This is a genomic window from Paenibacillus sp. S150, assembly GCF_019352175.1.
Lineage (GTDB): Bacteria > Bacillota > Bacilli > Paenibacillales > Paenibacillaceae > Paenibacillus_AQ.
The window spans coordinates 57,672-173,014 of the sequence record NZ_JACBYI010000005.1; the positions used below are offsets into that span (position 1 = coordinate 57,672).

The following is a 115,343-nucleotide window of genomic DNA, read 5'->3' on the forward strand; positions in this document are numbered from 1 at the left end:
TCACGCTATTCCTTAACGGCACCAAGCACAATGCCCTTGACGAAAAAGCGCTGGAGAAAAGGATAGACCAGCAGGATGGGCAGCATGGCAATGAAGATCTGCGCGGATTTGACGCTCCGGTTGGAGAGCATTTGCAGGTCCTCGAAACGGATGCCGGTCTTGCTGAAGTCCTGGACGACGACAATAGTCTGCAGCAGCGTGGCGAGCGGCCAGCGGTCGGGCGAGGTCATATAGAGCATGCCGTCAAACCAGGCATTCCAATGACCGACAAGGGTGAACAGGGACAGGGTGGCGATGGCCGGGAGCGAAATGGGCAGATAAATCCTGGACATAATCTGGAAGGAGGTTGCGCCGTCCATAATAGCGGCTTCATCCAGGTCGCGCGGCAGCGCCCGGAAGAAATTCATCATCAGGATGATATTCCAGACATTGACCAGGCCCGGGAGGATGAAAATCCAGAAGGAATTGATCAGATTGATCTTTTCCATCAGGATATAATGCGGAACGAGCCCGGCGTCGAAGATCATGATAATCAGAAACAACCATACATAGAAGTTGCGGCCCCGGAATTCCCGGGAATTCCGCGAGAGGGGAAAGGCGGCCAGCACGGTTACGCACATGGCCAGTACCGTGCCGACTGCGCTCCGCAGCACCGAGATTCTAAGCGCCGACAGGAAATTGCTGTTCTCGAAGGTGCGCAGGTACCCTTCCAGCGAGAAATTCACGGGGATCAGTCCGACAAGATTGGAATCAGCCGCGGATTTGCCGCTTAGGGACACCGCAAAGATGTGGAGCAGCGGCAGCACGCAGACAATGGAAATCAGCACGAGAAAAGTGATATTGAGCAGATAGAATATGCGGTAGGTTGGATTTTTATGGTACATGAGGCCGTTCCTCCTTCAAATTGACAAGCGTGTCAGAAAATCCGGTAATTTGCCCACTTGTAGGCTGAATAGTAGCCTCCGCCGATCATGATGAAGCCGATAACCGACTTGAACAGGCCGACGGCGGTGGACAGGCTGTATTGGCCTTCCTGGAAGGAGCGGTATACAAACGTATCAATAATGTCGCCCTTGTCGAGCACCAGCGAATTGATCAGATTATAGATCTGGTCGAAATTGGCGTTCAGCATGTTGCCGAGCGACAGAGTGAAGACCACGACGATGATCGGCAGCATCGAGGGAAGCGTGATGTAGAAGGTCTGCTTCATGCGGCCTGCCCCGTCAATCTCCGCCGCTTCGTAGAGCGCGGGATTGATGCCGGACAGCGAGGCCAGGAAGACAATGGCGCTGAAGCCGAATTCTTTCCACAAATCGCTCAGAATTACGGTGAAGCGGAACCAGTTCCCTTCACTGAGGAACATCACGGGCTGTATGTGGAAGAAGCTGAGCATCTGGTTCACAATCCCCTCCAGGGACAAGAGATCAAGCAGAATGCCGCCAAGGATCACCCATGACATGAAATGGGGCAGATATACCAGGGTTTGAATGGAGCGCTTGAGCCCCATCTGGCGGATTTCGTTGAGCAGAAGGGCGAATATCACCGGAACTACGAGTCCGAAGGCGATTTTGAGGCAGGAGATAATCAGTGTGTTGAGAATGACCTGCCGGGAATCATGCATGGAAAAAATCAGCTCGAAATTGCTCCAGCCCACCCACGAAGAGCCGGAAATGCCCTGCCAGGGCTTGAAATCCTGAAAAGCGATGACGATGCCCGGCATAGGGGCGTATTTGAACACCAGCGCGACGAGCACGGCCGGCAGCAGCATAAGATGCAGCCTCCATGTTGCGGCAAATTGTTTGGCTGCCGCGCCGGTTCTGGGGTTGGCCTTGAGTGCGGCATTTGCCGCCATATCTCTGCCTGGCTTCATATGGGTCTCCTCCTAAATGTCCGCCGGTAGCGGATGCTACAATCATATTAGGCTTGACATTCCTGAACTGTATAGATATAGATATTTAAGGTAACTGTCAATTTGTTAAGGAGGTGCTGCCATGCGGGGTTACCGGCCCATTTTTGTCAAAATCACCGCCGTGATTTTTATGCTGATTTTGCCAATGGCCCTGCTCTATACGTATTTCAGTGAGAAGAGCCTCGAAGTCATCGATAGTCAGATTACAGATAACAATGAAAGCCGCTTGTTCTTCCTGAAAAATCAGATTGAATCGAACATTGACCGCTTGTCCTTGTCCTCCAGCGTGCTGACGAGAGATTCCTCGATTACGGATCTGCAGCTCAATCTGCTCACCAGGGATTATTATGAGACGCTCTATTATCAGACACAGGTCAAGGAGAAGCTGCAGCTTCAGAGCCTTTCCAGCAACTGGCGCAATGATTTGTCCGTCTACTTGCCCGAGAGCCGGCGCCGCATATCCACCAATCCGGGCGACACGTTCGACATGACGGAGCTGAAGCTGTCTCCCGCAGGTGTATGGAGGCTGCATCCGGGAAGCAGCGCGGACGGCCCGTATTATCAAATGTTCGTATGGGACCCCTACCTTTCGAAGGAGCAGGTTCAGGAGGCCATTGCCGTATTCGAGGTGCGTTTTGCTATGGACAACATCCGCCGGATGCTGGGTGACTACAAGCAGGATAATCCCGGAAAAGCCTTTCTGCTCACTGCTTACGGTACGGCTTACGGCGCTGTATCCACAGACGATGCCGCAGCAGGGGAAACAGGGCTCCGGCTGCTCACAGCTCCGCTCGGCGAATCCGGCCACCGGAGTCTTGCGATCGACGGAGAAGAGAGCTTTCTCAGCTACGCCTATCTGCCTTCGCTCGACGCTTATCTGGTGGATTATGTTCCTCTTGATGTCATCCATGCACCGGTTGTGCAGAGCCGCCGGCTGTTCTATCTCAGCTTCGTTGTGCTGGCGCTGCTGGCGTTTATCGCCGCATATCTGCTGTACCAGCATGTTCAGAAGCCGGTATCACAGGTGGTCAAAGGCCTGCGGAGCTTTGAGAGAGGCAATTATTCCTTTCGGATTAGAAAACGCTTTCACAATGAGTTTGACTATATGCGGCTTCGCTTCAATGAGATGGCTGAGCAGATCGAGCATCTGATCAACGATGTCTACGAGGAGCAGAACCGCTCAAGGCTCGCGACGCTGAAGCAGCTGCAGTCCCAGATTCATCCCCACTTTCTGTACAATTGCCTCTCATTCATCGCCGGCTGTGCCAAGTCGGGAGAGACGGAGACGATCCGGGAGATGGTCTATCATCTGGGTGACTATTACCGCTACACGACACGGGTGGAAAACCAGCATCCGCTCCTGGAGGAAGAAGTGAACCAGGCCAGGAACTATCTGCATATCTACGCATTCAGGCTGGAGCGTCTGTATTTCAAGCTGAACATCCCGCCGGAAATGCTGGCTGAGCCGGTACCCCGGCTGTTTCTGCAGCCTGTAGTGGAGAATGCCATTATTCATGGTGTGGAGCCGCAGCTGGAAGCGGGAACGATACTGGTCACAGGCGTACAAGACGGTCCGTATAATCTGCTGACGGTCGAGGACAGCGGGGCGGGGATGACGGAGGAGCAGATCGCCGGGTACATGAAGGAGCTGGAGCTGCCCATGAATGAACAGACGGGCTGCGGCCTGTGGAATGTCAATCAGCGTCTGAAGCAGCAGTACGGTCCGGAGTCCGGCATTGTGCTGGACGCCTCGCCGGGTCTCGCCGGCCTGCGGGTCGCCCTGCGCTGGAAAAGGGAACATGAAGGAGGTTCAGCCGATGAAAATGCAGCTGATGCTCGTTGATGACGAGCCTGTGATTCTTAAGAGCATGGTCCAGAATGACTGGGCTTCCGCCGGTGTCGAGCATGTGTATCCGGCAGTATCCGGCCTGGAGGCGGCAGAGCTGCTGAAGCATCATCCGGTCGATATTGTGGTTACGGATATCCGTATGCCCGGGATGGACGGATTGGCCTTATGCAAGCATGTGCATGAGCATTATCCAAGAATCCGCTGCGTGCTGCTGTCGGGATTCGGCGAATTTGAATACGCCCGGCAAGCCATAGAGCACCGGACTGTGGGTTATCTGCTGAAGCCGGTTAAGGATGAAGAACTGCTTGCTGAGGTGAAGCGGGCTGCCGCCGGAATCCGCGAGGAATGGGAGCAGATTGCTTCCCAGGAGCGGGCGCGGCGGACGCTGCACCTGCATATGCCGATGCTGCGTTCGGGATTTCTGAACGATCTGCTGTCAGGCCAGCTGCCGGAGCCTAGAGCGCTGGCCGAGCGGCTGAAGGAGTACCAGCTTCCGTTCCGTCCGGGGGATTCGCTTCTGCTGGTGATGGTGCGGCCCGAGAAGGTATTCGGCAGCGGAGAAGAGCCGGATGCCCTGCTGTTTGAATATGCGGTGCGGAATATTGCCGCAGAGATTCTGGAGCCGGACTGTGACGTCTGGCACTGCCGCGATGCCTACGGCTATCTCGTCTTTGCTCTGCGCAGCCGGGAGCAGCCGCAGGAGATGGGCGAAATGGAAGTGAAAGCTCTGCATACAAAGGCGCATGAACTGCAGCTGAAGGTGTCCGGCCTGCTCAAGGGACAGGTCTCGCTGCTGCTCAGCGAACCGCTGCGATTCCCCGGGGAGCTGGCTCAGGTCTACCGCAAATCGCTGAACGAATTCCGGAAAATCCCGCGCAGCGAGCAGGAATTCCTGGCTCTTGCGGGCGGCAACCGGACGGTTGACCGCACCTTGACCTCCCTCTATGCGCCGCCGGCATTCCTGCGGCTGATGGAGGGAGGCCGGTGGGATGAGGTGCGAAGCAAGCTGGCCGCAATTGTCCGCGAAATGGAGGAGAAGCTGCTGGATTCCGAGGAGCATCTTGCCGAGCTGTATCATACGCTGGTCAGCGCTTTTCTGGCCATTGCCCATCAGCAGGGAAAGACCCTGATGGAGGCGACGGCCGGGAAGGGAGAGCTTGGCGAATCTGCCCGGATTATGCGAAGTGCCGGAACCATTGCGGAATGGGCAGAAGGGATATTGTCGTGTCTTGCGCTGTCGGAGAATGCGGAGTACAACGATCACAAGCGCCAGCTGCTGGCGCGGATCCACCGCTTCATTGAGGAGAATCTTGCCCGGGATGTCTCCCTCCAGAGCATCGCCGACCACGTGAACCTGCATGCGGTTTATCTGTCTTCGATGTACAAGCAGGAGACCGGAGACAATCTGAGCGACTACATTATGCGTTACCGGATGGAGCAGGCGGCAGTGCTGCTGCGCTCCACGGAGATCAGAATTTATGAGCTGGCCTCCCGGCTCGGCTTCCAGAATCCTCCTTATTTCAGCAAGCTCTTCAAGAACTATTACGGGATCACACCGCAGGAATACCGGGAACGCCTGCTGTAACGATGCTTAAGAATTTCGCACATCACCTTAAATCTTTCTCTCTTACTCCCGTGAAAGCGTTGTAATAAGATGGATGCGTCAGAGATCATAGGAACACAGGGAGGTTCTTGCATGAAGAGGACAAAGAAAAGGTTCGCGCTGCTGCTGGCGGCAACGATGCTGCTGTCGCTGCTCACAGCCTGTTCGCCGGACGGCAGCAACGAGGCTGCCGGCACAGCATCGCCGTCATCCGCCCAGCCGTCTGCGCCTGCGGCGGAGGATGGGGATGCTGCCCGGATTGAAGCTATCAGGAACGGAACGTACAGCTTCGGGACCCCGGTCACGATCACTACAGTTACAGCCACGGATTCCAGCTTCAAATACAAGAACGGGGAGACACTGAGCGACAATGTCCACACCCGGTGGGCGAAGGAGCAGCTGGGCATCGACATCAAGCATCTGTGGGAAGTGCCGGGCGAGCAGTTCGCCACCAAGATGCGGCTGATGCTGACAGCCAAGCAGGAGCTGCCGGATGTCGTCACAACGATGGATATCGGACTGATGAACGAGCTGATACAATCCGGAGCCTATAAGGATATTACAGCGGATTTCGACAAGTATGCCTCCGGGCGGATGAAGGAGATCTTCAGCTCCCATCCGCTGATCTGGAGCCAGGTTACCTTCGACGGCAAACATATGGGGCTGCCTTACTTCGCCAATGCCGGGAATGATAATGCAGTGATGTGGGTCCGCCAGGATTGGCTGGACGAACTGGGCATGCAGGCACCGGCGACCTTTGGGGAGCTGGAGGCATTCATGCAGGCGCTGCTTGACAAAAAGCCGGGCAGTACGGACTCCATCATTCCGCTGGGCGTGAGTCTTGGCTCGGGCGGCGGCCATCCGAATCCGCTGGCAGGCTGGCTCGGGGAGAGCACCTGGATCTTCGGGCCGTTCGGCACCGTTCCTTACCAGTGGAACCAGGGCACGGACGGCAAGCTGGTGCATGGTTCGGCCGTGCCTGAGATGAAGAAGGGCCTGGAGGTGATGCGGGACTGGTATGAGAAGGGCTATATCTCCAAGGAGGCCGGGCTGCACGATGAGAACAAGCTCGCCGAGCTGATCGGGCAGGGGCGGGTAGGGGTTGTGGTTGCTCCGTATTGGATGGGCAGCTGGCCGGTTCCGGATCTGCAGAAGAACGTGCCGGGAGCGACGATGAAGCCCTACCCGATTCCAACCGAGAACGGCAAGGCGGGAGCGCGCGATACAACGTTCCTGAAGGGAGCTATGCTGGTAAGGGAAGGCTTTGAGCATACCGATGCTTTGTTCCTGTATCTCAACCGTCTGTTCGCCGGAGTGGACAAAGAACCGGGCAGCGAATTCGAGCACGGCTGGGCCGAAGACTATGACTATACCCTCAAGTCGGACGGAACCGTATCGACGGCGGGCGATGATATTCCCGGAGGCTCGGTGGGCGTCTACAAATATTTCCTGTATGAGCCGAAGGACCCGTTCAGTGTGCTGCAGCAATCCGCAGACAAGGGAAAACTGCTGGAGCAAGGGGGGCTTACAGATGCTGAAAAAGCGGGCCTTGGCAATCCCGATGTGCTGAAGGCGGCGCAAATCGTCGTTGATGGATGGTCTAAGGACAGCTACTGGGCACCCCAGTTCCTTGGCGCAAGCACGCCGGCGATGCAGTCCAAGGGAGGCATCACGACAAAGCTTGAAGGAGAGACAATCATGGCTATCATCTACGGCCGCAAGCCGCTGGAGGATTTCGATAAATTCGTCAAGGAATGGTACAGCATTGGCGGAGAGCAGATGACGAAGGAAGCCAATGAATGGTTTGACAGCACAAAGTGACGGGGGAACGCAGCAGGAATAATCAGGGCTAAAGCTGCCGGGAAGTTAGCGCCTTGGAGACGCCGGGAGGAGGAACGGATGCGAAGCCCGGGTTCAGTTCCTCCTTTCCTGATGTTTGGGATAATATGAAATTCCAAAATTGTTGCTGCCCTCCAGTCCTGAGCTATTTAAGTGTGACTTTGAGCGGGCTGCGCGGTGAAATGAGAGGTAAAAGTGCCTTTGAATTCGCCGGAAAAAGGCTATGTAAGGAAGGAGGGGGGGAGTCAATGAAGCGGGCAAAAGGCAAAACTGCCGCGGCTGCCGGTGTCCTGCTGTGTGTGGCAGCTGTCCTGCTGCTGTGCGGGGGATACGGGCCGGAACGGCTCCTGGGGCTTGGGGGGACGGGGACGGAGGCAGCTTCCGCCAAGGCTCAAGGCACACAGGAGGGGATGCCGGCGGATGCCGAGGCGGCACGCATCAACGGGCGCGCGGTCACGGCGGCGGAAATGAAGTATGCGATGGGACTTCAGCGCACGAGGATGATCGAGTACTTCCGGGATACTTACAATCAGGCGTATGACGAGGGATTCTGGGAGCTGGAGCTTGGCGGGGAGAATCCGCTGGAGCTGGTCAAGCGGGAGGCGCTAACGGCATGGACCCGAAGCAGGATTGTGCTGGAGATGGGACAGGAAGCAGGGCTGACGGAGAGCACGGAGTTCAGCAGTCTGCTGGCCGCGATGGAGCGGGAGAATAAGCGGCGGGCACAGGCGGCTGCGTCCGGGAAACCGGTCTTTGGTCCCGCCGAGCTGGATGCAGGCAGCTTCATTCCATATTATCTGAGCAATCTGGAGATTGCGCTTCAGGAGAAGCGGACAGCCGTGGCAGCACAAGCGCCGGACCAGCCGCCGGAGCCGGTTGAACCGGCAAGCGCGGCTCCCGGGGAGCGGGAGCCGGTGTTTACCCGCATCTCTGTCGCCTACCGGAGCGAAGGAGCCGGCGCCGCAGAGACCAAGGCGGACACAAGACAACTTCTGTCTGAGGTGCGGCAGCTTCTCCTTGATGGCAGAAGCCCGGAAGAGGCGGTTTTGGAGCTGGGAAATGACAGCGCTTCCTTTGGTGGTTTGACCCTAAGCCGTGAAAGGCTGGACAGTGCTAACGCCAGGGTGTATTTCCGTGAGCAGGGCAAGCTGTACGCCTGGCTGACCGGAGAGCGGGAGTCCGGCGAGATCAGCCCGGTCATGGATGAAGGCTTCATAGGGGAATGGGTAGTGGCGGCGCTTGGCGATGCAGAGCCGCTGAAGGCCGGAACAGCAGCGGAGCAGAGGAAAGGGGAAGCACCGGGGAAAACAGGCTTTGAGCAGGAACTGGAGCAGCGGGTCCGTACAGCCCGGATCGAACTAACGGAGCCGGGGTATTCCGGCCTGCAGCTGCAGTAGCATACCAATCATAGCGGGAGGTTTAAGCGAAGATGATAAGAAGACCATGGCATCAGATGAACAAGCTGATTTTGGCGGCACTGTTGATTCTGGCATCCGTACTGTCCGTAATGGTCCCGTCAACGGCGCGCGCAGCCGGTACGTCGTATTATGTCGATTCGGCAGGGGGCAGCGACAGCAACACTGGCAGCTCTGAAACCCAGGCCTGGAAGACGCTGGACAAAGTGAATGCCACCGTCTTTCAGCCCGGCGACCGCATTCTGTTCAAGGCGGGCGGCGTCTGGACGGGGACGCTGTCGCCCCAGGGATCGGGCAGCGAAGGCAGCCCGATCCTGATTGACCGCTACAGCGACGGGGCCAAGCCGCTGATTGCGGGGGGAGGCGCCTCCGCCGCTATATATTTTTATAACCAGGAGCAATGGGAGGTCCGCAATCTTGAAATAACGAATAACGCGGCAAGCCCGGGCGAGCGCCGGGGCATCCATGTGAGCGGCAGCAGCGGAAGCTGGACCAATCCCAAGGTCTATAAGCATTTTGTATTCGAGAACCTGGATATCCATAATGTCAAGGGTTCGACAACCACCGATTATGTGCATAACGGCGGAATCATCGTCTGGGGTCCGAACTGGGACATGCATGTGTCGGATGTGGTCATCAAGAATAACCATATCTATTCGCTCGACAGTGTAGGAATCTATCTGAATGGAGCGCAGCGCACCTACTCCACCGGGCTTAAGGTGCAGAACAATGTGATTAACGATGTGGCCGCCGACGGCGCGGTTGTGCTCAATACGATCGGCGGGGTCATTGAGCATAATGTGGTGTACGACACCCATGTCCGCGCGTCCGGATATCATGTGCCGCTGTGGGTATGGGGCGCGAAGGATGCGCTCATCCAGTACAATGAAGTGTACAACACCGCCCCCGGCGGCGACGCGATGGCCTTTGATGCGGACTACAACAGCGACGGCACTATTATCCAGTACAACTACAGCCACCATAATGCAGGCGGTATGGTGCTGGTCGTCAATGACGGGACAACCGCCTCCAATTACAATACCAATGCGGTCGTCCGTTATAATATCAGCGAGAATGACGGCGGGGCGGTGTTCAACCTGAACGGTCCGGCCAGCGGCGCGAAGCTGTACAACAACACCGTCTATCTGCCGCTTACGTCAAGCACCAATATCGTCAATTACGGCTATTGGGACGGCTATGCTTCCGGTACGGCCTTTTACAACAACCTGATTTATAATCTGGGCACCGGGGGCTATCAATTCGGCTCCAGCACCGGCAATGTTTTCGAGAACAATCTGTTCTACGGCAACCATCCGTCCAGCGAACCGGCCGACCCGTACAAGATCACCGCTGATCCGAGGCTCGCATCGGCCGGCTCAGGCGGCATCGGCCGCGACACGCTGGCCGGCTATCAGCTGCTGAATACCTCGCCGGCCATCGGCAGCGGCAAAATCATCGCCGCAAGCGGCGGCAGCGATTATTTCGGCAACCCCGTTCCGGCAGGCACCGCTCCCAATATCGGGGCTTACGAGGGCGAAGGGCTGGACCCGAACAACCTGCCTCCGCTGCCGCAGCCGCCTTCCCAGACGAATCTGCTGCTCAATCCGGGCTTTGAAACAGGAGATTTCAGCAACTGGCCGCTTCATTACAATGGAGCTGCCATCGTGAGCACCGGAGCGCGCACAGGGACCTATGCAGCGGCGCTAACCGGCAGCTATGCAGGCATGGAGCAGAATATTGGCGGCCTGCATCCGAATACCATGTATAAGCTGTACGCCTATGGCGCGGCCAGCGGCGGGGGATCGGCCGTCTTCGGGGTGAAGAACCACGGCAACGCGGAACAGAGCGTCTATATGACTGCGGCTTCATATACCCGCAAGGAAATTACATTTACGACAGGGGCGTCCAGCACCGGCGCTACGATTTTTCTGTACAAAGCCGGAGGGACGGGACAGGTGACGTTCGACGATCTGGAGCTGATTCAGTTCAGCGCCTCTCCTGCCGGTCCAACCGGGCCGGTGTTCACCGAAGGCGGAAGTGACGAATTCAACGCGTCGGCACTGGACAGCCAATGGACCTGGGTGCGGGAGAACAGCGCAGCCTGGTCGCTGACGGCCAACCCCGGCTCCATGCGGATTACCGCCGAGAGCGGGGAAATCGCGGAGGGGGCTACCACAGCCAAGAACCTTCTGCTCACCGGAGCGCCGGCAGGGGACTGGACCATCGAGACCAAGCTGACGGGCATTCCGGCAACCCAATGGACCCAGGGCGGACTGATTGTCTATGAGAGCGATGCGACCTTCGTCCGGATTACGCGCATGTACGGCACCGGCAGCCAATTTCAGTTCACTGCGCAGAAAAATGCCGTGCGGCAGCATGTGGAAACCCCGGATACTCTTGGCTCAACCGTCTACCTCAGGCTCGTAAAGGCGGGCAATACCTACAGCGGCTTCTATTCGGCCGACGGGGTGAGCTACCAGCAGGCCGGAGCGACTCAGACGGTAGAGATTGCCGAGCCGAAGATTGGCCTGTTCACGGGAGCCGGTACGGGACTTACGGCAGACTACGACTATTTCCGGTTCATTCCGGCGGAGCCGGAGCCGGTCAACCTGCTGCAGAATCCCGGCTTCGAGAGCGGTGATTTCACCGGCTGGGCGGTCCATTACAACGGTTCTTCGGTCTCGGACACCGCCCCGCGTACAGGGGACTACGCGGCCCGGCTAAGCGGGCCGGCTGCGGGCGTTGAGCAGACGGTCACCGGGCTGCTTCCGGGCACGGCCTACAGGCTGTCCGGCTTCGGGCAGAGTGCAGGGGGCGGGGTTGCGGTGTTTGGGGTCAAGGATTACGGCGGGGCCTTCACGGACGCCTGGGGCTTCGAGCAGGGCACGGAATATGTGCACAAGGAAATTGAATTCACGACAGGAAGCGCCAGCACCAGCGCCGTCATTTATCTGTACAAGGGCAGTGCCGGCGGGGAAGTCCATTTCGACGATCTGGTGCTGACGGCAGTGCAGTAGCAGCCTCCGGGAAGAAAAAAACCTTGAAAGCCTCCGGGCGGTCAAGGTTTTTTTATTTAAAGATAAAGAATTTATCCTGAATTTCGAAAATAAGTATCCACAAATCCTCTAAAAAGCTCTACACGAAGGGATGTCTTGCTAAAAACAGCTTGCACCCAATGGGTGAAGGAAAAAGAGGGTTTATCCCTTGTCCGGTCTGGATTGGTTTAATTCACTTTCGAAATTGAGGTTTATAAGCTTTGGGGTCCCCGCAAAATACCTGAGTAAATCATCGAAGCCAAGTCCCCGCTTTGTGGGGTTATTCTGCGCAGGATATACGTAGGCTTCTGGAGTGGACGCTCTGCGAACGGAGCATTGTTCCAATAACTGTGCTCTCCAGATTTATTTCATTCCCCTTAGGAGCTGCGAGGAAATTAGTATCCGCTTTTGTTGACAAAATCTCCACGGTTTTGGGAGTTTTGTCAACAATGTAGCGGTACTTTATTTCGTCGCAGTCTCTTAGCGGTGAAAATCCGGAGACCCGGGCGGCCGCTGCCGCTGTTCCGCGGGTCCGTCCGCCCCGCTGTTTAAGCGGGAGGCGGTTCTGTAATCTTTAAAAAAACACATTAAAGAAACTTAATGTGTATGAATGGAACCGGCTAACCTGAACAAGCTGATGGAACGCAAGGAAGAGATTCATAGGGGACTGAAGCGAAGTTGAAGCGAAGTGGAAAAAGTAACACTAATGGGCTGGAATTTTGGCTTTAACAGGATTTAGTGGGAATTTGTACACTTAATAGAGGCCTGCTCCCTCCATATGGCTGATTTCAGCCGGATTAGTTGTACTTTTTCCCACTAGGGATGATCCAATATCCGAATGCGCTACTTTAGTTATCCTTTTTACCACTAAAATGGCTGCCCTTTGAAAAGAATGTTTCAAGTTCATCTTAATGTAGGCGTATTCCTCTGCAAGGGAGAGAAAAGGATCGATTAGGTCTCCTTTTTCCCGCTAACGCAAGCCAAAAAGGGAATGTGGGGATTACGTTTACTTTTTCCACTTGGGCTTAGGCCGCCGGGTCTCAGCAGGAAGGTCTGGAGGGATCGGGGAGGAAGAGCTTCAGCCGGCCAGGGGAAACGGAGAGCCAGGGAACCGCAGCCAGCCTTACGCCTGAAATGCAAACAGCTGCGCTGCCCGGTCAAGGACGGCGAAGCCGTTTCCGCTTGTATCGAGAGGAACAGCCTATGTATTTCAATGGATTAGCTATTGGACTGAAGCGGTGAACCGGATTACGATAATTACTGCAGCTATAGCTGCGGTTCTTTCAACAAAACAGAGATGGAGGCAGGTTAAGGTGGAGCAAGCAGCAAGACCGCAATTAAAAGTCAGGGAGGCTGTTTTTGGCGGCGGCAAGTATCTGTTATGTGTACCGCTTGCCGGTTCAACTGTCGACCAGCTGATTGCAGGCGTAAATCGTTCACTCGAGTTTAACCCGGATCTTTATGAGTGGAGAGTGGACTATTTCGGGTCCTATCCTCAGCCCGGGCCGGTTCTCGAAGCGCTGGCAGCACTGCGGGCAGCTGTCGGAAATAAGCCCATCCTGTTCACTCCCCGCCACTTTGCAGAAGATGGCGCTAGCGATATTCCCGATGGGCACAAATTTGAATTGATTGATCACGTCAGCAGAACGGGGCTGGTTGATCTCATTGATATTGAACAGCGGTACGGCCGGGCCTGCCTGTCCCTCTGGAGCAAGAAGCTGCATGAGCGCAGTGTAAGGCTGGTCATTTCCCACCATGAATTCCACAAAAAAATGAACCCCGGCGAGGTTCTGAAGGTTCTGCAATGCGGGCAGGAATGGGGCGCCGATATCGGTAAAATCATTGTCAAAGCAAGCAGCTTTAAGGCTCTGGCCGATTTCAGCGATGCCATCCATGAAGCCAGGGATACCTTTTTGAAGATTCCGGTGATTGCAGGAGCAGTGGGCAAGGCCAGCCCGCTTATGCGGGTGCTGGGGGATTATCTGGGGTCGGATATGACATTCGCCATGGCGGGCGGGCGCCGCTCCCATGCCGCACAGCTGCATATTCAGGATATCAGACGGTTTCGCGACCGTATCCGTTAGGGCGGCTGCAAAGCTACAAAGCCGTTTCCTGAAGGATAAACGCCTTGAATTGCTCTGCGGCAGGGGAGAGGGGTCTGGTTTTGGAGTAAGCCAGATAGTGATAGAAGTTGCTGGCTTCATTGGTAAGCCGGATTTTTTTTACATTATACAGATTCAGGTGCTCGGCTTCCGGCGAAAGGGCAATGCCAAAATTATTGGCGACCAGCGAGGCGGTAAAGGTCACACTTTCGGCTTCCATGGCGACCGGAGGCAGCGCTCCCGCTTCCGCAAACATCCGTTCAAAAATGGTCCACATTCCGGTAATGTGAGCAGGATAAATGAACTTGTAGGGCAGTGCGCTTCTGATATCAATCTGATCATAGGCTGCCAAGGGATGGCTTTCGGGCACAATCAGAATCACCCTTTGTTTGAAGATCGGGATATATTCGAAGTCATCCTGAGCGCTTTTGCTGGAACAAACAATGAGATGGCAGAGATTGTTTTTGAGCGCCTCGAAGGATTCCGGGGTATGCCGTTCATAGATGGAGATTCTTATGCTTTGGCGGCCGGGCTGATTGAGAAATTCTGTTACATATTTTGAAAACTCGGATCTGGGATGCGAGTGCACAGAGGAAATAATAATGGTTTCCAGCGGATCTTTGGGCTGAAGCTCCAATGCCGCAGCGTCAATCAGGTCGAACGCCTGCCGGATTTTTTGATGAAAGGCACGTCCGGATTCTGTCAAAAACATATTTCGGCCGCGTTTTTCAAACAACGGAACGCCCAAATCCTTTTCGAGTCTTTTAATGCTTTGGCTCAGGCTGGGTTGTTCAATATGCAGAAGCTGCGCCGCTTTTCCGAAATGCTCCGTTTCGCCAAGTACTTTGAAATAATACAGTGAGTTATAATTCATAAGGCTCTTCCACCCTCGATGTAGGTTGACGACATTCTATGGCTGTAAGGCAAATGTTATATTTTTATAAGATACTACAGTAAAGAAATCGGGTTATCAAGCAATCTTCCGGTTTGGTTAAATTAACCATAGATTAATCCTATTAATGATATGTGAAATAGAATGAGTCAAAACGACAATTATCCACTATACTAGGAGCTAGCAAAAAGAATCAGAACAAGCAGTGCAATATATCCTAGTATTCCTATTACATTAAAAGGAGGGAGTCTATGCTGAGGATTGTGGCCAAAAGAACTCTCATCGAAGGTGTTTTGGAGAAGTACACGGCTTTGGTCCAAGAGCTGGCGGATCAGACAAGACAGGAGCCCGGCTGCATCGAATATACGCTGTATGTGAACCGTGGGCAGAATGTCGCGGCAATCATCGAAACCTGGGAAAGTCAGGAATATTTGGACGCGCACCTGAAAGTGGTTGAAGCGGCAGGCTACCGCGAGAGATTGAACGCATATGCCGACCCCGGGCAGCCGGTGCAGGTGGAGAAATATGAATATGTATACTGAGCCTGAACACAAATCATAGCAAATGGAGCCAAGATTATGGGACTGAAGCTGGGAGCGATACCTTCGGACATTTGCGGGCCGGATGGGGATTTCGAACATGCCTTATCTGTTATGCGGCAAGACGGTCTGGAATATGCGGACATTGAGTGGGTCTGGGGAAAGCGCGTAGGGACGCATACCGATGAAGAGCACCGGAAAATCAAAGAGCTGCTGGAAAAATACAATATTCAAGCCGCTGTGGTAGGCGGGTTTGCCTTCAGGGATCAATCTGCGCAGCATATTGAACTGGGCGATGCGGTCTATCAGGCGAACATAGAAGAAATCAAAGCACAAATTGCCCTTGCCAAATCCCTGAACTGTACCAAAATACGCTGTCTGACCTTTTCCAGGCAAATGGCGATCTGGGGTTACAATGGTGCGGATCACCGGAATGCCTACCATAACCGGACCTGGCCCAAAATGCTGCGCTTATTTGAAGAGCCGGTGCGGCTGGCCGAGGATAACGGCATTGACCTGATGATCGAGACAGGAGTGAATACACTGCTGACCTCCGCCTATCTTACAAGAAAGTTTGTGGAGGACATGGGCAGCAGCCGTTTTAAAGTATTGTGGGACCCGGCCAACACTTTATTTCACAGTGAGACGCCTTTCCCGGATGCCTATGAAGAGCTGAAGGGCTGCATCGGCCATATTCATATCAAGGATGGCACTGTGGATATCCGCAAGAGCACTATTACCTCAACCAAGGTAGGAGAAGGCGCAATGGTGCCTTATATGGAGTCTATCGCCGGGGCGCTGATGAAGGATAACTATTCCGGCGTAGTCTCACTGGAAAACTTCTTTGTGCCTGACGGGGGAACGCTTGAAGAGGGCTACCGTCAATCGGTCACCGGGTTTAAAAAGCTATTCGGGGGAGAACAGCGATGAAAACGGCAGTCATTACTGAAAAACATAAAGTTGAGATCCGGGAGGCCCCCCGGCCCCAATTGAAGGCTCACGAGGTCTTGATCCAAGTTGAATATGCCGGAATCTGCGGCTCGGACATTCATTTATTTCATAATGAGCATCCCTTCCGCAAGCCGCCGATGATTCCGGGCCATGAGGTCTCGGGTGTAGTAGTGGAGGCGGGAGCCTCTGTCACGAAGCACAAATCCGGTGACAGGGTGGTTGTCAATCATGCCATACCCTGCGGCAAATGCCGCTTTTGCCAGGCGGGACAGATCAATATCTGCCCCACCAAAATCGTGGCCGGCAGCGGCAAGATGATGGGCTTTTTTGCCGAATATATCAATGTGCCGGAGAGCACGCTGTTCAAAATTGCTGACGGGATCTCACTTGAGTCCGCTGCGCTTGCGGAGCCGCTCTCCATCGGCTTCCATATCATGAGACGGCTGGAGCATGCGGGCAAAGGCCCGGTAGCCATACTCGGTACCGGCACGATTGGCCTGCTTGCATTGATTGCCGCCCGGAGTCTGGGCTACCGCGAGATCTATTGCATTGACCCGATAGACTACAATTTGGAAGTCGCCCTGAAGCTGGGGGCAGCCCGGGTGTTCAATCCGCTGAAGGTGAATGCGGCTGAAGAGATCATGAAATGCACCGGCTCCAGCGGCGTGAATGCTACTGTTGTTACTGCTGCGGCCAAGGGAATTATTACGGATGCCTGCGGCATGACCAGCTTGAGCGGCACCGTTATAATGCTTCCAATGACATCCAAGATACTGGAGGGCAATTTTTACCGGCTGGTCGCAGGAGAACAGGCGCTTATCGGCTGCAGAGGAATCGTTCAGGGGGATTTTGAAAACGCGGCTGAGCTGATTAACAACGGTTTTGACTTTAGCCCGCTCATTACCCATATCCTGCCCATGTCACAATCCCAGTACGGCTTTGATGTGATGGTATCCAGACCGGAGCCGGTGATCAAAGTGCTGGTGCAGCCTGGGCGGTGAGCGCGCGGCAGCCGTACGGGAGGGCTGCCCGTATAGCGCGGCCCAAAAACCAAGTAAATTCATTTGATTAGTAATTATAAACTGGCAACATGAGGAGAGAAAATGATGGCTGCATGTGAGCAAGTCATGAATGTGCTGAATACGATCGTGCCGTTTGCGTGCGTGGCAGCGAGGGATAACTCCGGGCTTGTTGTCGGAGACCCGGCCGTGAACGTCGATGCCGTGCTCATGGCTGTAGACCTGACCGAAGCTGTCATAGAGGAGGCTATACGGCTGGGCTGCGGCATGATCGTAACGCATCACCACATTATGGGCAAAGGGGTGAAGCGCATCACGCCGGATACCTTTGAAGGCAGGGCGGTCAGCGCTTTGACCAGGAACAATATTGCCTTAGTGGTCTGCCATAACAACCTGGATTTTTTGACCCACGGTACGGCCGATACACTGATGCGTGCAGCAGGTGCGGCATCCTCAAGACCGCTGTATGAAGGCTATGCCTTTCTCGCCACCACTCCGGCGGAAGTAAATGCGGCAAGCATACCCGTGCCGGAGGGGGAGGGCATTGATCCGGATTTGGAAGCCGGTTTTGGCAGAGTGGGCCCGCTGTCCGTCCCATGCACCCTAATAGAGCTGATTAAGCGTTTGGAAGGAACGGTTACCGGACCGGTAAATGTAGTGGGCGCGGATGACCGCTTCATACAAACGATAGCCGTACAGGTAGGCGCAGGGGAACGCTCGGATCTGGACCGTGCCAAGCTATGCGGAGCCGAGCTTCTGATTTCGGGCGATGTAAGGCATGACAACCGCCTGTATGCGGCGGAGATCGGCATGTGCCTGCTTGATTTCTGTCATTACGAAGTGGAGCTGCCGGGTATCCTGAGTCTGATGAGCCGCTTGAAGCAAGCGCTCGATCAGGGAGGCTATAACGTTCAGGTGATATTGTCCCGGGCGGAGGCCCCTGTCAGACATATGGTTATGCCGGGTACACCTGATCTGGATAAATATGGGCTGTAGCCGTTTGAACCTACTATATTAGGGAGTGGTAATCATGAAGCTGAAGAAAATAGTGTCAATTGTTCTCCTGGCTGCGAGTGTGTCTGTGCTGGCAACCGGATGCGCGGAAACTGCTGCCCGGAAGAATGCCTATCCTGCCTCCAATATTAACGGAATCGTTCCGTGGGCCGCAGGGGGAGGCACCGATCTGGTCTCAAGAACTGCCGTTATCGCTGCCGAGGAAGCTCTGGGTAAAAGCATTGTGATCGTCAACAAGCCGGGAGCTTCCGGCACCATAGGCCAGCAATATGTATACGACCAGAAGGCCGACGGCTACAATCTGCTCTTCAACACAGGGGACGGAACGCTGTATCCGGTGCTTGGACTATCCGACCTGACCTACAAGGAGTTTACGCCGATTTATATTTTTTCCAAAATTGCCGGTGTCATTGTCGTCAGCAAGGATTCCCCCTATAATACAATCGACGATCTGCTGAATGCCGCAAAAAGCAAGCCTGAGACGATCTCGCTGGGCGTAAGCGGGATCGGCGGATTGCCGTGGGTGGCCTCGATCATGCTGGACAAGCTGTTTGGGGCAACGTTCAAGTCCGTTCCCTTTGAGGGGGACAGTCCGCTGATTACAGCCTTGCTGGGCAATCAGATTGATGCTACGGTGCTGTCTGCGGGATCGGCGATCCAGTACATCAAGAGCGGGGATTTCAAAGGCCTGGCCGTTGTCTCCAATGATCCTGTGGATTCCATTCCGGAGGTTCCGGCCTTGGGGGCAATCAAGCCTGAAGCGCAGTCTTTGCTCAAAACTACAGGGCCATGGTTTGGCGTTTTTGTCAAAAAGGAAACACCGGAGGAAGTGGTCCAGGCATTAACCGAGGCGTTCAAGAAAGGCTATGAGGACCCGCAATTCCAGGATTTCTCCAAAACCAACGGCTATACCCCTCTGGGCCTTACAGGCGATGCGGCTTGGGATTATATTAATGCGTGGCAGTCCCAGCAGGCCTGGCTGATCTATGATGCCGGCAAAGCCAAGGAATCACCGGAAAAGTTTGATATTCCAAGACCTGAGCAATAATTGGAAGGGGGAGGGAAGGCTGCTTCAGCCTTTCCTTTTGCCTATATAAAAGAAAAAGGGGGGGAACGCATGTTGTCAGATCGCATTGGCGGAGTGGTCACCATGCTCTTTGGCGCAGTAGCGATATCCGAGTCCGTGCGGCTGTATCCGGCCAGAGAGAGCCTGTATGTCGGAGATCACCTCATGCCGGGAGTTATCGGCGCAGCCATGATCCTGTTTGGCTTCATTATGCTGATCAAGAAGGGGGAAAGCTTCAAGGTACAGTTCCCCGACGCAACCGCCTTGCGCAAAATGCTTCTTGTCACAGTGTCGCTGTTTGCGTATTGGGGATTGATCAGCTATTTGGGCTATACGCTCAGCACATTTGTCATTTCTATCGCTTTATTTAAAGTCATCGGTTCTTATCCCTATGCCAAAGCTGCGATTTATTCGGCGGTACAGACTGCGGTCATATATTTCATCTTTGTATATTGGCTCCGGCTGCCATTTCCCGCAGGTTATTTTAATTTTTAGGCAAAGGGGTCGTTTTCAATGGAAGCACTGAACATGCTGTTAACCGGCTTCGGAGAAGCCTTCACACCCATGAATCTTTTAATGGCATTGTGGGGGGCTTTGATTGGCACATTGGTGGGAATGCTGCCTGGACTTGGCCCCACTTCCACAATTGCCATTCTGCTCCCGTTCTCGATGTCGCTGGGACCAACCGCAGGCATTATCATGCTCGCAGGCATATATTATGGGGCGATGTACGGCGGTTCGACGACAGCCATAATCCTGAACATTCCGGGTGAAGTGTCCTCGATTCCCACCAGCCTGGACGGTTATCCGCTGGCTAAGCAAGGAAGGGGTGGGGCAGCGCTCGGCATATCCGCTATCGCTTCATTTATAGCGGGCACCATAGGAGTCTTTGGCCTGGTGTTTTTTGCGCCGCTTCTGGCGGACCAGGCGCTGAAGTTCGGCCCTCCCGAATACTTCGCATTAATGCTGCTCGCGCTGACCGTTATTGTAAACCTGGCGGGGAATTCCCTGATCAAAGGCTTGATCATGGGGCTGTTCGGCTATTTGCTCTCGATGGGGGGCATGGGGTTCACGGGGGGACAAATCCGCTTTGGCTTCGGAATTGAGCCGCTGAAAGCCGGAATTGAATTGATCAGCGTGATTACCGGCCTGTTTGCCGTCACGGAAGTGTTCAAAGGGCTGGAAGAAAAAACAAAGACCATTGCCATTAAAAAAATCGGCAACATCTATCCGAAATGGGCGGAGATCAGACAAACCTTGAATTCCATGTTCAGAGGCGGCCTGGTCGGCTTCTTTATGGGGCTGCTGCCGGGCTGCAACGCCGGGGTCACGACCTTTATGGCCTACGACCTGGAGAAGAAGGTGTCCAAAACGCCGGAGAAGTTCGGCCACGGCATGATGGAAGGGGTCGCTTCTCCGGAAGCGGCCAATAATGCGACCAGCTCCTCCGGTTTCATCCCGCTCTTCGCGCTGGGGATTCCAGGCTCCCCTCCGCTGGCGATCCTGCTGGCCGGTCTGATGATCAACGGTTTGACGCCCGGACCGATGCTGTTTAAGGACCACGGGCCTTTTGTCTGGACGGTGATTGCCAGCATGTTCATCGGGAACGTGATGCTGCTGGTGCTCAACCTGCCCTTGGTCGGACTGTGGGCGAAATTGACATTGATCCCTTACGGCATTATGGCCCCGGTGATTTTGATCCTGAGCTTAATCGGAGCGTATTCCATCAACAACAGCATGTTTGATGTGTTCACCGCGCTTGTCTTCGGGGTGATCGGGTATTTTTTACATAAATACCGCTGGCCGGTGACACCGCTGCTGCTGTGCTTTGTGCTGGGGCCGATGTTCGAGAAGTCGTTCATCCAATCGATGGCGATGTCTTCGGGAAGCTTTGCAATCTTCTTCCAGCGGCCCATCTCATTGGCGATTATTGTTCTTGCCCTGCTGCTGTTCATTTTCTCCCTGTTCATTATCCGGCGCACCAAGCGGCAGGTGAAGGACGCCGTTGGCGAAGCGCTGGAGCTTGCGGAGTGAATTGAGCAATCGGGACTAAATCTTGTGTGAACCAAGAAACCATGAAGGCTGCAGGTCTGTTCAAGTATTTACCCATTGATGATCCGGAGAGCCTTGACCTCGATTACCGCTTGGGAAGCAGGAGATGAAAAAGACCATAGGGAAGCCCTAAGGTCTTTGCATAATCAGGTTTCGAATGCTTTTCAAACTGAATGGATATTGTACAGCGGCAGTATGGCGTTCAAGGTTATCCTTTCAATGCTCCGATCATTACACCCTTTACAAAAAAGCGTTGAATAAACGGGTACACGCATAAAATGGGAAGAGTGGCTACCACGATGGTTGCATATTTGATCGTTGCGCCGATCTGAAACTGTTCACCGACAGCCGCACCCGCCGACATAGTGTCTGTAGAGCTTAGTATCAGGATTTCCCTCAGGAATATTTGCAGCGGATAGAGATTATGATCCTGAATAAAGATAGAGGCGTAGAACCAGCCATTCCACTTTTCCACCGCATAATACAATCCCATCACGGCAATGACAGGCAGTGACAACGGAATAATAATTTTGAAAAGAATGGTGAAGTGATTGGCGCCATCGATCTTTGCCGATTCCTCCAGGCTATCCGGCACGGACATGAACGAGGTTCTCATCACGATCAGATTAAAGGTTGAAACGGCAAAGGGCAGTATGGTTGACCACAGGGTGTTGGTTAGACCTACTCCTTTGACCACGAGGTATAACGGAACGAGTCCGCCGTTGAAGAACATGGTAAAAGTGATCATGATCATAAAGAACCTGTTCCACATGACATTTTTCCGGGAGAGAACGTATGCTCCAAGAGCAGTCAGCACCAGGTTGACAGAGACGCCGACAATAACGATGAATAAGGTGTTACGGTAGCCGGTGTAGATATCCGGATTGGAAAAGACCAGCTTGTAGGCCTCCAGATTAAAACCAAGCGGCTTCCACAGCAGTCCTCTGTTGGCAATGATCTCATTGGGATTGCTGAAGGAAGCGAATATTACATATATCAGCGGATACAGTGTAAGAATGATCAGCACAAACAGCACAAAGTAAATAATGGATAAAGAAATTTTTTCGGATAAGCTGGTTTTCAATGCGGCACCTCCTAAGCACATGTACGGCCGAAGAATCATTCTGAATGGCCTGAACCTACCACAGACTGTTATTGGTGATTCTTTTGCTGATCCGGTTGGCAAGCACGAGCAGCGTTAAGTTGATGATGGAATTGAATACGCCGACTGCAGTACTGTAGCTCCAGCTGAATTCGAGCAGTCCTTTCCGGTATACAAAAGATGAAATAACATCGGCGGTTTCATACACAACCGGGTTATAGAGCAGAATGATTTTCTCAAACCCTACATTCAGCAAATTACCCATACGCAGAATAAACAAGATCACAATTGTCGGCAGGATGCCCGGCAGGGATACATACCACATTTGCTTCAGCCGTCCGGCGCCGTCCATACGGGCTGCTTCATATTGCTCCTGGTCAATCCCCATCAGTGCGGCAAGGTAGATAATGGATTCCCAGCCTGCCCTCTGCCAAATCTCCGATAAAATATAAATCGGGCGGAAAAGATTGGAATGCTGCAGCATGGAAGTGCCGTCCCCGCCAAAATACATATAAATGGTATTGATCACTCCGCCGCTGTCAGTAAAATCCCTGATTAATCCGGCGATGACAATCATCGATATAAAGTAAGGCATATACGTGGCGGACTGAACAATTTTCTTGAACGTTTTGTTGCGGGCTTCGTTGATCAATAACGCCAATATAACGGGCGCCGGGAATTCGAAGATAAGCGAATATACGCTGATGATGAGAGTGTTCTTCAAGACCCGCAGAAAGTAATAGCTGTCGAAAAAGGTTTTGAAATGCTCAAAGCCTGTCCACGGGCTGTCCATAATTCCTTTCATGGGCGAATAATCCTTGAAGGCAATCAAAACGCCGTACATTGGCGCATAATTAAATATGGCGTAGTATGCAACGACCGGCAGCATCATCAAATATAAGTACTTATTGGTGAGAAAATCCCTGGCGAACCTTTTGCTGAATGCGGCTTTATTCATAAGTTTTCTCTCCTTAACTGGGAAGAGGGGCGGGGCAGACATCAAGGCCGGACCTCCACCCCCGTAACTGCTTTTGAACTAGCGCTTATTGTAGCGGTCCAGAGCCGATTGCTGAATTTCAACCGCACGGTCGATCCCCAGACCTTTCAGCTTATCCATGTAACTGTCGAACGCATCAATGGATTCATTGCCTATGATGATTTTCAGGGTCATTTCGTCAACCAGCGTGTTCACATCGTTCATGATTTGCGCAAGCTCCGAGGATTCCTCCGGTGTCGGCGTAATCTGCGGCAGCTTGTAGTTGTCCACATCCGTTTTTGCCCAGATCTCGATTGCGGATTTCTGTTCCGGAAGCGTCAGATATTGGGTAATATAGCGTTTATCCTGAACGAAGGGTCCGCCATAATTGGCACGGATGTACAGTGACATAGCCTGTGAAGGGGAGAGCTTGTCCGGATTATTCATCAGCAAATCCGTGTAGGTGGGAGCGCCGTCCTTCATTTCATAACTGATTCCTTCCTGGCCAAAGTTGAAATACATATGTCCCTCTTCACTGTAGCCCCAGTCGAGCAAACGGGCTGCAAGCTCCACATTCCCGGTCTTGGAAGTAATGGCCACGTTGGTTCCCGTCGTATATACCGGGTCCTTCTGTCCAAGCATTGGCATATCGCCTTTATGAAGAACCGGATACGGGGCGGCCGCCAGCTTCGCTTGCGGGTCTTTCTCCGCCAGCAGCGGTATCCACTTGCCGATGCCGCTGCCGGAATTATGAACGGTAGCGCCTGTGGCGCTTGTCGTCATGTTGGCATCCAGGGCTTTCCCATCCACATTGGCTAGGTTCTTATCCAGCAGGCCCTCGGCATACCATTGACGGAACGTGCCCAGGAAGTCTTTGTATCCCGGCTGCATCGGACCGAATTTCACGGTGCCGTCCTCCTGAAACCAGCTGTGGCTTGTACCGAACGCGCCTACAAATGCTCCATTATTAAGGAATTCAGACTGAAAGACATAGGAAAGGGGGGCTACCGCGCCCTTTTTTTCCTTAAAGGCAGTAAGCATGGTATGCCAGTCCTCCATCGTTTCCGGCACAGCCAATCCAAGCTCGTCGAGCCAATCCTGACGGACAATCGGTCCTTGATATACCTGAAGCAAAGCATCCCCGCGCAGGAAAGGGAAGGTATAGTAGCTTCCGTTATCGGTTTTCAGCATTTTGTCGATATCCGGATTTTCCGTGAGAAACTTTTTCAGATTCGGCGCATATTTATCGATGGCATCATTTAACTGCAGGATGTAGCCGTCAGCGATGGCCTTCTCCGGTCCGCCCGGGAAGTTGAACCAGTCATATTCAATCATGTCCGGCAGGTCGCCGGAGGCGAGCAGAATATTAAGCGCATCCGTTGACTGCCCGGCAGGAGGACTGATGAATTTGAGCGGTACTCCTGTGCGCTTCTGCCATTCCTGAAAAAAGGGAACTTCGTCAATGGTTGATTTGGTCGAGCCATATTCGGCCCAATAGGTCAGCGGCTTATCTGCTTTTAATGTTAAAGGATAGGTCCCATCTGACGCCTGAGCTGAATTGCCCGGGCCGTCTGCGTTCGAAGGATTTGCCGGTTCCGTACTGTTGTTGCCGCATGCCGCTGCAATCCCCAACAGCATAACAGCGGCAAGAGCCGTTGCCCCCATTTTTAATCTCTTCATAGCTTTTGATTTCATATTGCCTGTAACCCTCCCTATCTATATTCACAGCTGAAGTGTGAGGCGCCTCACTACCGATTATGCTATCCGGCCGCAGCTTTGAGAATCGTCAACAAGCCAAATGCGATCTTCAATTTCACGGTTTTCATCAATGATTGTCCAACTTCCATCTGCAAAATATCAAATACCGCAAAAACCTGCCCGGAAAATAAAAAGGAGGCTTCGGGAGCCTCCTTTCCGGAAGGGGTTCTTGGACGGGAATTAGAGTATTTTTTGATACTGCCCGGGCGTCACCCCTTCATATTTCTTAAACGTACGAATGAACGTATTGATATCATGAAAGCCGACCTGCAGCGAGATGGATTTTATACTGTTGCGGGGCTCCCGCAGCAAAGCTTTGGCCTGCATTACTCTGAAATGGTTAATCGTGTCCAGCAGACCCTTGCCCGACTGATTCTTGAACAGCTTCGACAGGTAGGTAGGGGTCAGCCCGAAATGCTCCCCGACCGAAGAAATATTCAAATTGGCCTCCATATAATGATTGGAGATATATTCCATAATATCGGTGTTCAGCTCCTTGAGCGTCTGGCTGCGGGAGGATTGCTGCAACTGCTTCTGTTTCAGCGTTGTATACTCACATACCTCCCGTACAACTGCCAGTAATTGAAGCTCCATTTCCTTCAGGGATTCACAATTCATCAGCCGGGTGATCCATATTGTATTGTTCACTAAGGCATTTTCCTCTGCATCGCCTATTTCTCCAACCGTCTTAATCAAAGTGCTTATCAAGTTAAACATCAGGCACTTGATCAGCGGGACGGACAGCTTGGCCTGACCCATGCTTCTGGAAATAATCTCGCGGATGATGGCGGCTGCTTTCTCGCTGTCACCTGCCTTGACATGATTCATGAGCTGCTGCTCAACCTCAATCGGATAATAATAAATGGCCTGTATTTCATCCGGTTCATCAAATTGAATCTCTTCATAATTTATAATTTCCCCGGCTCCGACTACAATCGTGTACTCCATAGCGTCTAACGCTTCCCTGTAGGCTTGGGAGATGTCCTCCACCGTGCTTTTGATTCCGCTGATGGCGGCAAGGGCATGAATGTTGAATTTTTCACTCAGGAACCGGCAGGCCTGCTCGGTCAGCTCCCGAACATCCTTCGGAAACTGCCCGGGATCTCCGGGATTGAAATTAATCAGACAAGCCATATTGTCATCCATTTCACATACAAAGCCGCGATGCTTCTCCTTGGCGAAATCCTCCACAATATTGGTTACAATAAATTGCATCAGCCTGGGCTTATTGTGGATGCCCGAAATTTCATCCAAATGCTCTATAAACCGCTCATAGTCCATATAGAAGAGAATTACGGCAAAATACTCTGACTGGAAATGGACATCAAACGCGGACAAAGATTCATCCAAGGCAATCTGCTGCTCCAATTTTCCCTTGAACATCCTGGACAGCATGTTCGAGCGGAGTAAGTAAGAATGCTGCTGCATTCTTACTTGTATTTCTCCCTTTTCCTGTAGAGTATCCGATATCGCATTCTGGATATGCAGGAACTCATTGCCTTCAAAGTAAGGGGAAGCCGGTTCTGCCCCTTTTAACAGCCGCAGCAATCGCTGGACGGGACTGTAGTTCCTGAGCAGGAAAATAATCGAAAGCAGGGTACCTCCGACTGCACTGACCAGCATGCCAATGTAGGTAATGTTACGCAGATAGTCAGTCTTTTTCCAGACCTGCGAGCTGGGCACCACCGTGAGATAGATCAACTCCGAGTTCTGGGACTTGATATACATATACTCCGAGGGCTGTCCTTCATAATCAGCAAAGTAAGAGCCGGAGCTGTCTGCGAAATCCAGATTCGACAGGGCCAGCGGATTACCGTTCTGTCTGGTGGAGAGGAGGACCTGCCTGTTCCGGTTCAGAATCATTGCCTGTCCGCTGCTGAAGTCCTGAACATTGCGGATCGTCTCCATCAGCCGGGAAGTATCAAGCAGCACAACCGTTGCTCCCGGCGGCTTCTCCAATCTGTTTCCGGGAAAGGAATGGATATATGCCAGTGTGCTCGCTGCCGGAGAATCCGTATTTTCCAGCTTGATAAAATGTCCCTCGTTCTTGTCCTGCAAAATACGGAGCCAGATTTCATAGCTGATTGTCTCATTCTCATGAATCGTCTCAAAAGCCAGCTTGCTGCTGCGGTATACGCCCGGCTCAAAAACAATATCCTGATTCTTCCAATAAACGTAATACGTCTTGATAGAAGGATATAAGGATTGATAGATCGCAAGCTCTTTGGCGGTCTTGTACAGGTTATACAGATCAGGATCGAGACTGCCCGGCGTTTTATACAGACTTGAATACATAAATCCCCGGATGCTAACGTTCCAGGTCAACTCCGTTGTCAAACGTTCTGCGTTCTGGATTTGATTGTCGACCGTTTCCCTGACTTCCTTTAGGAGAACATTATTCGCCCGGTGGATTTCACTTTTCAGGGTCTCCTGCGACTGATAATAGACGAATATGCTGATCAGAATCGGCACCGTTAAAATTACCAGGTAGGAAAACAACCAGGTAAGGATTACACTTCTACGTCTTACGAGAAACCGCTTCCACAAATTATGTCATCCCCCTTGCCTATGCTCCGTCTTGTTGTGGCAGTTCTTATATTAAACCAAGATCCGAAGTAATTCTTTATTTTTCTGCAAGGGCAAAAGAAAACCGCATTTGCACCGCTTAAAGGTAAAGCAGCCTTTCCCGATTCCAGTTTCACCCGACCCGGGCGGCAAAGCTTATTTTTTTAAAACCTCTTCTGGAGTTGTGGCCCTTTAGCCTTTATAATATGACGAGTATACAGTATAAAGGAAAAGGTGTTTATTACATGAGCATATTAAATGTGGAAAAGCTGAGTCACGGATTCGGCGACCGCGCGATTTTCACCGATGTATCCTTCCGCCTGCTGAAGGGCGAGCATATCGGTCTGATCGGCGCCAACGGTGAAGGGAAATCGACCTTCATGAACATCATTACAGGCAAGCTTCAGCCCGACGAAGGTAAAGTCGAATGGGCCAAACGCATGCGGGCAGGCTACCTGGACCAGCACGCGGTGCTGACGAAGGGGCAATCGATTCGCGATGTGTTGCGCGGGGCCTTTCAATATCTGTTCGATATGGAACAAGAGATGAACGATATGTACGGCCGAATGGGCGAGGTGTCCCCGGAGGAGCTGGAGCAAATGCTGGAGGATGTCGGGACGATTCAGGACACGCTGACGAGCCAGGATTTCTATATGATCGACGCCAAAATCGACGAAACCGCCCGCGGGCTTGGCCTGACGGATATCGGTCTGGATAAGGATGTGCATGATCTCAGCGGCGGCCAGCGGACCAAGGTGCTGCTGGCGAAGCTTCTGCTGGAGAAGCCGGATATTCTGCTGCTTGACGAACCTACGAACTATCTCGACGAGCAGCATATTATATGGCTGAAGCGGTATTTGCAGGAATACGAGAATGCCTTCATTCTGATCTCGCATGACATTCCGTTCCTGAACAGCGTCATCAACCTGATCTACCATATGGAGAACCGGTCGCTGACGCGTTATGTGGGGGATTACGAATATTTCCAGCAGGTGTACGAGGCGAAAAAGTCGCAGCTTGAATCTGCGTTCAAACGCCAGCAGCAGGAAATTGCGGATCTGAAGGACTTCGTTGCCCGGAACAAAGCCAGCGTGGCTACGCGGAATATGGCGATGTCGCGGCAGAAGAAGCTGGACAAGATGGAGGTTATCGAGCTTGCCAGGGAAAAGCCGAAACCGCAGTTCAACTTCAAGGATGCGCGCACTTCCGGCAAGCTGATTTTCGAAACCAGGGATTTAGTGATCGGATACGATTCGCCGTTGTCGAGACCTCTGAACCTGCAAATGGAACGGGGGCAGAAAATTGCGCTCGTCGGCGCGAACGGAATTGGAAAAACGACGCTGCTGCGCAGCATTCTCGGCCAAATCCCGGCAATTTCCGGTTCGGCCAGACTCGGAGACCTGCTGGAAATCGGCTATTTCGAGCAGGAAATCAAGGGAACGAACTACAATACCTGTATTGAAGAGATCTGGACCGAGTTCCCGTCCTACACCCAGTTTGAAATCCGGGCAGCTCTGGCCAAATGCGGTCTGACCACCCAGCATATTGAGAGCAAGATCGCGGTCCTGAGCGGCGGCGAGAAAGCCAAAGTCCGCTTGTGCAAGCTGATCAACCGCGGGACGAATCTGCTTGTACTGGACGAGCCGACCAACCATCTCGACGTGGATGCGAAGGACGAGCTGCAGCGTGCGCTCAAAGCCTATAAGGGCAGCATCCTGCTGATCTCCCATGAACCCGAATTTTACCGCGACATCGTGACGGAAACGTGGAACTGCGAATCGTGGACGACGAAGGTGTTTTAGAACGGCCTGCAATATTGCCGGTCTGTAACGGTGGCCCGTAAGATGGAAGCTTTGAAAAAAGTGACATTCTTACGGGTCATTTGAAAAATAGAGTCGATAAGAGAAGGGAATTAAAGTGTAACAAAATGGAGAAGATCAGCTTTCATTACGGAGAACATATTACAAAGGTTGCCCGGGCAGTCTATTTTAATTCGTGGAAATCAAGGCTCGCTATTGCTCTTCAAGCCGTGTTTGTTGTATTGTCTTTGATTTTATATGCCAATTCCGGTTCAATTATCCTGCTGGGGATATCAATTGCACTCCTGCTAACGATGGCAATGTCCATTGTTACGCGTACCCTGTTAGTCCCAAGAATCCTGTCGGCCGATAAGAGATACAGCAAGGAATTTGAATACTTATTTGATGCAGAAGGCATCGAACTCGGACCGGAAGCGGCTGATTCCAAAGTGAAATGGGGCTTCTTTTCCCGGGTGTGGGAGAACAAAGGCTATTATTTGCTGTTCCTTAGTAAAACGGAATATTGGTTCATCGCCAAACGGTCGTTTGAGGATGCAGCCCAAGAAAACCAGTTCAGAGCTTATGTATCGGCTCACCAGAAGATTGTCTCAGGGGTTATCCGGTGAGCTTGCAATATTGAAGATATTGAACTTAAGGGTAAAGAAAGCAGCATCGAAAAATACAATTTGCAAGTTATGTTCATGATTGTAGCTAAGCGAAAGAGAGAATATCTCCCGCTTGGCTTTTTTTCTTTTAAAAAGTGTTAGTGATTATATCGCTAAAATGCAACATTAACCGCAAGATTTCTTCGTTAATCGATGCCTATCACTAAAAGCTTTCACCGGAGTATGATGAGCTGGAGAAGTTAATCGATTTGTTGGGGCAAACGACATCTATGTATTCTGCTGCTGCTTATACGGAAGGGTTCCGCCTGGGGGCGTTGATGATGATTGAGGTGTTGTATACCATCATGTTGACCGGACTCAAGCCCGCATTGCATGCTATTATATGTAGAAAAAAGTGAAATGATCATAACTCATAATATTTATTTATGGCTATTGTTCTGTTTTTTGGATTTAAATTACAGTTAATGGATGTGATGTGAAGAATGAAAACTCGGATTAAAATTTGGCTTTTAGTAAGTTCGTTGGTCCTAATATCTTCCTCAGTTTACTTTGCTTCTTCAAGAAGAGAACTCAAAGCTGATTTTGATACGGCTTCCTCAGCATCCAAGAAAATAAATAATCCGTCTAAATCAGGAAATATAGACGCGGAGGTTGAAGTCTATCCTTTTGATGAATCAGTAAATAAATCAGATTTAATAGTAGAGGTTCAAATCAAGGAAAAAATAAAAGAGACAGATGACCCTTCTCCGAAGACAATTTTTAAAACGGAAATTATAAATATTTTAACTCAAAAAGAACCACTAGCAACGAAAGAAATAAATATTATGCAAGCAGGTAATAGTAAATGGAGTTTTAATGATAACAAACTCTTTTCTCCAGGAGAAAAGTACATCTTATTTTTAAAGCGGACTGTTGATTTTGATATTGAAAATACATTTTGGATTTTAGGTGAAGAAACTAATATTTATGAAATTACTGACGAAAATAAAATAGTTAAATGGTCCCGGCCGCAAAAAGAATTAGAATCCTTCGAAGATAAAGAACTCAATTTTAAGAAAGCTGCGGAATACAACGAGCCCGACAAAGAAAGTCAAATTTTAGAGAAAGATGGATTTCAAGATTATATCCAATAAATGATAATAAGAATAAGCTTGCACTTTGCGCAGCAGAATTTAGTAAGAACGGAAGTTTTGGCCTCCGCTCCTGAAATCTGTTGCACGAAATACAGCAGAATGCGATTCGTCGCTGAACAGTGACATCCTGTTATCAGTCTTTAGATTAACGCCAGTCATTAATGTGAATGGAAAATCAATGTTGTATGGGGAGTCATGAGCGGATGCAGAAAGAATTTTTATTAAGGGAAGTGAAAAATAAAGGAGAGGGGACCGATCAATTTGTATGAAACATAATTCATAATTGATTAATCTTGAATTTAATAACAACGTTCCAGGGTGATTGGCTTTTTTTACATCATTTCTTTAAAATATGAGATGTCTTTATACAGAGGAGCTGTTGTTCAGATCATGAGGATAGAGGATGAATATACGGCGGCAACGATATCGGGCAGTAATGCGGGATCGCTTGATGCAGAGACGGCCAGACTGGCGCGTCTGATTTCCGCCCTTGCTCCACAGGACGGTACTTATAGCCAGCGCATACCCGGTTTGTATGTCAGCCGCTATTCACGAACTGACCCGGATACCGTAAAAACCTTCTACTCGACCTCTTTGTTGATAGTGGCACAAGGGGCAAAGACCATCACGGCAGGGCAGGAGGTCTATCAATTCAATAAGTCGCGTATGATTTTGTTGCCGGTTGCCTTGCCGGTTGCCATGCAGCTCACGCAAGCCAGCCCTGCTGAGCCTTACCTTAGCGTTAAGCTGGAACTCGATCCTCAGAGGATTGGCGAATTGAGCCTGAAATTGTATCCCCGGGGTCTGCCTCCAGTTCGTAAGCGGAACAAAGGGTACATCGCTAACAGCAACTTGAACATTATTAATGCGGTTACGAGGCTGGTGGAGTGTCTGCAAAGTCCCGGAGACGTTGACCTGCTTGCGCCGCTTGTGCTGGAGGAGATTATGATACGGGTTCTGCGCAGTCCAATCGGCGCTCAGCTTGTTGAAATGGGCTTTGCGGAGTCCGATGTACAGCGGGTCGCGAAGGTAATTGCCTGGCTCCGCGACAACTTCTCCCGGCAAATGAAGGTTGCAGAGCTGGCAGAGCTGGTTCATATGAGTGCCTCTTCTTTTCACGTGCATTTCAAGTCTGTCACCTCAATGAGTCCGTTGCAATACCAGAAGGCATTACGTCTTCATGAAGCCAGGCGTTTGATGTTAGCCGGCCCTATGGATGCGACCACGGCCTGCCGGTTAGTCGGCTACGTGAGCGATTCCCAGTTCAGCCGGGATTATAGACGTTTCTTCGGGAGTCCGCCCAGCAGAGATATCGCCAGATTGCGTCAGCGGACACAATTATCCGACTGATCTAACTTTTACGGAAGCGGAATCAGAGGCCTGCCTTTCTTGAGCGGTCCTTGTTTAACAAGAAATCTGTAACCCTGATTAATTTCACGCACCCGCAGCCCTACTGGCCTGCGGGTTTTGATTATTCCTGCGGAAGCCCATTCCTGGAGGATCGGGCAAAAAATGAAAGGGAACAGGCAAAGACTTAAGCGAAACGCAGACTATAATAAATGTACCTTGTACCAGCGGCAGCAAGCGTCTATACGCACCCGGCGGTTCAAGCATTTTTACTACTGAAGAGTTTAGGAGGAATTTATTATGCGTGTTTTTGTCACTGGTGCGACTGGCTTCGTCGGCTCTGCCATTGTGAGTGAATTGATAGGATCGGGGCATGAGGTACTCGGCCTGGCCCGTTCGGATGAGGCGGCAGCGATGCTCCAAGCTGCCGGGGCTGCCATCCACCGCGGTTCTTTGGAGGATCTGGACAGCCTGCGGCGGGGGGCGGCTGCAGCGGATGGCGTCATCCACGCAGCCTTCATTCATAACTACTCAGACCTTGCGTCAGCAGGTGTGGCAGACAGGCTGGCGGTTGAGGTTATGGGAGCCGAACTCGCGCAATCGGGCCGGCCATTCGTCGTAACTTCCGTGATCGGGCATCTCACGCCTGGCCAACTGGGTACCGAGAAGACTGCGCCCGATCCCGGCTCTGCCGCGAAGCATCGCGTTGCTACGGAAGAAGCGGCGCTTGCGATGGCTTCGCAGGGCGTGCGCGTATCGGTGGTGCGGCTTCCGCTGTCAGTTCACGGCGATGGAGATACCGGCTTTGTTCCGGCCCTGATCAATCTTGCCCGCAGCAAGCGGATATCGGCTTATGTGGGTGATGGCGCTAACCGCTGGCCTGCCGTGCACCGGCTTGATGCTGCGCATCTCTACCGGTTTGCGCTGGAGACAGCTTCTGCGGGTGCCAGGCTGCACGCGATTGGCGACGAGGGAGTGCCGGTTCGTGATATTGCCGGCGTAATTGGCCGTCAGCTCGGCGTGCCGGTGGCCGGCATACAACCCGAAGAGGCAACGGAGCATTTCGGCTGGCTGGCTCACTTTGTTTCGATGGACATCCCGGCTTCAAGTGCCCTGACTCAGGAACAGCTCGGCTGGCGGCCCTTACATCCGGCGCTTCTTCTTGACCTTGACCAAGGGCAGTACTTCACAACAAACACTTACCGGAATGGATGATCCCTTTGTCAGAACACATTCAGAAATGGAGCAGTCCATCAACTGCACGTTATTCTATAATAACTGCTGTCTTAGTCTTCTGTTCACTTGTTGTCGTGTCCGGCATATACGTTACGTTACCGATAGGTTCCGTATTAGCTGATGAATTTCAGGTATCGGCTGACGGGGTGGCATGGACGAGCAGCGCTTTTTCACTCTCCTATGCCCTGGGGTTTCTACTGTTTGGCCCTCTATCTGAACGGTTCGGCTGCTGGCCCATGATGTTCTCGGGCTTGCTGGCGCTTAGTGTCATTACGCCTCTCTTAGGACTGGCGCCGAGCTTATCCGCTCTGGTTGCCCTTCGTGCCGTACAGGCCCTGGCCGCAGCAACTTTTGCGCCAGTCGTTATGACTTACGTCGTCGAAATATTTCCGTTGGAACGCAGAATTACGGCAATGGGATTCGTAAGCACCGGATTTCTCGTTTCAGCCATCGCCGGACAGCTGTTCAGCAGTGCAGTCAGTGAATACTGGAGCTGGAATTATGTATTTTACGTTCACGGAATATTGTTTCTCGTTTCTGCTGTACTTTTGGGTACCCTGGTTCCTAAAGGGGAGGCGCTGCGAACGAAGGTGGGGATAGCCGGCTTGTATAAACAGATGCCCACATTATTTCTCCAAAAGCCGCTTACTCTGTGCTATCTGATCTGCCTGACGATTCTCCTCTCGTTTGTCGGCATGTACACGATATTTCAAGCTTATCTAACAGAAGTGCCCTTTGCACTAACTGCCCATCAGCTTATGCAAGTGAGAGCTGCGGGCTTGGCGGGAATGATCCTGGCGCCGTTTGCGGGGCGTCTGGCGGCCAGATTCGGATTGAAGAGGACGCTGCAAACCGGGCTTATCCTTGCGGCTGGAGGGCTTGGCGCAGTTGGTTTCAGTTCCAGCCTGCCCGTATTGGTCATGATGAGCATCGTTTATATTGCCGGCATCTCGGTCATGATCCCGGCGCTGATTTCACTTGTAGGCCTGCTCGCGGGAGATAAGCGCGGCGTCGCCATCACCGTATATTCGCTGACGCTGTTTACCGGAGCGTCGCTGGGACCGCAAGCCGGATTAAACCTTTTAAGAGCAGGCAGCAGTATAACTTCATTTGGAGCGCTGGCTGCACTTTTACTTCTTGCTTTTGGATTATCGTGTTATATTAATTTGCCTGAAGGCTCGCAGCGCTGATATTTATTTCTACCCTTACGGTTAGCGGTAAGTCCCGATGATCTTAACGATTATCGGGATTTTTAACATTGTTACGCTGGCCAAACCTACTTTTGATGTTCCTCTCCTGATGCTTCTCTACGTACATGTGCAGGAATAAAAACATATAACCCGGGGAGCTGCTGACCGATCTGCTTGAGCCGGGTAATCTCATTACTAGCATAAGTGTACTGTGGCTAAGCTTTTTCCCCCTCTTTATAATGGGACAGGAACGGGGATAAAGGGGAGGAATTATGATGAAGACATGGTTTATTACCGGAGCAACGGGTGGACTTGGCTATCAGCTGACGGAACAGCTGCTTCAGCGTGGAGATAGAGTAGCTGCTACAACGCGGAGAGCCGGGGCGCTTGATGAATTGCAGGCCCAATACGGCTCCCGCTTATGGCAAGCCAATCTGGATCTTACCGAAAATCATTATAGCTGGATTTACCTATTAAATAAGCCGGAAGAATCATAAATCACAGAAAAGGAAAACGCACGCAACTATAATGTAAGCGTTATCTATAAACTGTTTTACATTTTTGGGCAAAGGGAGGAAGAAAAGCTTGAGCTTAAACAAAGTTTCTTTTAACCTGCTTGTGTTTATGGGGTTCGGCATTCAGTACGCTTTAATGCACCTTTTTTCTGCAGGAGAAATCATCGTGATTTCATCCGGTGAGCTTATTATTTATATGTTGTTTACCTTTGCCGGGCTGGGCACATTTTTTCAACGCAGAAAGCGGGCTCTGAGCGAGCGGGGCTGCGGGGAGACGGGGCTTTTTTTCAGCGTGCTATGGACGGTTTCGCTGTGCTCGCAGTTCCGGAAAGAGAGCTACCCAGACGCACTGACTATTATCAATTCGCTTGGAGTGTCCGCTGCCGGGCTGGTACTGCTTACCGAGATTATAGTATTGCTGAAGGCTTGAGGTACATAGAATTCCCCTGACAGAATGTTACGTGAATCTGATTCGGGCTCCTGTCATTTCCGATTCGGAAAATGAAGCAATGTCTGGCGATTGCGCTCTTGCCTTGCCTAATCAAACACAAAGGGTTGGAGCAGGGGACCGCGATACCCCCGTCCCAACCCTTTTTATCTTATCGCCCTACGGCTCAATCCCCCATGCAAGCTGGCCGTTCACATACCCGGTCACCTGTTCATTGTTTACGAACTGGCTGCTTGATGGCTTAAATGAGTAATCGTTAGCCTGGTTGTAATTGGACCAGTTGTTTTTGGAGAACCGTGCTTGAATTTCTGCGCTCTGGCCGGGATGAAGCGTTCCAGCAGAACTCGTAAAGCCAACCTCCAGAACATAATCGGCTCCGGCAACCGGAGCTTCCAGTTTTACGAATCTGGCGGTTACATTCGCACTCCCGATACTGGCCCAGTCGGACCAGAAGCTCTGTGCGTCTTCCCCGTCAATCGTATAGTAATACCGGAGCTTGACATCACTTAACTGTATCGCCGAATTCCCGGTGTTGACTACTTTGAATTTGGGTGAAATTCCGTTGGTGGAGATATCCGTATTGCCGTTAAAGGCTTGGACCGTCAAGTCTCCTCCAGGTACAGGAGTACTGCTGTCCGCTACATTTACTGTAAGAACAGCGTTGTTTCCGCCGTTGAAATGAAAGGTTACCGCATTCTCGCCCAGCGGCAGCGTGGAAAGATAGGATTTGTCCAGCACGACGGCAGCGCTTGTTGCCGTATAATCCTGGCCCGGTACAAGAGTATAATTTCCATTCGTCAGGCTTGCAAGCTGGTGTCCGTTTAAGGTAAGGGACAGGGAGATATCCTGCTGCAGATTCGCCGCTTTATCAAATGCCGCATTTACGGGCGAAACCGCAGCGCTTGGTGTTGAATCGACAACATTAACTTTTAACACGGGATCTTGACCCTGATTAAAATCAAAGACGATCGAATGCTCGCCAACCGGCAGTCCCGCCAGGAAGGCTTTTTTCAGCTGCAGCGTATTTCCGCTCAAAGAATAATCCTGAGTCACTGTCAATGTATTCACGCCAGCCCGGAGAGCGTTTAACGTATTGCCGTTGGCATTCACGGTTATGGCCTTGTCGCTCTGATTGGGGGCATATTTGTCAAATTCGACGTTTGCAGGTGTGATGGACGCGCTTGGAGCCGGGTTGTTAACCTTTAAATTAGGCAGCTCATCGAGCGTGATAACATAATTACTTTGATAAAGCGTGGTCAGGGTGGCCGGATAATTAAAGGCGGAGCTCATGAGATGCTCGCCATACCAGGGGCAGAAGTAGAGCCAGCCAGACTTTTCCTCTGTCAGATTCTGTACGCTCGGGACAGTGTCGTTTTCTGTCATGGCTACCATTTTTGTGCCGCCGGTTAAATCAACAAGCTGATAAAAAATCGAGGTAATGGCATCCTCATTGGGCACGCCGGACAAACCGTCATAGCGGTTGTAGATCGTATTGTATTTATCATAGCCGACAATATCCACCTGATCGTCCCCGGGATACCATGCGGGAGAAGTGCTATACACGTAGCTGTTGTAGGTCCAGATCAAATTGTGCAGGCCGTACGTCTCCGTAAGCTCGGTATAGAGCAGATCCCACAGCTGCTTGTACACCTCCGCGCCTGCCGAAGCCCACCAGAACCACGCGCCTTCCCCATTCAACCCGCCGTTGCCCTCCGCCTCATGATAGGGACGGAAAAGAACCGGCACGCTGTTATTTTGCAGAATCAGCAGCTGTTCCGCCAAATCCTCAATGGTCAGCATCACATATTGATACTCCTTCGTGCCGGGAATAACCGCATTGGCTGTATTGAAATTGGTTTCGGTCGGCTTGTAGGTGGCGTTCAACCAATCCACCGGCTCCCCGAGCTGATAAGCGGTGAAATTCCGGGGCACATTGATATGCCAGGCGGCTGTCGCGATCCCGTTCCGGTTATTGACCCAATCAATCATCCGTTCGGTCGTGCCGTCCTCCCAGCCGTATAGCGGGTTATAGTTCATGAAATCGAAGCCGCGGATTGCCGGATACTTTCCGGTTAAATTGTAGATCCAATCAAACTCCAGCTCATAATTGCCGTCATTTCCGCTTCCGTAAATCTCCTGCTGGCCGGAGATAATATGGTTGCCGTAAACCTCCGTTAAATAATTCATCAAAGCCTGGGTTTCCGGTGTGGCCTCAGGATCGGCAAGAACAGGCTGCACATCCAGGGGATCAAGAGCGGCAGCATCTACAGTGAAGGTGTCAAAATAAGCGAAGCCCCAACCGGCCTTCAGCTCAATGGTATTGCTTCCCTGGTTCAGCTTATGAAAGCCAAAATCAAAATCCGACCACGCGGTCGTGTAGGGCAGCATATACGATCCCTTGGTAACGCCGTTGACTGCTAAATATTGAAGCCTGCCGTCCGGGCTGAGCTCCTGCATATACCGGGTGGAGACCGCATACATGCCGGTTTCCGGGACAGTCACTGTGAAGGTTAATGTGCCGGAATTCTGCATCCAGACAAATCCGCTCCCGGAGAAGCCGGGCTTGGGCTGTCCGTAAATTTCAGTCACCACTTGAAGATCGGAGGTGAGCTGAGCGTCTTCGCTTTCAATCGTGAACAGTGCGGTGTCTGCATGAGCGGGCACAGTCATCAATCCCAGCAGCAGAGTAAAGGCCAGCAGAATTACGCTTGCCTTTTTAAGCAAATTGTTCATTTTCATCGTCCTTTCCATGTAAAATATGATAATAATTGCTCAATCTGTCTATTCATGGTGGCGCTTTCATAGTTAACATAGCATATGCAGCAAAATATGTAAATATATGGGCTTCTCGCTCTATCAATCGAACAGCTATGGTTGACCAAATATATTATCATTATCCATAAATCACTTGAATATGCTAGTTGATGGAATGGGATAATTCCTAAATCACAGAAGGAGACAAAAAAATGAACAAACGTTTATTAATCAAAAACGGTTGTGTACTTACGCTCGATAAGACCCTCGGAGATTTTAAACAAGCGGATATTCTTGTCGAAGGGAAAAAAATCGTCGCGGTTCAGCCGGAATTGAAAGCATCCGATTGTGAAGTTATTGACGCTGCGGACATGATTGTTATGCCGGGATTCGTGGATACCCACCGCCACACTTGGGAATCTGTTGTTCGTAATGCAGGTGCGGACTGGTCTCTCGTTAAGTACCTGGACCGGATGTACTATGGGGGGATTGGCGCTAAATTACGTCCGCAGGATGGATATACAGCGAATCTGCTTGGCGCATTGGAAGCGCTCAATGCGGGGGTTACCACATTACTGGATTGGTCGATGATTAATTCACCCGACCATACGGATGAGCTGATCCGGGGCTTGCAGGAATCAGGAACACGGGCGGTCTTTGCCTATGGAGCTTCCGGGGATAGAGAAGAATGGTCCAGAGAAAGCGAAATCCGGCAATCGGCTGACAGCAGACGTGTGAAGCAGCAGTATTTCACATCCAATGACCAGCTGCTAACCATGGGGCTGGCCATAAGAGGACCGGAATTCAGCGCCTGGGAAACGGCAGCCGATGATATTCGACTCGCGCGGGAGCTGGGAGTGCTGTGTACGATGCATTTAGGCTTCGGGACATGGGGCTCGGTGGACCGGTCCATTGAAAAATTGCATAAAGCGGGGCTGCTCGGACCGGATCTTAACTTTGCCCATGCCAACACACTCAGCTATGAGGAGTATAAGCTGATCGCTGATTCGGGCGCTTCCATTTCCGTTACTCCGGAGATCGAGATGATGATGGGACATGGTTACCCGGCGACGGGGTTGTTCCTGGAGAATGGAGGAAGCCCCGCTTTAGGGGTCGATGTGGTAGTAGCGACCGGTGGAGACATGTTCTCACAGATGAAATTCGCTTTGCAGGCAGAACGGGCCAGAATGAATGAAAAGACATTATCCGCAGGAGAAATGCCGGTGGAATTAACAATTTCGGCCCGGGATGCTTTAGAATTTGCGACGATTAACGGGGCGAGGGCATTGGGACTGAATCATATCGGTACGTTATCTCCAGGAAAAGAAGCCGATTTGATTATGATCCGGACCGGCGATCTGAATATGTTTCCGGTGAATAATCCCGTCGGAGCGGTAGTACAATGTGCAAACACCAGTAACGTCGATTCGGTGTTTGTGGCCGGAAAAGCTGTCAAGCGAAACGGAAAAATGCTGAATGTAGACCTCGGGCATTTGCGCCATTTAGCCGATGAATCCCGAAATTATATTTTTTCACAATACGGCGTACCCCAAGAAGCATTTCCTATCTGATTATTCCAAGCTACTGACGGAAAAGAAGGATGACATGGAGTCTCTTTGGCGGGTCAGCGCTCTTCTCTGCCGGAAGGGGGACTGCCCCTGGAGCTGCTTTAACTGATACTTTTTGAAAAAACAAAAGAACCTTCTTTTGAAATATGGTGTTATCATTGCGTTCCCACAGCTATATAGGGAAATGAAGAGACATACCAAATAAAGGTATTATATCTATTTACATTCCAATAAAAGACATATTAATTCTAAAATAAGGGAAAATATTGAAGGCGTATGAGGTATAATGATGAAAGGAAAACTACTATCTCAAATCAAAAACAGGAGGGTCATAATTTGGCTTGCATAAATGCGAGTTAAATGCAGGTTAAATCACAGTTCTATTAATGCAACCAATATCGTGACGAATGTATCCACGTCGGGATATAGAGGATTTTCTTATAACTCCGGTTACGGTGGAGTAGGCACTTATTATGCTTTGTCAGCTTATCCTTCTAACTTTGATTTCATTGACTACTATGTAGTCGGTAGCTGGTCTCCATAAAATAAACGAAATAAATTGAGAGGCAATTGACGTTCCAGATGATGCAGGTGAACTCGCCACCTGCATTTTTAACATAATCTTGGGATAAGGAGAGTCTTACTTTCGATGAGAAAACCGCTGACACTGCTTCTCAGTGTGATGCTTCTGCTTCCTTTCGCTGCCTGTAAAAATTTTCCTGGCGCCGTGGAATCATTGAAAGATATAGACCTGAGCACATATTTACAAAATACAACTTTACCCAAAAATCTTTCGATTGCATTCGATGCGGCAAAGGTTCACGAACTGTCCACCGCTAAAATATATAAAGCGGATATGCTGGAATTGGACCCCGGTACCGTAAAAAATGAACTTTTACTCAAAGAAGTTGTCGCTTCGGAAGTACAAGCAGTTGGAACGTGGGTACAGACCGGAGACAAGTTTTTTGCCGAGTACCTTGTCGTATATGATGGCGGAAAGGAATTCGGCAAAAAGGTGGAGGTCGATGGGGGGTTGTCATATACAGTGCAGATCAACAATCAAAAAGACAAATATTCCTATGTGATAACTAACACAGTCGGGCCTCCAGACATGAACGAACAGCTATTAAAGAGCAGATCACGGAGTGACTACGCTTCCACCGCTGACTTGTCTTTCATGAGCTACACGGATGCCCTGGCAAGCGTAGAAAAGAAATTAGGGGCCATCGGGTTTCCGCCGCTTATCCTTGCTGCAACGTATTCTCTGGATTTGGATACGATGCGCCAGCATTATGCCCTCTACTTGGAGGAAAACAAGGATCAGGATAATCCGGAGGAAATAAGCCTCTCGGAAGAAGATGAGGCCTACCAGTTTCACTTTTTACAAACAGATCGATACAATTCCTTTCGTTCATGTACCGTGGGAATGGGGGAAAGGGATGGCAAGTGGTCCTAATGGCAACATAATGAAGAACTCTATAATTAGCGTAACCTTCACCAAGAATGGAGCAACAAGTATAATTGCTCAAAATTTGTTTGATATCGAAGCCTCAAATGGAAGCGAAGAGCAGCCGCTCATTGGCGCTGCTGCTGCCTTGCAGGTTTTGTTTAAAGAATATGAGGATCTGCTGCTGGATGAAGGGACGAAGGTAGTGTCTGCTGAACTTTGTTACGTGTCCATTCCGGATGGAGATGCTTATCAGTTAATCCCGGCTTGGGTTTTCCGGATTGCCAAGCCTGTTGTATGGTCAGATCCCAATAACAAAGCAACTTTTCCTTTCGACGATTACAGCCAGTTTGTTGTCAATGCAATAACTGGTGAAAAAATGTCCGGGATGAGGTGACTCATCCTAATGAAATTATTTATTTCTTTACTGCATATCGGATTCCGCCTAGCGATTTTTTCCTGGCATTTTCTGCTCAGTTTCATTAGTGTAACGTTGGTGATGTTGATGACCTCACTTGGCATGATTGGTCCGCAGTCTGATGTGCTGTCTGTTGCGATCATAAGCGGGAGTGGTAATATTCCATTGATTGTCGGAATATTACCGTTAATTCCGTTTGCCATTACCTTTGCTTCGGAATGGGAGGAGCGAGCGGTCAGCTTTTGGATCATTCGCTCGGGTGTACGGGCATACGCCATTAGCAAAGTGATGATGAGTGCCTGTTCGGGTTTTTTAGCAACCTTTACCGGAATTTTGCTGCATACGTTGCTATTATGGACCCAGCTGCCGTTGTATACGAATTTTCAGACCGGTGATGCGTACGCTCCGTTATTGGACGCTGAAATGCCCTGGCTCTACTTGCTCAGTGCGGCGGCGCATTTGTCCTTATCCTCTGCGTTGTTTGCAGTAGCGGCCCTATGGATTTCGGCCTATATCCCGAACAAATAGACGGCCTTGACAGCCCCGGTCGTTCTTTATTTTGTTCTGCTAAGACTGACCAGGAATTGGGATATTCCATTCTTCTTGCAAATAGGCATGCTTGTGGAAGGAACTTATCATGCTGGTTCTCCTTTAACTGCATTGTTGTTTAAGCTCGGGGTGGTCCTGTGTTTAATTTGGCTGCTGGGGTATGGAACAATCGCACAAATCGGAAGGAGAGTGCGTCATGATTGATTGCAAAACCATATGGCTCTGTGCGCAGCTCAACTTCAAAAAATGGAAGATTACCCCTCGGATTTATACACTTGCAGTTGTGGTTGGAGCTTTCTCACTCTGGATGTTCTCTTGGATTGCGGACTATTCTGCTGCTGTGGATACTGACGTATCCCCCTGGGTATTTCCCTATTTAATGAGTGTTCCTGTCATGTTCCACATCTTCGGCTGCCTGACTGCCTTGCTGTTTTGCGATGCTCCGTTTACTGATAACCATACGCCCTTCTTGATGATCCGCATGAGCAAACGCGATTGGGCAATTGGACAACTGCTCTATATCGTGCTTGCTGCATTTGTCTACACTGCTTTTTTTACGCTCATGTCCATGCTTGTTCTCATTCCAAATGTCAAATTTAGCTCTGACTGGGGGACGGTGTTAAAGACGATTGCATTCAATCGCGGAAGCTTGAACAAATATAATATTACTCCATACGCGGAAATCGGTTCTCCTGTGATTACAATGTTCTCGGCTCTTCCCGCTATGCTGATCAGCTTTGGGCTATTTTGGCTCGTGTCGGTATTCATCGGTGTCCTCATCTTCAGTTTTCAGGTAGTTATAGGCAGGCTGAGCGGATTGATCGCGGCAGGCATATTTACCTTCATTTCCTATTTTTCAGTTTATGCAGGGCAGATGGCTTATGGTCGTGTCATCTATTATGTATCGCCGCTTAACTGGAGCAGTATGTTTTATTTGGACTGGGGAGGTGCAGGGCAGATGCCTTCTCCAGCCTATGCTGTGAGCGTTCTTGCGGTGTCTATACTGTTAATGAGCACCCTATCGATTATTGTATTCTGTAGACGTGATATGAATATACAGAGAGGATGATGGGGTTATAGATATTCAATTTTGCTTTCTTCTGAAGGCAGAGGTAGGGATGGCACACGACACAGAGACTGGAGAAGCAACAGAATGCTATACACAGGTTACTTTTGGAAATGCGACGAAGCTTCCTGCTAATTATTCTGCAATGCAGCAGTCTGTCCGTCATGCGGTTGCTGCACAATTTGGCACAGATGTAGAATAGTGGTTCCGATCAGCACGCAGGAATATGATGCAAACATAGAACGAGATTAGCTCTATTTCAAAAAGTTAAGCGAGAGATTATTAGGCTCACTATTGTGGGCATAACATTTCTCTCGCTTTTTTTGTAGTATAGTCGTATTTGTTGGAATACAGAAATAATAATTCTTGGACAAAGGAGAGATAGAGCATTAAGCAACACCAATGCTAAAGCACTCTCGAAATACTTTAAGCAACTTTATCCTCACCACGGAGCTTCATTTATTATGATTTGAAAAATCTGTTCTATATCAGATTGTTTAAAAAAGTACCCTCCGGTTTCTTCAGAAGTCCTGGGATTAAATTCTTCAAAACTTGTTTTGTTATCTTTTAGATATAGGATTGAGTAATCCCAGATGTTTTCTATACTGTATTCTTTTTTTTTAGAAGCTTCCATAACCAAAACTAGATTGTCTGTAAGCAAGTAATATATCTTATTATTTGCAAAACGATATTTATTCATAGTACATGGACCTCCCAATATCAGTTTATGAAACATTTTATCATAAAAAAGTGTTTTTTTGTTACAAAAATTGAATAATGTTGCAATTCTATAAATATATAATCTTTATTAAGATTTCCGGCCGATATCTTAAAAAAAGAATATAGTAGGAGTGGTTAATTTGAGGAAATTTTTTACTTTGTTTACATCAATTATCTTGATGCTTTCAGTTTCAAGTTCAGTATTTGCAGAAAGTAACGTATCTACAAATCCTGCTAATGAATTTGCTCCATCTGTTATTTCTATAAGTCAAAACTATACTCAAACAGTCGGTGAAAATGGTCAGACTGTGATATCTTCAGGTGTAATTCCTGAAGGAGCAGAAACCCAAACATTATATTTTTACAAAGAATCTGATGTTATTCAAAATAAGAATAGTATCTCAAGTGCTGAGGCAGAGAATTTTTCTGTAGTACCTAGTGCAGTTCCTTATGGTGAATTAATCATATCAATAATTCCATCCTATCGAACAATTGTTTCAAATTGGACTGCAACATTTCTCCCAGGAGTACAAATATCATACGTAAACCTGCAAATGTTTTTGCAGCTTAGTTCTTTGTTTGTTTGGACTAATGAGCGAAATGCTTTGTTCACGTATACCGGGCCATTAACTAATTTTATTGCGAATCAAGCCACGTTTTCAAACATTACTGTCGATGGCTATTATAGAACAAGGATGACGGGAAGTGTTACTTCTGTACTACAAGGAGTACTGACCCTCAGTCCAGCTAATTCAGCTACAGTTGAAATTCCAGCAGCAATTTAAATTTAAACTCGAATATCCTGTCAGTACGTAAAATATATTGGTAGCATTATTAGATGGAGTTCCTATTAACTGAGTGTATGGCGATAATTTCAAGTAATGATTTTAATTCTAATCAAAAAATTAAGCGAGGGGAAATAATGCTCATTGAGTGCATGATACCCTCTTGCTTTTTTTTGTTTTTTTGTAAGAAAACAGTTCGAAACTGTCCAATAGAAAGAAATAACTATTTATTTCAATACAGGGAGGAATTGATTTGACCTATAAGGTTGAAATCTTGGAGGCCACCAAGCAGTTTAAGGAAACGGCAGCGCTCAATCAGGTGACAGCCAAATTCGCGGCCGGCCGGATTCATGGAATCATTGGGCGGAATGGCTCGGGGAAGACCGTTCTTTTCAAGTGTATTTGCGGTTTTATGCAACTTGACTCTGGAAGTATACGGATTGACGGACAGACCGTCAATCCTGCTGTGGCGCAGAATATTGGTGCCAATACTTTACCCAAATCTGCATTTTTTGTCGATATACAAAACATACTTGACTAGTGGGAATAATGGGATTATAGTATGAAAAAAGCTTGGAAAGCAGAGAACGGTTTTCAAATAATCAAGTATTTAATCTTTAATTAATAATTGTATACAATTATACAATTATTTTTAAGGGCATTCCGAAAATTATTAATGAGGGGTATATAGATATGGAGACGCGGTCACGAAGGTTGTCAAAGGATAATACCTATTATGCATTAAAACAAAAAATTATTGATAGCGAGTTAGAGCCGGATCAGGCGGTCAATGAAGAAAATCTGGCGGCGTTGCTCGGGGTCAGCCGCACTCCGCTGAGAGAGGCTGTCCAGAGATTGGAGAATGAGGATTTCCTCGTCCGCCAGCCTAATGGGAGGCTGCGCGTGGCCTCAGTAACCATCAAAGAGGTTGAAGAGGTATTTCTTATCCGCAGCATGCTTGAAGGCTATATTGCAAGAAGTGCAGCCAAGCATGCTACCGACAAAGATATTCTGAATTTAACTATGATGATGGAAAAATTAAAGCATTCCTTCCAGCTAGGCGACAAACAGGATTTTGTATCCTATGGCTTTGAGTTCCACGATTATCTGTCTGAAATCAGTCAGCTGAAAACATTTGAGAAAGTTCTGAATCAATTAAGAGATCATTCGCTTCGCTACTGCCGCTATGTCTCGATGCATGGAGACTGGAATACACAGGCGGATGAAGAACATAATTATATCCTGCAAATGATAGCCGACAAAAATGAAGACGGCGCAGAAAAAGCAATGCGGGATCATATTTTAAGCAGCCTGTCTGCTGCCCTTGAGCACATCAAAGGGATTGTAGAAGTATAACGAAAGGGGATTACTTCACCTATGGCTCCACTACATGAGATGGATCAGGCTTTAGCCAGTCAATTGATAGACGTTCGGAGAAACCTGCACCGGGAACCTGAGCTGGCATATGAAGAGTTCAGAACTACAGAGAAGCTGCGGGAATGGCTGACAATTGCCAATATCCGTATCCTGGACCTTCCGTTAGAAACCGGGCTTATCGCCGAGATCGGACAAGGCAACGGGCCCATTGTGGCTATCCGCTGCGACATCGATGCACTGCCGGTAGAAGAACAGACGGAATTAGCTTTTGCCTCGGAGATACCGGGAAGAATGCATGCTTGTGGCCATGACTTCCACACGGCTGTCATCTTAGGTGCTGCCTTGTTGTTGAAGGAGCATGAAAGTGAATTGCCGGGAAGGGTCAGAGTATTGTTCCAGCCGGCAGAAGAAACAGGCCACGGGGCGGAACGGGTTTTGGCTTCAGGAGGACTAAAGGATGTAGCTGCTATATTCGGTTTGCATAATTCACCGGATCTGCCTACAGGAGCTTTCGGAACGAGAACGGGAGCTTTAACGGCAGGTGTTGACCGGTTTGAAATTACCGTAAAAGGTGTTGGCGCTCATGCCGCTACTCCGGAAAAAGGTGTAGATACGATTGTGACCGCAGCGCAGATGATTACAATGCTGCAAACCATCGTAAGCCGTCAAAATAATTCACTGGAGCCGGTTGTGTTAAGTGTTACCCGAATTCATGGAGGCTTCACATGGAATGTATTGCCGGAACGGGTTGAGCTGGAAGGTACGGTCCGGACTTACAATGAAGAGATCCGCCGCCATATTCCCATCCAGATGACCCGGATCATTGAAGGAATTGCCGCAGGAGCCGGGGCTGAAGCGCAGCTGCACTGGTATCCGGGCCCGCCTGCAACTGTGAATCATGGGAAATGGGCTGACTTTGCCAAGGCGGTCGCCTTAGATGCCGGATATGATGTGCATGAACTTCCGCTGCAAATGGGCGGAGAAGATTTCTCATTCTATCTGCAGCAGATACCGGGTGCGTTTGTAAATATCGGAACAGGGCCGGCCTATGCTTTGCATCATCCCCGTTTCGATGTGGATGAGGCTGCTATACTTCCTGCTGCCAAGTATTTTGCTTCATTGGCCGAGCGGGCACTTGCGGAGCTGCAAGAGAAGGCTTAATCCCAAAGCTTAAATCCACAATATGATTGAGGGGAATGAACATGATTGAATTAAGGAATGTATACAAAACATTCACCCGGAAAGAAATTACGATTGATGCCCTGAAAGGGATCGATTTAAAGGTTGAAAAAGGCGATATATTCGGGGTAATCGGCTACAGCGGCGCCGGGAAAAGCACTTTAATCCGTTTAGTCAATTATTTGGAAAGACCGACAAAAGGACAGGTTTTTGTAGCCGGTCATGATTTGGGGGCATACAGCGATAAAGAGCTGCGGGCCGCCAAGAAAAATATCGGCATGATTTTTCAACATTTTAACCTGTTAGAATCGAAGAGAGTATTTGACAATGTTGCGATCCCTCTCGTTCTGCTGAAGAAGAGCAGGGATGAAATCCGCAAGCGGGTTCAGGAGCTGCTTGAGTTTGTTGGATTAAGCGACAAGGCCGGAAGCTACCCGAGTGAGTTGTCGGGAGGACAGAAGCAGCGGGTCGGGATTGCCAGAGCGCTTGCTTCGAATCCGTCGATCCTTCTGTGTGACGAAGCGACTTCTGCCCTGGATCCGCAGACTACAAGGTCCATTTTACAACTGCTGAAAAGAATCAATGCCGAATACAACATTACGGTGATGATCATTACGCATGAAATGTCTGTCATTCAAGAGATTTGCAACAAGGTGGCTGTGATGGAAGAGGGACAAATCATAGAACAAGGAAGCGTTCTGGATGTATTCGGACATCCTAAGCATGAGACCACGCAAAATTTTGTGAAGACCGTTATTCAGAACAGCATGACATCCAGCGTTCAAAAGTCAATAAGAGCAGAACATGGAAGCCAGATCTATAAACTTAATTTTGTTGGAGAAAGCGCATCAGAGCCCATCCTGTATGGGATGATCCGTGCCTGCGGTATAAAGGTCAATATTTTATTTGCGAATACGACCGAGATTCAGGAAATGACACTGGGGACAATGATCATTCAATTGAATGGAGAGAGGGCAGAGATTAACAGTGCTTTATCTTTCCTGAAAAGAAATGAAGTAAGCGTAGAGGAGGTGAAATCTTATGTTCTCGACAACAATAACAGGTGAACAATTTATACAGGCAATCCTAGAAACGATTCAAATGGTAGGGGTCTCCTTGCTGCTTGGTTCCCTGCTCGGGATTCCAATCGGGATATTGCTCGTAATCACTCGTCCGGGTGGCGTCTTGGAGAACAAAGCCCTTTACTCCATACTCAATCCGGTGATCAACATCATTCGCTCACTGCCTTTTATTATTTTGCTGGTTGCAATTGTTCCGGTAACAAGGGCAATTGTTCATACCTCGATTGGAACGAGCGCAGCGATTGTACCCCTGATTATCTATATCGCACCCTACATAGGACGTTTGGTAGAGAACTCCCTGCTTGAAGTGAACCCCGGAATTCTTGAAGCCGCGGAGGCAATGGGGGCTACTCCGTTTCAGGTCATCTGGTACTTTTTGCTGCCGGAAGCGGTCGGATCATTAATCCTGTCATTGACAACAGCAACTATAGGGTTGATAGGTGCAACTGCAATGGCCGGAACGGTAGGCGGCGGCGGAGTTGGAAACCTGGCCATAGTATACGGCTACCAGCGTTTTGACACCGTAGTAGTGGTAGCCACCGTAATTATTCTCATCATTTTTGTGCAAGGAATTCAATCTTTAGGCAACACGCTGGCCAGAAAAATTCGCCGCTACTAGCTATCGCTGATAAAAGGAGGGAACGGCAGGTGAGTGAATGGAGCAAGCAGGATCGGTTCCGGTCCATATTATCCGGAGAACGGGCGGATCGTCCGATTGTGAGCGGATGGCGCCACTTTATTGACAAAGAACAAAATGCGGAAGATTTGGCGGCAACAACGATTTCTTTTACGAAAAAATATGCCTGGGACTGGGTCAAAATTAATCCGAGAGCAACCTACTTAGCTGAAGCCTGGGGAAACCGGTATGACTTTACGGATTATCAGACGGTATTTCCCAGGCAGACAACGACCGTTATACCAACAGCCGATAATCTCTGGGAACTCGAGGTGAAAAAGGCAACCCGGACTGCGCCTCTGCTCGAGCACTTGGAGGCGGTTAGAATAATTCGTCAAGGGTTGCCCGACACACCGCTAATCCAGACGGTATTCTCACCATTAACGGTGCTGTTGTTTATCGTGGGGCGTTCTGCTTACGTAACCAAAACTGTGTTTGGCATTGAGCAGCCTGTTACTCTGGAATCCTTGTTTAAGGAACATAGGGCGGCGGCACATCATGCGTTGCATGTGATTTCATTAACATTAGCCGATTATGTGCAAGAGCTGCAGCAAGCGGGTTCAGACGGCTTGTTCTATGCAGTCACAGGTACAGCACATCCGGGCTTATTTGATGAAGCGATGTTCGATGAGCTGTCCAGACCCTATGATTCTATTGTCCTGGAGGCCGCAAGCTATGGCAAAAACATCCTTCATACCTGTGGAGCTTATGCCCAGCCTGAGAAATTCAATGATTATCGTATTGACGGGATCAGCTGGGATACTATAGCCGAAGGAAATCCGGGGCTGGAAGCAAATCTGAAATCTACCAAAGTAGGCGGTGTTGATCACGGATTGTTTGCAGTAAACAATCTTGAGCAAATTCAAAAGCAGGCCGAGGAAGCTTTGACGTTAATGAAAAACCAGCCTTTTATTCTCTCGCCAAACTGTGCAATTCCGCTAAATGTAACAGATGAGGCGTTGGAACAACTAAAAAACTCAGTATTTGAATAGGAGATGACGGTAATGAAGAAGTTAATGTTAGTGATGTTGATAGGTGTTCTGGCGGTGTTGACGGCTTGCGGCAATAAGGAGGCAGAGAGCTCCGGGGATAAGAAGAACCTTACCGTTGGATTTGGTGTTGGAACCTATGAGGAGCAATTCCGTCAATCCATTCTGCCGATCCTGGAGAAACAAGGCTATACGGTTGACATTAAAACGTTCTCTCAAAACATGCAAGTCAATCCGGCGATGAAGGAAGGCTCTATTGACGCAAGTATCTTCCAAAGCACAGCCTACATGGAGGCTATCAATGAAGAAATTGGTGCAGACATGACAGGGATTGCCTATGTTCCAGGTGCCCCGCAAGGTCTATATTCCGTAAATCATACAACTCTTGACGATGTGAAGGATGGCACAACAGTGGCTGTTCCCAACGATCCGGTTAACCAGGAGCGCGCGCTGCGTATTCTGGAGGAATTGGGCTGGATTAAAATTAAAGAAGGAGCAGGCGTAGCGGATTTCAACATTAACAGTATGGAGCCGGACAAATATAATATTGATATTAAAATATTGGACCCTGCGCAAATTCTGGTATCCCTTCAAGATGTTGATTATGGTGTTGTAAACGGCAATTATATTGCGAATTCACCGGACAGAAAGATTACGGATGCCCTCAAGATTGAAAATACGCCATTGCAGCACAGAATCATAGTATCGGTTAACAAAAAGGATGCAGATACCCAGTGGGCCAAAGACTTGAAGGCAGCGTATGAATCCAAAGAGTTCGAAGAATACATCCTTGGCCTGGAGAAATATGATGGCTTCATTCTGCCTGAGGCATGGGAGAACAATTAAGTAAGGAAGTGAATACAGGTGACCAAGCAAAGAATTCATTTCATTGGTGGAGGACAGATGGCGGAAGCGATGATCCGCGCATGTATTGCCAATGCTACCCTGTCTGCGGATCAAATCAGTGTAACGGATATTAACGAAGCACGTCTTCAGCTGTTGAATACCAAATATAGTGTAAAAACGGACCGTTCGCAGGAGCAGGACCTGTCTGCAGCAGATTTAATTGTTGTTGCCGTCCGCCCGCAGGATGATCTGGCTGCACTCGGACAAATTGTAGGGCAATTCGCTTCACCTGCCGCCGCAGTCGTATCGATTGTGGCGGGGGTAACGATTGTGAAGCTAGGTGAATATTTTGGCGCTGAACGCCCTATTATCCGGGTTATTCCCAATACATTGACCGATACGGGTTACGGATATAGCGGTGTCGCCTTAAATGCCTGCGCCGCCCGTGATCAAGTGGAGAAGTTCCTGCTCGGGTTCGGCAAGGTGCAATATCTGGAGGAGTCATACATAGATATTTTTACCGGCTTCGGTGTGGCCGGACCTAATTATATCTATTATTTCATTGAATCCTTTGCGGATGCCGGCGTACTCGCCGGACTGCCGCGGGAGCAGGCATGGAAGGTAGCGCTGGAGAATGTTATGGGAGCGGTTGTGATGCTGCAGCAGACAGGTCTGCATCCAAGACAGCTGCTTGATATTAACAATTCGCCCGGCGGAGTCGGCATTCACGGCTTGTACGAGCTGAACAACAGTGATTTCGCGGCCGGACTGCAAAGAAGTGTCCTTGCAGCCGTAAAGCGGACTACTGAGCTGGGAGTGAAGGAATAATGGCAACGCTGAAATGGGATCATTTAGTGCACTATGTCAATAATCTGGAACAACCGGTTGAAATCTTTGGAGAGCATGGTCTGGTTGCTTTTAAGGGAGGGTCCCATAGGGATTGGGGAACCCATAATGCCTTAAGTTATTTTGGGCTAACCTATCTTGAGTTTCTCGGCATTGAGAATCTGGAATTGGCAAAGGCAACGGAGCACAATATTGTCGTGAGGGATGCCGTTAAAGTTCTTCCGGAGCATGAAGCCTTAAGCCGAGTTGTAATCCGGACGGATGATATTGATGAGATCGCCGCTTCCTTGAAGGCAGCAGGGTTATCACTATCTCCTATCATCGATGGCCGCCGTCTGGATAACGGGGGCAGACTAATACAGTGGCGGATGATGACCATTGACGGCGACTTTCAGGGACTGGTCTACCCGTTTATCATTCAATGGAACGGGACGGATGAAGAGAGAGCGGAACGCCTAACGGCATCCGGCGTCATTCAGCCCCATCCTGCGGGAAATGCTGAAATCGTGAGCGCGGTATTCCACGTCTCAGATCCTGCCGCTGCCGCCGGGCATTGGGGAGAGCTGTTCGGACTGTCCGTTGCTGAGCCAGCGGCCAACCTCTTCAGCCTTAAGATTGGAGATCAATCTTTTGATTTCGTGCAAGGGGATGAGAACCGCTTCAAACGGGTTCTGTTTACAACAGATTCACCAGCATTAAAAGGACAGACGATCCGGGTTGGTGAAGGAGAATATGTTTTTGCCTGAGGATATATAAGCACAAACATCCCGCAATCATGAATGGATTGCGGGATGTTTGTGTTCAAAGAAGCACCTCCGGTTACAATAGCTGTTTTCCCCTTTAAGTCCGGAATATCCTTAGGCACGCTTCTTCATCAGTTAACATGATGTTCACAAAAAATATACTTTATTTTCCATAAATATGTTATTCTTATAACAATACTAGATTATTTCCTTGGCGGAAGTTAGATGATTCGGAAAGGGGGTATTCCGGCTCTTAGTGTGGTCAATGGAGTTTGCTTTTTTGTGAACGTTTGCAAGATGCACAACCACAAAAAAAACGGAGGTTTTGACATGCTGGCCAAAATGAAAAAATATGGAGTTTATAGTTTAGCTCTTTTGCTGCTGGCTTCGGTTGCCTTGACCGGATGGAGTGCCCGGGCAGCTGCGGCAACCCCCATTACAACGGATTTCAGATCACTCTCGGCTTCCCAAATTGTCAGCGAAATGGGCGCCGGATGGAATTTAGGAAATCAGCTTGAGGCATCTTCGAATGGTACGCCGAGCGAGACTGCTTGGGGGAATCCCGTTGTTACTCAAGAACTGATCAAAAAGGTGAAAGCTGCAGGATTCAAAACAATTCGTATCCCCGTTTCTTACTTGAATTATATTGGAAGCGCTCCCTCTTACACGATTAATTCTGCATGGCTGGATCGTGTGAAAACGGTTGTAGACTATGCCTACAACGAAGGCCTGTATGTGGTCATTAACGTTCACGGGGACGGGTACAATACCGTTCAAGGCGGGTGGCTTCTGGTGAATGGCGGCAACCAGACTGTCATCAAAGAGAAATATAAGCTTGTGTGGCAGCAAATTGCCAACAAGTTTGTGGGCTATGACGAGCGGCTAATCTTTGAGTCCATGAACGAGGTTTTTGACGGTACTTATGGTAATCCGAATTCTGCTTACTACGCCAACCTTAATGCTTACAATCAAATCTTCGTGGATACGGTCAGACAAACCAGCGGCAACAATAGTGCAAGATGGCTGCTGATTCCGGGCTGGAATACGAATATTGACTACACTGCCGGCAATTACGGCTTTGTTCTGCCAACCGATACGTACCGGTCCTCTACGATCCCCAGTTCGGAAAAAAGAATTATGATCTCCGCACACTACTATTCGCCGTGGGATTTTGCAGGTGAAGAATCAGGGACGATTACGCAATGGGGGGCATCGGCCACGAACCCATCCAAAAAATCGTCTTGGGGACAAGAGGATTACCTGAATTCGCAGCTCCAATCGATGTATAATAAGTTTGTTACCCAAGGCTACCCGGTAGTGATCGGTGAGTTCGGTTCCATCGACAAAACTGCCTATGATTCCAGCAATAACGTGTATCGTGCAGCGTATGCCAAAGCGGTAACAGCAGCAGCGAAACAATTCCAGGCAGTGCCGGTTTATTGGGATAATGGCTATAACGGCCAGCATGGCTTTGCGCTGTTCAACCGTACGAACAACACCATAACTCAGCAAGGCATTATTGATGCAATCATGCAAGGCATACAATAATCCTTAGAACGACCCTTTTATCAAAACGGCGTAGCCTGCCAGTGGGCAACTATGCCGTTTTTTTCTATTTTTAACGGATATCAGAGTTTTCATCTTTTCATCAGGAATACAAGAGGGAAATGAAGCAAAATCCAGAAAACTTGAACAAAGTTGCAAAAGCTGCGACTTTTTTGTTTTATTTGCGTATATGTTCCTTTATAGAGACTTAAATACGCAAAGAGGAGCGATGCATCTTGAATTTCATGAACCAAAATGGCGACAATCCGATGCAGGGACGCAAGCTGCCGGAGCTGAAGCCGGGAATGTACAAGAAGATTGGAATGGGGATAGCTGCCGCCGTTGTGCTGATTTTTCTGGGCTCTTCTTCATTCTATACCGTTCAGGAGCAGGAACGTGCGGCTATTCTTACATTTGGCAAGTATACGAACGAATCCTCGGCAGGCCTTCATTTCAAATGGCCGTATCCCATCCAGCAGGTGATTACGGTGCCGGCGGAGCTGACCCAGCGGATACATATCGGGTACCGTCAGGAAGCTGAAGGGACTGTAGCGGTTGATGATGAAGCGATGATGATTACCGGCGATGAGAATATCGTATCTGCCGATGCTGTAGTACAGTGGAAAATCAGCAGCATCCGCGATTATCTGTATAACATTGACGACCCGGACAAATTCCTGCGTAACTCGGCAAGCTCCTCGATCCGTGCAGTAATTGGTTCCGAGAAGCTGGACTATGCGATTACCGACGGAAAGACGGTTATTCAGGATAAGGTCAGAGAACTGCTCGTCGATCTGCAGAAGAAATACAACACCGGCATTCAGATTATTGATATCAAATTCCAGGATATTGAGCCGCCAAGCGGCCAGGTAGAGGAAGCTTTCCGCGAGGTAACCAATGCCCGTGAAGAGAAGAACACGAAGATCAACAACGCCAAGAAATATGAGAATGATATCATTCCAAAAGCACGCGGGGAAGCGCAAGCGCTGCTGGAGAGGGCCGAAGGCGAGAAGAAATCGCGGATCCTGAACGCGCAGGGCGATGTAGCCCGGTTTAATGCGATTTTTGCCGAATACAGCAATAATAAGAGCGTAACCGAAAGCCGGCTGATTCTGGAGACGCTGGAGACAATTATGCCTGGCGCCAAAATCTTCATTACCAACTCGAATAGCGATACCGTGAATTATCTGCCGCTGAATGAGCTGATGCGCAGTACTTCAGGCAGCTCGCCTGCCCCGGCAGCTGTGAATCCGCCTGCTTCGGCCACACCGCAAGGAGGAGATGCTAAGTGAAAAGAAACACTATTATTGCACTGATATCATCCGTAGTTCTGGTTATCCTGCTTTCCGGCTCTATGTATATAGTGAAGGAAGGCGAATACAAGGTAGTCCTCCGTTTCGGTGAAGCGATGCGTGCCGTGGAGGAGCCCGGGCTGAAGCTGAAGATTCCTTTTATCGAGAATGTCTCGGAGCTTCCTAAATATCAGATGACGTACGAAAGCTCGCCGACCAGCATTCTGACCAAGGACCAGAAGCCGATTGTGGTTGATAATTATACCGTCTGGAGAATTACCAACCCCTCGCAGTTTCTGAGAACCGTACAATCAGTAGGCGGCGGGATTCAGCGTATTGATGAAGCCGTATATAACTCGGTGCGCCGCAAGCTGTCGGAGGTCAATTATGAGAATATTATCAGTGAGGACACCGGACGGGGCAATATCAACGATGAGATAACCAAAGACGTAATTGACGCCTTGACCCGTGATAATTACGGGATTGAAGTGATTGACGTACGGATCAAACGTACCGACCTGCCGGAAGAGAACAAACAAAGTGTCTACAACCGGATGATCTCGGACCGCCAATCCATTGCCGCGCGGTATCTGTCCGAGGGCGACGAGGAATCCAAGAAAATCACCTCCAGGGCAGACCGAACCTCCAGAGAGCTAATGGCCCAGGCCGAAGCCGACTCCAAGAAAATAATCGCTGAAGGCGAAGGTGAAGCCGCCAAAATCTATAATCAGGCCTATGGCAAGTCTCCTGAGTTCTACAGCTTCTACCGTACGCTGGAAAGTTATGTGACTACGCTGAAGAATGAGCCGGTCATCATGATGCCCATTGATTCGCCCTATGCCAAAATATTGCTGGGGCAATAGGCTTATCGGGTACGGGTGTATTTTTGGAAAACACCAGCAGACTAAATTTCCACCGCGGACAGCATTATTGAATCAAGAAATCTGCAGACGGGCAGCGGCCGGAAGTCCAAACATTCTCTGGAGTCACGACCGAACCTAAACTATAACAATCACAAGTTCAATCTATATAGTTTATAAGTTTCTGGTCTATTTTAAATTAAAATAGAAAGTTGATGGGATGATGAAGTATCGTATTGCGTTAAATGGTGAAACGCCTCCTGATTTGCCCGAAGAACGATTTGATGGTGTTGGGATGATACGTGGAGAATATATCTTGAGGAAAATCGGGAAGTATATTACGACCCACGATGCGAAGCATACCTTGTACGCCTATGTAGAGAGCGTTTGCCAAAAATATAATAAGCAAGAAGTTTGGTATCGGACCACAGAATTTGTCACCCCGGAAATTAATGTACTGGAAGGTGTGGATGCAATATTTGAGGAAAAGCACTATATTCTGGGTATGAGAGGTGTCCGCCGTGGTCTGAAATTCAAGGAAACATTTAAGGAGGAATTGAGATTAATTAGCGATTTATCAACAAAATACAGTAATCTGAATATTTTAATTCCCTATATCAAGGACCCAGATGAACTAAAAGAAGTCATTAGTTTGCTTAATGATTTGAATTATAAAGGTAAATACGGAATTATGTTAGAGATCCCTTCCGTGTATTTGTTGCTGAAGGAATTTTCTGAATTAAACGTCAGCAATATCACTATAGGGATCAATGATCTTACCATGCTGACCTTGGGAACATTCAGAGGATCAGAATATCATGACCCAACCCACCCGGCAATATTAAAAATCATCAGAGATACCGCTTGTTTCGGAAAAGAAAGCGGGATCGAGGTTAACGTGGCCGGATATATTAGTGATAAGTTAATGAGAATAATTGAGAACGAGGAATTAGATCATATTATCCTGCATTACAAGGACATACCTGATTTATTGGCATTACCTGAAACGGATTTTCCCGAAACAGAATTATTGAAACAAATAAAAAACAAGACCAAGCAGGCTATTGAGGAAAGGCAATAGTGTAGTTCCCCTTGATATTAGGTATGGGATGCGTGCAGACAATGCTTTCCTGATGGACATTCATTTCCAGCACAGTTTTCAAGGATTACATCCATGATTTTCTGCCTCCAAAGGGTAGTTTGCACGGTGATGGATTGACTCGAACTGTAGCATTTTTCTGTTCGTAGTCTCCTGTCACTGGGCCGGACTTACCTTTCAAGCTGAGAAACTTTTTGGTTAACAAGCCCATGTGGTTCGTCACATGAGCTTGTTTTTGCTGCGCATTATTCTTTTTTGCCGGGATAACGCTTGGAATTGTCAGTCTGACCTAGAATATAGTCGATGCTTACTTTATGGAAGTTGGCTAGAGTAATTAAAACGGCGCTCGGGACATCCAAATTTCCATTCTCATAGCGGGAATAAGTGGCTTGTGTAATATGTAAAAGCTCAGCCATTTGTTGTTGCGTCAGGTCTTTGTCTTCGCGTAAGTCGCGGATTCTTTTGTACAATGTGATCACCCAAGACAAGCTTACTTTATGCGAAAATTGCATATTAATATTTATGCGGTTTTCGCATAAAATTTAGTAATCCGGAATTCCAAAAGATTAATCAGAAAATCACTGAATCCATGCAAATACTCAAAGAGCATCTATCCGAAGAAGATTTTGAGCAAGTCGAAAAGCTGTTCGATTTACAAAGTGATACAAACTCTTTGCAATCAGCATTATCGTTTATCCAAGGCTATAGAACGGTTGCATTAATGATGATTGAGGTATTTACTGGGGAGAAAGAATCTATGCATGAAGGAAAATAATAACCAGTAGGAGAACCGAGGCGGGCAAATGCGTTTCGGTTTTTATTTTTCTGCTCAACATTCTACTTGGAAGGCGGCAGAATCTTAACACATTTGGAGTAGAGAAGCCTGTGGAAAATAAAGAAATTAAGCACGTAGCCATATATCTAAGGAAATCTCGGGATGATGGCGAATTTGAAGACGTTCTCTCGAAGCATAGGGATACCCTTCTGGCCTTGGTCGGAAGTTGGAATTGGACCTATAGGCTATATGAAGAGGTGGCTTCAGGGGAAAAGATCGAGGCCCGGAAGGAAATGAAGAAATTACTTCGGCATGTCGAAGACAAATTGTATGATGGTGTGGTCGTCATGGATATTGACCGTCTAGGCCGTGGAGAAAATAAGGATTGGGCACTCATTAAAGATACATTTTTGAACTCGGAGACGGTAATCATCACCCCAAGCAAGATATACGATCTGGAAGTGGACAATGACGATGTATCGTTTGATTTTATGTCCATCTTCGCCAGAATCGAGTACAAAACGATTAAGCGCAGAATGAAGCAAGGAAAAGAAGCAGGAGCTAAGAAAGGCATGTGGACGAACGGTAAGCCACCATTTCCCTACTATTATGATAAGAATACAAGAGCGGTACTGGTAGATGAAGCTAAGCGTCCAATTTATCGAACCATTGTAGAAAAATATTTAATTGGAAATAATCTGGGGCAAATTGCTATTTGGTTGACAGATAACCGAATACCGACTCCTTATAATATAAAACCAAATGGATAGACAAGGGATGGTCTAACGTGACGGTACAGCGTTTATTGCTAAGTGAAATTCATCTTGGTTATATTACCTATGGGAAGACGCGAACCAAGCGAGGACAAGTAGAATTTGTACCTAAAGAAGAACAAATAAAAGCTATAGGTGCACATGAAAAACTAAAAACACAAGAAGAGCATGATGCCATTAAAGAGCGGTTGGTCAAAAATCGGTTAATGAATCCAAATGGACGCAGAAATCTGTTTCCTTTGTCAGGATTATTATATTGTGAAAAATGCGGTTGTAAAATGCAGTTCAGAGTAGCTTACAGCAAAAGTAAAGGACAGTATTGGAATACGCTTTGCTATCACCATTATAAAGATGGGATAAGTGCAAGCAGAAAGGAAAGGCATTGGATGAGGAATTCTTTAATGCATTGTATGATCGAGTAATTCAATTAGACTCGAACATTATTAGGGATATTGAAATGCATAATAATGGGTTTGTCGACACGAAAGCTATAATTGAAATGAAAGAAGCGGAATTGCATAAAGAGAGTCGGGCTTTTGTTAAGCTACATGAATCTTATGAAGAGGATATTATTACGAAGCAAGTATTTTTAGAACGAAAGGCTGTCAGGACAAGACAGATTCAGCAGTTGGAGGAAGAATTGCAGAATTTACGGAAGGTGGTAGTAGATGAAAGCAATTATCCTACGATGGAGCAGATTGTTAAACGGATTGGGCAGTTTAGGGAGTTGTGGAGTGAAGCGGTGACTAGTGAAGAGAAGGATCGGGCGTTGAAGAAGCTGGTAGAGCGGGTTGTGTATAATCGGGAAGGGAATCGGGTGGAGTTGACGGTTTGTTATAGATGATTTGAATTAGGATAAGTCTTTGGAGGCTTCTGGAAAAAACTCCAGAAGCCTCTTTTAATATGGTACAATATACCTAAATTAGCTATTATCAGACTTACAACTTCATATAAAGAGGCAATAAATAGCGTAAAGAGCTTTATCGATATTAAGGAAAGTGATCTATTATCGCTTGATGTATTAGGACAAATCAGAAATAAAGTAACACATTTTGGTATTTATAGAGAAATTGATTTTCATGAAGTTATTGGAACAATAAATAACACAATACAGTTTCTTATTGAAAGCTTATTTCCTTCTCTCATGAATGACGGAACTGACTATTATAATTTGGATGAGCTAATTATGAAGCTTAATGAAACCCTAGAATTGGCTAGCTATCAGGAGCCATTTACTGGTCGGGTTATTTTGGAGAAGAGTTTGCAAATCTCAATAATCTAATTGATGAAGTCAAAAACGAAAATGAGTTTCAGGAATTCTTAGACCAGCGTAACATGGAGATATATATTGAACGCGATTGGTATATTGATGCGAGCACGTTTAAGATATTTTTCTTTGATGACTACGAGGATAAATCACTAGAGTTCAGCACTGTTAATTATCCTAGTTTTAACATTACTTTTTTAAAGAATAATGATAATTGCTTACATAGAAATTAACATAATTTACCAAACGACAATGATAACGCAATATATGAATGAAGTAAAGTAGGTGGCATATCTAGCAACAACTTTGATTTCTTGGGCTCGAAGAAGCAGTTTTAAAAAAGACAATATAGTTCCAATACTTTAAAATCTATATTGAAAAAGAATATTCTTGAAAGTTATTCAGGAAGTCTGAACTTCAGTTAACTTCGGATTCAAGCATCGGGGCATTCACCCCTCGGTCAGGCAAAGGTAATGGGAGGGAGAGGATTCGGCCGATCTCCAATATCAGTATTTCCAAATTTTTAAAAAGACTACTTTTATCAAATTATGTAAAACAGGACTTCGAAAAGGAGTGTTTCGTTTGGATTTGTCATTGACGCGTGCTATAAAAGAAGCAAGTTATTTGTCAACACAAAAAACGCACCGATATCGTCCAATATTAAGATACATGTATGAGCAACATCGTATATTTAATAATGAAGTTTTACCGATAGAAATTTTCACGCATCTTAAACAATTCCCGGAGTTTGGGGATTATACTCTCGAAGAGCAAGATGCTGATTTATCGGTTTTAGTTCAAAACAATAACTTAGTGTTGAATCAAGTTAATACAGATGCTGTTACATTAGAAGAACTTATTAAGAATCGAAAAACGTATTCTCTAACGGAATATACCATTGAGTTTGAAAAAATGCTAATTTTTATGGAGAAAAAGCTTCATCGTATACGCGGTGGTTCGTTGGACAAAAATCTCACTGAGCGCTTATATAATGCACTTATAAAATTAAATGCATTCTCTGTGCCAACTGATTTGGATCCGACTTCGCTTATTCAATTATATGAAGCATGGGACGAGCTGTTTGAACGGTTTACAAAGCTTGATAATGATGCTTCGGATTATTTGAATCATATCAGCGGTGATAAATTGGACAGCAAGATGGAAACCGATGCCTTCATCGTATTTAAAAATCAGTTTTGTTCTTATTTAACGGATTTTATGGTTGAGCTTAACCGTAATTCGCCTGCGATTATAAATATTATTACACGCATTTCGGAGAAGAAAATTCAGAACATTATAATGCAGCTCGTCCGCTATAAGAAAAATATCCCGACCACGACGGCTGTATCGGATAAAGATTATTTCGATACCTTTTTTGATGTATGGACAGGCATCCGTAACTGGTTTCTAGCAAGTGGTACCAAATCGAGCAAAGCATTTCAACTTGAAGTTCGCACTCGGGATGCTATCAGTAAAATGTCTAAGCTTGCACATTTTCACGCGGAGCGGCAATTTGTGAAAAAGAGCCGAGTAACAGAATTTTTACGACTTGCAGACATGGTGCATGAGTCCTGCAACTTGGAAGAAGCCCATAAAGTTTTTTCTTACTTATTCGGGTTTGAAGGCATCCAGCATTTCAAAGTCGCACGGAAATCTTCGGATAGAAATGATGGAACGGTATGGGATTTTGACCCGGATGAACTAGATGTGACGTACCGTATTCGACCGCCGTCCGACAGAACCATAAAACAGAATTTGAAGGTATCGAAAGTGAGCCAGGAATCACTCGAACTGCAACGGTTGCTCGCGAAGCGGCTGACGTACGAGGAAGGTGTACTAAAAGCGCTCGTGGAGCAGCCCTGCTTGGTCCTAAAGGATTTGGACATCGGAGTTGAGCCGTTTGTTCGAAAAGCATTATTGGATTGGATAAGCGCAGCGCTTTTGAATCCAATTGGTTACGGCATCTATGAAGGTACCACAGAACTTGGCGTGAAATTTAAACTCCATAAGGCTAGTAACGATATCATCGAATTGCATTGTTCGGATGGAATCCTCTTCTTGCCGGATTTCGAACTGACATTCACGGAGGTGAAAACACATGAAAAAGCTGTCACAGGAATTTCTTAATTGCATTCATCAATTGCTTGATAGTTTTTGGGTTGTGCGCAAGGAAAATCCAGAGCTGTTTTATGAAATCAAACAAAATGAAGGGTTCCTGCGCGACTACTTTAAGGACTATTTCCGTTTTAAATTGGTTGTTGGTACAGATTTTGCAAAAGTCGAGAAGTTTCAAGTAACACCTCAACCATCAACAGGCATATCTGATTTCAAAGAAGTCAAAGATTACGTCATTTTTTACTGCGTACTTGCGTTTTTGGATGGGAAGGCGTCAAAACAATTTGCGTTGTCGGACGTTTGCCAAGCGGTCGTTTCGTACTACCCGAGGAGTTCAAAGGAAAAAGTCGGTGAAAATACACCGGCGTTAACATGGAAGGGTAACGAAGGATATAAAAACCGTTTATCCCTTGTCCGTGTATTGAAAGAAGCTGTTCGGCGGTGTCTGATAGAAGTAATGGATAAAAATATTGAAGACTTCCAAGACCGAGAAACGAATGATGCGCTGCTGCGTTCAACCGGACTTGTAAAATATTTCATGCGTAATATCAGTTTTAATATTGAAGAAAAATTGACGCTGAATGATATTGTGTTGCTTCAAGAAACGCAGGAACGGGAATTAGGTGTAGAAAGAAGGCATTTACTGTATCGGAAACTGTTTTTGGAGCCAGCCTTGTATCGGCATGAAGTATTGGCGGTAGATTTTGATTACTTAAGACAGTACGGTCGCCACCTAAATGAACATGCCGAAAAATACTACGATATGAATGTAGATGTCTACGGGAGCAGTGCTTTTTTAGTAAAAGAGAACGTCGGCACGTTTCGGCGTTTTTTTCCAGCTAGTAATGCCGAATCAAATCTAGTTGTTCAGTTTGCAACGTTGTTGCGGCTTAAAATCATCGACGATAATGACAGTCTCCTTGAACAAAAAGACGGGACGGTCATTTTAACAAATATTGATTTGGATATTATGTGCCGACAGCTTATAGATGAGAACAGTCATGGATGGACGACGGGCCTAAAAAGCATGAGTGTCGCTGAAATTAAGAATATAATTAAAAACATGCTATTTGATTGGAAGTTAGCGTTGTCAACGCAAGAAGGCGATTTGAAACTATACGATGTAATTGGAAGATTCTTCGAAAAACCTAAAGAAGAAAAAAATAAAGGAGCATGATGATGACTAACAATGTACGGCGTTGGAAGCCTCACCGAGTCATCCTATTTAATTATTGGTATTTTAATTATGAAGAATATTACTTCAAGAACGGAAGACTGCTATTGCGTGGTCATAATGGTGCGGGAAAGTCTATTGCCATGAACACGCTTTTTACATTTATGCTGGATGGAAACAAAGACCCTAAACGATTGGACCCATTTGAGTCCAGTGACCGCAAGTTTTATGACATCTTGCTTGGTGAAGAATCGTTAAACAAGGACATCATCGAGCGCATTGGTTATGTTGTGATTGAATATAAGTTGACGAACACGGAGCAGTACATCACGACAGGATTTGGACTGCATTCCAAACGAAAAAACAGAAGGTTGGAAGATGCCTGGGGGTTTGTAATTCATGACCGTTCTCGGCGTATTGGGCGCGGACCAAATCCGATTTCGCTCTACAAGGTAGAAGTATTAGATGGTTCACCTGAGCAAATCCCTTTGGATAGAAAAGAAATAACGGCAGTAATCAGTGAGAGTGGTACGGTCGTTGATAGTAAAGAATACGCTGAACTGATCAATAAGCAACTATTCAAGTTTCCGGATGTAACAGGACTTAAACTTTTTACTGATGTTCTCGTGCGTCTTAAGAGCCCTAAGTTAACCAAAGGCGGGGGGCCTGACGATTTAAAGGAAACGCTGAACGAATCATTGCCACCATTGTCCGACCCTGAATTGTCCGCTTTAACCACTACCGTAGAAGCGCAAGAACAAACACAGCGGGAAATCCTAAAAACGCAAAATGACCTTAGTTTTGCAACGAAACTGGATAAAGGCTATGAAGAATATGTTTCATATGTATTTGCGGAGAAGGCTAAGTACTATTTGGAAAGCAAAAACACGTGGAATGCCATTGCTTTGGAACAGCAGACGGTACAAAGAGATATTGAAACTAAGAGTGTTGACTACGATGATACCGAGCAAAAAATCCGAAACATCGAACGTGAAATTGAAGGTTTGAAGCAAGCAAGGCAGGAATTGGGGCATGATGAAATAGCGGATTTGGATGATACTCTTCAATCTGCCAGACAAGAGCTAACCAGAATATCGCATGAAAAATCAGACAAAACAAACCGCTATGAATTGAAGAAAAAATCATTAACTGATGCTAATAATGAACGGCGTAATATTGAAAATGAATTGTGGGCTATTGAGAAAGAACTCAATGTCGCGTTGGAGAGTTTGGAGGAGCTGGGAATGGATTCGGCATTTGAAGACATCTATCTGGCATTCTCTGACCATTTCAAACGGAATGAAAGAATTGGTAATTATATTTTTACAAATTGGGACTCTGAAATAAGAATTAGGTTTCAAAGGCTTGTAGGGCTGCTCAAACAAGTTAAAGAACTGGACCAAAAGAAGCGCGATCTGGATGGTATGAGACAACAAATTGAAGAGAAACAAGATGCTCTTGAAAACGAAAGAGAAAAGCGCACTACTCTGGCGAACACCTATGATATGGAACGAAACAACGCTTATATAGAGCTTGAAAACTGGATAAACGAATTAACAGCTCTTGTGCTCAGCGTTAATAGCAGTACGAGCGTGAAACGGATGATTAATGGATATCTGGAAAATGTGACTGAAGAACAGTTGATGTCACCAATCTCTGGTGAGCGCCAAGAACAAGTGTCCCAGTGTCTTAAGGAGCAAGCATCGCTAGAAGCACAAATGCAATCAAAGGTTAAAGAAAGAGATCTTGCTAAAGAAGAAATCGTTGTTCTTGAGGGAACTGATGAAATTGAACCTGAACTTCCGGTAGCCAAGCAAAACCAGTTACGCGAGTTCAAAGAAAAGGGGATTCCATACGTACCGTTTTACGCTGTGGTAGATTTCAAAAAAAACCTTACTGAGGAACAGAAGTCACGTTTGGAGTCGGTACTGACCGAAACTGGTATACTAACTTCGCTGATTGTACCCGCTAATCGCTATAACGAAGCGTTGTCCGGAACAGTTCTTAGTACACATCAGGCTCAGGCACCAAACAATCTAACAAAGTATCTAGATGTTTCGGTTTCGGTTGCTGGCGATGTGAGCCAAGATGATGTGTTAGCAGTTCTGAAGGGGATTTCGGTTTTCGATGAGGACGCCCATTTTGTAACGGCTGAAGGGTCATTTAAAGGTTCCTTTATAGCCGGAACGGCTTCGCAGTATGGTGTAGCCAAATATATTGGAAAGCATGCGCGGGAACAAGAGCGGCTCCGCATAATTGCAGCGTTGAAAGAAAAAGTTGCTGCTCTTAAGTTTGAAATTGATAGGCTTGAAGTGCTTTCTAATGAAAGTAAAACGCGACAATGGAAAATTGAAGTTGAGTACCAATCGTTCCCGAAATTTCCTACTCTAAAAGATGCCAAGCAACAATTTGAAGTCGTTGCAAAACGCATTGCGGAATTGTTGGAACCTGAGCTTGCGTCGTTAAATGAAAAATTCAAGGAACTAAACACCAGGGTGGAGACACAAAGCAGGAACCTGAATGTAGAGTTCGAAGACATCCCTATTGAGAAAAACGAGCAAGTCGTAAATGATGCGTGTGATGGTTTGCGCAATTTCGAGCGAGCGTTATCAAATCTAAAGAGTTCTTACCGTTCACGAGGGGATAAACAAAGTCTTCTAAGGAATCAAGATGACAAGATTGGTGCTATTATTGATGGTGTGGATGATGCAAGGGCGGCTGTTCTGTCGCTAGATGGGCAAATCAAGAATATAGGCATTCGAATAGAAAACTATGAAAAGCAATTACAAGACATTGGCGCGGATAACATTCGTGAGCTTGCCAAAAATATTAACGATAAACTGGAACAATTGCCAAAGGACCAAAGGGCGCTAGACGGACAACTTAATGACCTGAAAAACGATTTAAAAAATCTTCGTGACCGCCTTCCGATTGGAGCTCAGAAAGAACAGTTTATGAAGGAGCTAGTTTCGGCTTGGGAAACTGCCTTTCTGCAAGATGTAAAAGAATTCAGTGAAAAGTTTGGGCTTGAAAACGAATCAGATACGAAATCCCTTGCCGAGAGTCTCATGTCGAAGTTCGGGCAACTCCTCACGAAGAAGGATAGAACGAAAAATAAAAGCGAGTTGGGTAACGTCTTCTCGGATGCTGATAAGGGATTGCCGGAATACAACTTAATGATGGAGCCGGTGGAATTCGAAGTTGATTTTTCACATATCACTATTGAAGACGAAAGTCGAGTTGAAATGCTTAAAATGATAGCTAGACGTGAAAAAATTACACTAGAGTATCAGGCGCGGCGTGTTTCGCCGTCGTTTGCCAAAGCCAAACTGACCGAGCAAGACAAAACGCTTGCAGAGGTAATGGCTGAAAAGGACCGCGAGATTTACGAAGACATCCTGATTAACCATATCGGAGAAACGATAAAAAACAAAATTCGAAATGCAAAGGAATGGGTAACACGTATCAACACAATAATGGAAAAGACGCAGAACTCCAGCGGACTAAAGTTTGATGTCGAGTGGTCACCGAAAAAGACTGACAGTGAACAAGAACTCGATACGATAGAATTAGTTCGATTTTTGGAGAAGGATCCCATGTGGCTTGCGGATCCCGATAGGAAAAGGATAGCTCAGCATTTTCGTTCCAAGGTGTATGAAGCGAAACGCAAATCTGAGTTGAGCGGTACACCAACCTTCATGGAAGATATTAAGTTGGTCTTGGATTATCGAGATTGGTATGAATTCATTATTTACTACGAAAAAACAGGCGAAAAGCGTAAAGAAATGAAGAAAAGCAATTACAACACCTTCTCCGGCGGTGAGCGAGCAATGGCGATGTATACGCCACTCCTAGCAGCGGTTGATGCACGTTTGCAAAATGCTCACTGCGAAGCACCTCGTATATTTGCATTAGACGAAGCGTTTGCTGGCGTAGATGATAACAATATCAAAGAAGCATTCAAGGTTATTGAAATGTACGACTTTGATTACACATTAAACTCACAATCCTTATGGGGTTGTTACGAGGAAGTACCTGATCTGTCGATTTATGTTCTGAATCGGATGGGGAATTCAAACCTTGTTAATTCAACTTCATACTCATGGAATGGTATTAAGCGGACGCGTGTGGAAGAGCCGTATGAAACAAGTGAGGACGTTCAATCTCCTTTTTCTCCAGTTACATTGTTTTGAGTTAGGTGGCGTCCACCACATGCAGCGTAACGTAGGCAAATGCAATTCCTCATGGAATGGACAAATGCATGAGTAATAGTGCCACAAGATGTCTTGTTTTCTTATCGTGAACGATCACCCTTGCGGCAAGAAAGAATTATCGATTAAAAAGATGAAAGTACTTATCTTATAGTAAAACATACCGGAGGAACTGGAGAGATGGAATCATCATTACATCAATTAGTTGAGATTTTTCGAAATATCAATGGTTTTAACAGAGTGTTCTTACTTTTTCGTCAAAAATACAGAAGTTACGGGAGGATTACCAAAAGTACGAAAGTTATTCTTGAAGCTCCAACACCTGACGAATTACGGGTATTAAACGGATTTTTGGGTTCGACTTATGGGAAAGAGGAGGTAGTCTCAATTGCTGCGGGCAAAATGGAGAAGGAAATTCGGAATAGTAAATATCGAGAATTATTTGATGGATATGATCTAAATGATTTTCTGGAAATGTACTATGGGGGGGAGTTAACTTCAAAAAGTGAAGACAAGCACCGTTATAATGAAGAGAAGATGAAATTTTTTCAAACACTTTTGAGTGAAAATCAGATGGAAAGTTCATTCTATCAATTTATCTCGTTTATCAAGACTTACAAAAATGCACCATCTATTCATATTATGTACAAAAAGAGCCCCGAGCTCCTTAACCAATTGCTTGAATTAATTAATAAATTGTTTGATTACTTACCTTTAAGTAGTAACATCTATTTGCCTTTGCTAGCTTATGAGCTTACTGATAATTTTTATGCTTTGAATCCTAAATCTGATGGCGGTAAAATGTTGCTGCTTGCATTACAAGTATTAAATCATTTGACATCAGAATCTGAGCTCATTTCAAAACCAAATGAGGAGCAGATCAAAGAGATTTTACGAGGTTATAATATTATATATTGTCCAGAGGCTAATAGAAAAACGCATCGTTTATGGATTTCAGTTACTCTTAATGAAGAGGAAAACAGTTATCAATTGATCCCCTTGAAAAAGATTGGCGAGGGATCTTTTGCAGAAGTATATAGAGTGTTTGATCCCGTATTAAAAAGTGAATTAGCTTGTAAAGTTCTTTTTGAAAGATCCAATATGTTTGAAAATAATGAAGCAGATGGAAACGATCCGTATCTTCGATTTAAAAGAGAAATTAAGTTTCTAAAAGATAAAGTTTCTCATCCAAATATAATTGAAATCAGCAAAATACAACTTGTAAATGAGCCAGTCTTTTTCACGATGCCTTTGGCGGATGCTTCTTTAGATGAATGGTTGGGATTAAATTCTTGCATCTCAGAAGAGGTAAGAATAAGTATCTTTAAAGATATCCTAAATGGTGTGGATTATCTTCATGACCGCAAAATTAGTCATCGAGATTTAGCTCCTCATAATATTTTGTTATTTAAAGAAAGCGACGGGTCTATACTAGTAAAAGTTGCTGATTTTGGGCTAGCAAAAGACAAGCATTCACTATCAAAATCAACAGGATTATTTGTTAATGGATATGGAAGAGCAGGTTACACTGCACCAGAACAATTGAATAGTTTGAAGAGTGCTGATCATTTATCTGATATTTATTCATTGGGTGCTATGCTTTATTACTTATTAAGTGGAAAGTCACCTGAAGAACGATACAGACGAATGGTTACACATCAGCTCATTATTATGAAGGCTATGGAGGAGGATCGTACTAAACGGTATCAGACAACTAAAGAACTTATTGATGACATTAATCTTATAGATAGAAAAAGTATGAGAAAAGAAAATTCTCCGTTTTATAGTTTGGAAACATATAAATTTAAAGATTTCTCGGCCGATGTTAATTATGTTTTACAGTGTATTTCTTCAGTTCAAATCGAGGATTCTGATAGGGTTATTGAAAAGTTTATAGTACCATTCAAATCAATTCCGATAAATGTATTTATGGAGTGTGCGAAATATGACGCGCTAATGATTCCTTTTGTACATATGACTGAAGAAAATATATCAAATGTAACAAATACTAATGAAGTTGACTGGGATCAAGTATCTTTACTTATAGATTGTATTTACTATGAGTCACAAAATATAGCATTACAAATAAATGTTACAAGGATATTAATGAATATTGCATTGAAATTTAATAATCTTACGGCGCAATCACTACTTGTTGGTATCCTAGTGTCAATGAATAGTTTTACTTTAATATCTCAACAAGTAGCATTTATAATTGAAACAAATTATTCGGAATATCGTGATTTGCTGAAATGTTTGTTGCAGGAAATTGAACACCCTCATGAGATACAAGAAGTATTGAATGATTACTAGTGAAATATTTTCCAACTTGAGCCCTTCCCCCACCTTTTTGGGTAAACTAACCCTAAGCAATACTTTACCCAAATCCAACACGAAAAGAGGTGATGCCCCATGACAACTCGAAAAGTACCCAATAGATTAGCTAAGGAAAAGTCGCCGTACCTGCTGCAACACGCCTACAACCCGGTGAACTGGTTCCCTTGGTCGGAGGAGGCTTTTGAAGTCGCTAAGCGCGACAACAAGCCTGTCTTCTTATCTATTGGGTATTCTTAGTTAAAATGTAATATATCACCACCTGTCATTGGTGGCGCACCTCTAAAAGTCTCTCCGCGTAGTTGCAGACTTCGTCAGGCCCCGGAAGGGGTACACATGATTTTTATCAGAGATAAGCTTACGTATGAAGAAGTAAAGCAGCGGTTTGATAGGGAAGGCTACAAGCTGCTCTCCACAGAATATACAAATGCGAAGGCAAATATGAAGGTACGATGTCCATTTGGTCATGAGTGGACAACGAATATTAGTAATTTTGATTTTGGGCGTAGGTGCAGCACTTGCTCCCGAAGGAAGAAATATGCCTTCGATGAAGTGAAAACCATATTTGAGCAGGAAGGCTATAAGGTTCAAGAATCCATATACCTGAACGGAAAAACACCGATTAAGGTTACTTGTGATAATGGGCATGAGACAGCGATAAGCTTGAACAATTTCAGGAATGGCAGACGATGCGGCTTATGCAGATGGATAAAGGTCAGGGAGGCCAGAATGGAAAAGCTTGAGCTAAGGGCGAAGAACTTACAAGACCTGCCGCGGCGTGATACAAGTTATACTTCTGCCGTTAGCGATGATAGATCGGATGAATTGATGAAGGAAGATTGGCTTGACAAGATTGATGAGATGAGAAAGAGTTTGAGATCAACAAATGGACGTACTTATCAAGGGCAAATTAATTAAGTGATTCACCTAAAAAAGTGCTCCTTTCTAGTATAGAGGATGGAAATCAGCAGGGGCCACTTCGAGAATATAGCCGCGTGTATGGTCTGCGTCTAAATTCATGTATGGAGAGGCGCAAGACTGAAAATTTGGTGCGTCTGTCCAGAATGGAAAACCTACGCTGTGCAAGGGATTTCCGGACCTGGATTTTGCACGCCCCTGGCGAGACGCGCCGATTTCAGGTTTTGGTGCGGCAACAATTTTATGCGCTTATCGGCTCTCAGGCCGCACGGTGATTGGACTTGCAAAATGGCCGCCGCGCCAAACCTGCAAATGCCCACCAATCACGTTAATTCCCTCAAAAGTTTGGTTCACCACGCTAAAGTGATATTTAGCGCGGCTGACATAGGCGCGATCCTGTGTCGACATTAACTCTGCTGAAGAAGAGAGTCAAGCCACAATTTAATATGCGGTCATGGCGGAATTGGCAGACGCGCTGGCTTCAGGTGCCAGTGATAGCAATATCGTGGAGGTTCGAGTCCTCTTGACGCACTATACTGTCAAACAGAACTCTTCTTAGGAAGAGTTTTTCTTTTTATAACTTGGCATTGGTATCGCATCTGCATACGAATAAAAAACAGCACCAAAGAGAGCGCGGCTACCCTAGGTCTCGGAAAGAAAAATTTCAATAACACGTAGATGAGTAACAGGTCTTAGAACTAAAAATGGTAGAATAAAGAAACATATTCTGGTATATTGTCAGTAGAGGATTTCCATATACTCCATATTTACGTAAGGAAGTTCTTCTTCTTTAAATAAGTTTATTAACTCAATTACTGAAGAACGTGCCAATTCTAACGCCATCTCTCCGTTTTCTGCTGTGAAGGTTCCAAACAATTTCCATGAGTCTTCATGCTCAACGAAAACCTTAAATTGCTTCATTATTTACACCACCTTTTGTAGAGTTTACTTTATTTTACTTCAAGCTGATGAGTTTATTCGCCGCTTTAGTTGTTTAAAAGGAGATAGCTGAGGATGTTAAAAGTTGACCAGTTACAAATTAATTCAGCCATTATACATCGACTAGATAATCAACAGGAAAATAATGCTGGACTAGATCTTTCCGATCTTGCACTGCACATGGATGATGAACTCAGGAAGGTGCTTGAGACACATACCATAAGTGGATTAGAGGATGGCAGAATTCGTTATGCGAATTTTTTAGATAAAGACATCAACCAAGTCTTATCAGAGAGTTATAAGATACTTGATGATAAAGATAATTTGTTTATTTCTGGCTCTAAAGTTTTGGCAAGAATTTTGTTTAATTCCATGACGAATAAAACTATCTCAGCGGCAGATGTTACAGTTTGCCTCGCAAACTGTAATGGAATAGAATATGTTTGTTTGCTAAAGTTAGATTATAAGGAAAATTACATTTCAGAAGCGACTGACACTGATCAAGGACGATACATTGGTATTAAAAAGTTAGGAAGCGGATGGCCACAGCTTGGAACTAAACTTCAAAAAGCAGCTTTTATTAAACGAACAAGTGATAATTATGAATTAATTATCTTAGACAGACAAAAAAGTAAAACCGACCAAACAGACATATCGTTGTTTTTCCAAAAAAAGTTCCTGAATGTCGAACTTATTGATGATGCTAAGACAAATACAAGTGGGTTTATTAAAGGTGTACGAAGTTTCAACGAGATTGCTGCAATAAATCCTGAAAAGAAAAAGGCTATTTTTGATAATGCAATTAATCTTGTCGTTAATACAGAGAACATAAACATTAGGCAATTTGTTGAATCACAATTTAGCGAGGATCTGCCTGAACAGGAAAGAAAACTATATATGGACTCATTAATTGCTGAATTTGAAAAGAACGGGGTCAAGCGTGCTGAATTTACAAAATCTCAGGATGTTGCACAAGTTTATGCAAAAAAAAGGCAAATAATATTAGTGGGAGTAAAGCTTGAAGTTGATCCGGCAATATATGATGATGAAGATAAATTTAAGTTAACTACACGAATAGATGATGTATCTGGGGAAGAAGTGGCTGATATAATTATAACGGGATTGAAAATTCGGAAAATGGACTGATGTCAATGGAATGGCTACAGTTAATCAAGTCCTGGGGGTTTACTCAACAGAGTGAAACCCATAATAATGTAGTTTATTCAAATCAACTTCAAAAAGCATTGCTCAAACAATTTGTTGCTGAGTTCTCTTCTTCTTGGAAATCTGAATTCTCACTTCACCTTGATGAAGAACCGATTCTTTCATTACCATCCGAGGGTGTGCTAGTAACAAATACACTCGACTTGTGTAATGAGATAATCGTTGTGAAGATAGAAATCAAGAAATCAAGAATGATATCTCCAACACTGCTAAGCGATTTTAATATACATATTTTCTCACATGTGGATTTATTAATCCGAAATCTAAGTAGTCTCAGTTTTACAAAATTGGAGCAATGTATTTTCAAAAAAATATCTCAACCTGCTTACATAATTATTTACGACCAGCCAGAATTCTCATCTTCAGTTATCAATGGTTTTATTGCTATCGGAGATATAAAAATTTTAAACACATCGTTTGAAGACTACGAGAAGAAGTTCAAGTTAATTCGAAATAAAATAAAGGAACGGAATGAAAATATACGTTGGAATCGAGAAATTAGTCTGCTCCCTCCGGATGTCTATTATTTTAATGATGGAGCATCAAACGAGTTAAGTGAATTTTTGAATCGAATAGCTGGCCAAATGTGCGTTACCTTTACTGCCTTAAATACTGAATATTCTGATGAAGAGCAAGGATATTCTTCTACCTTTTCTGGTCTTAAACAAACAAGATTTCAACTAGTTATGCCTGATGTATGCGAGAAGGAACACATAGATAAATTGTATTCATTATATGAATGGGCTTATAGCGAAAAGACATCCGATAAAGTTGGGTTGATTCAAAACATAATAAATTTACATATAAAAGAAGAAAACAATCCAACCTTAGAACCACTCTTCAATAACATCTTTGAAATCTTCGAAATGGTTAAAGAAAACTATAGAGTTTATATTCAAAAAAGTGTTAAGTCATACCTTGATGAAAGGAAACAAGTTGAAGATTTTATTAGAACGACTTCTAATGAAATCAGTAAACAAATATCTGGAATAACTGATATTGTGACAAAAAATCTATTTGGATTGCTAGCAACTGCTATAACTGCTGTAATTGGTTTTAATAAGCCCGAGAATCAAGCGTATATTCCTTGGATTTTGTATGTATATAGCTTTTTCTCCATTTCACTTGCTATATACTTCACCACGCTTGCGAATGCTAATAAAAAGGCTATCGTTGAAGTATACAACAAAAGAATTATTGATTACAAAAAGATTTTTTTGGAAGATAGAATTGATCAAATTACAGGTAATAGTGTGCAACAACAAATCATGATTTTTAAAAGATATCTTCATTGGACAATTTGGCCAAGTATTACGATAAGTTTGATTGCATGTTTAATTGGGCTAAAGTTTCATGGGGTTTTCAAATGGCTTTACAATGAGTGCCCATTAATAATTGAAAAAGTAATAAATTTTTTTACATAAGGGAAGCTAATCTCACTTATATAGTAGGAAAAATCACCCAACACTTCAAACGTGTTGGGTTCCTTGTATAAGTAGCTAGCTCAATTTACCAATCAAATGTTGTTTTTGAAGAGTTTTGTGGCGCTTTTATGTCAAAAAAATTTAGGCGCTTGTTCTAACTGTCGAAAACCGGAATTTCTGGAATACTACATCTTTTGTTTCTCCAGATCCAAAGAACAAGACACAGGGAACTTTTGAGATACCTCTAATTTTACTAATTCTAGTGGCGTTACGACGATCCATTGGAACCTTAGAATATCTGCAATAGCAAATATGGGATCTACTACATGAGTCGGAAATTTTGTATTGGGAAGGGAAAAAAGTCCCAGGTGTCGAATGTTGTATTTAACAAATTGAAATTTTTACTAATCAATGTAAATTCATAAGATAATCGGTTTTGAGAAAGGAGAGACCATGAATATAAAGCTTGCAATTCCCGATGCCGCTCCACTTGTACTGTCTTTGAGATCTGTAGGTTATACTCTGGAAACAGCGATTGCAGATATTGTCGATAACAGTATCACTGCCAAAGCAACGGAAGTGTGCATTGATGTCAAATGGAATAACGAAATGTCCTTTATAAGTGTATGTGATAATGGGTATGGAATGAACGAAGAAGATTTGCATCTGGCCATGAAAATCGGTTCGAAGAACCCGTTGAATCAAAGAGGCCAGGATGATTTAGGGCGTTTTGGCATGGGTTTAAAAACGGCAGCATTTTCATTGTGCAAACGATTGACAGTAGGAAGCAAGCTTGCACTTTCGGATTCAATGAGTGTTCGAGTGTGGGATATTGACAATATTATGGCTTCAAACCGATGGGAACTGTTTGACGGAAGTTTGACGTTAGCCTGGCAAGATGCTTTGAGCCGCTTGAACAATTATGAGCAAGGTACAATTGTTGTGATGGAAAAACTGGATAGATTCATTACTGAGAATTACAGTGATCGGTCTGTTGAACGGTTTTGGCAGCGAATTGTTGAGATGGAAAGGCATTTGTCTATGGTATTTCATAGATTCTTGTCGGGTCTACAAGCAGTGCGTATTTTTATAAATGGAAAAAGAGTCGAGCCTTGGGATCCATTTATGCGCCATTCGTTTGCAACACAGGAATTCAGAGAAGAGTATTTGGAAAGCAATGGGAGAAGCATACGCATACATGCTTTTATATTGCCCCACCATTCAAAAATGTCAATATCGGAATATGACGAGATGGGTGGCATTTCCGGATGGATGGAACAGCAAGGATTCTATGTATACAGAAATAAGCGTCTGATTGTTCCGGGCACTTGGTTCAAAATGCTTCGGAAAAATGAACCTGGTCAACTTGCCAGAATTCAATTGGATTTAACGGCGGATATGGATTTTGAATGGAAAATTGATGTGAAAAAATCCGCGGCGGCTCCTCCATCTATGCTGAGAGAAAACGTACGACGTATTGCAAGAACAACTCAGGAGGCGTCGCGCAAGGTTTATTACTATAGAGGAGCAGTTATCAATCAAAAGAGCAAAGCTGAAGATAATGAGGCAATTTGGGAGCAGGCGTCGATTCGAGGAAGAACATTTTTTAGGTTGAATCGCCATCACCCGTTGCTAAAAAATGTATTTTCTGAATTGCCGGCTGACTCTGCAAAAAAGCTAAATACATATATAAATTTGGTTGAAGGATTTGCGCCCATGAACGTATCGCTGACGGGACCAATTTTTAGTGAGGCAGATCAAACAGAGGAACTTATCAATAGTGCAGTGAAATTCTGCTTTGATTTGATTGATGTAGGTTATAGTTCCTCAGAGGCACTGGGAAAAGTACTGCAAATCAGCATATATGAAGGAATGGCCGAAATGATTAAAGACAAATTGAAACTATGAAAGGAGTCAATTGTGGATAGAGATGCAATTGCCAGAATAGCAGTAGAGTACTGTTGGTCGCTGAAAGAAAAAGAAATAGACTTTGAAAAAGCGGCTGCTCAAACTATTGAATTTGTAAAAAACAGTTTGCCGGGCGGTTCAGATGTAGACGATAAGTGGCTTAAGGAGCATCTACGGTTATCTATAACACAAGAAGTTTCGGATTACTTAATGCTTCAAGGAGAAGATCAGCAGAGAGAGAAGCATAAATGGTGGACGGAACAGAAGGACCAAAATTCTATGCTGCACTGGAATCGATGGAGAAGTTATTTAACTAAGGAAAAAAAGTGGAGTCAGCCTGTTATAGAAAGTTTAGATGAAACGACCGATAAAATTTTGGATGCAATTGATGACCCAAAACAGAATTCGCTTCTGAGTGATCGCAGAGGGCTTGTATTGGGATATGTACAGTCAGGCAAAACGGCGCATTATACCGGTTTGATAAACAAAGCTCTTGATGCTGGATTCCAACTGATTATTGTGCTGGCTGGTATGCACGATAGTCTTCGAATGCAAACGCAGGCACGCCTTGATGAAGAGGTGTTTGGCTGTGACTCAAGTACTGAGCTGGCGATAAAGAATGGCATGCTTAGAGAACAAATTGGAGTAGGAAAGTTGGCGTTTTCTGAGCAACTTATGGTAAACATGTATACTGACAGAAGCAAAAAAGGAGATTTCAAGAAAAGTCAAGCAAACAAAATCCATCTGTTAGGGGGACGTCCGTCTGTATTTATTGTCAAAAAAAATGCAACTATTTTAAGAAATCTGCACCAGTTTTTTAGAACAGGAAACCTAACGAAAGATCACCTTCTTAAGCAAGGGAAAGCATTAATTGCTAATATTTCAATGCTTATGATTGATGATGAGGCCGATCAAGCGTCTGTTAATACAAAAGAGATCAGCGATGCGAATGGCAATATTCTGCCAGAATATGAACCTTCACGTGTCAACGCGGAAATTAGAAGAATTTACAACTTATTTTCCAACAAAGCATACGTGGGATATACAGCGACACCTTATGCCAATATCTTTATTCATGATGAAGCAGGGACAGAAAAGTATGGGAAGGAACTGTTTCCAAAAGACTTTATTCTTTGCCTCCCAAAACCTGACAACTACATTGGTCCTGCAGAATTTTTTGGTCTTAATCGCAATGATGGTGAGACGATGTGCTTAATCAGAGAAGTCCAGTATGATGATTTGTTTGTTCCAGCAAAAGTAAAGAACGGCCACGTTCCGGAATGCTTGCCAGAAACATTGGTGGATGCCATTGGCGCTTTTCTCATTTCATCATCGATTCGTTTTGCCCGTAAACAGGATAATGAGCATATGTCGATGCTTATTCATGCAGTACGGTTTACCAGTGTCCATCATGAGATCAAAGATCTTGTTGTTAGAAAAATTAATAATATTAAAAATCGATTGAGATATGAAGATGCAGCAGATCCGTCTTCTTTTGCAGCTAGGCTAAAATCATTGTGGGCAGATGATTTTGTAGAAACATCCACCCATCTGTGCAAATATTTTTTCGATTTAGCAGGTGGATGCAATATGCCGGAATGGCCGGTTATACTGAAAGGAATCTCTGAAGTATTGGAGAAGCTAGAAGTGCTTGAAGTAAATGGGGTGAGTGATGACGAGTTAAAGTATAAAGACTACCCCGATGGACGAATTGTGATAGCCGTGGGCGGAGATAAGCTTTCACGGGGGCTGACTTTGGAGGGACTGTCAATCAGTTATTTTCTCCGAGCTTCTACATTTTATGATACGCTGATGCAAATGGGAAGGTGGTTTGGCTACAGACCTGGCTACCTTGATTTGTGTAGATTATACACTACGCCTACCTTGGCTGAATGGTTTGGACATATAGCGGTTGCAACAGAAGAATTACGCGGCGAATTGTTCAATATGGATCGGCGTCAAGCTGTGCCTAAAGAGTACGGACTTAAGGTTTTGACGCACTCAGATTTGCATATAGCGGCAGCGAACAAGATGCAAGCGTCGTTTGAGATGCAGGAGGATTACAGCAACAAAATCAGTGAAACAACCAAGTTTGAAGATAATGAGGATTTTTTTCGGGAAAATCAAAATGCAGTAGAGCATCTGATCAAGCAGCTTGGGCCACCTAATGAAGATTATCTTCGTCAAAAAAGGCCAAGTAAATATGCCAATAGCGCAGGTATGCCAAAGCATTACTTTTGGGAAAAGGTTGATGGGGTGACCATTTGCAATTTTTTATCTGAATATAAAACAGCTCGCAATGCGCCGCGGGCAAACAGTTTGCATTTAAAGGAGTATATTCTCAAACAGATGAGCAAAAATGGATTGACGGAATGGACGGTCTGCTTGATCAATGTTGATGAAATCGATCAGCAACAGATAAAGATTGACGATGATCAACAACAGGTCAATATGGAGATTGGGGAACTGCTGATAGGAAGAGGGGTTAAACGAGCTCGTGGTAGCCGCAGCGAAAAAAAAGGTGCCAAAGCTTTTGGACGATTGCTAACACAAGAACATGAATACTTGGACTTTGATGATGATCAAATGAAGCGAGTTGCTGAATTGAGAGCTCAGGCATCCAGTATTAGTGGAAAACGCACCAAAATATTAAAAGATAGCACCGGAGCAGATTGGGAGGCTGCTGCATATATTCGGAGTGAATTGAGAAAGAATCAGCCGCATCGCGGTCTGATGCTAATATACCCAATAGACAAATTCACCAACAATGCATTTGAGAATTTGTCATCTGATATTATTCCAATTGGCATTGGGTTGGTGTTTCCTCCAAGCCATCATTCCACACCAGGCAACTATAGAGTAAATAATGTCTTTCGTGATTTAGAGAAGGAGGATGAGCAGGAGTGAACAAAAATATAATCTTGGTTCATGAAATTTTTGCTGGACTGGATCAAGAGTATCTTTCAAAAAAATGGTTTGGAAATGATCCTCTTTTATCTAGGCAAATGAGATTAAGCCAAGACATCTTGGCTGTCTTTGCTGTCAAAAAATCAGATGGTAAACATATCTTATATTTGCAATGTAATTCAGAAGACGCGGTTAAGGGAAGTAAATATCCGGCTTGGAAGGGTATTGCTATCGACTTTTCTGGCTTTGAAAATGCGGGAATGGAAGGAAGTTATGTCCGCATTGAACAAAATGAGGAGAGCGCGGATGAAGTGTATTTTGCTGTTGCTGATGATTTATGTGCTTGTCTTCAAGGTATTAAAAGGAATCATTTGCGCAAAGAACTTTCCATTGCATTGGAACGTTGGAGCCGCTTTTTTTCGCTTCGCGACAATATTAAATTATCACAGGAAGAACAATTGGGTTTGTTTGGAGAGTTATGGATGGTCCGCAGCATGATCCAAAACGATGTTGGAATACAGGCAATAGATTATTGGAAAGGACCTTATCGCAATGTGTTTGATTTTTCTCTGCAGAAAATGGGAATTGAAATAAAGACTACAGCTTCAAAAAGACCCTACAAAGTTTTTATCAACAATGAGGTGCAACTCAGCGATCGGCTTGCAGGGGGAACTCTTATACTAGGCTTTATAGCGGTTCAACCAAATGATGCAACCGGGGAAGCCTTGAGAGATGTAGCAAAAGAAATTGAAGAATATGTGAAGCATAATGGAACGGTTCACAGTTTATTCCAAGATAAAATATTTGGCTGTGGACTCGGTAAGCCGTATATTGACAGCTACATGACCAGATATATTGTTAAAGAACATGCTTTTTTTAAAGTGGAAGAAGGATTTCCACGTATTTTGAGCGAGAACTTGCAAAATGGCCTGGGTGATGTTTCGTATTCTCTGGAGATAGGAGCTTGCTCCGACTATAAAATGGGTGATCATCAATTTTGGCAGATTGTGCAGCAGTTCGTAAAGGAGGAAATCGCATGATCCTGGATGATTTTCATGCGATGATTTCCGAAGATGCAAGAGAGGCACACGAAATTGGCCGCTATCGTACAACAGAAGAGGCTATTGAGGGCATACTGTGCGATTATTTGGAAGAGGAGCAGGTCATCTTTGATATCCAACTGAGTCCTTATCAAAAAACCAACTCCAGCCGACAAGCAATGAAAGTAAGCGCTCATGCATTTGATGAAAAAAATGCAACCCTTAGTTTGCTTGTCGTTAAATGGGAACGCAACAATAAGCTTGTGAAGATGAGCAGGAATGATGCGAATCGTATGTTTAAGATGGTGCGTCGATTCTATAGAAATGCTAAAATAGGGATATATAAAGAAATGGAGGAGACTGATACTGCCTTTACATTGGCGCAAATGATTTATGAAAGGCAGGCCTTTATTTCAACCGTTCGCATCTATCTTGTCTCAAATGCTCTTGTTGACATTGAGCCTCCGCCAGATGGGGAAGAGGAGGATACTTTATTTTCATATGATGTATGGGATATAGACAGGATCTTCAGGCTTGTCGGTCAAGCAGGCAGTGCAGCGGAAAACATCATTCACTTGCGAGATCATTATGATTCCAGCATTTTTATGATGAAAATGCAGGCAGAGCATCAAAAGTATGATTGTTATGTTGGAATGATGCCTGGACCAGTACTGGCAAGGATTTATGATGAACATGGGCAACAATTGATTGAGCGCAATGTACGCTCCTTCCTTCAAGCTAAAAATGCGATCAACAAAGGCATTCGTGATACAGTGCGAGATGAGCCTGAGATGTTCATGGCCTACAACAATGGGATTTCAACGGTAGCAACATGGATAGAAGCTGATGAATTGAATCAAAACGTTGTTTCAATACATAGTTTGCACGGCTGGCAAATTGTTAATGGCGGGCAAACCACGGCATCTCTTGCTAATGCATACAAGAATAATCTCGATTTAAGTCAAGTATTTGTACCTGTAAAACTGACAATTCTGAAATCCAATCAAAACAAAGATAGGATTATTGCGTATATATCCAAGTATGCTAATAGCCAGAACAAAATTACGATGTCAGATTTTAGTGCCAACAATCCATGGCACGTTGAAATGGAGAAGCTTTCACGAAGAATATGGGTTCCATCCCGTCAACGAGTGCGTTGGTTTTATGAACGTGCTCGTGGACAATACCTTGTTGAACTCAATAGACAAAGAACCGCGGCTCGACAAAAGAATTTTAGAAGCGAGAATCCCAAGAGCCACGTTGTTTCAAAAACACTTGCTGCAAAATGCATGATGTGTACGATGCAAAAACCCTATCTGGTCAGCAAAGGCTCAGAAACCAATTTCGTAAAGTTTATGGAGTTGGTTGAGAGTGGGAAAGTCCCATTTCCTAACGAGAAATACTATAAGCACATGGTGGCAAAAGTTATTCTTTTCGATAAATGCGATAGGATCGTAAAAAGCTTGCAGTTGGGAGATTATAAAGCCAATGTGGTAGCTTACACAATTGCTTTAGCCTATCGTCTTTATGAAGCTGAAATTGATCTGGATAATATATGGACGAAGCAAGACATTAATGAGAAAATTGAGTTGATGCTGCAAGATCTGGCTCTAAGGGTATGGGAACATATTACGCACCCCATAGTGGAAGGCACCAATATTACCCAATGGTGTAAGCGTGAAGAGTGCTGGAACCTCCTGCTCAAACGTCAAGGACTTGAAATTGCTTCGATTGAGGAGGACGAAGATGAAGAAGCTTAAAACGGTCGATTTATTTGCTGGTGCTGGCGGACTGAGCCTTGGTTTTTTGAAGACTGGCTGGTTTGATATTAAAGTTGCAGTCGAATATGACAAGCACGCGGCTAAGACGTATGCTGAAAATCATGAAGGTGTTGAAATACTGCAAAAGGATGCTTCAACCATCTTCTTTAAGCAGGAAATCGAAGATAAACATGGGAAAATAGATGTTGTTATTGGCGGGCCGCCATGTCAAGGGTTTTCAAATGCAAATAGGCAAAAGTCAAACTTGATTAGCGGAAACAATCAATTAGTTCAGCAATATGTCCGCGCCCTTGAAGAACTAAATCCAACAGCATTTGTTCTTGAAAATGTAAAAACATTGGAATCCAGCAAACACTTTTTCTTTGTTGCCACTGACAATGCCGAAGAGGTTCAGATATTGAGGATACCCACCAAAAAAGAAAAAGTAGCTTTGTGTTCTGGTGAAAAAGCGATGGCACTGGTTGCAGAAGTCATTAGACATAAAGATCCAATAGATAAGTTCCGAATGGCGGAGGAAGGATATGCTGTGCTTTGTACTCTGCTGAAGTTTTCACGCACCGAAAAACGGGCAATAAAGTATGTTGAAAAGCAAAAAGAAAAACTTCAAAAGCTCTTGGAGAACTGGGATAATTTCCATCATGATTTTTGGAATCAAGGCTGGGAATTTTTTTATCATGACACCAAGGAAATAGTCAGAGAATTTGCAAATGAAGGGCAGAATTACTTGGATTACTTTGATAGATTAAAAACACTGGTTGAAGTTGAACAAGCGTTTGAACGTGTGTATGAATTGAAAGAGAACCATATAGATTTTGAAGTTCAATTCTCTGAAAGCCGCATATATGCGACTGTAGAAACTTTCACTATTAAAGATTACTTGGAACATAAGTTTGCAGAACTCGGGTATGAAACAAAAAAGGCAATATTGAATGCCGCTGATTTTGGTGTTCCTCAAACGAGGGAAAGGTTCATCATGATCGGTATCAAAAAGGAGTGCATTGAAGAAAATGAAATCAAGTTGCCCACTCCTATATTTGAAGAAAAGGATTATTTCACTGTAAGAGATGCAATTGAAAATCTGGAAAATATGGAAACATCAATTCACATAAGTGCTCCTCCAGTCGTTGCAAGCTTTGCAAGTGGATCCAAGTTAGCAACTTTGCTTAATAACAAAGACTTGATTGCTAATCATGTAGTAACAGATACAGGGGATGACGCCATGGAAAGATTTAAGGCACTTGGACAGGGCGAAAACTTCCACAAACTTGACAAGTCGTTGAAAACTACTTACTCACTTCCTGAAAGGACGCAGAACACGATTTATCTTCGTTTGCGGTATGATAAGCCATCTGGAACTGTGTTGAATGTACGCAAATCCATGTGGATTCATCCAATGCTGGATAGAGCACTAAGCATAAGAGAGGCAGCCAGATTGCAGTCTTTTCCTGACAGTTTTGTATTTCACGGATCTAAGAACTCTCAATATCAGCAAGTTGGCAATGCTGTACCTCCTTTATTGGGACAAGCTATTGCTGAATGTCTGTTAGAACAACTAGGGTTTAGATCGTACAGCTCGCTACTTGAGGATTTTGGGATTAATGAATGCGCTTTTGAGGATGTGCTTTTTGTAAAAACAGGTGATACCATTGCCATATGATATGTTTGATCCACAAAAACGAAGTGAGATTATGTCAAATATTCGTTCGAAAAACACTAAGGGAGAAATGATTGTACGAAAGTATTTACACCAATTGGGTTTTCGTTTTCGACTGCATGGTTCGAAATTGCCTGGGAAGCCGGATATTGTTCTGTCCAAATATAAATGTGTGGTCTTTGTACATGGATGTTTTTGGCATGCTCATCAAGATTGCAAGTACTACCGTGATCCCAAGACTAATCAAGAATATTGGATTCCTAAGATCCAGCGAAATGTGGAAAGAGACAAGAAGGCAATTTATGATCTCACAGCTATGGGCTGGAAAGTGGAGATAGTATGGGAATGTGAGTTGAAAAAGGATGCCGAAGGACGGTTGAATGATTTAGTCAGTTCAATTCGTTCTGTCTAAAATACCTCAAGATTAGTTTTCTAGAGCAATGGATGAGGCTATAGGAAGGGGATATCTCCTCCCAATTGATTAGTTTTTATTCTCATAGAATAAATATAGAAAACCGGTTGTACTTTATTTTCGAAAATCCATTATGAATATTTGAGATGAATAAGGATTAATTTAAGCGATATCAACCGCTATAAATTCCCATATTCGAGAGGAATAACAATGATTGAATACGTCTCATGCTCAGAGCATGAATTAATAGTTAATGCTAGAGAAAAATATGATGATTTTTTGCTCTTTTCGGAAGAAGCAATTATATTATTAACGAAGTCGTTTGTTAGTGTTCATCCAAAATGTGATGTTTTTCTATTATTTTTTTCTCAAATACAAAAGGCTCTAACATTATCATTACTGGCAACAATAAGAAAGCATGATGTACAGTCGTCCCTGATGTTAAGGATTGCATTAGAATCTTCCATATATGCTGGTTATGCTTTAGATAAAACCAATGTATTTGACTTTGTAAATATAGATGAAAATGGCTTCGCTCATGAGAATGAAAATGTTAAAAAGAAGGCACTTAAATGGATTGACGATAACTATAATCATTTTTCGATTACCTTTAAAAATTATAAAGATATGATAAATAGTTCTGCAGCCCATTCTAATATTTTATCGGCCTTTAATAATTTTTCAATTGGTATTAAAGACAGCATAACAATCAATTTATTCGATAATGATAGTACAGAAATGGTGAAAGAGAGATTATGGTGGATAGGCAATATTACATTTTGTATAGTGGATTTTTTAAGGACAGTAATAAAAGATTATCCAATGGTTAAACTGTATGATAACTTCAATCAAGAGCTTTTTGATATATCAAGATTAAATGATTTTTTAGAAGATCAATTATTAAAAAATCCGAATTATAAAAGAACGAGAGATATACAAATACATAGTGGAGAATAACTTTTTATGGAAGAACAGGGGGAGCCGAATAGTAAAAGTACTACACCTAATTGTGGAGGATAATCTGGAATGAACGATGAGGAATTAGCACGAGAATTATATGTTTATGCTGATGCCGCGATGCATATGCTCAGGGAATCATATGATTTATGTATACCTATATATAGAGAAAATGCAGAACTGGAGGACATCCATCAGTTTGTTTTAACTAATTTGATTTCGAGTTGTCATCAATCTAGTGAAAGTTCGCTTCTTCTTGTCGGTCATAGGAGACTATGGGACTCAGAAATACTGAAAAGATCTGTACTTGAAGGAACTACAAAACTCCTTTATATAAGTATAGGTAATGGAAATGAAATTTTGTTAAAGTGCGATGAATTCTATCGTGTTATTCCTGAGATAACGCAAATAAACCTTCATAAAAAAGCAACTGAATTATTAATGAAGATTAATGATTTATCCACATTATGGCCTGATTTAAAAAATCAATTACTTAGTAATGAAAAGCTAATGGAATTAGAAATCAAATATCCCAGAAATTTTCGCAAAATGATAAATCAAAAGTGGTCGTTTAGTGAGATGGTAAAAACTCTCGAAGAATCTAAAAACGAAGGTTTTGAAATAATTAAGGGCACTTACTATAAATACAGTTTTGGAAGTCATTTTGTACATCAAGATGGCGATAGTATCAGTTATATGTGGGACAGGAATAAATCTGATGTTGAAGGTAGAACTTCATCAGAGTTAGCGCATGGTAAAAGTACCATTAAAGATATTTTAACTTTAGCAATGATCAGAATGGAAATTTATTTCGGGTTCCATGATCTAGATACATCTGTTATAGATAAATGGGAGCAGAAGGTAGACGAGTTCTACAATATCATAAAATAAAGACTTAAAGCCTATTCCTATATAAGGGAATATAGGGTAATAGGTGAGCGATGATGCGAATGAGATCGTGAACCTGTCAAGGTTAGGATGCCTTCCCATACTTCTAAGATATCCAGTGGTCCAGCAATTCCTTTCTTGAGTTGCCACGTAATGAGTTGGACAATTTAAAATTCAGCCTATCAGAATGGTAACTTGCAGTAGAATTCCATCTAAATGATGGCAACTTCTAAACTTTTGGAGTGGATAGATTGTTGGTAACATGTACGTTTCCTGAAAAGTTGTTATCATGGTGACATTGGGGGGATATGCCCCAAAAAACGATGGTTAAGTTCTTTCCTCGCTTTTCAATACTCGATGAGCTACCGACTTATAATTCATTCTACTTTTTTTGAAATTCTCGTCACACAAGATCTTGTAGAGGTCGCCGCGGCATATATGGGAGATAAAAATATGACATCGGATGAATTAAAGGCAAGGATAGCGAACTTAACTATATGGAAAAAGAATGGACAGAGAGCACCACATAAACCTCTGTTAATTCTTTATGCGCTTGCGCGGCTTCAACATAATAGTGCTATTCTGCCTTATGTGCAAACTCGTGAGAAATTGAAAAGCTTGTTGATTGAATTCGGACCATGCAGAAAGTCGTATCATCCGGAAGAGCCATTCGTGAGACTTGAAACGGATGGAATTTGGGAACTCAATATTTTAATAGATAAAAGGAATTTTACGGATAGGCAGCTTGTCTCTAAACAAGCAACCGGAGGATTTCGTCCGGAGGTATTGGCACTATTAACAAATAATGAAAAGCTTATTCAAGAGCTTGCAGAACAACTTTTGAATGAGCATTTTTCTGAGACGATGCATCAGGATATTTTGGAGGAGATCGGATTAGATTTTTCAGTTAGTCGTAAAAGGCGTTCAAGAGACCCAGACTTCAGAGCGCGAATACTGAAGGCTTATGAGTATAGTTGTGCGATTTGTGGTTTCAATGTTAGATTGGGGCACAATCTTGTAGCTATTGATGCAGCCCATATCCAGTGGCATCAGGCAGGAGGTCCGGATGTAGAAGAGAATGGAATTGCTTTATGTTCCTTGCATCACAAGCTGTTTGATCGTGGCGTGTTTACGATTAACGAGGAGAGAAAAATGATTGTTGCTGAAACAGCTCATGGTTCACAGGGATTTGAAGAATGGCTGATGAGATATCATGATAAGGTAATTAAAGCCCCTATTCATCCTGGATATCAGCCCAAGAGTCACTACATCGACTGGCATATGAGAGAAGTTTTTAGAGGGCCCGGGAGATATCAAGTAAAATAATTTAAAAATTGAAATAGGGCGACAAACAGTTTGCGTTCTGCTTGCCACCTCTTAAGACTGATATTTTCATTTTAAAAGCTAAATCCATCTTTGCTTAGACGAAAAAAAGAAGACGGATTAGGGGTGTGAATAACCGGATCTTCTTTTTCTTTTATGATAGGGTACTTTCTTCTCTCTCTATCATTTCTGCAACGAAAGTGCGTACTCTTCAACATTATTAAGCAAGTCTATTTTTTGTTGCAGCTTGACTACAAAACTGACGAAGTCGATGCTTCCTTCACTCTCCAGCTTGAAGGATTTGATGATATTTTTAATCGTTTCATTTTGCTCGGATGTCAGTTCATCAATAATGAGCATAATTCTTAGATGGGACCGGAAAGCAGTATCCAGCAGCTTATGAAGCCGGTACGAGATGATTTGCTCTTTGATTTCAGGCTCCAGCTCGCGCATCCATACAGCGACTTTAGACATGATGGCGTCATCTTCATTAACATATTTGATGATTTTTTCAGACCATCTGTGGATAGTATCCTCCCTAATTTTAGTATCTGTGGCAACGCTGAAGGTAGATGCAAACCGCATTAGTTGCGGGATAATGTGTCCGTTGAGATATTCAAACTTATCCAATTGTGTTTTTTTGGAGCGTCCGTAGCATTCGTATTCAATCAAGTTGATTTGAATCGGCTTCGTTTTATGGTCCGGAGTGAAACGTACCAGTATTGCGTCCGGGCAACCGCTGATTCCAGCAATTATTTTGTTGTTGGCATTCTTTTTAGGAGAAGTCCGGAACATTTTGTTTTGTGGAATAAGCACTGATCGCTGCTTGGAAAAGTCGTCAAATAAATGATAAAAGTGACTGTTAACCAGCGGCTCCAAGCCTTTGATTTTGTCTGTTTCATTGTCAAATTTGACATTGACATATGTACTGGTGATATTTATTTTAACATCAGGAACAGCGTTAAGCACCTCCTGGTAGTTTTCCTCGGTTACCTCTTCCTTTGACGATTCTTCAGTCTCAGAGGAAGACTCATTGTTCCCGACAGCAGCAGGCTGTGCAAACTGAAAGAGCTCTTTTGTTTGATTTTGCTCGAAGCTGGATTGGAGCAATTGCAGAGCTGCTTTATCCGTTATGTTTTTTGCGGATTGCACATATTTGAGGCTCCAATACTTTCCTCCTGCCTGTTCCAGAATACTGATGTCAAAGGGTTGGCAATACTCAATGTCGCAAAGAGAGAAGCATTGCGGATATTGATCGCTATCTCTCCAAGGACGAAAATCGGTAGGCTCCTTGAGTCTGCCGCGGGCCCCGCATACAGATTTATTTCCTACCTTAACCACAATATAAATTTGGTCATTCACGTTGGCCACTCTTTTTGTGAATCCGACTACTTGTTGGTCAATGCATATGTAGTAATTTTCCAAAGAAGTTCCGCAATGCAAAATACGCTCCCCCATATCCACCATCCTCGTATCATAATCAGAATATTTTCAACACAATCAAGGTTATTGGTTTAGCCATTATTGGTATGAATTTTCCGAATTTGTAATCCGGTGCGAACAATGTTTTGTAACATGTAAACTCTGTCAAACTCAGTTATACAGCAAACCTGGTCGGCTGTATGTACGTGCTGTAATGGATTTGTTTTCCATGGACTTATTATATCTTATTTTTGCTGCCTATGAAGCATATAAGTCAGTGAACCTTTAAATGTCGAAAAAATGTGAAAAAGCTGTAGTGCTTCTAACGAAGCAGAATTTATTGGCAAGGTTTATAATGAATATGGAAGGAAAAGGGCAAACCCGCTCGAAAGACGGGGACGCAAAGCCACGGGTCTACTTGCTTGATGCAAATGATCGCCGGGTTCCCCTTGATTTATGCAGTAAGACACGTCCTTTATTTGGAGTGTCTTTTTTTATTTTCAGCAACGGGAACCCTTGAGGAACGTATTTCGATTCCGGAAAAGGGGGTTCTTTACATGTCTAAAATTAAGATTGCATTGGTTGAAGGAGACTCATTTTGGAGAGAGATCCTCATCCGTGAGCTGCGGGCCGAGCCGGATTTTACAGTGGTAGAAGCGGCAGCTTCCAGGGAACAGGGACAACAGCTATTGAAGCAGCGGCAGTTTGATGTTTTGCTATTGAACTTAATGCTGACTCCTCCAGATTATGATGGGCTGGATTTAGCGCGGGAGGCGCTGGGGCAGAATGCAGTGAAAATCATTCTATTGGCTTCTGCTGATGATGCGGAATGGATTGGAAGCGCTATTCAAGCCGGTGTAATGAATATTGTGCTTAAATCCTGTTATCGTGAGCTGCCTTCTGCTATTCGAGAGGCTTATCAGGATCACAAATTTATTCACATCCATGCTTTACAGCAACTTCGTCGTGAGATTAGCCGTTTGAAAAGGATTGAAGGAGAATGGGCATTGACGCGCAGTGAGCGGGAGGTGCTCCAGTTAATCGGACTGGGATACACAAGAAGAGAAGTGATGCAGGCCCTGCATGTTTCAGAAAATACGGTAAAAAGTCATGTCTTTCGGTTGACCAAAAAGTTTAATGTCAAAAGTGGCAAAGAAGCTGCTATGGTTGCAAAGCGTAAAGGTTGGTTTTCTTGAATGAACGAATTTGACATGGAAGGGATTTATGTTATAGGTATTGTGAAAGAATTAGCAAAGGGGTGCAAAAAGTTCACCCTCCCTAAAAACTTCCAAATTAGTAAAATGGAATTATAAGCCATCTGCAAATGGAGTGATAAAGTACCTAAAGCCTGGGAGGGGCGCGGAATGGATCGAATTCATGTTTTATTGCTGGATCAGGATCCATTATGGAAGACAGATGTCGAGTTATGCCTGAAAAAGGAGCCTGACCTTGTTTTCATTGGAGCTGTGGCGACAAAGGAGGAGGCGATTCAAGCGGTAAGCTTATTGCCTGTGCACGTAATCTTAATGGATGTGTTTTGCCGGGAGCCGGTTGCTGCCGGGATGGAAGCGGTGCTGGAAATCGGGCGAATGGAGAAGGCCAAAGTGATTATGCTGACTGACGAAGAAAAGGAGGATTGCATTGTTGAGGCAATGGGTCATTTAACCTATAACTACATTGTTAAAACTCATCTCAAGGATATTCCGGAGGCCATACGGGCGGCATATTGCAATTATTCTCAGATTCATCCAAGCTCTGCCGGTGCAATCCGTAATGAAATGGCACGGATGATGCAGATACGCTGGCGGCAACAATTGACCGAGGCTGAAACCGCGATTCTTCATATGGTGGCACAAGGCTTTACCCAACATCAAATGTCGGAACACCTGTTTATTAGTGAAAGCACCGTAAAGAAGCATATCAATAGGATTCTTAGAAAATTCCAGGTCAAAACAAGCAAGGAAGCAGCTCGCAAAGCCAGAATGAGGGGAATTATATAGCAATGTTACAATATGAGAAAAAGTAGCAGCACCCTTTTCAAATGGGTGCTGTTTGTTTTTTAGTCGGAATGATCCATTTCATCCAAAGGTTCTATGCCGATATAGAACTTTCCCGTTAAAGGTTCTACCCAAAGAGTAGCCTTATCGTGTCAATGACTTCTATATACAATAGGTTCAAGAGCGCTCTTGTTCGATGAAAATGGAAAGGAGCACAATTGTGAACATGGACCACAAGCAATATGGAAGTCTGATATCTGAGCAGTCGCAACTGGAGAAACTGGAGAAAATACCTGTAAATCGCCATGCAAATTTGCCTCATTCAATTCCGAAGCAAAACGGGAACACAACGGGATCTTCTTTTTCGTTTTATGCCCAGCTTATGCATCATGACTGGCACAGCCGGGTACATCACCGGATTCGGCAAAGGGGATGGAGCCGGTGACTGAGACGATTCCTTACGAGGAAGTAGAACGGTGGTTACTTACGCTGCCAGAGTGGAAGGTCCGGTTGGAGACTATGAAGGAGCAGTTGGAGCACATCCCGGGATTAACCCAGAAATTCGAGCTCGTTTCCATTCATGGGAAGGGTCAAAAAAACGAGGCGGTTCTGGAGGAGGTCATCCGCAGACTGCAGCTGCGGGAGCTGCAAATTCCGATGCTGGAACTGAAAATACTGGTGCTGGAGGGAGCTATTCGTTCCCTTCGTGCAGAAGAGCGGCAGTTTATTGCGGATCGTTACGAGCACCGGCTTTCCAACAACGACGCGATGGACAAGCTGGGCTTATCGTCCAAGACATATTACGGCAGGCGTAAACGAATTTTAGAGCGGATTTATCATTTTACTGGTGGTAAGGACTCCATTTTATGCTTGCAGGATGAGCCGTTATGGGAATAGCTTTAATAGCTTGTTGCAACGCCGGCTTCTTCCATCCCAGAAATAATAGGAGGAAAATCCATTACCACGAGCGTACCATTTGAAAGAATGTTAGAATGCCGTTAGCTTGATACGACAAGTAAAAAAGATTACCCGACCAGGTAGGACGACAAGGTAACAACATCCTGTTAATCTGATAGTGTCAAAAGATGTGGGCAGGCCATCCGGAAGTCGGACAAGGCCTGCTTTTCATTTTGCGGGAAGCTTGCACTCTTTCAATTGCACGGCTTTCATTTCTAAATGAGAAAGGGGGCCATCTCACAAACTGTATTTCATAGCTTCATAGGCGTACGAAAGGGGGAGCAACCATGCTCTCTTTTTTATTTCCCAGCTGGTGTGAACCAGGCAAAGGACCGCTCAAGCAAATGCTCTGGTTCGAGATCACACCATCCTTGGATGCCATACCGATGGACTTTGCCAAGGCGATGCGCTTTGCCAAGCATATCAGCCATCTGGGCCTGCCCCGTTTCAAGCGGCTGCGGTATGGACAGTTATTCTTTCGTTTCCTGATCCGGTGTCAAGGACCTGCCGGTCAGGTACGATTGTACTTCTCTGTCCCCGACATTCGCTGGATGGGGTTTCGTACCGGATTTCAGACACAGATATCGGGAGTCTATTTGCTGCCGGTGGAAGCGCCTGTATTTACTGCTGGTTCCGGCAAAAATGTCATCGCGGCGGAAGGGCGTCCGGTGTATAAGGGAGCACTGTCTGTTGCCGGGTTTTATCCGGAAGGCAAAGATCCCGTCAATGAGATGATCGCGGCTATGGGCGCGGGTGAACTGAAAGCTGGCGAGGAAGTGTGGCTGGAGCTATGCTTTGCGCCCTCGTCGAAGCAGGAACTCAAACGCAGGGTACGCAAAGCGGAAGCATGGATGACATCTCCGGCCAACGAGCCTTTAACCTTACAGGCCATCTGGCGGGAAATGCAAACCAACCAGAAGGAGCGCCGCCGCCCGCGGGAACTAACTCCTCATCAACAAAATGTGATGAGCTCCTTGCGCGGGAAACAAAACGAAGAAGAAATTGGGTTGTGGGTGAGCTTTCGTGTCCTGATCCGTTCTCCTTTTTCCAAAGCACGGCTGCAAACGATGAACGATATGCTCCAAGCCATGCGCAAGGGCAATGGCATTTTGCTGCGCCCTGTCCGGAAAAGTCAGGCTGTTCTGGCACCAGGAATACCTTCCAAGAAGCTACTGTTCACTTCTGAGGAATTGGGTTACTGGCTGCGAATTCCAGCTTACGGTGATCCGGCCGCCATGCACATGCACAAGCTGCACGCCAAGATTATCCCTGCGCCAGAAGGCTTGAATACGGGACTCTACATCGGGAAGAGCAACGTGCCAGGAGTGGAGAAGGAAATCCGCATGCCACTGAACCAAATCCTGAAGCATGCCTTTCTTGCCGGGACGACTGGATCCGGAAAAACATCGACGCTGCTCTCCATCATGACCCATATGGTGGAGGACCTAGAGCGATCGCCGGATACCGCACCAGGCTTTACCTTTCTTGATCCTCACGGCGGGGCGATTGAAACACTGCTCAGCATCATTCCGAAAAGCCTGTATCCGAAGCTGCACCTGGTCCCGCTTGGTTCCACCGAACGGCCGCGGGGCTTTAACCTGTTTCAGGCAGCTCACGCCGATGTGCGGGAAAGCCTGACGGGGGAGTTTGTCACCACGCTGCAGCAGCTGTTTCCGGGTTCCCGGCCACGGGCAGAGCATTATCTTAGAAATGCGGTGCTGAGCCTGTTATCCGTGCCGCCACAGACGGTGCTGGGCATTGTCGACATTCTCTTTAACGATACCTACCGCCGCAAGCTGCTGCCGCACCTGGACACCCATCTGCGCCATTTCTGGACGGATGAGTTCGCCGAGATTAAAAACGTTGGCGAGCATTTGGGACCGATCTTAAACAAGCTCGGTGCCTTAACCACCTACCCAACCTCGCGGCGGATGCTGGGCCAGCTTCACAGCAGTATCAACACGCGGCAGGTGATGGACAGCGGGCATATTGTACTGATTGACGGCTCCGGCTGCGTACCGGATTTGCTGAAAATCCTGGCTAGCCTGTTCTTCATTGATTTTCACTTTACCTGCCGCAAACGGCCACAGCACCAGTCGCGCCCGCACCTGTTTTTCGCTGATGAATGTCACTTGTTTGCGACGGATATTCTGACCAAAATTCTGGCTGAGGACCGGAAATTCGGCCTGTCGCTGTTTCTGGCCACCCAGTACTTGTCCCAGCTATCCGACCGTATCCTGGAAGCGATTCTCGGCAATGTGGGCACGCTGATGCTGCTGCAACTGGGCGGACCGGATGCGGACAAGCTGTCGCGCTGGCTAAAGCCCCAGGTGACCAATACCGATCTGATGAACCTGGCCGAACTGCACGCGATCGTGCGCACCAAGGGCCATGAGGGACGGCTGGAACTATTCACGGTAAAAAACGAGATCGTGCCCAATCAAAACGAAGCCTGGATTCAGGAAGCATGGGCCTACTCCGACCGGCAGGACGGGCGATCCATAGAAGATGTGGAGAAGGAGATGAAACGAGCCGATCAAGCGGGCACATCCGGGTCCAGCGACCTGCCGCTTTTTCAGTGATGACGTGCTTGGAACAAACCGGCATCCAAAAGAGCATGGTTGTTGCAGCTCTATGGAAGCTTCGAGGGAGGGTTCGAGAGCAACTTCGAGGGAACATTCGAGGGAAGCTTCCGGGGAAGGCTGCACTTGCAGAGATCGGCGAAAAGCCGTAAAGCAGTGCGGAAAGCGGGCGCTGGCCCGCTGCCGACTATCTCTCCCACTGCCGGTAAGGAAAGGAGGTAAGCCAGATTGTACTATGAAGCCAAAAAAGAAACGCTGGTGATGCTGTACCGTCATACGCTCTTGACTGCCGGCCAGCTAGCCATCCTGCTGCACTATAAACCGAAGACCATGTACAACATTGCCGTTGAATTACGGGAGAAGGGATTACTTCGCAGCGTCCTGTTGCCCTTCTTGAAGCGCAACCATGTGGGCTATACCCTGACTGCCTACGGCGCCAGAGCCGCGGCCAGCCTGGCTGGAGACGAAACGGTGTTTCGCTCCAAGGGCTGGGAGGACGGTCCGGTGCAACTGGAACATTATTACGGAACGAACGCTTTTTTTGCCGATGTCATCCGTTATAGCCTTCCCCGCGAGGGAGAGGGGCTAATCGAATGGCTGGACCCGCGGGCGGCTGCCGAGCGTTACGTTCAGCCCAGAAAAGGGAGAAAACCGTCTGCTCTGGTTAGACCGGATGGCTTCGGCATGTATGTGTTGCCAGGCCGGGGACGGCTCGCCTTTCACTTGGAATATGACACAGGGACGGAAACCCTATGGCGCTTAAAGGAAAAGATGCTGCAGTACGGCGACCTGCTGCCTGTCATCTGGCCGAGGGTGGAGGCCGTACATGTGCTGTTTCTGACCCGGGGCCAGAATCGGACAAGGATGCTGATGGATATCTGGGAAGCTCTAGCAAAAGGCTCCTTCACCCGGGAGACCTTGCCCTGCATGTGGGTGATTAACGAGCAGGAATGGAAGGAACAAGGAGTGGGAGAAGCGCTCTGGCAGGGCAGTGGAGGACAGCAGCTGCGACTACTGGACATGCCGCTCTTGCCCCCACTCCCAGACGCTATTCCCATTCTCGGCAGACAACCGCGTGAGCAACCGCCCATGGAAAGGAAGTGACGCTAGTGGACATGCGCTTGCTGCCCAAGCTGTTGTTATGGATCATGCTGACCATCTCCTGCCTGGGAACGATTGCTTCCTTTGTCCAGCCTGAACAGGATTTGTCTGCGACGTGGCTGCAGCAGTCGCTGCAACAGCAGGTAGCGGTGGAAACGGCGGCCGGTTTCACCCGGGAATGGATGAGCTGGAACGGCGATGAGCTGCCGGAGGTCCGGCAGGTCCGATTAAAGCCATATGTCAGCCCGGACAAGCTGGCGCAGGTTGTTCCGGTGCAAACGGAGCAAAAGACAAACCGGCAGCAGGTGCTTTCCACGGAGCTGCTTTCCCTCTCCGGTAACGGCGCACACTTCACTGTTCGCCTCCGGGTCATCGTTGCGAATCCGAGCCGAGTCTTATGGGAGGCAGAAGTACAGGTATGGATGCAGACCGGGCAAGGAGCTGCTGTCACCGCGCCGCCGCTGCTTCGTTTACCGCAGACGCCTCCTGCCGTTCCCGATAGTGGGACCGGCGGAGAAACGGTTTCCAGCGAAGTCAAGCAGCAGATGCGCCCGGCGATCGAAAGCTTTTTGAAAGCGATGTGCGAGAGCAAGGAGAAAAGCAGCCTGCTCAATTATGTATCGGCCAGCGCTAACCTGACACCGCTCTCTGGAAGGCTTCACTTTCTTTCCCTGGAGCAATTGGAAGCAACGGGTACTGGACCATATACCGTAAAGGTAACCTTTTCCGTTCAGGAAGAAACAACCGGCTTCCGGGTGACTCAAATCTGGAGGCTTGCCGTCATCGAAGAGAACGGCAAATATTTTGTCGGCGGCGTATCCTCGTAAAGCGCTGCTTGGCAAGGGAGGAGATCGCCATGGAAGGAGATTTTGTAGACACAGGCTTGCTGGTCATCAAGCGGCTCTTGCAGGCCATTTTCCTGACCATCGCCATTTATCGCGGGGTGAAAATGTACGCCAATGGGGAAACCAACCGGCTCTGGTCCCATATCATGCTGTCCGTCATTTTGGGCATTTTCGTTTTTGCGCCCGGCATTGCCAAGTACCTGGCCCTTTATGTATTGAAGACGCTGGGTATCAATGTGGACGGACTGACGGATACGACAGGCGGGTGAGGGACAGGTGGAGGAAGAGAAAACGGAATCGTACCGGGCCTTATACCGGGTGCGGCCCTTGATCTACCACATCGGGGATATCCGGTTGTGGATGCCGATCCGCCAGGATGCCGTGGTGCTGTGGCTGGTCTATATCGTCGTTTTCTTTGTTTTTTGCTATGTATTCCCCATCCTGTCCTGGGTGCTGCCCTTTGACCGCATCATCACTATGGTTGCCGGCCCCATTGCCGCTGCCTATTATACGGTGAAGCTGGACCCGGCAGGGAAAACCGTCCCGCGTTATTTACGCGACGTGCTGCATTTTCTGGTAAGGCCGAAATGGATGGTCCGCTGGCAATCGATCCGACAGCCTGGAGGGAAGCGAAGGCTTCGTGCGGAAAGCTGGTGCCGTCCATATGACCGGATCCCGTTAAAAAATGACGGTGAGGAGTGGTACGGTCGCAGCGGATTTCTGCAAGGAAGGGTAGAAGGACTGCGCTCCATGGTGTTGCCCGCCAATAGCCGGGTGATGTGGCATGGACGCTCCAAATGCTTGCAAATTGTTTCTTCAAAGAAACCACCACGACATGCGCTTTCACCTCCAGCCGTACTGGAATACAGCACGCGGGGGAGATTGCGGTGGACAACGGCCGAGGCTGTGCAGGTGCAGAGAGAGAATGGGTTTGAAAACAGGGAGATATGGAAGGTAGAAGAACGGAAAGGACCAGGGAAATTAAAAACGAGGTGAAGCGCATGGGGAGATGGAGGTACACCGTGACCCTTGGACTGGAAAGCCTATTAGATGACGAATCCACCACAGTGGAGCAAAAGGGCTGGATGATAGCCGAGCGGCTTGACCGTGAAGCCTGTTTCCACTCTTTTCCGGAGCGGGCGGCGTTTCGTATGGTCCGGGATACAGATAAACTGGATCAGCTGCTTGCCCGCATGTACGACTACGCTGATCGTTATCGCATCTGGATCGCTTAAGCCCGGTTCGACGGAAAGAAGGTGAGTCAAGTTGAAATTTCCGGTGCTGTACTGGGAGGGCAACCTTCTCTTTGACGTTTTACTGAAGCCCTGGGCTGTCTACCGGATTCCGCTGAAGCCCTACGCCTACCAGTCGCCGGAGAAAAAACGGGGGACGGTATCGGTGCTGCAGCAGTTTTTGCATGGCTATCACGGCAGCGGACAAATGCTGTCCGTGACCCGGATGATGGATGCCAGGCTGTGGCAGGTCAAGCGATCTGGTCAAGGAGCGGAGCATGAGCGGTATGTGCAGGCGGTGCTGCAGCGGTTTGCCGAACGCCGCCCCTGGCAGCGGTCGCTTTATCTAATTTTGCAGCTGTCCGCCGTGCAAAAGCAGTTTCCGGAGGTGGATCTGTCCGGCCTGCGCAAAACCGGCGAAACGCTGCGCACATTAGCTGGCGTCGTGGGACGCAGTGTGCAAGAGCAATTCTGGTACCGCCAGCGCGGCGAGCTGGAATTGGAGCGAATCCGCATGGCCCAATCCGCCGAAAGCCTGCAGTTTAATCAGGTGCAGCATCACCTAAGCGGGGAGCGGAGCAGCGCCCGGGAAATCGAATGGCTGCTGCGCCGGGGGTTCTTCCGTGGGCTGGACCAGGAGCCGGAGCTGCTGCTTGCCCCCGAAGCCCTGTGCGAGGTGCGGGTCAAGGGCGACAAGGTGCTGCTGCGCCCGAAAAAATCGCTGCCCATCCTGATTGCCAGCGATATGGCGGCGGAAGAAAAAATGAAAACGTGGATCATCCATCACGATGACCGGGAGGAAGACAGCCGGAAGAGCTACCAGGCGTTTTTCTCCGTGGTAGATGTGCCGGAGGAGATTGCCACCCTCGGAGAGGAGTGGCTGTACGCCTTGGAAGACCTTCCGTTTCCGGCTGAAGTCAGCCTCCATTTCCAGCTGCAGACGCCTCATGAAGCAGCGGGCGGCTTGCAACGCAATCGCAAGGTGTTGAAGGACCAGCGCCGGGAATACAGGGACGCTTCCGAGGAAACACCGATTACGCTGGAATGGGCAGGCAAGCGGGGCAGGGTGCTGGAGAACAAGCTGCAAAAAGGGATGCCGCTACTCTGGAGCTCTGTGTGGATGAACGTTTCCGCCTCATCCCGCAAGGAGCTGGAGGAACGGGCTGCTCAACTGCTGCAGCTGTATGCCACCAAGCAGATCCGGGTGGTGCGATCTCCGGCAGATCAAGGCAAGGCGTTCCAGCTGTTCCTGCCCGGCTCACCCATGGACAAGGAAAACCGCATTCCGATGGATCCGAAATTTTTGTCGGCCGGGATGCTGCACGGGTCCCGGGAAATTGGTGACCCGGACGGGGATTACATCGGGCGCACCCAGCACCGGATTCCGGTGCTGCTGGATTTGAAGCGCCCCATGTCCAAGGAGTTGAACCGCTCCGGCGCCATTGTCATTGTGGGTACACTTGGTTCGGGGAAGTCGGTGCTGAAAAAGACGCTGTTTTACCATGGCTACAACCAGGGCGGTATTGTCTTTAGCATTGATCCCAAAAATGAGGACTCCTGCTTTGCCCTGATCCCGGACATTCGCGAGAATATGGTCGTGCTCAATTTTTCGGCAGAATCGACGACGAAATTCAACCCTTTCCGCATGTCGGGCAGCGAGGAACGGGCTCACGGCATTGTGCTGGATTTCCTCAGCCTGCTGCTGGAGGGAACGCGCAATGATGAGCGGGCTGACGCCATTATGGAGGCGGTGGAACGTACCTTTGAGCAGGAGCAGCGCGACCTGTTTACCTTCACCAAAGAACTGGAGCAGATCGCGGAGAATTCGCCCGTTGAAGCCATCCGCATCGAAGCCCGCCGCTGCATGAACCGCTTGCAGTCCTATTCCCGCAGCCCCTTTGGCAAGTTTATCTTTGCCCGAGATGGGGAGGAAAACGCCAGCTTAAGCGGCGCCCGCTTTATTGTCATTACACTGGCGGGATTGCCCTTGCCGAAAAAACGGGGCGAACGGATGCAGCAGGCCTTGACTCCCAATGAGCGCTTTGGCCTTGGCATCATGTACCTGGTGGCGGCCCTGGGGCGGGAGTACATGTTTTATAGCGCAAATGACCAGCTGAAAATATTTGGCATCGACGAGTCCTGGATGTTAAAGCAATTTCCGGAAGGGGCGCTGCTCATTGATGAAATCATCCGCATGGGTCGTTCGTTTCAAGTTGTGCCGCTGTTAGCCACGCAAAACCCAGGAGATATATCCGACGAGGAGACGAGAAACAATCTCGGCTCTATTTTTTGTTTCCGTACCGAGGACCCGCGGGCGATTGCCGATAACCTGACGCTCTTGGGGCTGGACCCCGATGACGAGGATATGCTCCAGGCATTCCGCGAGCTGAAGGCCGGGGACTGTTATATGAAGGACATCACCGGGCGGATCGGCCGGGTGCATATTGAGCCGACACCGGATGATTTGCTGCAGATTTTCAACACCACACCGGAGCAGGTGCCGGTCGAAAGGAGGAAGTCGTGAAACCCAAAAGCCGTTTGACATGGCTGTGGCTGGCGCTAGTTATATGTTTTCTTACCATGGGCATGGCGACGGCTGTTGTTCACGCCGAGCCGCCCAAAGACATGCTGGATCAATTGCTGCCGGGAGAAAGCGAGATGGGTATTACACCGGGGGAACGGACGCTGGATTACCGGCAATATCCACCGGATCACTATACGTGGGACCTGGGGTATGACCTGGTGGAGTGGCACGGCTGGAAGCCGAAGCTCAACAACCCGTTCCCGTTCCTGCTCAATTGGATCGCCAACCTGCTGTTTATGGGCAATGCCTTTATGACCCGCTTTGCCATTTTTCTGATGCAGCTGGGCTTTCATACCGATTTGGTTAACTCGCAGCTGTCGCTGATCCTGCCGATTATGGATGGGCTGCGCACCAGCCTGTTTGGCAAGTTTTTGCCGTTTGCGCTGGTGTTATTGGCAGCCTGGATGGTAAAGGTCGGTTATTGGAACAACCAGACCACCCGGCTATTGTCCGGCGTAGTCGGCTCCTTGATCGTGCTGGCGGGCAGCTACTGGTTTTTTAGCCATTCCGGCCAAAGCATCCGGGCTGTGTCGCAAACGATGGATAAGCTGACCCAAATTACGATGGGTTCGCTGGCCGCTCCCTACCAGCGCGTATCTGGGGAGACATTGACAGGCGGGTTAGCTGATGCCGCTGACCAGCAGCTGATGGCTACCTCCAACCGGCTGTGGAAGCTGTTTGTGGAGCGCCCTTGGCTGGTTGGACAGTTCAACCGGCAGGAAGCGGGAGATGTGCGGGTGACGAAAGCGGAAGCGGATGAAGCTCGCAGCCGCGCCCAGGACGAGGATGTGGATCTGCCCTTGCAGGAGGGAGATTCCTGGGCCCATGCCATCCGCCAGTATGCGCCTGGCATGACGCAGCGGGATATCCTGCGGGAAGTGCTGGGCGACAGCAAAGTGAATCATGGGGATCACACCGATATTCCCGCCCTATTTGCCGGGGGTTCCGCAGGCATCCGCTGCCTGGTCGCCTTGCTGTCGCTGATTGCCACAGTCGCGATGCTGCTTTTTGTGGCCGTGATTGCCCTGATCCTGGTTATGGCACAGGAAATGGCACTGGCCATTATCATCGTTGCGCCGGTTGTACTGTTGCTGGGGATTTTCCCGGAGCGGGGCTTCGCCTTCACCCGCCGCTGGGTCGGCTGGCTGATCGGGACTCTTGGTACGAAAGTGGTCTACGGCTTCTACCTCGGCTTTACGCTATTGCTGGCGGATATCGTCGCCCGCGGTTCCGGCATGCTGATGCTGCAGCAAATTTTTGTGGCGCTGCTGTTTGCCTGCGCCTTTTTGTTCCGCAAAAAAATCCTCAAGCACATACTCAGCATCTTCCAGGCACCAACGCCTCACGAGATGTACGATACCTCCAAGCGCGAGGTGGCCTATCACGTGGGCGAGGCGAAGCAGTCGTGGCAGAGCACGAAGGATCGGGCGATACAGGCGAAGAACACAGCCAAAAAAGTGATCGATAAATTTAAATAGAGAGGAAGCGGAGCGATGGAGCGGCTGGAGGATTGGTTAAAACGGGAGTTGAAGCTGGATTCCGTGTCCTACGTGGAGCATCATTCCCATGGACATCTGCTGAAGGGGAAGGTGCAAGGACGAGACGTTGACCTGCTGGTGGTGTCCTCCGGGCATGTATGGAGGAAAAAGCCGTCGGAGCAAAGCTGGAGTACGACAGGTGTTTATGCGCCGGAGCGGGTTTTATCTTAAATGAAGGAGGTCTACCCATGTCCAATGAAGAGGAGCCCAAGCTTTATGCGGATTTTGATCCGGTAAAGATGGAACGGTTTGTGAAGCGCGATGCGCTGCTGCGCTTTGTTGTCGAGGATTTTGTCAAAAAGGGTCTCCCCAGAGTGGAGGCTTTAGAAGTTACCTTCAACGGCTATGTACTGGAGGATTCAGGGATGATCCGCGAGTATGAGAAAGGCTAGAACGGATGAAGGAGGAAGGGAAGCGGTGGATGTCGTCAAGGATTGGGAGAAGCTGGTGGCCGATCTGCAAAGGGACGTGGAAAATGGCGATAAGGCCTGCCTTGCTTTGCTGGAAAAAGCACAGCAGGAGTTGAAAAAGGCAAGAGAGGCCGCTAGTCGTGGACGTTAAGGCACTGGCCAAGCGGCGCTTGTTCGGCTGGGTGATGGGCAGCATAGGCGGCTTGGGATTAGCCTTGCTGGCGCTGTTTGGCTTGCTGCTGGTGGTGGTGCTGGGGATGTTCGTCAGCTCCTCGGACTCATCGCTAGGCGGCAACGTTCCCGGACAAGAGGCGTTGGATATCCCGCCAGCGCTCCTTCCCCTTTACATCCGGGCGGAGCATGAGGGGGTGGCCTGGTCCCGCTTGGCAGCTATTCATAGGGTGTCCACCAACTTTGGCTTGGAAAAGCCGGAGGGAAGCCATACGGTTGGCGTGTTTGGCTTCCCTCGCGTACTTTGGCAAGCCTACCGGGTCGACGGAGACGGGGATGGGAAGCTCGACCCGGATAACCCGGCGGATGTTATTTTCTCATTGGCAAACTATTTCAGGCTTGTCTCTGATGAGGCAGACGCAGCGCTTGTCCAACTGTTCCCTGATCTGGTGGAGAGAGAGATGGTCATCGCCAAGGAGAGGGAGTACGCGGCGATGCTGGTCATTCACAGTGGCTGGTTGTGGCCGCTAGCCGGGTATCCCGGGTTATCCAGTGCCTATGGCTACCGGGTGGACCCGGTTACGGGCGCTCCGGGCACCTTTCACGATGGCATCGACATCCCCGCCCCCCGCGGCACTCCCGTGCTGGCGATTCAGGACGGGACCGTGGTTCAGGTGGTAAAAAGCAGCAGCGGCTATGGCAACCTGATCCGCCTGGAGCATGGGGGAGGCATCGAAAGCTTTTACGCTCATTTGACTGACATTGGCGTAAAAAAGCAACAAACCGTGCAGCGTGGAGAGGTGATCGGCTGGGTAGGCAATACCGGAAAGTCAACAGGACCACACCTGCATCTGGGTATGACGCAAAACGGCCAATCGTTTAATCCGATGCTGTTTCTACGTCCTGAAACGGAAGGAGGGTTGTAAGATGATTGTGAACTTTCGCTTTCGCGAGTGTGAGCATAATGGCGACTTGGATAGTTATGCCCGCGATGTAGCAAGGAGTGGAGGAAAGATTGTCTACCGGGAATTGGATGCAGAGCACGAACGGGGATTTTTAAGTGTGGAGCTTGAAAACGAAGCAGCAGCCGAACGATTCTGGGAGAAGTTTAAACTGACCGATTCCTGGCCCTTTTGTTAAGCTTCCATTTTAAATAGGCAGCAGCAGCGATCTCGATAGAGATCGTTTTTTTGTTGCCTTTATCATCCAATAGGAGGTTATCCTTCATGGCAAAGTCGATTCAAAAAGTGATTACCCGCGGGGTGCAGCAGCTGGGAATTTCTCCATCTATCCTAGAGAGCCTATTCCGGAAGGCGGAAGAGCTGTTGTCTTCCTCGACCTTTTTAACTTTTGAGCCCAAAGGCGGATCCGTGCTCATTGGGGATGGAAATGGGAAGAGCCTGGGTGCATTGAACATAGTGTTGCCCCAAAAAGTATGGATTGTTTTTGATGATTACGGCAATCGCTGGGTAGCGACTCTGCTGCTACCGGAGGAGTATTAATGTCCTTTGGACCGTGCATCGACTTATTTTGCGGTGCAGGGGGGTTGTCCTTGGGCTTTGTCCAGGCAGGCTTTGCTATTGGTCTTGGAGTGGATACGGATACCGCCGCGCTACAAACGTTCCGGTACAATCACCCGAGTGTCCACACGCTGCAGGAGGATGTAGTGCGTTTGAGCGGAGACAGGCTGCGGGCAGAATTCGGTGAAAATCCGGTGTTGGCATTATCGGCGGCCCGCCCTGTCAAGGATTTTCAGTGGCGGAAAGACACGATCCAAACGATCCGCGCAACCAGCTGCCCTATGAATACGCCCGGCTGCTCAAGGAAATCCAGCCCAGTTTTTTTCTAATGGAAAATGTCAAAGGGCTGTTGAGTAAAAAACAACGAATTCATTTTGACGCTTTGCTGAAACTGTTTGCTGCTGCCGGGTACTAGCTGGAGTGGAAGTTGCTTAGCGCCTGGGACGCGAAGCCTTCCACGTTTAAGGTGCTGGTTGCTTTAAACGAGGCAGAAAGGGAAATCCAAATGCTGGATATTCATATTTATGTGCAAGAAATTCGGGGGACGAATCAGATCATTGGGATGGTTCCCGGTAAGGAGTTATTCGATTTGGGCAGCCGTAGTGATGCGGAGCAAGCGCTCATTTGCGCACTGGATGTTGCCCGCTTGCTTAATGTACCGGAAAACAACATTCACCTATATGGAAAAACGGTAAAGGAATGGCTGCAAGCCGGGCTTAAAACGAGAATCGGTAACATGGAACAACGGACAAGGGAGGAATCCACATGCTGAAAAGTCCGATCCGTTGGCAGGGTGGCAAGTCCCGCCTGCGTAAAGAGATTATCGCCCGCTTCCCGCCGCATGTTGTCTATGCCGAGGTGTTTGGCGGCGGTGGATGGGTGTTGTTTGGGAAAGAGCGATCCAAGGTTGAGGTGTTTGCAGACATTAACTCGGAACTGGTCAACTTCTTTCGGGTGATTCAGGAGGATTGGGAGGAGCTGGCGAAGCGCTTTGAGTGGGCGCTATATGCCCGCGATGAATTTCAACGCATTATGAAGCGGCGGAATACCGAGCGTGATCCGGTTACCCGGGCTTATGACTTTTATTATCGTGTTTATTCCCATTTTGGCGGTAAGTACAATGATTCAGATGACTGGGGCTACACTCGCAGCAAGCCTGCCCTTGATCTCTCCAAGGTCAAGGACAAGTTCAGGCTGGCTCACGAACGACTTATTGGTGTTTATATCGAAAACCGTTCCTTTGAAGAGGTGCTCTTGCGATACGATTCGCCGGACACCTTTTTTTATTGTGATCCACCCTATCTGGGACTGGCCGGTTACCTCTATAAATTTAATGAAGAGGATCACCGGAAGCTACGAGAGATGCTCGGTCAGATCAAGGGCAAATTCCTGCTCAGCATTAACGATCACCCTCAAATCCGGGAATGGTACGCGAGCTTTACCATGGAGGAATTGGAAACCAGGTATTCTATTGCCAAGCAAACCAAGGGAAGACAAGCAGTCAGGGAGCTACTGATTTACAATTACCCGCCTACATGGAAAAAGGAGGAGTCGCCGTGATTTTTTCAACTGTCCATATATATGGCCGGATGAGGGAGAAGCCAGGCTTGCCACAATATATTACCGATCAAAGCAGGCCGTATCAACGTTACCAGAACATTGTCACCTTCGTGGTCACAGCCCGGGAACTGGACGCCATTTTGCAGATGGAAGAGTCGGATATCATTAAACGCTATTGCTATCAATTGCTTGCGTTGACGGATCGTAACCGGGTGCTAGTTGTGGATCCGCAAGGCTATTCCTATGCCCGCTACACCTGCAGCATCGACAGGGAAACAGCCAATCACATTTTAAGCAGGATATAGTTGCGCCATTGGAAATCTGAAAACCAGCTTTAAAAGGGAGGGATAACATCATGTTTGTGATGGATATTTGGGTGTACAAGGAATACCGGAAGCATGGCAAGCTGCCGCCTTATGCGTATTCCTCCGGCAAATTACTTAAAAGTTTTTTGCAGATTCCTGTTCTCACCGTAAGCGCAGCGGTGATGGATGGGGCCATTGCTCTGGAAGACTTGGACCTGCTCAGGACGCATCGAAACCATCCTGTTATCTTGACAGATCGCCGCCGGGTACTGGTCGTGGATACGTCCGGTTATAGCTACGCCCGGTATGTTTATTCCATTGATGTGGAAACGGCCCAAACCATTTTGAGCCGGGTGTAAGGGAAGGGGGGGGGCGCATGGACCAGATCCGCATTGAAGCAAGCGAAGCAGGTTTTTCGGTCATTCTGGAGCATCGGGGTTCTACACAGGAAATGGACAGGCGCCGGTCGTTTCCTGATGCGGAGCAGTTTGCTTGTTATTTGGCGCGGCAACTGGAGCTGGATGTTTATTATCTCGGGAAGAAAATCCAACGGAAGTGAGGGCAGAAAAATGGTAAAAGTACCGGAAAAGGTGCTGCAGGAACTGGAAATGATCCGAACCTCCGGAGCCATCAATATGCTGGATACTTTTGCTGTTATCCGCTGTGCGGATCAGCTCGGCATGCAAAACGCAGCAGCCTGGGTGCGAAACAACAGGACACTCTATTGGGATGGTATATTTGCCGGTTTTGAAGCGGAGTAAACGGGGAGGGTTGACATGGAAGTAGCGTTGTTTCGCCCCATTCAGCGGCAAGCATGGGTGGACAAGCTGCGGCGTTCCGGATATACGGTAAAATTCGTCCATGACCTGGAACGCCTCTCTCCTTCACTGGATATTGTTGTCGTCGACACAGCCGTAGCCAAATGGAAGGATTATGTGCGAATGGTGAAGGAGAAGGGCATTCCTATTGTGCTGCTGATAGAAGGGAGTGCTCCATTGAGGCTGGAACGTTTCCCGGCTATGGGTATTGCCGGAACCGTCACACCCGCAGAGAATACGGATCAGCTTTTCTCGCGGTTTGTTAAGCAGAGGAATGAGGCAGTTGAAGCAATTGGAGAAGCTCTGGCGGTAATCCAGAAACAAGAGCAAGCTGGGCTACCCGATGACAACAGTCAGAAAAGAGAAACTCTCTTACCTTTGTCACGAAGAAAAATGCAAAGTGAGAACAACCGAGAGTTGAAGAATCCAATTCAAGATTTATCTTCTGGCGAAGAAACCCATCGATTGGGAAGCCCAAGTGATGGGAGTGAACACCCTTTTGCGTTTACCACCGTGGAAGTAGTGAATCAAGGGAACACGTCAGCGGAAAACGAGCACGTGGACTCCGATTCCCATGAGTCTAATCCATTGGCCATCAAGGGATTCATGAAAGAAGTCGACCATACAGAGAACGGCCCAAAGCCTGATGCCGGTACAGAAGACAGGGAACATCCCCCTGTTCCGCTGTCGCAAAAACGAAAACTGTCTCCTGATTTTCCGGAATTGGATAGTGATGCAGGAGTTATAGCAGGTGAGATTCGCGAAAAGAGGAAAATAGAGTCATTCGAGTCTGTGCCGCAACTCGCTTTGCCATTTGAGAAGCAACGTGATCTTCCCTCCGTCGTAACCGTCTACGCGCCCAAAGGCGGCGTGGGCAAAACCGTGTTTTTGCTTCATTTGGCCGCTGTACTCGCTAAGGAAAACTGCCGTGTCTGCTTGCTGGATCTGGATGTCATGCACGGAACCGTAGCCAGCACGCTTCAACTGTCGCCAGCTAAAACGATCGCCGATCTGGTTCGCCGGATCGACGACCCAAAGGCAAGCCGAGCCTGTCTTCTACCCATGAAGATGGGCTTTTGCATTGTTGCTGCACCGGAAAAAACAGGTACGTTTGCTTTGCGACAGGAGCAGCTTCCGGCATTGTTTCATTTTTTAAAAGCAGAGACGGATGTGGTGCTGGTGGATCTATCATCGCGTTTTGATCCCATTGTAAAAATGGCACTGGAGCAGAGCGATGTGCTGCTCCTGATGACCACTCCCGACCCAGCCAGCATCGACAGTCTGAAGCGGGCAAAGCCGCTGTTATCCAGTCTGCTGCCCTCACCGGACACCGCAATCATTGGGAATCGGTTATCCGAACCGCTGCCTAAAGATTATTTCCAAAATATGTTATATTGGCCCGTACTGCTGGAACTTTCAGAAGAAGCAGCGGTTGCGGCGGCGGTCAGGCGCGGGGAACTGGCTTTGCGCAGTTCCTACAGTCAACTGATTTTGGGCCTTGTCAGACAGTGGCTGGGAATGGAGGCGACAGAGCCTGCCAAGGGGAAAAACTCACTGGCAAAGCTATTTTTGCGCATGCGATGATCTTTATTTTAGTCAGAGAGGAGCCAATGAAACATGTTCTTTATGCAACGTTACCGCAAGCAACTGGTGATCGCAGCCGTTGGTTTAGCATTGATCTCGTTACTGCTCGTTCTTGCGGCGATTTTCTACTATCAGGCTAAGCAGGAGACCCTGCGAGAGCAATTGCGAAGTGAATACGAAATGAAGCTGCAGGAGCAGCAGACGACGCAGCAGCAAACTCAAGTCCGGGTAATTGTGGCCAGCCGTACTATTCTGGCGGGGACAACGCTGCAGTCCGAGGATGTGAAAACCATGGAGGTTGATGCGAGTCAGGGGGCTTATGCTGTCAAAGAATTGGGGCAAGTGGTGGGGAAGGTAAGCAAAATCGATCTGGAGCCGGACACGCCGCTTGTCGCCTCCATGCTGTTTGAGGAGCAGCCGCTGGCCCGGGATGTACGCTTCCAGGAATTTAACGTGATCCAACTCCCCACCAACCTGCAGCAAGGCCAGTTTGTCGATGTGCGAATTAACTTTCCCACCGGCGAGGACTTTATTGTACTTAGCAAAAAGAAGGTGCGGGAATTGTCCGGCACCATCGTCTGGTACGAGATGAATGAACCGGAAATCCTGATGGCCTCCAGTGCCATCATCGACGCTTATTTGCAGGGGGCCAGGCTGTATGCTCTCACTTATGTGGACGCAGGGATGCAGGAAGCGGCTATTGCCAATTATCCTTCCAACCCGAAGGTACTGGACCTGATGGAAAAAGACCCGAATATTTTGGAAGAGGCCAAAACGGCTCTCGCCCGCCAGCTGCGCACTACGCTGGACCAAAACCTGAGCGCCATGAGCGATGCCGACAAGCTGAAGGTGATGAGCGGCAGTGTGACCGTGCAGCAGCAGCTGCAAAACGACCGCCTTATGACCCAGCAGAACAATGCAGCCAAACAGGCAGCCCAGCAACAAACACAGCAGCAGAGCGGACAACAAACCGGAACACAGGGAGAGTCAACTGGACAAGCAGCTCCATCTGGCGATCAAACGGCACAGATAACACCAACCCCTATGCCGCAACCGTCACAAGCCGAGCAATCACCCTCGATGCAGCCTCCGAAAACGGAAGCTACTTCTCAACCGGACAAGCCGGAGGCCGATAAAGTGCAGGATGTATTTGAGCAGGAACCTGTTGGCGAGTCCGAATCATGAAAGGGACAGCGATGAAGAACGTTATCTTTCTGGGCGCACCGGAGAAAAGTCACTTGCTGCTGAGTGTAGGTAAGCTGGTGGCATCAGCGGGAAAGAGGGTGCTTCTGGTGGATTCTTCCATTACTCAATCGGTGCAAGCTTACCTGCCTGTGAGTGATGAACGCCCGGGAGCCTTTGTCACTGAGTTTGCCGGAATCGATGTGGCCGCTGGATTTATTACCCGCGGGCAACTGGAGCACTATTTCCGGGAGACGGAAGGCGGGTGGCCTGACTATGATGTGCTGCTGCTGGATACGGATCATACCCAATTTGTCAGCGGGCAGGACTTGGCCGACTTCACACACCGGGTGTGGTGCAGCAATTTCAATAAACTGACCCTGCAAAAAAATGTGGAACTGCTGCAGCGGCTGAGCCTGGGTGAATCCAGAGAGCAGCCGCTGCCGTTTTTCAAGCTACTGCTACCGTTTGTGGAAACGACAATTTCGCCTGCCTACATCGACTCCCTGTATGCCGGTAATCCCATCCAGTGGCAGGAGCCTCCTTTTCAGATTTCACTGAATGAACAGGACCTCTCTGCCATTTTGGATAACCAGCATCACACCAGGATTGCCGTTCGTCATTTGTCCCGCACCTATGTCCAAACGGTGTGGTCGCTGGCCAGCACACTATTCGATCTGGATCAGCGAACGATTCGCGCAGCCTGGAAGCAGATGCGGAGGAGGGATCGCCATGGGCAGTAGCATTGTGTTCTGGAGTCCGGTGCCGGGTCAGACCGGCAATACCACCAACCTGATCGCTGTTACCGCCATGCTCAGCCTGGAATTTAGCTTCAGGCTGCTGCTTGTCAGCCATGTACAAAGCCGTCGTGTTCCGCTGGAGCAGGGCTTCATCAAGCGGCGGACCTGGGAGGAACAGGCGTTTGCTACCGATTCCGGCATTGACGCTGTGGAGCGGCTGGCGCGAAACCGCAAGCTCTCCCCCGAGATGATCCGGGACTACACGTTGCCGCTGCTAAAAGACCGGTTGGATCTCTTGACCGGCTCGATGAAACCGGATAAAGCGTTTGTCCCGGCAATGAAGGAGGCGCTGCCTACGGTGCTGGAAACAGCGAAGCGTTATTATGATTGGACCCTGCTGGATGCAGGCAGCGGTACAGGCTCAGGCTGGACCCAAGCCTTGCTGCAGCAGGCTGATATCATCGTTGTCAGCCTGAACCAGAATCGATCTGTGTTGGAACGGTTCTTCCAGCGCCCGCCGCAGGAAGGGGAGGGGAAACGGCAATTGCTGGCATTGGGGCAGTATGATCCGCATTCTGCCAGCACAGCTAAAAATCTGGTCCGGCGCTATAAGGGGAAAGGACCATTTTATCCGGTTTCCCACAATAGCGGCTTCATGGATGCGGCTCAGGAGGGCCGCGCCATTGATTTCCTGTTCCGCAATCGCTATGTTCCCCGTGATCACGAAAATGCCCCGTTTATGCGAAGCGTGCGGGCGCTGGCCCGGGTGGTTAGCGGGCAAGCAGGGCGGGATAATCCCTTTTTTTACGGGAAGGAGGAGAAGGAGCAATGGTCGTTGTCATAAACGGGCTGTTGATCCTGGTGCTCCTGGCCTTGGCCGGAGCGCTGCTTTTTGTCCGCATGAGCGGGCGCAGGCAGCTGAAGCCGCCGGAGGAAAAGGTGTATACCATTGAAGCCATGACCACTTACGTCAAACAAGCTCTCCACGATTTAACCAGCAGCAACCTGTACGATTTGGGGCTATCAGAGGAGGAATTTCGCCGCCGCAAAAGCAAGCGGGCTGAGCTGAAAAAGGCGCTGCGGGGCTGCAACTCCGGGGATCAGCGGGACAAGGCTTACGTCAAACAGTTTTTAGTTGACCTGCTGCGGCAAGCATACCAATTAGACGATGCCAGCCTGAACCGGATATTGCCCTTCGATGACCCTTATGAATTGTCTGCTCAGGACCAGTTTGAGATCCTGCTGTATCAGTTCAAAAAGCGGCATCGCCATCACGCGCTTCATGAGCTGATCCGGAAATACAAGCTGGACCAACCAAAGCTGGGGATCGAAGATGGCAAAACCGAATCGTACCGGATTACCGCTGAGGAAATCCATGACATCTACAAAAAAGAAGCGCGGCGGCTGCAGGTGGAAGACAAGCTACAAATCATCGTCCAGCGGATTTACCAGCAATATAAGGGCTTCAGCGTCATCGACGAAATCCGCGATATGCGGATCGACGGTGTCTCAGGCGGCGTATCTGGTTTGCCGCCCTCCGTATGGGAAGGAGAGTGGGAGCTTCAAACGGATGCGCTGCTCAGGGAAGTGCCCAACTCCCACGATAGCGTCTGGATTTTCTATAAAGGGAAATTCATTCACTTGTCCTTCCTCAGCTTTGGTTCGGAGCAGGAATTAAAACGGGTCTGCCAAAACATCTATAAGTATAATTATCCCGGCCAGTTGTCTGAAGCCAACGGGTTTAAGGTCAACGAAATGGCGGACGGCTCCCGCGTCGTTGTATTGCGTCCCCGGTTCGCCGAATCGTGGGCGTTTTTTGTGCGCAAATTTGATGTGCGAAGCGCTGAACTGGAGCAGCTGATTCAGGATGACAATGCCCAGCTTCCGGTGAAATTGATTGCCTTCCTTGTTAAAGGTGCCCGGATTACGGCCATCACTGGCTCCCAGGGCAGCGGCAAAACCACGCTCCTTATGGCGATGGTCCGCTATATTTCCGCTGCTTTTCCCATCCGGGTGCAGGAGCAGGCCTTTGAGCTGCACCTGCGCAAGCTGTACAAGGACCGCAATATTTTAAGCCTCCGGGAAACAGAAACCATTTCCGGCCAGGACGGGCTGGATATTCAGAAAAAGACAGACGGCACAGTCAATATTTTGGGTGAGGTAGCAACAGACCCGGTAGCGGCCTGGATGATCCAAATGGCCCAGGTAGCCAGCTTGTTTACCTTGTTTACCCATCATGCTAAAACCTTCCGGGATCTGGTCTATTCTTTGCGCAATTCCTTGTTGAAAACGGGGGTGTTCACCAACGAGAGAGTGGCGGAGCAGCAGGTGGTAAGCGTGCTGAATTTCGACATCCACCTGAAACGGGAAACAAACGGCCACCGCTATGTTGAACGGATTACCGAGTGCGTGCCGCTGGAACAGGCAAAGGAATATCCCCAGCTTTACCAACATACAGGCAAGCTGGAGGATAGGCTGGTTGCTTTCATGGATACGGCCACGGAATACTTTCGCCGCTCCACCGACCGGGTATTATACGAGGCGCGGAACGTGGTGGAATTCCGGGAAGGGCGGTATGTAGCCGTTCAACCCATCTCTGAGCAGAATATCCGGGAAATGAAGGAGCAGATGACGGAGCCGGACCGGAACGATTTTGCCGATTTTCTGGCTGTGAATTGGAGGGATGGGGATGGACAATAAGGCACTGTTGTTGGCTGTATTGGGCGGGGCAATCCTCTTGTTTCTGATGGCTTTGCTGCTTTTCCAGGCACTATCCCGCAAAAACAGTGGAGCCGGATCCATCCGGGAATACGAGGCATTGCGGCTGCCCGGCAAACAAACGCCAAAGCAGTCCGTTCATCGCTGGCTGCAGCAATTGTATATCGCTTGTGAGCGGGTTACCCCTTTGCGTGCTTACTTACAGGCCATTAGCAAGCGACTGACCCTGCTCCACACCTATGATGAATGGAAGCTGCGGCTGGAAACGATGAAGGTGACGTTGGTTGCTTGGGGTGTGCTGCTGGGCATCGCTGTTCCATTGCTGCTGGCCAGCCGTGGCGACCCGATGTCGCTCCTAATGGCTGTAACTGCCATCTGGGTCGGGCACGGGATGATTGCGGACGCCTTTATTCACCGCCTGGAAAACCGGCTGCTGCGCCAGCTTCGTCACTTCATGGCCGATGTACGGCATCACTTTCATCGCCACGGCATGGTGGAGGAGGCGATCTATGATGCCGCCGAAGCAGCGCCCTATGAAATGGCACTGCATGGGAAGGACATTTTTGAGGTGCTGACCGCCAGCGATCCGGCAGAAAGGCTGGAGCTTTATTATGAGGCTGCGCCGAATCGTTTTTTGAAGGGCTTGGCTGGGATTTCCCATCTGGTCCGGGAGTATGGCGACAAAACGCTGCAAACCGGCTCCCTCTACCTGAAGGCGCTGGAGCGGCTGACCACGGAATTGAACCTGGACATCCTGCGGCGGGAAAAGCTCAGTTACTTGCTGCAGGGGCTGACGGCGATTGCGCTGCTGCCCATCCTGTTCACCAAGCCGATAGAAGGCTGGGCCCGGGGGATGTTCCCGGCCATGGATGCCTTTTATGCCGGGAAGCTGGGGTGGATCACCAAGGCGGTGATTATCCTGATTATTCTGGTCAGCTATCTCCTGCTGCGCAACATGCAGGAGTTGGATGGAGAACGCCACGAGCGGCGGCGCAAGCCGTGGGAGCAACGGGTTTATGACTGGCCTTGGGTACGTTGGGTGACAGAGCGGATTGTTGCGCTGCCGGGAACGCGGGAAGCGAACCGCATCACGCTGTTGTTAAAGGAAACCTCCTCATCGCTCAAGCTGGAATGGTTTACGGTGCGGCGGTGGACACTGGCGCTTGTCAGCTTCTTGCTTGCTTTGGGGCTGTTCGTTTCACTGCATGTTATGACAGAGCACCAACTGTTAACTGCAACCGCCAAGCCAGAGGCCATGTTTGGCCGCCTTTCTCCAGAAGAGGAGGCAAAGGCTCAAGCAGCGGCGGAATTGGACCGGCAGATCATCACAGACATTCAAAAGGCAAAGGAAACCAGCTTTGAAGCCATCTTGTCCAACCTGCGGCAAAATCCACAGGTAGCTGGAAATGAAGCAGAACTAAACGCCGCGGCAATACGCATTCGAGCCAAATTAACTGCGCTGGATGGCGAGTATCTCAAGTGGTGGGAGGTGCTGCTTGCTTTGTTGGCAGGTGTCGGAGGCTATTATGGTCCGCTGCTCCTGCTGCACTTTCGCAAACGGCTGCGAAGAATGGATATGAAGCATGAAGTGGATCAGTTTCATACGGTGATCGCCATGCTGGCGGAGCTGGACCGGGTATCTGTAGAACAATTGCTGGAATGGATGGAGCGATTCGCCCTTATTTTTAAAGCACCGATCCAGCATTGCCTGCTGCATTACGAGCATGGGGCGGAGCAAGCACTGGAGCTGTTGAAGGAGGAGGCGCCGTTTTTGCCCTTTGCCCGCCTGGTGGAAAAGCTGCAGCTGGCCGTGGAGAAAATCCCGATTCGTCAGGCCTTCGATGACCTGGAGGCGGAGCAGGCCTTTGCCCGGGAAGAGCGCAGGCAGGATTACGAAAAATTAATAGAAACCAAAGCAGGGTGGGGGAAAATGATCGGCTTTATGCCGGTGATGGCCCTCATTTTTTTGTATCTGGTGTTCCCGCTGGTTTATATCAGCCTTAGTCAAATGTCGGCCTACTATGAACAAATTCAAAAAATCCAGTAGCGAAGGAGCTTGATGAACCGATGAGCAACGCGCAAAAAGCGCTGGTGATGGCAGCGGGTATTTTCCTCGCCATTGCCCTGATTACGATTGCTGTCGTCCTGTTTACCTCGGCCCAGGAAGCGACCAAAACGGCGCAAAACAATTTTTCAGGGATTCAAACCGAACTCTCGCAAACGGCCTTTACC

104 protein-coding genes, 1 tRNA gene, 2 pseudogenes and 1 riboswitch (1 of these 108 only partly in view) are annotated in these 115,343 nt (G+C 47.5%); of the genes and pseudogenes, 95 read left to right on the forward strand and 12 right to left on the reverse strand.

The window, feature by feature from the left end:
- Positions 1-5: 5 nt before the first annotated feature.
- The gene (locus HYD27_RS07390; RefSeq protein WP_219213117.1) at positions 6-884 is read right to left on the reverse strand and encodes a carbohydrate ABC transporter permease; all 879 of its coding nucleotides are present in this window, start codon (positions 882-884) and stop codon (positions 6-8) included.
- A gap of 32 nt (positions 885-916) precedes the next feature.
- A complete protein-coding gene (locus HYD27_RS07395) occupies positions 917-1,768 on the reverse strand; it encodes an ABC transporter permease (RefSeq protein ID WP_228745039.1) in 852 nt (283 codons plus the stop codon).
- Positions 1,769-1,991: 223 nt separating this feature from the next.
- On the opposite strand from HYD27_RS07395, the gene HYD27_RS07400 reads away from it, so the two are divergent.
- The 6 genes from HYD27_RS07400 to HYD27_RS07425 all read left to right on the forward strand — a co-directional run bounded on the left by HYD27_RS07400 (position 1,992) and on the right by HYD27_RS07425 (position 13,734).
- Positions 1,992-3,752 carry a sensor histidine kinase gene (locus HYD27_RS07400; protein WP_219213124.1) on the forward strand — a complete coding sequence of 587 codons (1,761 nt, stop codon included), beginning with the start codon at positions 1,992-1,994 and terminating at the stop codon, positions 3,750-3,752.
- On the forward strand, positions 3,727-5,343 hold the full coding sequence (locus HYD27_RS07405) for a response regulator (protein WP_219213128.1): 1,617 nt from the start codon (positions 3,727-3,729) through the stop codon (positions 5,341-5,343). The genes HYD27_RS07400 and HYD27_RS07405 overlap by 26 nt, the downstream gene beginning before the upstream one ends.
- Positions 5,344-5,454: 111 nt before the next feature.
- Entirely contained in the window at positions 5,455-7,182 is a 1,728-nt protein-coding gene (locus HYD27_RS07410; protein WP_219213131.1) for a type 2 periplasmic-binding domain-containing protein, read from the forward strand.
- A 266-nt stretch (positions 7,183-7,448) separates the two neighbouring features.
- The gene (locus tag HYD27_RS07415) at positions 7,449-8,597 is read left to right on the forward strand and encodes a hypothetical protein (protein ID WP_219213132.1); all 1,149 of its coding nucleotides are present in this window, start codon (positions 7,449-7,451) and stop codon (positions 8,595-8,597) included.
- 32 nt (positions 8,598-8,629) lie between these two features.
- On the forward strand, positions 8,630-11,632 hold the full coding sequence (locus HYD27_RS07420; RefSeq protein ID WP_219213134.1) for a beta-xylosidase family glycoside hydrolase: 3,003 nt from the start codon (positions 8,630-8,632) through the stop codon (positions 11,630-11,632).
- A gap of 1,331 nt (positions 11,633-12,963) precedes the next feature.
- The gene (locus tag HYD27_RS07425; RefSeq protein ID WP_219213136.1) at positions 12,964-13,734 is read left to right on the forward strand and encodes a type I 3-dehydroquinate dehydratase; all 771 of its coding nucleotides are present in this window, start codon (positions 12,964-12,966) and stop codon (positions 13,732-13,734) included.
- A gap of 13 nt (positions 13,735-13,747) precedes the next feature.
- Here the strand turns inward: HYD27_RS07425 and HYD27_RS07430 are convergent, their stop codons facing one another.
- Positions 13,748-14,626 (reverse strand): LysR family transcriptional regulator, encoded by an 879-nt coding sequence (locus HYD27_RS07430; protein WP_219213138.1) that lies wholly within the window; start codon positions 14,624-14,626, stop codon positions 13,748-13,750.
- Between the two features lie 269 nt (positions 14,627-14,895).
- Here HYD27_RS07430 and HYD27_RS07435 point away from each other — a divergent pair, with 269 nt between their 5' ends.
- From HYD27_RS07435 to HYD27_RS07465, 7 genes are all read left to right on the forward strand, one after another.
- Positions 14,896-15,186 carry a putative quinol monooxygenase gene (locus HYD27_RS07435; protein WP_219213140.1) on the forward strand — a complete coding sequence of 97 codons (291 nt, stop codon included), beginning with the start codon at positions 14,896-14,898 and terminating at the stop codon, positions 15,184-15,186.
- Positions 15,187-15,222: 36 nt separating this feature from the next.
- Complete coding sequence (locus HYD27_RS07440; RefSeq protein ID WP_219213142.1) at positions 15,223-16,113, forward strand: sugar phosphate isomerase/epimerase family protein; 891 nt, start codon at positions 15,223-15,225, stop codon at positions 16,111-16,113.
- A complete protein-coding gene (locus tag HYD27_RS07445) occupies positions 16,110-17,135 on the forward strand; it encodes a zinc-dependent alcohol dehydrogenase (RefSeq protein ID WP_219213144.1) in 1,026 nt (341 codons plus the stop codon). Before HYD27_RS07440 ends, HYD27_RS07445 begins: the two co-directional genes overlap by 4 nt.
- Positions 17,136-17,240: 105 nt before the next feature.
- Positions 17,241-18,149, forward strand: coding sequence for a Nif3-like dinuclear metal center hexameric protein (locus tag HYD27_RS07450; RefSeq protein WP_219213147.1), 909 nt, complete (start codon positions 17,241-17,243; stop codon positions 18,147-18,149).
- A gap of 34 nt (positions 18,150-18,183) precedes the next feature.
- Complete coding sequence (locus HYD27_RS07455; protein WP_219213150.1) at positions 18,184-19,215, forward strand: tripartite tricarboxylate transporter substrate binding protein; 1,032 nt, start codon at positions 18,184-18,186, stop codon at positions 19,213-19,215.
- Between the two features lie 69 nt (positions 19,216-19,284).
- Entirely contained in the window at positions 19,285-19,728 is a 444-nt protein-coding gene (locus HYD27_RS07460; RefSeq protein ID WP_219213153.1) for a tripartite tricarboxylate transporter TctB family protein, read from the forward strand.
- A gap of 18 nt (positions 19,729-19,746) precedes the next feature.
- Positions 19,747-21,267 carry a tripartite tricarboxylate transporter permease gene (locus tag HYD27_RS07465; RefSeq protein ID WP_219213156.1) on the forward strand — a complete coding sequence of 507 codons (1,521 nt, stop codon included), beginning with the start codon at positions 19,747-19,749 and terminating at the stop codon, positions 21,265-21,267.
- Positions 21,268-21,493: 226 nt separating this feature from the next.
- On the opposite strand, the gene HYD27_RS07470 is transcribed toward HYD27_RS07465, so the two are convergent.
- From HYD27_RS07470 to HYD27_RS07485, 4 genes are all read right to left on the reverse strand, one after another.
- Complete coding sequence (locus HYD27_RS07470; RefSeq protein ID WP_228745028.1) at positions 21,494-22,369, reverse strand: carbohydrate ABC transporter permease; 876 nt, start codon at positions 22,367-22,369, stop codon at positions 21,494-21,496.
- 55 nt (positions 22,370-22,424) lie between these two features.
- Complete coding sequence (locus HYD27_RS07475; protein WP_219213163.1) at positions 22,425-23,345, reverse strand: ABC transporter permease; 921 nt, start codon at positions 23,343-23,345, stop codon at positions 22,425-22,427.
- Positions 23,346-23,423: 78 nt separating this feature from the next.
- The gene (locus HYD27_RS07480; protein WP_228745029.1) at positions 23,424-25,058 is read right to left on the reverse strand and encodes an extracellular solute-binding protein; all 1,635 of its coding nucleotides are present in this window, start codon (positions 25,056-25,058) and stop codon (positions 23,424-23,426) included.
- Positions 25,059-25,301: 243 nt separating this feature from the next.
- Positions 25,302-27,668 carry a helix-turn-helix domain-containing protein gene (locus tag HYD27_RS07485; RefSeq protein ID WP_219213167.1) on the reverse strand — a complete coding sequence of 789 codons (2,367 nt, stop codon included), beginning with the start codon at positions 27,666-27,668 and terminating at the stop codon, positions 25,302-25,304.
- Positions 27,669-27,931: 263 nt separating this feature from the next.
- On the opposite strand from HYD27_RS07485, the gene HYD27_RS07490 reads away from it, so the two are divergent.
- The 9 genes and pseudogenes from HYD27_RS07490 to HYD27_RS07525 all read left to right on the forward strand — a co-directional run bounded on the left by HYD27_RS07490 (position 27,932) and on the right by HYD27_RS07525 (position 35,962).
- Entirely contained in the window at positions 27,932-29,488 is a 1,557-nt protein-coding gene (locus HYD27_RS07490) for an ABC-F family ATP-binding cassette domain-containing protein (RefSeq protein WP_219213169.1), read from the forward strand.
- A gap of 125 nt (positions 29,489-29,613) precedes the next feature.
- On the forward strand, positions 29,614-30,111 hold the full coding sequence (locus tag HYD27_RS07495; RefSeq protein WP_219213171.1) for a YcxB family protein: 498 nt from the start codon (positions 29,614-29,616) through the stop codon (positions 30,109-30,111).
- Between the two features lie 221 nt (positions 30,112-30,332).
- Positions 30,333-30,509: pseudogene (locus HYD27_RS32900) on the forward strand (DUF6809 family protein); the annotation flags it as partial.
- An 84-nt stretch (positions 30,510-30,593) separates the two neighbouring features.
- Positions 30,594-31,244 (forward strand): hypothetical protein, encoded by a 651-nt coding sequence (locus tag HYD27_RS07500; protein WP_219213173.1) that lies wholly within the window; start codon positions 30,594-30,596, stop codon positions 31,242-31,244.
- 390 nt (positions 31,245-31,634) lie between these two features.
- Entirely contained in the window at positions 31,635-32,594 is a 960-nt protein-coding gene (locus HYD27_RS07505) for an AraC family transcriptional regulator (RefSeq protein ID WP_219213175.1), read from the forward strand.
- 297 nt (positions 32,595-32,891) lie between these two features.
- Positions 32,892-33,806 carry an SDR family oxidoreductase gene (locus HYD27_RS07510; RefSeq protein WP_219213177.1) on the forward strand — a complete coding sequence of 305 codons (915 nt, stop codon included), beginning with the start codon at positions 32,892-32,894 and terminating at the stop codon, positions 33,804-33,806.
- Positions 33,803-35,017, forward strand: coding sequence for an MFS transporter (locus HYD27_RS07515; protein WP_228745030.1), 1,215 nt, complete (start codon positions 33,803-33,805; stop codon positions 35,015-35,017). Before HYD27_RS07510 ends, HYD27_RS07515 begins: the two co-directional genes overlap by 4 nt.
- Before the next feature lie 275 nt (positions 35,018-35,292).
- Positions 35,293-35,514 carry an SDR family NAD(P)-dependent oxidoreductase gene (locus HYD27_RS07520; RefSeq protein WP_219213181.1) on the forward strand — a complete coding sequence of 74 codons (222 nt, stop codon included), beginning with the start codon at positions 35,293-35,295 and terminating at the stop codon, positions 35,512-35,514.
- An 88-nt stretch (positions 35,515-35,602) separates the two neighbouring features.
- On the forward strand, positions 35,603-35,962 hold the full coding sequence (locus tag HYD27_RS07525; protein ID WP_219213183.1) for a hypothetical protein: 360 nt from the start codon (positions 35,603-35,605) through the stop codon (positions 35,960-35,962).
- A 177-nt stretch (positions 35,963-36,139) separates the two neighbouring features.
- Here the strand turns inward: HYD27_RS07525 and HYD27_RS07530 are convergent, their stop codons facing one another.
- Complete coding sequence (locus HYD27_RS07530) at positions 36,140-38,713, reverse strand: glycosyl hydrolase (RefSeq protein WP_219213185.1); 2,574 nt, start codon at positions 38,711-38,713, stop codon at positions 36,140-36,142.
- Between the two features lie 233 nt (positions 38,714-38,946).
- On the opposite strand from HYD27_RS07530, the gene HYD27_RS07535 reads away from it, so the two are divergent.
- The 5 genes from HYD27_RS07535 to HYD27_RS07555 all read left to right on the forward strand — a co-directional run bounded on the left by HYD27_RS07535 (position 38,947) and on the right by HYD27_RS07555 (position 43,785).
- Positions 38,947-40,305 (forward strand): amidohydrolase family protein, encoded by a 1,359-nt coding sequence (locus HYD27_RS07535; RefSeq protein ID WP_219213187.1) that lies wholly within the window; start codon positions 38,947-38,949, stop codon positions 40,303-40,305.
- A gap of 646 nt (positions 40,306-40,951) precedes the next feature.
- A complete protein-coding gene (locus HYD27_RS07540; protein ID WP_219213189.1) occupies positions 40,952-41,758 on the forward strand; it encodes a hypothetical protein in 807 nt (268 codons plus the stop codon).
- Positions 41,742-42,146 (forward strand): two-component system regulatory protein YycI, encoded by a 405-nt coding sequence (locus HYD27_RS07545; RefSeq protein ID WP_219213192.1) that lies wholly within the window; start codon positions 41,742-41,744, stop codon positions 42,144-42,146. Before HYD27_RS07540 ends, HYD27_RS07545 begins: the two co-directional genes overlap by 17 nt.
- 9 nt (positions 42,147-42,155) lie before the next feature.
- A complete protein-coding gene (locus tag HYD27_RS07550) occupies positions 42,156-42,695 on the forward strand; it encodes a hypothetical protein (protein ID WP_219213195.1) in 540 nt (179 codons plus the stop codon).
- A gap of 217 nt (positions 42,696-42,912) precedes the next feature.
- On the forward strand, positions 42,913-43,785 hold the full coding sequence (locus HYD27_RS07555; protein WP_219213198.1) for a hypothetical protein: 873 nt from the start codon (positions 42,913-42,915) through the stop codon (positions 43,783-43,785).
- Positions 43,786-44,224: 439 nt separating this feature from the next.
- On the opposite strand, the gene HYD27_RS07560 is transcribed toward HYD27_RS07555, so the two are convergent.
- Positions 44,225-44,482 (reverse strand): hypothetical protein, encoded by a 258-nt coding sequence (locus tag HYD27_RS07560; RefSeq protein WP_219213200.1) that lies wholly within the window; start codon positions 44,480-44,482, stop codon positions 44,225-44,227.
- A 160-nt stretch (positions 44,483-44,642) separates the two neighbouring features.
- On the opposite strand from HYD27_RS07560, the gene HYD27_RS07565 reads away from it, so the two are divergent.
- The 14 genes from HYD27_RS07565 to HYD27_RS07630 all read left to right on the forward strand — a co-directional run bounded on the left by HYD27_RS07565 (position 44,643) and on the right by HYD27_RS07630 (position 57,803).
- On the forward strand, positions 44,643-45,287 hold the full coding sequence (locus tag HYD27_RS07565) for a hypothetical protein (RefSeq protein WP_219213202.1): 645 nt from the start codon (positions 44,643-44,645) through the stop codon (positions 45,285-45,287).
- Positions 45,288-45,540: 253 nt separating this feature from the next.
- Positions 45,541-45,828, forward strand: a complete 288-nt coding sequence (locus HYD27_RS07570; protein ID WP_219213204.1) for an ATP-binding cassette domain-containing protein — start codon at positions 45,541-45,543, stop codon at positions 45,826-45,828.
- A gap of 152 nt (positions 45,829-45,980) precedes the next feature.
- Positions 45,981-46,643, forward strand: a complete 663-nt coding sequence (locus HYD27_RS07575) for a GntR family transcriptional regulator (protein ID WP_219213205.1) — start codon at positions 45,981-45,983, stop codon at positions 46,641-46,643.
- A 21-nt stretch (positions 46,644-46,664) separates the two neighbouring features.
- Positions 46,665-47,825 (forward strand): amidohydrolase, encoded by a 1,161-nt coding sequence (locus tag HYD27_RS07580; RefSeq protein ID WP_219213207.1) that lies wholly within the window; start codon positions 46,665-46,667, stop codon positions 47,823-47,825.
- 41 nt (positions 47,826-47,866) lie between these two features.
- Positions 47,867-48,910 (forward strand): methionine ABC transporter ATP-binding protein, encoded by a 1,044-nt coding sequence (locus tag HYD27_RS07585; RefSeq protein ID WP_219213208.1) that lies wholly within the window; start codon positions 47,867-47,869, stop codon positions 48,908-48,910.
- Positions 48,885-49,544, forward strand: a complete 660-nt coding sequence (locus HYD27_RS07590) for a methionine ABC transporter permease (RefSeq protein ID WP_219213210.1) — start codon at positions 48,885-48,887, stop codon at positions 49,542-49,544. The genes HYD27_RS07585 and HYD27_RS07590 overlap by 26 nt, the downstream gene beginning before the upstream one ends.
- A 29-nt stretch (positions 49,545-49,573) precedes the next feature.
- The gene (locus HYD27_RS07595) at positions 49,574-50,593 is read left to right on the forward strand and encodes a uroporphyrinogen decarboxylase family protein (RefSeq protein ID WP_219213211.1); all 1,020 of its coding nucleotides are present in this window, start codon (positions 49,574-49,576) and stop codon (positions 50,591-50,593) included.
- Between the two features lie 12 nt (positions 50,594-50,605).
- Positions 50,606-51,436 carry a MetQ/NlpA family ABC transporter substrate-binding protein gene (locus HYD27_RS07600; protein ID WP_219213214.1) on the forward strand — a complete coding sequence of 277 codons (831 nt, stop codon included), beginning with the start codon at positions 50,606-50,608 and terminating at the stop codon, positions 51,434-51,436.
- An 18-nt stretch (positions 51,437-51,454) separates the two neighbouring features.
- Positions 51,455-52,264 (forward strand): pyrroline-5-carboxylate reductase, encoded by an 810-nt coding sequence (gene proC, locus HYD27_RS07605; protein ID WP_219213215.1) that lies wholly within the window; start codon positions 51,455-51,457, stop codon positions 52,262-52,264.
- Positions 52,264-53,028 (forward strand): VOC family protein, encoded by a 765-nt coding sequence (locus tag HYD27_RS07610; RefSeq protein WP_219213220.1) that lies wholly within the window; start codon positions 52,264-52,266, stop codon positions 53,026-53,028. Before proC ends, HYD27_RS07610 begins: the two co-directional genes overlap by 1 nt.
- A gap of 327 nt (positions 53,029-53,355) precedes the next feature.
- Positions 53,356-54,573, forward strand: a complete 1,218-nt coding sequence (locus HYD27_RS07615) for a glycoside hydrolase family 5 protein (protein ID WP_219213224.1) — start codon at positions 53,356-53,358, stop codon at positions 54,571-54,573.
- A gap of 242 nt (positions 54,574-54,815) precedes the next feature.
- Positions 54,816-55,862 (forward strand): FtsH protease activity modulator HflK, encoded by a 1,047-nt coding sequence (hflK, locus tag HYD27_RS07620; protein WP_219213491.1) that lies wholly within the window; start codon positions 54,816-54,818, stop codon positions 55,860-55,862.
- Positions 55,859-56,725, forward strand: coding sequence for a protease modulator HflC (gene hflC / locus HYD27_RS07625; RefSeq protein ID WP_309242032.1), 867 nt, complete (start codon positions 55,859-55,861; stop codon positions 56,723-56,725). Before hflK ends, hflC begins: the two co-directional genes overlap by 4 nt.
- Before the next feature lie 217 nt (positions 56,726-56,942).
- Positions 56,943-57,803: a putative PEP-binding protein gene (locus HYD27_RS07630; RefSeq protein WP_219213227.1), complete on the forward strand. Its 861-nt coding sequence runs from the start codon at positions 56,943-56,945 to the stop codon at positions 57,801-57,803.
- Positions 57,804-58,066: 263 nt separating this feature from the next.
- Here HYD27_RS07630 and HYD27_RS07635 read toward each other — a convergent pair whose 3' ends face one another.
- Positions 58,067-58,291 carry a helix-turn-helix domain-containing protein gene (locus HYD27_RS07635; protein WP_219213230.1) on the reverse strand — a complete coding sequence of 75 codons (225 nt, stop codon included), beginning with the start codon at positions 58,289-58,291 and terminating at the stop codon, positions 58,067-58,069.
- A gap of 65 nt (positions 58,292-58,356) precedes the next feature.
- Here HYD27_RS07635 and HYD27_RS07640 point away from each other — a divergent pair, with 65 nt between their 5' ends.
- From HYD27_RS07640 to HYD27_RS07690, 11 genes are all read left to right on the forward strand, one after another.
- Positions 58,357-58,596, forward strand: a complete 240-nt coding sequence (locus HYD27_RS07640; RefSeq protein ID WP_219213494.1) for a DUF6809 family protein — start codon at positions 58,357-58,359, stop codon at positions 58,594-58,596.
- A 110-nt stretch (positions 58,597-58,706) separates the two neighbouring features.
- Entirely contained in the window at positions 58,707-59,366 is a 660-nt protein-coding gene (locus HYD27_RS07645) for a recombinase family protein (RefSeq protein WP_219213234.1), read from the forward strand.
- On the forward strand, positions 59,363-59,791 hold the full coding sequence (locus HYD27_RS07650; protein WP_309242037.1) for a recombinase family protein: 429 nt from the start codon (positions 59,363-59,365) through the stop codon (positions 59,789-59,791). The genes HYD27_RS07645 and HYD27_RS07650 overlap by 4 nt, the downstream gene beginning before the upstream one ends.
- The gene (locus HYD27_RS07655) at positions 59,752-60,213 is read left to right on the forward strand and encodes a hypothetical protein (RefSeq protein ID WP_219213240.1); all 462 of its coding nucleotides are present in this window, start codon (positions 59,752-59,754) and stop codon (positions 60,211-60,213) included. The genes HYD27_RS07650 and HYD27_RS07655 overlap by 40 nt, the downstream gene beginning before the upstream one ends.
- A gap of 1,005 nt (positions 60,214-61,218) precedes the next feature.
- Positions 61,219-62,763 carry a TIGR02677 family protein gene (locus tag HYD27_RS07660; RefSeq protein ID WP_219213243.1) on the forward strand — a complete coding sequence of 515 codons (1,545 nt, stop codon included), beginning with the start codon at positions 61,219-61,221 and terminating at the stop codon, positions 62,761-62,763.
- Positions 62,735-63,928, forward strand: coding sequence for a TIGR02678 family protein (locus HYD27_RS07665; protein WP_219213245.1), 1,194 nt, complete (start codon positions 62,735-62,737; stop codon positions 63,926-63,928). Before HYD27_RS07660 ends, HYD27_RS07665 begins: the two co-directional genes overlap by 29 nt.
- A 2-nt stretch (positions 63,929-63,930) precedes the next feature.
- Positions 63,931-68,118, forward strand: coding sequence for a TIGR02680 family protein (locus HYD27_RS07670; protein ID WP_219213249.1), 4,188 nt, complete (start codon positions 63,931-63,933; stop codon positions 68,116-68,118).
- A 198-nt stretch (positions 68,119-68,316) separates the two neighbouring features.
- Positions 68,317-70,449: a protein kinase domain-containing protein gene (locus HYD27_RS07675; RefSeq protein ID WP_219213252.1), complete on the forward strand. Its 2,133-nt coding sequence runs from the start codon at positions 68,317-68,319 to the stop codon at positions 70,447-70,449.
- A 99-nt stretch (positions 70,450-70,548) separates the two neighbouring features.
- The gene (locus HYD27_RS07680) at positions 70,549-70,710 is read left to right on the forward strand and encodes a DUF255 domain-containing protein (protein ID WP_219213256.1); all 162 of its coding nucleotides are present in this window, start codon (positions 70,549-70,551) and stop codon (positions 70,708-70,710) included.
- Positions 70,711-70,806: 96 nt separating this feature from the next.
- Positions 70,807-71,388, forward strand: a complete 582-nt coding sequence (locus tag HYD27_RS07685; RefSeq protein ID WP_219213259.1) for a hypothetical protein — start codon at positions 70,807-70,809, stop codon at positions 71,386-71,388.
- A gap of 448 nt (positions 71,389-71,836) precedes the next feature.
- Positions 71,837-71,919: transfer RNA gene (locus tag HYD27_RS07690), tRNA-Leu, on the forward strand.
- 207 nt (positions 71,920-72,126) lie between these two features.
- Here HYD27_RS07690 and HYD27_RS07695 read toward each other — a convergent pair.
- A complete protein-coding gene (locus HYD27_RS07695) occupies positions 72,127-72,309 on the reverse strand; it encodes a hypothetical protein (protein ID WP_219213262.1) in 183 nt (60 codons plus the stop codon).
- A gap of 93 nt (positions 72,310-72,402) precedes the next feature.
- On the opposite strand from HYD27_RS07695, the gene HYD27_RS07700 reads away from it, so the two are divergent.
- The 11 genes from HYD27_RS07700 (at position 72,403) to HYD27_RS07750 (ending at position 87,848) form a co-directional block, all read left to right on the forward strand.
- Positions 72,403-73,473, forward strand: a complete 1,071-nt coding sequence (locus tag HYD27_RS07700; RefSeq protein WP_219213263.1) for a nucleoid-associated protein — start codon at positions 72,403-72,405, stop codon at positions 73,471-73,473.
- On the forward strand, positions 73,473-74,975 hold the full coding sequence (locus HYD27_RS07705) for a hypothetical protein (protein ID WP_219213268.1): 1,503 nt from the start codon (positions 73,473-73,475) through the stop codon (positions 74,973-74,975). Before HYD27_RS07700 ends, HYD27_RS07705 begins: the two co-directional genes overlap by 1 nt.
- Positions 74,976-75,428: 453 nt before the next feature.
- Positions 75,429-76,883 (forward strand): ATP-binding protein, encoded by a 1,455-nt coding sequence (locus tag HYD27_RS07710; RefSeq protein ID WP_219213270.1) that lies wholly within the window; start codon positions 75,429-75,431, stop codon positions 76,881-76,883.
- A 12-nt stretch (positions 76,884-76,895) separates the two neighbouring features.
- A complete protein-coding gene (locus HYD27_RS32640; RefSeq protein WP_219213271.1) occupies positions 76,896-79,790 on the forward strand; it encodes a Z1 domain-containing protein in 2,895 nt (964 codons plus the stop codon).
- Complete coding sequence (locus tag HYD27_RS07720) at positions 79,787-80,830, forward strand: PD-(D/E)XK motif protein (protein ID WP_219213274.1); 1,044 nt, start codon at positions 79,787-79,789, stop codon at positions 80,828-80,830. Before HYD27_RS32640 ends, HYD27_RS07720 begins: the two co-directional genes overlap by 4 nt.
- Entirely contained in the window at positions 80,827-82,590 is a 1,764-nt protein-coding gene (locus tag HYD27_RS07725) for an AIPR family protein (RefSeq protein ID WP_219213280.1), read from the forward strand. The genes HYD27_RS07720 and HYD27_RS07725 overlap by 4 nt, the downstream gene beginning before the upstream one ends.
- On the forward strand, positions 82,577-84,268 hold the full coding sequence (locus HYD27_RS07730; protein ID WP_219213282.1) for a DNA cytosine methyltransferase: 1,692 nt from the start codon (positions 82,577-82,579) through the stop codon (positions 84,266-84,268). Before HYD27_RS07725 ends, HYD27_RS07730 begins: the two co-directional genes overlap by 14 nt.
- The gene (locus HYD27_RS07735; protein WP_228745031.1) at positions 84,258-84,677 is read left to right on the forward strand and encodes a very short patch repair endonuclease; all 420 of its coding nucleotides are present in this window, start codon (positions 84,258-84,260) and stop codon (positions 84,675-84,677) included. The genes HYD27_RS07730 and HYD27_RS07735 overlap by 11 nt, the downstream gene beginning before the upstream one ends.
- 210 nt (positions 84,678-84,887) lie before the next feature.
- Positions 84,888-85,634, forward strand: a complete 747-nt coding sequence (locus tag HYD27_RS07740) for a hypothetical protein (protein WP_219213285.1) — start codon at positions 84,888-84,890, stop codon at positions 85,632-85,634.
- Positions 85,635-85,703: 69 nt separating this feature from the next.
- Positions 85,704-86,525, forward strand: a complete 822-nt coding sequence (locus tag HYD27_RS07745; RefSeq protein ID WP_219213288.1) for a DUF5677 domain-containing protein — start codon at positions 85,704-85,706, stop codon at positions 86,523-86,525.
- A 450-nt stretch (positions 86,526-86,975) separates the two neighbouring features.
- Positions 86,976-87,848, forward strand: a complete 873-nt coding sequence (locus HYD27_RS07750) for a phosphorothioated DNA-binding restriction endonuclease (RefSeq protein ID WP_219213290.1) — start codon at positions 86,976-86,978, stop codon at positions 87,846-87,848.
- A 180-nt stretch (positions 87,849-88,028) separates the two neighbouring features.
- Here the strand turns inward: HYD27_RS07750 and HYD27_RS07755 are convergent, their stop codons facing one another.
- Positions 88,029-89,303 carry a hypothetical protein gene (locus HYD27_RS07755; RefSeq protein ID WP_219213293.1) on the reverse strand — a complete coding sequence of 425 codons (1,275 nt, stop codon included), beginning with the start codon at positions 89,301-89,303 and terminating at the stop codon, positions 88,029-88,031.
- A 328-nt stretch (positions 89,304-89,631) separates the two neighbouring features.
- Positions 89,632-89,718: riboswitch (cyclic di-GMP riboswitch) on the forward strand.
- A 106-nt stretch (positions 89,719-89,824) separates the two neighbouring features.
- On the opposite strand from HYD27_RS07755, the gene HYD27_RS07760 reads away from it, so the two are divergent.
- The 32 genes and pseudogenes from HYD27_RS07760 to HYD27_RS07910 form a co-directional block, all read left to right on the forward strand.
- Positions 89,825-90,463, forward strand: coding sequence for a response regulator transcription factor (locus tag HYD27_RS07760; protein ID WP_219213296.1), 639 nt, complete (start codon positions 89,825-89,827; stop codon positions 90,461-90,463).
- 168 nt (positions 90,464-90,631) lie between these two features.
- Positions 90,632-91,267: a response regulator transcription factor gene (locus HYD27_RS07765; protein WP_219213299.1), complete on the forward strand. Its 636-nt coding sequence runs from the start codon at positions 90,632-90,634 to the stop codon at positions 91,265-91,267.
- A 429-nt stretch (positions 91,268-91,696) separates the two neighbouring features.
- A complete protein-coding gene (locus HYD27_RS07770; RefSeq protein WP_219213302.1) occupies positions 91,697-92,161 on the forward strand; it encodes a hypothetical protein in 465 nt (154 codons plus the stop codon).
- Positions 92,162-92,508: 347 nt separating this feature from the next.
- Complete coding sequence (locus HYD27_RS07775) at positions 92,509-94,803, forward strand: type IV secretory system conjugative DNA transfer family protein (protein ID WP_219213305.1); 2,295 nt, start codon at positions 92,509-92,511, stop codon at positions 94,801-94,803.
- Between the two features lie 228 nt (positions 94,804-95,031).
- Entirely contained in the window at positions 95,032-95,907 is an 876-nt protein-coding gene (locus tag HYD27_RS07780; protein WP_219213310.1) for a replication-relaxation family protein, read from the forward strand.
- An 11-nt stretch (positions 95,908-95,918) separates the two neighbouring features.
- Positions 95,919-96,731 (forward strand): conjugal transfer protein, encoded by an 813-nt coding sequence (locus tag HYD27_RS07785; RefSeq protein WP_220101549.1) that lies wholly within the window; start codon positions 95,919-95,921, stop codon positions 96,729-96,731.
- Positions 96,732-96,760: 29 nt separating this feature from the next.
- Complete coding sequence (locus tag HYD27_RS07790; RefSeq protein WP_219213316.1) at positions 96,761-97,018, forward strand: hypothetical protein; 258 nt, start codon at positions 96,761-96,763, stop codon at positions 97,016-97,018.
- A 7-nt stretch (positions 97,019-97,025) separates the two neighbouring features.
- On the forward strand, positions 97,026-97,745 hold the full coding sequence (locus HYD27_RS07795) for a TcpE family conjugal transfer membrane protein (RefSeq protein WP_219213318.1): 720 nt from the start codon (positions 97,026-97,028) through the stop codon (positions 97,743-97,745).
- 5 nt (positions 97,746-97,750) lie between these two features.
- The gene (locus tag HYD27_RS07800; RefSeq protein WP_219213319.1) at positions 97,751-97,984 is read left to right on the forward strand and encodes a hypothetical protein; all 234 of its coding nucleotides are present in this window, start codon (positions 97,751-97,753) and stop codon (positions 97,982-97,984) included.
- A 31-nt stretch (positions 97,985-98,015) separates the two neighbouring features.
- Positions 98,016-100,505 carry an ATP-binding protein gene (locus HYD27_RS07805; RefSeq protein WP_219213322.1) on the forward strand — a complete coding sequence of 830 codons (2,490 nt, stop codon included), beginning with the start codon at positions 98,016-98,018 and terminating at the stop codon, positions 100,503-100,505.
- Positions 100,502-102,043, forward strand: coding sequence for a TrbL/VirB6 family protein (locus tag HYD27_RS07810; RefSeq protein ID WP_309242033.1), 1,542 nt, complete (start codon positions 100,502-100,504; stop codon positions 102,041-102,043). Before HYD27_RS07805 ends, HYD27_RS07810 begins: the two co-directional genes overlap by 4 nt.
- 15 nt (positions 102,044-102,058) lie before the next feature.
- Positions 102,059-102,274, forward strand: coding sequence for a hypothetical protein (locus tag HYD27_RS07815; protein ID WP_219213323.1), 216 nt, complete (start codon positions 102,059-102,061; stop codon positions 102,272-102,274).
- 17 nt (positions 102,275-102,291) lie between these two features.
- Complete coding sequence (locus tag HYD27_RS07820) at positions 102,292-102,495, forward strand: hypothetical protein (RefSeq protein WP_219213325.1); 204 nt, start codon at positions 102,292-102,294, stop codon at positions 102,493-102,495.
- A gap of 25 nt (positions 102,496-102,520) precedes the next feature.
- On the forward strand, positions 102,521-102,664 hold the full coding sequence (locus HYD27_RS07825; RefSeq protein WP_219213326.1) for a hypothetical protein: 144 nt from the start codon (positions 102,521-102,523) through the stop codon (positions 102,662-102,664).
- Positions 102,654-103,610 (forward strand): M23 family metallopeptidase, encoded by a 957-nt coding sequence (locus tag HYD27_RS07830; protein ID WP_309242034.1) that lies wholly within the window; start codon positions 102,654-102,656, stop codon positions 103,608-103,610. The genes HYD27_RS07825 and HYD27_RS07830 overlap by 11 nt, the downstream gene beginning before the upstream one ends.
- Before the next feature lies 1 nt (position 103,611).
- Positions 103,612-103,824 carry a hypothetical protein gene (locus tag HYD27_RS07835; protein WP_219213327.1) on the forward strand — a complete coding sequence of 71 codons (213 nt, stop codon included), beginning with the start codon at positions 103,612-103,614 and terminating at the stop codon, positions 103,822-103,824.
- Between the two features lie 86 nt (positions 103,825-103,910).
- A complete protein-coding gene (locus HYD27_RS07840) occupies positions 103,911-104,186 on the forward strand; it encodes a hypothetical protein (protein ID WP_219213328.1) in 276 nt (91 codons plus the stop codon).
- Positions 104,186-104,296, forward strand: a pseudogene (locus tag HYD27_RS32645) (DNA cytosine methyltransferase); the annotation flags it as partial. The gene HYD27_RS07840 and the pseudogene HYD27_RS32645, both read left to right, overlap by 1 nt.
- A gap of 143 nt (positions 104,297-104,439) precedes the next feature.
- A complete protein-coding gene (locus HYD27_RS32365) occupies positions 104,440-104,619 on the forward strand; it encodes a DNA cytosine methyltransferase (protein WP_309242035.1) in 180 nt (59 codons plus the stop codon).
- Between the two features lie 12 nt (positions 104,620-104,631).
- Positions 104,632-104,976, forward strand: a complete 345-nt coding sequence (locus tag HYD27_RS07850) for a hypothetical protein (RefSeq protein ID WP_219213330.1) — start codon at positions 104,632-104,634, stop codon at positions 104,974-104,976.
- Positions 104,970-105,764, forward strand: a complete 795-nt coding sequence (locus tag HYD27_RS07855; protein WP_219213332.1) for a DNA adenine methylase — start codon at positions 104,970-104,972, stop codon at positions 105,762-105,764. Before HYD27_RS07850 ends, HYD27_RS07855 begins: the two co-directional genes overlap by 7 nt.
- The gene (locus tag HYD27_RS07860; RefSeq protein WP_219213334.1) at positions 105,761-106,069 is read left to right on the forward strand and encodes a hypothetical protein; all 309 of its coding nucleotides are present in this window, start codon (positions 105,761-105,763) and stop codon (positions 106,067-106,069) included. Before HYD27_RS07855 ends, HYD27_RS07860 begins: the two co-directional genes overlap by 4 nt.
- Positions 106,070-106,119: 50 nt before the next feature.
- The gene (locus tag HYD27_RS07865) at positions 106,120-106,428 is read left to right on the forward strand and encodes a hypothetical protein (RefSeq protein ID WP_219213337.1); all 309 of its coding nucleotides are present in this window, start codon (positions 106,120-106,122) and stop codon (positions 106,426-106,428) included.
- 17 nt (positions 106,429-106,445) lie between these two features.
- Positions 106,446-106,628: a hypothetical protein gene (locus HYD27_RS07870; RefSeq protein ID WP_219213339.1), complete on the forward strand. Its 183-nt coding sequence runs from the start codon at positions 106,446-106,448 to the stop codon at positions 106,626-106,628.
- A 10-nt stretch (positions 106,629-106,638) separates the two neighbouring features.
- Positions 106,639-106,830, forward strand: a complete 192-nt coding sequence (locus HYD27_RS07875; RefSeq protein WP_219213341.1) for a DUF5049 domain-containing protein — start codon at positions 106,639-106,641, stop codon at positions 106,828-106,830.
- 15 nt (positions 106,831-106,845) lie between these two features.
- Positions 106,846-108,471 carry a CpaE/TadZ family protein gene (locus HYD27_RS07880; protein ID WP_219213343.1) on the forward strand — a complete coding sequence of 542 codons (1,626 nt, stop codon included), beginning with the start codon at positions 106,846-106,848 and terminating at the stop codon, positions 108,469-108,471.
- A gap of 33 nt (positions 108,472-108,504) precedes the next feature.
- On the forward strand, positions 108,505-109,656 hold the full coding sequence (locus HYD27_RS07885) for an SAF domain-containing protein (protein ID WP_219213345.1): 1,152 nt from the start codon (positions 108,505-108,507) through the stop codon (positions 109,654-109,656).
- A complete protein-coding gene (locus tag HYD27_RS07890) occupies positions 109,653-110,396 on the forward strand; it encodes a hypothetical protein (RefSeq protein ID WP_228745032.1) in 744 nt (247 codons plus the stop codon). Before HYD27_RS07885 ends, HYD27_RS07890 begins: the two co-directional genes overlap by 4 nt.
- Positions 110,386-111,237, forward strand: a complete 852-nt coding sequence (locus tag HYD27_RS07895) for a CpaE/TadZ family protein (RefSeq protein ID WP_219213347.1) — start codon at positions 110,386-110,388, stop codon at positions 111,235-111,237. Before HYD27_RS07890 ends, HYD27_RS07895 begins: the two co-directional genes overlap by 11 nt.
- Entirely contained in the window at positions 111,222-113,093 is a 1,872-nt protein-coding gene (locus tag HYD27_RS07900; RefSeq protein ID WP_219213349.1) for an ATPase, T2SS/T4P/T4SS family, read from the forward strand. Before HYD27_RS07895 ends, HYD27_RS07900 begins: the two co-directional genes overlap by 16 nt.
- Positions 113,083-115,158, forward strand: a complete 2,076-nt coding sequence (locus HYD27_RS07905; RefSeq protein WP_219213350.1) for a hypothetical protein — start codon at positions 113,083-113,085, stop codon at positions 115,156-115,158. Before HYD27_RS07900 ends, HYD27_RS07905 begins: the two co-directional genes overlap by 11 nt.
- A gap of 20 nt (positions 115,159-115,178) precedes the next feature.
- A protein-coding gene (locus HYD27_RS07910) for an ABC transporter permease (protein WP_219213351.1) crosses the window boundary here: on the forward strand, positions 115,179-115,343 show its 5' end (the start). 315 nt of this gene lie beyond the right edge of the window; the window shows 165 of its 480 coding nt (coding positions 1-165); its start codon is at positions 115,179-115,181; its stop codon lies beyond the right edge, outside the window.

What these genes read in the sequence shown, in the direction of transcription:
- HYD27_RS07390 (WP_219213117.1), bottom strand. Translation starts at nt 884, where the DNA reads ATGTACCATAAAAATCCAACCTACCGCATATTCTATCTGCTCAATATC.
- HYD27_RS07395 (WP_228745039.1), bottom strand. Translation starts at nt 1,768, where the DNA reads ATGCTGCTGCCGGCCGTGCTCGTCGCGCTGGTGTTCAAATACGCCCCT.
- HYD27_RS07400 (WP_219213124.1), top strand. Translation starts at nt 1,992, where the DNA reads ATGCGGGGTTACCGGCCCATTTTTGTCAAAATCACCGCCGTGATTTTT.
- HYD27_RS07405 (WP_219213128.1), top strand. Translation starts at nt 3,727, where the DNA reads ATGAAAATGCAGCTGATGCTCGTTGATGACGAGCCTGTGATTCTTAAG.
- HYD27_RS07410 (WP_219213131.1), top strand. Translation starts at nt 5,455, where the DNA reads ATGAAGAGGACAAAGAAAAGGTTCGCGCTGCTGCTGGCGGCAACGATG.
- HYD27_RS07415 (WP_219213132.1), top strand. Translation starts at nt 7,449, where the DNA reads ATGAAGCGGGCAAAAGGCAAAACTGCCGCGGCTGCCGGTGTCCTGCTG.
- HYD27_RS07420 (WP_219213134.1), top strand. Translation starts at nt 8,630, where the DNA reads ATGATAAGAAGACCATGGCATCAGATGAACAAGCTGATTTTGGCGGCA.
- HYD27_RS07430 (WP_219213138.1), bottom strand. Translation starts at nt 14,626, where the DNA reads ATGAATTATAACTCACTGTATTATTTCAAAGTACTTGGCGAAACGGAG.
- HYD27_RS07435 (WP_219213140.1), top strand. Translation starts at nt 14,896, where the DNA reads ATGCTGAGGATTGTGGCCAAAAGAACTCTCATCGAAGGTGTTTTGGAG.
- HYD27_RS07440 (WP_219213142.1), top strand. Translation starts at nt 15,223, where the DNA reads ATGGGACTGAAGCTGGGAGCGATACCTTCGGACATTTGCGGGCCGGAT.
- HYD27_RS07445 (WP_219213144.1), top strand. Translation starts at nt 16,110, where the DNA reads ATGAAAACGGCAGTCATTACTGAAAAACATAAAGTTGAGATCCGGGAG.
- HYD27_RS07450 (WP_219213147.1), top strand. Translation starts at nt 17,241, where the DNA reads ATGGCTGCATGTGAGCAAGTCATGAATGTGCTGAATACGATCGTGCCG.
- HYD27_RS07455 (WP_219213150.1), top strand. Translation starts at nt 18,184, where the DNA reads ATGAAGCTGAAGAAAATAGTGTCAATTGTTCTCCTGGCTGCGAGTGTG.
- HYD27_RS07460 (WP_219213153.1), top strand. Translation starts at nt 19,285, where the DNA reads ATGTTGTCAGATCGCATTGGCGGAGTGGTCACCATGCTCTTTGGCGCA.
- HYD27_RS07465 (WP_219213156.1), top strand. Translation starts at nt 19,747, where the DNA reads ATGGAAGCACTGAACATGCTGTTAACCGGCTTCGGAGAAGCCTTCACA.
- HYD27_RS07475 (WP_219213163.1), bottom strand. Translation starts at nt 23,345, where the DNA reads ATGAATAAAGCCGCATTCAGCAAAAGGTTCGCCAGGGATTTTCTCACC.
- HYD27_RS07480 (WP_228745029.1), bottom strand. Translation starts at nt 25,058, where the DNA reads ATGAAATCAAAAGCTATGAAGAGATTAAAAATGGGGGCAACGGCTCTT.
- HYD27_RS07490 (WP_219213169.1), top strand. Translation starts at nt 27,932, where the DNA reads ATGAGCATATTAAATGTGGAAAAGCTGAGTCACGGATTCGGCGACCGC.
- HYD27_RS07495 (WP_219213171.1), top strand. Translation starts at nt 29,614, where the DNA reads ATGGAGAAGATCAGCTTTCATTACGGAGAACATATTACAAAGGTTGCC.
- HYD27_RS07500 (WP_219213173.1), top strand. Translation starts at nt 30,594, where the DNA reads ATGAAAACTCGGATTAAAATTTGGCTTTTAGTAAGTTCGTTGGTCCTA.
- HYD27_RS07505 (WP_219213175.1), top strand. Translation starts at nt 31,635, where the DNA reads ATGAGGATAGAGGATGAATATACGGCGGCAACGATATCGGGCAGTAAT.
- HYD27_RS07510 (WP_219213177.1), top strand. Translation starts at nt 32,892, where the DNA reads ATGCGTGTTTTTGTCACTGGTGCGACTGGCTTCGTCGGCTCTGCCATT.
- HYD27_RS07515 (WP_228745030.1), top strand. Translation starts at nt 33,803, where the DNA reads ATGATCCCTTTGTCAGAACACATTCAGAAATGGAGCAGTCCATCAACT.
- HYD27_RS07520 (WP_219213181.1), top strand. Translation starts at nt 35,293, where the DNA reads ATGAAGACATGGTTTATTACCGGAGCAACGGGTGGACTTGGCTATCAG.
- HYD27_RS07530 (WP_219213185.1), bottom strand. Translation starts at nt 38,713, where the DNA reads ATGAACAATTTGCTTAAAAAGGCAAGCGTAATTCTGCTGGCCTTTACT.
- HYD27_RS07535 (WP_219213187.1), top strand. Translation starts at nt 38,947, where the DNA reads ATGAACAAACGTTTATTAATCAAAAACGGTTGTGTACTTACGCTCGAT.
- HYD27_RS07540 (WP_219213189.1), top strand. Translation starts at nt 40,952, where the DNA reads ATGAGAAAACCGCTGACACTGCTTCTCAGTGTGATGCTTCTGCTTCCT.
- HYD27_RS07545 (WP_219213192.1), top strand. Translation starts at nt 41,742, where the DNA reads ATGGCAAGTGGTCCTAATGGCAACATAATGAAGAACTCTATAATTAGC.
- HYD27_RS07550 (WP_219213195.1), top strand. Translation starts at nt 42,156, where the DNA reads ATGAAATTATTTATTTCTTTACTGCATATCGGATTCCGCCTAGCGATT.
- HYD27_RS07555 (WP_219213198.1), top strand. Translation starts at nt 42,913, where the DNA reads ATGATTGATTGCAAAACCATATGGCTCTGTGCGCAGCTCAACTTCAAA.
- HYD27_RS07560 (WP_219213200.1), bottom strand. Translation starts at nt 44,482, where the DNA reads ATGAATAAATATCGTTTTGCAAATAATAAGATATATTACTTGCTTACA.
- HYD27_RS07575 (WP_219213205.1), top strand. Translation starts at nt 45,981, where the DNA reads ATGGAGACGCGGTCACGAAGGTTGTCAAAGGATAATACCTATTATGCA.
- HYD27_RS07580 (WP_219213207.1), top strand. Translation starts at nt 46,665, where the DNA reads ATGGCTCCACTACATGAGATGGATCAGGCTTTAGCCAGTCAATTGATA.
- HYD27_RS07585 (WP_219213208.1), top strand. Translation starts at nt 47,867, where the DNA reads ATGATTGAATTAAGGAATGTATACAAAACATTCACCCGGAAAGAAATT.
- HYD27_RS07590 (WP_219213210.1), top strand. Translation starts at nt 48,885, where the DNA reads ATGTTCTCGACAACAATAACAGGTGAACAATTTATACAGGCAATCCTA.
- HYD27_RS07600 (WP_219213214.1), top strand. Translation starts at nt 50,606, where the DNA reads ATGAAGAAGTTAATGTTAGTGATGTTGATAGGTGTTCTGGCGGTGTTG.
- HYD27_RS07610 (WP_219213220.1), top strand. Translation starts at nt 52,264, where the DNA reads ATGGCAACGCTGAAATGGGATCATTTAGTGCACTATGTCAATAATCTG.
- HYD27_RS07615 (WP_219213224.1), top strand. Translation starts at nt 53,356, where the DNA reads ATGCTGGCCAAAATGAAAAAATATGGAGTTTATAGTTTAGCTCTTTTG.
- hflK (WP_219213491.1), top strand. Translation starts at nt 54,816, where the DNA reads ATGAACCAAAATGGCGACAATCCGATGCAGGGACGCAAGCTGCCGGAG.
- HYD27_RS07630 (WP_219213227.1), top strand. Translation starts at nt 56,943, where the DNA reads ATGATGAAGTATCGTATTGCGTTAAATGGTGAAACGCCTCCTGATTTG.
- HYD27_RS07665 (WP_219213245.1), top strand. Translation starts at nt 62,735, where the DNA reads ATGAAAAAGCTGTCACAGGAATTTCTTAATTGCATTCATCAATTGCTT.
- HYD27_RS07670 (WP_219213249.1), top strand. Translation starts at nt 63,931, where the DNA reads ATGACTAACAATGTACGGCGTTGGAAGCCTCACCGAGTCATCCTATTT.
- HYD27_RS07675 (WP_219213252.1), top strand. Translation starts at nt 68,317, where the DNA reads ATGGAATCATCATTACATCAATTAGTTGAGATTTTTCGAAATATCAAT.
- HYD27_RS07680 (WP_219213256.1), top strand. Translation starts at nt 70,549, where the DNA reads ATGACAACTCGAAAAGTACCCAATAGATTAGCTAAGGAAAAGTCGCCG.
- HYD27_RS07685 (WP_219213259.1), top strand. Translation starts at nt 70,807, where the DNA reads ATGATTTTTATCAGAGATAAGCTTACGTATGAAGAAGTAAAGCAGCGG.
- HYD27_RS07695 (WP_219213262.1), bottom strand. Translation starts at nt 72,309, where the DNA reads ATGAAGCAATTTAAGGTTTTCGTTGAGCATGAAGACTCATGGAAATTG.
- HYD27_RS07700 (WP_219213263.1), top strand. Translation starts at nt 72,403, where the DNA reads ATGTTAAAAGTTGACCAGTTACAAATTAATTCAGCCATTATACATCGA.
- HYD27_RS07705 (WP_219213268.1), top strand. Translation starts at nt 73,473, where the DNA reads ATGTCAATGGAATGGCTACAGTTAATCAAGTCCTGGGGGTTTACTCAA.
- HYD27_RS07710 (WP_219213270.1), top strand. Translation starts at nt 75,429, where the DNA reads ATGAATATAAAGCTTGCAATTCCCGATGCCGCTCCACTTGTACTGTCT.
- HYD27_RS07725 (WP_219213280.1), top strand. Translation starts at nt 80,827, where the DNA reads ATGATCCTGGATGATTTTCATGCGATGATTTCCGAAGATGCAAGAGAG.
- HYD27_RS07730 (WP_219213282.1), top strand. Translation starts at nt 82,577, where the DNA reads ATGAAGAAGCTTAAAACGGTCGATTTATTTGCTGGTGCTGGCGGACTG.
- HYD27_RS07740 (WP_219213285.1), top strand. Translation starts at nt 84,888, where the DNA reads ATGATTGAATACGTCTCATGCTCAGAGCATGAATTAATAGTTAATGCT.
- HYD27_RS07745 (WP_219213288.1), top strand. Translation starts at nt 85,704, where the DNA reads ATGAACGATGAGGAATTAGCACGAGAATTATATGTTTATGCTGATGCC.
- HYD27_RS07750 (WP_219213290.1), top strand. Translation starts at nt 86,976, where the DNA reads ATGACATCGGATGAATTAAAGGCAAGGATAGCGAACTTAACTATATGG.
- HYD27_RS07755 (WP_219213293.1), bottom strand. Translation starts at nt 89,303, where the DNA reads ATGGGGGAGCGTATTTTGCATTGCGGAACTTCTTTGGAAAATTACTAC.
- HYD27_RS07760 (WP_219213296.1), top strand. Translation starts at nt 89,825, where the DNA reads ATGTCTAAAATTAAGATTGCATTGGTTGAAGGAGACTCATTTTGGAGA.
- HYD27_RS07765 (WP_219213299.1), top strand. Translation starts at nt 90,632, where the DNA reads ATGGATCGAATTCATGTTTTATTGCTGGATCAGGATCCATTATGGAAG.
- HYD27_RS07770 (WP_219213302.1), top strand. Translation starts at nt 91,697, where the DNA reads ATGGAGCCGGTGACTGAGACGATTCCTTACGAGGAAGTAGAACGGTGG.
- HYD27_RS07775 (WP_219213305.1), top strand. Translation starts at nt 92,509, where the DNA reads ATGCTCTCTTTTTTATTTCCCAGCTGGTGTGAACCAGGCAAAGGACCG.
- HYD27_RS07785 (WP_220101549.1), top strand. Translation starts at nt 95,919, where the DNA reads ATGCGCTTGCTGCCCAAGCTGTTGTTATGGATCATGCTGACCATCTCC.
- HYD27_RS07790 (WP_219213316.1), top strand. Translation starts at nt 96,761, where the DNA reads ATGGAAGGAGATTTTGTAGACACAGGCTTGCTGGTCATCAAGCGGCTC.
- HYD27_RS07800 (WP_219213319.1), top strand. Translation starts at nt 97,751, where the DNA reads ATGGGGAGATGGAGGTACACCGTGACCCTTGGACTGGAAAGCCTATTA.
- HYD27_RS07815 (WP_219213323.1), top strand. Translation starts at nt 102,059, where the DNA reads ATGGAGCGGCTGGAGGATTGGTTAAAACGGGAGTTGAAGCTGGATTCC.
- HYD27_RS07820 (WP_219213325.1), top strand. Translation starts at nt 102,292, where the DNA reads ATGTCCAATGAAGAGGAGCCCAAGCTTTATGCGGATTTTGATCCGGTA.
- HYD27_RS07835 (WP_219213327.1), top strand. Translation starts at nt 103,612, where the DNA reads ATGATTGTGAACTTTCGCTTTCGCGAGTGTGAGCATAATGGCGACTTG.
- HYD27_RS07840 (WP_219213328.1), top strand. Translation starts at nt 103,911, where the DNA reads ATGGCAAAGTCGATTCAAAAAGTGATTACCCGCGGGGTGCAGCAGCTG.
- HYD27_RS07855 (WP_219213332.1), top strand. Translation starts at nt 104,970, where the DNA reads ATGCTGAAAAGTCCGATCCGTTGGCAGGGTGGCAAGTCCCGCCTGCGT.
- HYD27_RS07865 (WP_219213337.1), top strand. Translation starts at nt 106,120, where the DNA reads ATGTTTGTGATGGATATTTGGGTGTACAAGGAATACCGGAAGCATGGC.
- HYD27_RS07870 (WP_219213339.1), top strand. Translation starts at nt 106,446, where the DNA reads ATGGACCAGATCCGCATTGAAGCAAGCGAAGCAGGTTTTTCGGTCATT.
- HYD27_RS07875 (WP_219213341.1), top strand. Translation starts at nt 106,639, where the DNA reads ATGGTAAAAGTACCGGAAAAGGTGCTGCAGGAACTGGAAATGATCCGA.
- HYD27_RS07880 (WP_219213343.1), top strand. Translation starts at nt 106,846, where the DNA reads ATGGAAGTAGCGTTGTTTCGCCCCATTCAGCGGCAAGCATGGGTGGAC.
- HYD27_RS07885 (WP_219213345.1), top strand. Translation starts at nt 108,505, where the DNA reads ATGTTCTTTATGCAACGTTACCGCAAGCAACTGGTGATCGCAGCCGTT.
- HYD27_RS07890 (WP_228745032.1), top strand. Translation starts at nt 109,653, where the DNA reads ATGAAAGGGACAGCGATGAAGAACGTTATCTTTCTGGGCGCACCGGAG.
- HYD27_RS07895 (WP_219213347.1), top strand. Translation starts at nt 110,386, where the DNA reads ATGGGCAGTAGCATTGTGTTCTGGAGTCCGGTGCCGGGTCAGACCGGC.
- HYD27_RS07900 (WP_219213349.1), top strand. Translation starts at nt 111,222, where the DNA reads ATGGTCGTTGTCATAAACGGGCTGTTGATCCTGGTGCTCCTGGCCTTG.
- HYD27_RS07905 (WP_219213350.1), top strand. Translation starts at nt 113,083, where the DNA reads ATGGACAATAAGGCACTGTTGTTGGCTGTATTGGGCGGGGCAATCCTC.